73 protein-coding genes, 1 tRNA gene and 7 pseudogenes are annotated in these 88,821 nt (G+C 70.2%); 43 read left to right on the top strand and 38 right to left on the bottom strand.

Going from position 1 to position 88,821, the window contains the following annotated elements; all coding sequences use genetic code 11:
• The first annotated feature begins 1,594 nt into the window (after positions 1 to 1,594).
• Together ACFXGN_RS28225 and ACFXGN_RS28230 are read left to right on the top strand one after the other, a co-directional pair.
• Complete coding sequence (locus ACFXGN_RS28225) at positions 1,595 to 7,756, top strand: DNRLRE domain-containing protein (RefSeq protein ID WP_384864547.1); 6,162 nt, start codon at positions 1,595 to 1,597, stop codon at positions 7,754 to 7,756.
• A gap of 203 nt (positions 7,757 to 7,959) precedes the next feature.
• Positions 7,960 to 8,544: a hypothetical protein gene (locus ACFXGN_RS28230; RefSeq protein WP_384864549.1), complete on the top strand. Its 585-nt coding sequence runs from the start codon at positions 7,960 to 7,962 to the stop codon at positions 8,542 to 8,544.
• A 599-nt stretch (positions 8,545 to 9,143) separates the two neighbouring features.
• Here the strand turns inward: ACFXGN_RS28230 and ACFXGN_RS28235 are convergent.
• Complete coding sequence (locus ACFXGN_RS28235; RefSeq protein ID WP_384864550.1) at positions 9,144 to 10,118, bottom strand: helix-turn-helix domain-containing protein; 975 nt, start codon at positions 10,116 to 10,118, stop codon at positions 9,144 to 9,146.
• Between the two features lie 440 nt (positions 10,119 to 10,558).
• Between ACFXGN_RS28235 and ACFXGN_RS28240 the strand changes: the two genes are divergently transcribed.
• Together ACFXGN_RS28240 and ACFXGN_RS28245 are read left to right on the top strand one after the other, a co-directional pair.
• Positions 10,559 to 11,128 (top strand): hypothetical protein, encoded by a 570-nt coding sequence (locus ACFXGN_RS28240; RefSeq protein ID WP_384864552.1) that lies wholly within the window; start codon positions 10,559 to 10,561, stop codon positions 11,126 to 11,128.
• Positions 11,129 to 11,676: 548 nt separating this feature from the next.
• Positions 11,677 to 12,207, top strand: a pseudogene (locus ACFXGN_RS28245) (transposase family protein); the annotation flags it as partial.
• Between the two features lie 50 nt (positions 12,208 to 12,257).
• On the opposite strand, the gene ACFXGN_RS28250 reads toward ACFXGN_RS28245, so the two are convergent.
• Positions 12,258 to 12,827, bottom strand: a complete 570-nt coding sequence (locus tag ACFXGN_RS28250) for a hypothetical protein (protein ID WP_384864679.1) — start codon at positions 12,825 to 12,827, stop codon at positions 12,258 to 12,260.
• 354 nt (positions 12,828 to 13,181) lie between these two features.
• Between ACFXGN_RS28250 and ACFXGN_RS28255 the strand changes: the two genes are divergently transcribed.
• Positions 13,182 to 14,486 carry a PQQ-binding-like beta-propeller repeat protein gene (locus ACFXGN_RS28255; protein ID WP_384864553.1) on the top strand — a complete coding sequence of 435 codons (1,305 nt, stop codon included), beginning with the start codon at positions 13,182 to 13,184 and terminating at the stop codon, positions 14,484 to 14,486.
• A gap of 259 nt (positions 14,487 to 14,745) precedes the next feature.
• Positions 14,746 to 15,141 (top strand): contact-dependent growth inhibition system immunity protein, encoded by a 396-nt coding sequence (locus ACFXGN_RS28260; RefSeq protein WP_384864555.1) that lies wholly within the window; start codon positions 14,746 to 14,748, stop codon positions 15,139 to 15,141.
• A 341-nt stretch (positions 15,142 to 15,482) separates the two neighbouring features.
• Here ACFXGN_RS28260 and ACFXGN_RS28265 read toward each other — a convergent pair.
• The 4 genes and pseudogenes from ACFXGN_RS28265 to ACFXGN_RS28280 form a co-directional block, all read right to left on the bottom strand.
• A pseudogene (locus ACFXGN_RS28265) lies at positions 15,483 to 15,830 on the bottom strand (transposase); the annotation flags it as partial.
• Positions 15,713 to 16,024 carry a transposase gene (locus ACFXGN_RS28270; protein ID WP_384864677.1) on the bottom strand — a complete coding sequence of 104 codons (312 nt, stop codon included), beginning with the start codon at positions 16,022 to 16,024 and terminating at the stop codon, positions 15,713 to 15,715. The pseudogene ACFXGN_RS28265 and the gene ACFXGN_RS28270, both read right to left, overlap by 118 nt.
• Positions 16,025 to 16,051: 27 nt before the next feature.
• Positions 16,052 to 17,587, bottom strand: a complete 1,536-nt coding sequence (locus tag ACFXGN_RS28275) for an MFS transporter (RefSeq protein ID WP_384864557.1) — start codon at positions 17,585 to 17,587, stop codon at positions 16,052 to 16,054.
• 394 nt (positions 17,588 to 17,981) lie between these two features.
• A complete protein-coding gene (locus ACFXGN_RS28280) occupies positions 17,982 to 18,467 on the bottom strand; it encodes a hypothetical protein (RefSeq protein ID WP_384864559.1) in 486 nt (161 codons plus the stop codon).
• 168 nt (positions 18,468 to 18,635) lie between these two features.
• Here ACFXGN_RS28280 and ACFXGN_RS28285 point away from each other — a divergent pair, with 168 nt between their 5' ends.
• Complete coding sequence (locus tag ACFXGN_RS28285) at positions 18,636 to 18,893, top strand: DUF6221 family protein (RefSeq protein WP_384864560.1); 258 nt, start codon at positions 18,636 to 18,638, stop codon at positions 18,891 to 18,893.
• An 18-nt stretch (positions 18,894 to 18,911) separates the two neighbouring features.
• Here ACFXGN_RS28285 and ACFXGN_RS28290 read toward each other — a convergent pair.
• The 4 genes and pseudogenes from ACFXGN_RS28290 to ACFXGN_RS28305 form a co-directional block, all read right to left on the bottom strand.
• Positions 18,912 to 19,958: pseudogene (locus tag ACFXGN_RS28290) on the bottom strand (IS630 family transposase).
• Between the two features lie 124 nt (positions 19,959 to 20,082).
• The gene (locus ACFXGN_RS28295; protein WP_384864562.1) at positions 20,083 to 20,565 is read right to left on the bottom strand and encodes a hypothetical protein; all 483 of its coding nucleotides are present in this window, start codon (positions 20,563 to 20,565) and stop codon (positions 20,083 to 20,085) included.
• 43 nt (positions 20,566 to 20,608) lie between these two features.
• Positions 20,609 to 21,058 carry a Tn3 family transposase gene (locus ACFXGN_RS28300; protein ID WP_384864564.1) on the bottom strand — a complete coding sequence of 150 codons (450 nt, stop codon included), beginning with the start codon at positions 21,056 to 21,058 and terminating at the stop codon, positions 20,609 to 20,611.
• Between the two features lie 606 nt (positions 21,059 to 21,664).
• Positions 21,665 to 22,156 (bottom strand): hypothetical protein, encoded by a 492-nt coding sequence (locus ACFXGN_RS28305; protein ID WP_384864566.1) that lies wholly within the window; start codon positions 22,154 to 22,156, stop codon positions 21,665 to 21,667.
• A gap of 399 nt (positions 22,157 to 22,555) precedes the next feature.
• Here ACFXGN_RS28305 and ACFXGN_RS28310 point away from each other — a divergent pair, with 399 nt between their 5' ends.
• The 4 genes from ACFXGN_RS28310 to ACFXGN_RS28325 all read left to right on the top strand — a co-directional run bounded on the left by ACFXGN_RS28310 (position 22,556) and on the right by ACFXGN_RS28325 (position 26,837).
• The gene (locus tag ACFXGN_RS28310) at positions 22,556 to 22,792 is read left to right on the top strand and encodes a hypothetical protein (RefSeq protein WP_384864568.1); all 237 of its coding nucleotides are present in this window, start codon (positions 22,556 to 22,558) and stop codon (positions 22,790 to 22,792) included.
• A gap of 382 nt (positions 22,793 to 23,174) precedes the next feature.
• Positions 23,175 to 24,011 carry a pentalenene synthase gene (locus ACFXGN_RS28315; protein ID WP_384864570.1) on the top strand — a complete coding sequence of 279 codons (837 nt, stop codon included), beginning with the start codon at positions 23,175 to 23,177 and terminating at the stop codon, positions 24,009 to 24,011.
• Between the two features lie 88 nt (positions 24,012 to 24,099).
• Positions 24,100 to 25,506 carry a cytochrome P450 gene (locus ACFXGN_RS28320; RefSeq protein ID WP_384864572.1) on the top strand — a complete coding sequence of 469 codons (1,407 nt, stop codon included), beginning with the start codon at positions 24,100 to 24,102 and terminating at the stop codon, positions 25,504 to 25,506.
• On the top strand, positions 25,503 to 26,837 hold the full coding sequence (locus ACFXGN_RS28325) for a cytochrome P450 (protein WP_384864574.1): 1,335 nt from the start codon (positions 25,503 to 25,505) through the stop codon (positions 26,835 to 26,837). Before ACFXGN_RS28320 ends, ACFXGN_RS28325 begins: the two co-directional genes overlap by 4 nt.
• 214 nt (positions 26,838 to 27,051) lie before the next feature.
• Here the strand turns inward: ACFXGN_RS28325 and ACFXGN_RS28330 are convergent, their stop codons facing one another.
• Together ACFXGN_RS28330 and ACFXGN_RS28335 are read right to left on the bottom strand one after the other, a co-directional pair.
• Complete coding sequence (locus ACFXGN_RS28330) at positions 27,052 to 28,458, bottom strand: cytochrome P450 (RefSeq protein ID WP_384864576.1); 1,407 nt, start codon at positions 28,456 to 28,458, stop codon at positions 27,052 to 27,054.
• Positions 28,455 to 29,423, bottom strand: a complete 969-nt coding sequence (locus tag ACFXGN_RS28335; RefSeq protein WP_384864578.1) for a hypothetical protein — start codon at positions 29,421 to 29,423, stop codon at positions 28,455 to 28,457. Before ACFXGN_RS28335 ends, ACFXGN_RS28330 begins: the two co-directional genes overlap by 4 nt.
• Before the next feature lie 258 nt (positions 29,424 to 29,681).
• Between ACFXGN_RS28335 and ACFXGN_RS28340 the strand changes: the two genes are divergently transcribed.
• Complete coding sequence (locus ACFXGN_RS28340; protein ID WP_384864579.1) at positions 29,682 to 30,497, top strand: FadR/GntR family transcriptional regulator; 816 nt, start codon at positions 29,682 to 29,684, stop codon at positions 30,495 to 30,497.
• Between the two features lie 200 nt (positions 30,498 to 30,697).
• On the top strand, positions 30,698 to 31,306 hold the full coding sequence (locus ACFXGN_RS28345; RefSeq protein WP_384864580.1) for a hypothetical protein: 609 nt from the start codon (positions 30,698 to 30,700) through the stop codon (positions 31,304 to 31,306).
• A 455-nt stretch (positions 31,307 to 31,761) separates the two neighbouring features.
• Here the strand turns inward: ACFXGN_RS28345 and ACFXGN_RS28350 are convergent, their stop codons facing one another.
• From ACFXGN_RS28350 to ACFXGN_RS28370, 5 genes are all read right to left on the bottom strand, one after another.
• Positions 31,762 to 32,208 (bottom strand): HNH endonuclease family protein, encoded by a 447-nt coding sequence (locus tag ACFXGN_RS28350; protein ID WP_384864582.1) that lies wholly within the window; start codon positions 32,206 to 32,208, stop codon positions 31,762 to 31,764.
• Between the two features lie 352 nt (positions 32,209 to 32,560).
• Positions 32,561 to 33,754 carry a HEAT repeat domain-containing protein gene (locus tag ACFXGN_RS28355; protein WP_384864584.1) on the bottom strand — a complete coding sequence of 398 codons (1,194 nt, stop codon included), beginning with the start codon at positions 33,752 to 33,754 and terminating at the stop codon, positions 32,561 to 32,563.
• 10 nt (positions 33,755 to 33,764) lie between these two features.
• Positions 33,765 to 33,920 (bottom strand): hypothetical protein, encoded by a 156-nt coding sequence (locus ACFXGN_RS28360; protein ID WP_384864586.1) that lies wholly within the window; start codon positions 33,918 to 33,920, stop codon positions 33,765 to 33,767.
• 243 nt (positions 33,921 to 34,163) lie between these two features.
• Entirely contained in the window at positions 34,164 to 34,568 is a 405-nt protein-coding gene (locus ACFXGN_RS28365) for a DUF6896 domain-containing protein (protein WP_384864588.1), read from the bottom strand.
• A gap of 167 nt (positions 34,569 to 34,735) precedes the next feature.
• On the bottom strand, positions 34,736 to 35,332 hold the full coding sequence (locus ACFXGN_RS28370) for a hypothetical protein (RefSeq protein ID WP_384864590.1): 597 nt from the start codon (positions 35,330 to 35,332) through the stop codon (positions 34,736 to 34,738).
• 442 nt (positions 35,333 to 35,774) lie between these two features.
• Between ACFXGN_RS28370 and ACFXGN_RS28375 the strand changes: the two genes are divergently transcribed.
• The 3 genes from ACFXGN_RS28375 to ACFXGN_RS28385 all read left to right on the top strand — a co-directional run bounded on the left by ACFXGN_RS28375 (position 35,775) and on the right by ACFXGN_RS28385 (position 38,006).
• Positions 35,775 to 36,161 carry an RICIN domain-containing protein gene (locus ACFXGN_RS28375; protein WP_384864592.1) on the top strand — a complete coding sequence of 129 codons (387 nt, stop codon included), beginning with the start codon at positions 35,775 to 35,777 and terminating at the stop codon, positions 36,159 to 36,161.
• A 103-nt stretch (positions 36,162 to 36,264) separates the two neighbouring features.
• Positions 36,265 to 36,795, top strand: a complete 531-nt coding sequence (locus tag ACFXGN_RS28380) for an RICIN domain-containing protein (protein WP_384864593.1) — start codon at positions 36,265 to 36,267, stop codon at positions 36,793 to 36,795.
• A 479-nt stretch (positions 36,796 to 37,274) separates the two neighbouring features.
• Positions 37,275 to 38,006 (top strand): SMI1/KNR4 family protein, encoded by a 732-nt coding sequence (locus ACFXGN_RS28385; protein ID WP_384864595.1) that lies wholly within the window; start codon positions 37,275 to 37,277, stop codon positions 38,004 to 38,006.
• Between the two features lie 134 nt (positions 38,007 to 38,140).
• Here ACFXGN_RS28385 and ACFXGN_RS28390 read toward each other — a convergent pair whose 3' ends face one another.
• From ACFXGN_RS28390 to ACFXGN_RS28400, 3 genes and pseudogenes are all read right to left on the bottom strand, one after another.
• Entirely contained in the window at positions 38,141 to 38,458 is a 318-nt protein-coding gene (locus ACFXGN_RS28390) for a hypothetical protein (protein ID WP_384864596.1), read from the bottom strand.
• 562 nt (positions 38,459 to 39,020) lie between these two features.
• Positions 39,021 to 39,428 (bottom strand): annotated as a pseudogene (locus ACFXGN_RS28395) (TnsA-like heteromeric transposase endonuclease subunit); the annotation flags it as partial.
• 1,276 nt (positions 39,429 to 40,704) lie between these two features.
• Complete coding sequence (locus ACFXGN_RS28400; RefSeq protein ID WP_384864598.1) at positions 40,705 to 40,866, bottom strand: hypothetical protein; 162 nt, start codon at positions 40,864 to 40,866, stop codon at positions 40,705 to 40,707.
• 569 nt (positions 40,867 to 41,435) lie between these two features.
• Here ACFXGN_RS28400 and ACFXGN_RS28405 point away from each other — a divergent pair.
• From ACFXGN_RS28405 to ACFXGN_RS28415, 3 genes and pseudogenes are all read left to right on the top strand, one after another.
• Positions 41,436 to 41,726 (top strand): annotated as a pseudogene (locus tag ACFXGN_RS28405) (HU family DNA-binding protein).
• Between the two features lie 153 nt (positions 41,727 to 41,879).
• Positions 41,880 to 42,086, top strand: coding sequence for a cold-shock protein (locus ACFXGN_RS28410; protein ID WP_384864600.1), 207 nt, complete (start codon positions 41,880 to 41,882; stop codon positions 42,084 to 42,086).
• Between the two features lie 54 nt (positions 42,087 to 42,140).
• Positions 42,141 to 42,214: transfer RNA gene (locus ACFXGN_RS28415), tRNA-Met, on the top strand.
• 228 nt (positions 42,215 to 42,442) lie between these two features.
• On the opposite strand, the gene ACFXGN_RS28420 is transcribed toward ACFXGN_RS28415, so the two are convergent.
• Together ACFXGN_RS28420 and ACFXGN_RS28425 are read right to left on the bottom strand one after the other, a co-directional pair.
• Entirely contained in the window at positions 42,443 to 42,859 is a 417-nt protein-coding gene (locus ACFXGN_RS28420) for a hypothetical protein (RefSeq protein WP_384864602.1), read from the bottom strand.
• 470 nt (positions 42,860 to 43,329) lie between these two features.
• Positions 43,330 to 43,749, bottom strand: coding sequence for a hypothetical protein (locus tag ACFXGN_RS28425; RefSeq protein WP_384864603.1), 420 nt, complete (start codon positions 43,747 to 43,749; stop codon positions 43,330 to 43,332).
• 213 nt (positions 43,750 to 43,962) lie between these two features.
• Between ACFXGN_RS28425 and ACFXGN_RS28430 the strand changes: the two genes are divergently transcribed.
• Positions 43,963 to 44,868 carry a MerR family transcriptional regulator gene (locus tag ACFXGN_RS28430; RefSeq protein WP_384864605.1) on the top strand — a complete coding sequence of 302 codons (906 nt, stop codon included), beginning with the start codon at positions 43,963 to 43,965 and terminating at the stop codon, positions 44,866 to 44,868.
• 758 nt (positions 44,869 to 45,626) lie between these two features.
• Here the strand turns inward: ACFXGN_RS28430 and ACFXGN_RS28435 are convergent.
• The 4 genes and pseudogenes from ACFXGN_RS28435 to ACFXGN_RS28450 form a co-directional block, all read right to left on the bottom strand.
• Entirely contained in the window at positions 45,627 to 50,879 is a 5,253-nt protein-coding gene (locus ACFXGN_RS28435; RefSeq protein WP_384864607.1) for a sacsin N-terminal ATP-binding-like domain-containing protein, read from the bottom strand.
• 117 nt (positions 50,880 to 50,996) lie between these two features.
• On the bottom strand, positions 50,997 to 51,749 hold the full coding sequence (locus ACFXGN_RS28440) for a hypothetical protein (RefSeq protein ID WP_384864609.1): 753 nt from the start codon (positions 51,747 to 51,749) through the stop codon (positions 50,997 to 50,999).
• Between the two features lie 17 nt (positions 51,750 to 51,766).
• On the bottom strand, positions 51,767 to 52,219 hold the full coding sequence (locus tag ACFXGN_RS28445) for a hypothetical protein (RefSeq protein ID WP_384864610.1): 453 nt from the start codon (positions 52,217 to 52,219) through the stop codon (positions 51,767 to 51,769).
• Positions 52,220 to 52,392: 173 nt separating this feature from the next.
• Positions 52,393 to 52,728: pseudogene (locus ACFXGN_RS28450) on the bottom strand (transposase family protein); the annotation flags it as partial.
• Positions 52,729 to 52,961: 233 nt separating this feature from the next.
• Here ACFXGN_RS28450 and ACFXGN_RS28455 point away from each other — a divergent pair.
• Positions 52,962 to 54,251: an endonuclease domain-containing protein gene (locus tag ACFXGN_RS28455; protein ID WP_384864612.1), complete on the top strand. Its 1,290-nt coding sequence runs from the start codon at positions 52,962 to 52,964 to the stop codon at positions 54,249 to 54,251.
• A 541-nt stretch (positions 54,252 to 54,792) separates the two neighbouring features.
• On the opposite strand, the gene ACFXGN_RS28460 is transcribed toward ACFXGN_RS28455, so the two are convergent.
• A complete protein-coding gene (locus ACFXGN_RS28460) occupies positions 54,793 to 55,671 on the bottom strand; it encodes a phosphotransferase family protein (RefSeq protein ID WP_384864614.1) in 879 nt (292 codons plus the stop codon).
• Positions 55,668 to 56,999 (bottom strand): XRE family transcriptional regulator, encoded by a 1,332-nt coding sequence (locus ACFXGN_RS28465; RefSeq protein WP_384864616.1) that lies wholly within the window; start codon positions 56,997 to 56,999, stop codon positions 55,668 to 55,670. The genes ACFXGN_RS28460 and ACFXGN_RS28465 overlap by 4 nt, the downstream gene beginning before the upstream one ends.
• A gap of 290 nt (positions 57,000 to 57,289) precedes the next feature.
• On the opposite strand from ACFXGN_RS28465, the gene ACFXGN_RS28470 reads away from it, so the two are divergent.
• Positions 57,290 to 58,204 (top strand): phosphotransferase enzyme family protein, encoded by a 915-nt coding sequence (locus ACFXGN_RS28470; protein ID WP_384864618.1) that lies wholly within the window; start codon positions 57,290 to 57,292, stop codon positions 58,202 to 58,204.
• Here ACFXGN_RS28470 and ACFXGN_RS28475 read toward each other — a convergent pair.
• The 3 genes from ACFXGN_RS28475 to ACFXGN_RS28485 all read right to left on the bottom strand — a co-directional run bounded on the left by ACFXGN_RS28475 (position 58,201) and on the right by ACFXGN_RS28485 (position 61,541).
• Entirely contained in the window at positions 58,201 to 59,550 is a 1,350-nt protein-coding gene (locus tag ACFXGN_RS28475; RefSeq protein ID WP_384864619.1) for a sporulation protein, read from the bottom strand. The genes ACFXGN_RS28470 and ACFXGN_RS28475 overlap by 4 nt on opposite strands.
• Positions 59,551 to 59,879: 329 nt before the next feature.
• A complete protein-coding gene (locus ACFXGN_RS28480) occupies positions 59,880 to 61,061 on the bottom strand; it encodes an XRE family transcriptional regulator (protein ID WP_384864621.1) in 1,182 nt (393 codons plus the stop codon).
• Between the two features lie 6 nt (positions 61,062 to 61,067).
• A complete protein-coding gene (locus ACFXGN_RS28485) occupies positions 61,068 to 61,541 on the bottom strand; it encodes an NUDIX domain-containing protein (protein WP_384864623.1) in 474 nt (157 codons plus the stop codon).
• Between the two features lie 138 nt (positions 61,542 to 61,679).
• On the opposite strand from ACFXGN_RS28485, the pseudogene ACFXGN_RS28490 reads away from it, so the two are divergent.
• Positions 61,680 to 62,458 (top strand): annotated as a pseudogene (locus ACFXGN_RS28490) (TauD/TfdA family dioxygenase).
• A 134-nt stretch (positions 62,459 to 62,592) separates the two neighbouring features.
• Here ACFXGN_RS28490 and ACFXGN_RS28495 read toward each other — a convergent pair.
• Together ACFXGN_RS28495 and ACFXGN_RS28500 are read right to left on the bottom strand one after the other, a co-directional pair.
• Positions 62,593 to 63,261, bottom strand: a complete 669-nt coding sequence (locus tag ACFXGN_RS28495) for a YdcF family protein (protein WP_384864625.1) — start codon at positions 63,259 to 63,261, stop codon at positions 62,593 to 62,595.
• Positions 63,262 to 63,282: 21 nt separating this feature from the next.
• Positions 63,283 to 64,383 carry a hypothetical protein gene (locus ACFXGN_RS28500; RefSeq protein ID WP_384864627.1) on the bottom strand — a complete coding sequence of 367 codons (1,101 nt, stop codon included), beginning with the start codon at positions 64,381 to 64,383 and terminating at the stop codon, positions 63,283 to 63,285.
• 689 nt (positions 64,384 to 65,072) lie between these two features.
• On the opposite strand from ACFXGN_RS28500, the gene ACFXGN_RS28505 reads away from it, so the two are divergent.
• From ACFXGN_RS28505 to ACFXGN_RS28555, 11 genes are all read left to right on the top strand, one after another.
• Complete coding sequence (locus ACFXGN_RS28505) at positions 65,073 to 65,597, top strand: ATP-binding protein (RefSeq protein WP_384864629.1); 525 nt, start codon at positions 65,073 to 65,075, stop codon at positions 65,595 to 65,597.
• Positions 65,594 to 66,178: a DUF5999 family protein gene (locus tag ACFXGN_RS28510; RefSeq protein WP_384864631.1), complete on the top strand. Its 585-nt coding sequence runs from the start codon at positions 65,594 to 65,596 to the stop codon at positions 66,176 to 66,178. The genes ACFXGN_RS28505 and ACFXGN_RS28510 overlap by 4 nt, the downstream gene beginning before the upstream one ends.
• A gap of 151 nt (positions 66,179 to 66,329) precedes the next feature.
• The gene (locus tag ACFXGN_RS28515) at positions 66,330 to 68,282 is read left to right on the top strand and encodes a glycoside hydrolase family 15 protein (RefSeq protein WP_384864633.1); all 1,953 of its coding nucleotides are present in this window, start codon (positions 66,330 to 66,332) and stop codon (positions 68,280 to 68,282) included.
• A 180-nt stretch (positions 68,283 to 68,462) separates the two neighbouring features.
• Entirely contained in the window at positions 68,463 to 69,011 is a 549-nt protein-coding gene (locus ACFXGN_RS28520; RefSeq protein ID WP_384864635.1) for a hypothetical protein, read from the top strand.
• Between the two features lie 296 nt (positions 69,012 to 69,307).
• Complete coding sequence (locus ACFXGN_RS28525; RefSeq protein WP_384864637.1) at positions 69,308 to 70,633, top strand: hypothetical protein; 1,326 nt, start codon at positions 69,308 to 69,310, stop codon at positions 70,631 to 70,633.
• 647 nt (positions 70,634 to 71,280) lie between these two features.
• A complete protein-coding gene (locus ACFXGN_RS28530) occupies positions 71,281 to 72,414 on the top strand; it encodes an ATP-binding protein (RefSeq protein WP_384864639.1) in 1,134 nt (377 codons plus the stop codon).
• A complete protein-coding gene (locus ACFXGN_RS28535) occupies positions 72,411 to 72,833 on the top strand; it encodes a roadblock/LC7 domain-containing protein (protein WP_384864641.1) in 423 nt (140 codons plus the stop codon). Before ACFXGN_RS28530 ends, ACFXGN_RS28535 begins: the two co-directional genes overlap by 4 nt.
• Positions 72,830 to 73,210, top strand: a complete 381-nt coding sequence (locus ACFXGN_RS28540; RefSeq protein ID WP_384864643.1) for a DUF742 domain-containing protein — start codon at positions 72,830 to 72,832, stop codon at positions 73,208 to 73,210. The genes ACFXGN_RS28535 and ACFXGN_RS28540 overlap by 4 nt, the downstream gene beginning before the upstream one ends.
• Entirely contained in the window at positions 73,191 to 73,829 is a 639-nt protein-coding gene (locus tag ACFXGN_RS28545) for an ATP/GTP-binding protein (RefSeq protein ID WP_384864644.1), read from the top strand. The genes ACFXGN_RS28540 and ACFXGN_RS28545 overlap by 20 nt, the downstream gene beginning before the upstream one ends.
• Complete coding sequence (locus ACFXGN_RS28550) at positions 73,826 to 74,407, top strand: GAF domain-containing protein (protein WP_384864646.1); 582 nt, start codon at positions 73,826 to 73,828, stop codon at positions 74,405 to 74,407. Before ACFXGN_RS28545 ends, ACFXGN_RS28550 begins: the two co-directional genes overlap by 4 nt.
• A gap of 111 nt (positions 74,408 to 74,518) precedes the next feature.
• Positions 74,519 to 74,935, top strand: a complete 417-nt coding sequence (locus ACFXGN_RS28555; RefSeq protein WP_384864648.1) for a nucleoside triphosphate pyrophosphohydrolase — start codon at positions 74,519 to 74,521, stop codon at positions 74,933 to 74,935.
• Positions 74,936 to 75,323: 388 nt separating this feature from the next.
• Here ACFXGN_RS28555 and ACFXGN_RS28560 read toward each other — a convergent pair whose 3' ends face one another.
• The 3 genes from ACFXGN_RS28560 to ACFXGN_RS28570 are packed head-to-tail and all read right to left on the bottom strand — an operon-like array spanning position 75,324 to position 79,025.
• Positions 75,324 to 76,388 carry an ABC transporter ATP-binding protein gene (locus tag ACFXGN_RS28560; protein ID WP_384864650.1) on the bottom strand — a complete coding sequence of 355 codons (1,065 nt, stop codon included), beginning with the start codon at positions 76,386 to 76,388 and terminating at the stop codon, positions 75,324 to 75,326.
• Positions 76,385 to 77,947: an ABC transporter permease gene (locus ACFXGN_RS28565; RefSeq protein ID WP_384864652.1), complete on the bottom strand. Its 1,563-nt coding sequence runs from the start codon at positions 77,945 to 77,947 to the stop codon at positions 76,385 to 76,387. The genes ACFXGN_RS28560 and ACFXGN_RS28565 overlap by 4 nt, the downstream gene beginning before the upstream one ends.
• A gap of 46 nt (positions 77,948 to 77,993) precedes the next feature.
• Positions 77,994 to 79,025: an iron ABC transporter substrate-binding protein gene (locus tag ACFXGN_RS28570; RefSeq protein ID WP_384864654.1), complete on the bottom strand. Its 1,032-nt coding sequence runs from the start codon at positions 79,023 to 79,025 to the stop codon at positions 77,994 to 77,996.
• 388 nt (positions 79,026 to 79,413) lie between these two features.
• Between ACFXGN_RS28570 and ACFXGN_RS28575 the strand changes: the two genes are divergently transcribed.
• Positions 79,414 to 79,704, top strand: a complete 291-nt coding sequence (locus ACFXGN_RS28575) for a hypothetical protein (protein ID WP_384864656.1) — start codon at positions 79,414 to 79,416, stop codon at positions 79,702 to 79,704.
• A gap of 85 nt (positions 79,705 to 79,789) precedes the next feature.
• Positions 79,790 to 80,383, top strand: coding sequence for a hypothetical protein (locus ACFXGN_RS28580; protein ID WP_384864658.1), 594 nt, complete (start codon positions 79,790 to 79,792; stop codon positions 80,381 to 80,383).
• Positions 80,384 to 80,769: 386 nt separating this feature from the next.
• On the opposite strand, the gene ACFXGN_RS28585 is transcribed toward ACFXGN_RS28580, so the two are convergent.
• A complete protein-coding gene (locus ACFXGN_RS28585) occupies positions 80,770 to 81,975 on the bottom strand; it encodes an acyl-CoA dehydrogenase family protein (RefSeq protein WP_384864660.1) in 1,206 nt (401 codons plus the stop codon).
• 585 nt (positions 81,976 to 82,560) lie between these two features.
• On the opposite strand from ACFXGN_RS28585, the gene ACFXGN_RS28590 reads away from it, so the two are divergent.
• The 5 genes from ACFXGN_RS28590 (at position 82,561) to ACFXGN_RS28610 (ending at position 86,428) form a co-directional block, all read left to right on the top strand.
• Positions 82,561 to 83,505: a hypothetical protein gene (locus ACFXGN_RS28590; protein WP_384864662.1), complete on the top strand. Its 945-nt coding sequence runs from the start codon at positions 82,561 to 82,563 to the stop codon at positions 83,503 to 83,505.
• A gap of 145 nt (positions 83,506 to 83,650) precedes the next feature.
• Positions 83,651 to 84,094: a hypothetical protein gene (locus ACFXGN_RS28595; protein ID WP_384864664.1), complete on the top strand. Its 444-nt coding sequence runs from the start codon at positions 83,651 to 83,653 to the stop codon at positions 84,092 to 84,094.
• Entirely contained in the window at positions 84,091 to 84,258 is a 168-nt protein-coding gene (locus tag ACFXGN_RS28600; protein ID WP_384864666.1) for a hypothetical protein, read from the top strand. Before ACFXGN_RS28595 ends, ACFXGN_RS28600 begins: the two co-directional genes overlap by 4 nt.
• Before the next feature lie 275 nt (positions 84,259 to 84,533).
• Positions 84,534 to 85,130 (top strand): hypothetical protein, encoded by a 597-nt coding sequence (locus ACFXGN_RS28605; RefSeq protein WP_384864667.1) that lies wholly within the window; start codon positions 84,534 to 84,536, stop codon positions 85,128 to 85,130.
• On the top strand, positions 85,127 to 86,428 hold the full coding sequence (locus ACFXGN_RS28610; RefSeq protein ID WP_384864669.1) for an MFS transporter: 1,302 nt from the start codon (positions 85,127 to 85,129) through the stop codon (positions 86,426 to 86,428). The genes ACFXGN_RS28605 and ACFXGN_RS28610 overlap by 4 nt, the downstream gene beginning before the upstream one ends.
• Before the next feature lie 355 nt (positions 86,429 to 86,783).
• Here ACFXGN_RS28610 and ACFXGN_RS28615 read toward each other — a convergent pair whose 3' ends face one another.
• Positions 86,784 to 87,215, bottom strand: coding sequence for an NUDIX domain-containing protein (locus tag ACFXGN_RS28615; protein WP_384864671.1), 432 nt, complete (start codon positions 87,213 to 87,215; stop codon positions 86,784 to 86,786).
• 240 nt (positions 87,216 to 87,455) lie between these two features.
• On the opposite strand from ACFXGN_RS28615, the gene ACFXGN_RS28620 reads away from it, so the two are divergent.
• Together ACFXGN_RS28620 and ACFXGN_RS28625 are read left to right on the top strand one after the other, a co-directional pair.
• Positions 87,456 to 87,680 (top strand): hypothetical protein, encoded by a 225-nt coding sequence (locus tag ACFXGN_RS28620; RefSeq protein ID WP_384864673.1) that lies wholly within the window; start codon positions 87,456 to 87,458, stop codon positions 87,678 to 87,680.
• Positions 87,680 to 88,144 (top strand): SsgA family sporulation/cell division regulator, encoded by a 465-nt coding sequence (locus ACFXGN_RS28625; protein WP_384864675.1) that lies wholly within the window; start codon positions 87,680 to 87,682, stop codon positions 88,142 to 88,144. The genes ACFXGN_RS28620 and ACFXGN_RS28625 overlap by 1 nt, the downstream gene beginning before the upstream one ends.
• The last annotated feature ends 677 nt before the right edge of the window (positions 88,145 to 88,821 follow it).

The following is an 88,821-nucleotide window of genomic DNA, read 5'->3' on the forward strand; positions in this document are numbered from 1 at the left end:
CCGACAACGCCAGGCCGTTGCACGCCACTATCACTACCAGCGTCGGCTGCACACGTTCGAGGGGCGGCCTCCATGAGACCGCCCCCGACCACCTACCAGCCCACTACACTCCCGCCGCCCGGTGAAAGCCACAGCTCAGACAGCGAAATCCTGCTGGAGTACTAGTACTCCAGCAGTACTTCGTGGCTCGACCTGGGGAAACGTCGGCAGCAGACGGCGGCTTCGTCGAGGATCTCGTCGGCGGTCTTCGTCCAGATGAACGGTCTGGGGTGCTCGTTCCAGTCGGCGAGCCAGGATGCGCTGGTCGGCGTGAAGCGCGGGCGGGACCGAGGGTGGGACAGCGGCCACTTCTTGACGTCGGCCGTCTCGTGAGCGAAGGGCCGCGACGGCGAACGGCCGACTGCGCCGGAGATCCCGGCGCAGCCGGTCGAAGGTGCGGGGGAGAACTCGCTGAACCGGGGTTTCCTCCCCTGCTTCGATACGGGGGTGAGGATGCTCGGCCCCGCCCACGCTACCGGCGCGACCGCGAGAGAGGGGTGCGGCGCGACCCGCCCCGCGGTCGCGTGTCTGAGCCGTCTGCGCCTCGACCCGATGCGAAGTGGAACTTTGTGATCGAGACCTGGGTGGGGAACCGGCCTTTCTCAAGGGCCGCGAAGGGCACCAGGAAATGCGGATGGAGATTCCCGCCGGACTTTTAGCCATCTCGGAACGCGCTCGGGATGCCTGGGATATCACCGTCCCGAAAGGGACGTACTGCTCACACATTTCGTTTTTTGGCCGAAAAGCAGCTCATGAAATGGCCGACGAGGCGGCCTTGACTGCCCTTTCGTCTGGCCGTGAGGGAATAGAGCGATACGTCCTCGATGTGCGGCTGGCGGCGCGGAAAGGCGTCGCCCCGGGTGGAATCCGCCCCCGTGCGGCATGTCGCGAAGAGGCGGGGTCGACGGTCGCGGGAGAAGCTCGGGATGCACTCGAACGGGCATTGACCGAGGGAGAGCGGGTCCCGTCGACGGAGGGATCCTGACAGGGGCCCTGTCGAAGAGTTCGTCCGGGCGTGAAGAGTTCACCCAGGTGGCGAGGCCGGCGGAGTGCGGACCGCGAGGCTGGAACGGGAGTCGGGGCACGGGCCGCCGGCCCACGGCTGGGCCGATCGGCGGTGGATACCGGGCACGGACCAAGGCGCCGATTCGATCGGCTGTTCCGCGTGAGCTGCGCGGTGGAGGGCACGTCTTTCCGGTCAATTTCCGTCGCCTGGACGAGATGAGGGAGGAGACCCAAGGTAAACAGTAGGCAAAGGATTCGGAGATGTCATTCCGGGCCGTATCTCCGAAAGCGTGCGTATGGCTCCGGGCTTTGCCTGGGCATTACCAAAGGTAAGATCGAACAAAAAGGGGGAATCGGGCAAGCGGTCGTCCGGTGAGCCCTCACTGTCCGGCAGCGTTGATGATCATGAGCGGGAAAGCAATGTGATCATCCTGTGCAGGTGCGGAGAACTGTCCGCACATACTGCGAGGAAGCACGCGTGACACATACGTTCCGTAGAGCTGGGCAGAGACCTGCCGCAGCGTCTGCACCCTTCTCGTCTCCTCCGTCGATGAAGCGCTGGCGACGAGTGGCCGCCGCGGCGGCGTTGGTCATGGCCGTCGAGGCGACCGTCGTCGTCTTCACCGGTCAGACCGCGTTCGCCGTACAGATCCAGAAGGCGCCGCGGGCCGCCGAGCCGAAGAAGGACCTGGGTTCCGCGACGGCCGACTCGCTCGCGGCGGCCCGGATGAAGGCGAAGATCCAGGACCGTCGGATCGAAGCGCTGGACCAGCGGACCGAGACCTCGTCGGTCTACGTGAATCCCGACGGCTCCGTCACGCAGGACGCGTACGCCGGCCCGGTGCGCTACCAGGACGACGACGGCGCATGGCAGGACGTCGACGTCTCGCTGCGCGCGATGGCGGACGGATCCGTCGCCGCGGAGGGCCACCCGCACGGCCTGCGCCTCGGCGGCAGGAGCGCCGCTCCGAAGGGCTTGAGGAAGACCGGCGAGAAGACCTCCGAGGCGGGCACGCCCCTGGTGACGCTGGAGGGCCGCACGGGCAAGCGGATCCAGCTGGGCTGGTACGGTGCGCTGCCCGCCCCGGTGATCGAGGGACACGAGAACAACGTCGCCCGCTACAAGGACGCCCTGCCCTCCGCGGACCTGCTGATCGAGTCGACCCGTAGCGGGTACGAGCAGTACCTCGAGCTGAAGAATCGTTCCGCCGTCGACGCGCAGGGAGCGATCACCTACAGCTTGACGGCCAAGGGGCTGAAGGCCGACGCGCACAAGGACGGTTCGGTCTCCTTCACCGATGCCACGGGCAGATCGGTCGGAATGCTGCCCGCCCCGGTGATGTGGGACGCGCGGGTGCACGAGAAGTCCGGGGAACGCACCCACACCGCCCCCGTGGGCATCAAGGTCGCGCAGGACGGCGACACCGTCACCCTGACCCTCGTCCCCGACGCGAAGTTCCTCGCGGACCCCTCCACTCGCTTCCCGGTGACCATCGACCCGGCGATCAACGTGGGGGCGAGCTTCGACACCTTCGTCCAAGAGGGCCACACCACCGATCAGTCCGCCTCGACCGACCTCAAGGTCGGCAACAACGGCGCCTCCCAGGTGGCGCGTTCGTTCCTGTCCTTCCCGATGAAGAACATCACGGGAAAGCAGGTCACGGCCGCCAAGCTGAACCTGTTCGCGTACCACTCGTGGTCCTGTACGCCCAAGGGCTGGGAAGTCTGGTCCACCGGTACGCCGAGCACTTCCTCCCGCTGGACGTCCCAGCCGAACTGGGTGACCAAGTACGCCACCAGCACGCAGACCAAGGGCTACTCCAGCGCGTGCAACGACGGCTGGGTCAACGCCGACGTCACCGCGCTCGCCAAGGCATGGGCGGCGAACGGGAGCGGCAGCAACTCCCTGGGCGTGCGGGCCGTCGACGAGACCGACCCCTACGGCTGGAAGCGGTTCAACTCCGGCAACGCCGCGAGCAACCCCCCGTACCTGTCGGTCACGTACAACTCGATCCCCAACGTCCCGACCCTGATCGCCCCGGTCGACCAGTTCGCGACCTCCACGGGCAGCCCCGTGCTGTCGGCGAAGGCCCTGGACGGCGACGGGTCCCAGGTCACGCTCGACTACGAGGTGTGGGCCGCCAACGGCAGTGCGGCCCTGCGCACCGGCAGTGCCTCCGCGGCGTCCGGCGCACAGGCCAACTGGAGCCCCGCCACCGCTCTGGCCACCGGAGCCCACAAGTGGCGGGTGCGGGCCGGTGACGGCTCGGCCACCAGCGCCTGGTCCGCCTTCCGCGCCCTGACCGTGGACACCACGGCTCCGGCGATGACGTCGGTGTCCTCCACCGACTTCCCCGCCAACCAGTGGTCGGGGACCCCGAACGACAAGGGCGACTTCACCGGCTCCTTCTCCCTCGCCCCGCCGTCGTCGGACGTGAAGGAAGTCCAGTGGAGGCTGGACGGCGGAGCCTGGCAGTCGGTCGCCACCACCGGCACCGTGGTGACGGTCAAGCCGTCCTTCCGCGCCGGCAAGCACACGCTGGGCGCCCGCACCAAGGACGCGGCCGGCAACATCTCGGCCGAGAGGGCCTTCGTCTTCTTCGCGGGCTCGGGGGCGGCGCTGACCGCACCGAGCGAGGGGGACCGGTCGGCGCGGCGCACCGAACTGGCCGGTCTGGGCAAGACCACCGACACCGGAGTGCGCTACCAGTACCGCCGAGGCGAGACGGACACGTGGAAGGACGTTCCGGTCTCCGACGTCCGCCGCAAGGCCGACGGCAGCACGCCGACGGCCTGGCCCGCGAAGGTCACCACGGGTACGCCCGAGGCACTGATCTGGAACATCACGTCCTCCCTCGGTGAGGACGGACCGGTCGACGTCCGTGCCGTGTTCACCGACGGCACCGCCACCGACGCCTCTCCCGCCAGCACCATCACGGTGGACCGCAACGCGGGCGCCGCGCCGAGCGAAGCGGTGGGACCGGGCGCGGTCAACACGCTCACCGGTGACTTCACCCTCACCGCCACCGACGCCTCGGGGTTCTCCCTGACCGCCGCGCGTTCCGCGTCGTCCCGCACCCCCGACGAGGGAGGCCGTCAGGAAGGCCAGGTGGCGATCTTCGGCCCGCAGTGGACCGCCGGCACCGTCGTGGAGACGTCCGGCAACACCTGGGCGTTCCTGCGGAAGACGTCGGCGTCCTCGGTCGCGGTCGTGTCCGTGGACGGCTCGGAGACCGGCTTCACGGCGACCACGGGCGGCGGCTGGAAGCCGGAGCCCGGAGCCGAGGACCTCACCCTCACCGGCAGCCTCACCGGATCGTTCACGCTGACGGAGAACGAGGGAGCCACCTCGACCTTCACCAAGGTCGCCGCCGACCTCGGCACCTGGACCCTTTCCAGCAGTGCGCTGCCCACCTCCGACTCCACCACCACGGTCTACTCCGAGAAGGTCACCGTGGACGGGAAGCCGCTGGCTCGCCCGAAGTACGTGATCTCGCCCAGCACCGCCGTATCGGCGTCCACGTGCGCCAACGCCCCCAGCACCAGGGGCTGCAGGATCCTGGAGTACCAGTACGCCACCACGACCACGGCCACCGGCTCCGCCTTCGGTGACTTCTCCGGCCGGGTGAACCGCATTCGCCTGTGGAACACGGTCCCCGGCGCGTCCACGGCGACGGCCACCGTGGTCTCCCAGTACTCCTACGACGACTCGGGCCGCCTGCGCGAGCAGTGGGACCCCCGGATCAGCCCGGCCCTGAAGACCGCCTACACCTACGACAGCGCGGGCCGCGTCCTCACCCAGACCCCGTCGGGCGAGCTGCCGTGGACCTTCGCGTACGGCAAGGCCGGCTCAGCCGCCGTCGCCGGCGACGGTATGCTCCTGTCCGCTTCCCGTCCGACCCTGAAGGCCGGAAGCAAGGACCTGGTGGACGGAGGCAACGCCACCACGTCCCTCGTCTACGACGTTCCGCTCTCCGGCGCCAAGGCCCCGAACCAGGTCGCCGTCTCCGACACCAAGACCTGGGGGCAGACGGAGGCACCCACCGACGCGACGGCGGTCTTCCCCGCCGACCAGGTTCCCTCCTCCCACACCGGTGGCGACCTGACCGCGGGCGACTACGGCAAGGCCGTGATCACCTACACCAACGCCTCCGGCCTCGCCGTCAACACCGGCCTCCCGGGAAGGCACCTCACCACCACCCAGTACGACCGGTTCGGCAACATCGTCCTCGAGCTGAACGCGACCAACCGTGAGCTCGCTCTGGGCAGTGCCGACTACCAGGTGAACACCCAGAACGAACTGGGCATCCTCGCCGACTCTCCCGCCGAGCGCGCCGGCAAGCTGGCCACGGTCTCCGAGTACACGACCGACGGCCAGCGGCTGGTCCGGGAGTACGGCCCGCTGCACCTGGTCACCTTGACCGAGGCGCTCAAGGGCGACATCGACAGCCCCGACCTCGCCGCCGGTACGCAGATCGCGGCCCGCACCAGCACCGTCAGCCGCTACGACGAGGGCCGTCCCACCGACGGCAGCGCGCGGACCGCCCACCAGCCCACCACGACGGCGGTCGGTGCCCTCGTCGACGGCTACCCGGCCGACGGTGACGTCCGCACCACCTCGATGACCTACGACTGGGCGAAGGGGCTGCGCCTCAAGGAGGTCACCGATCCCAACGGGCTGAAGCTGACCCGCGCCACGGAGTACGACGCGCAGGGACGTGTCGTCAAGACCACGCTGCCCAAGTCCAGCGGCACCGACGCGGGAGCGAGGGTCACCGCCTACTGGTCCGCCACGGGCACCGGCGCCTGTGCCGGACGCCCGGAATGGGCGGATCTCCTCTGCTCCGTCGGCCCGGCGGGCAAGATCACGGGCGGCGCGGGCAACCCGGACGCGCTGCCGACCACGACGTACGAGTACGACCGCTGGGGCAACGTCGCCAGGACCGTCGAGGTCGTCGGCGGCACGTCGCGTACCAGCGTCGCCACCTACGACGCGGCCGGCCGGCTGAAGCAGAGCCAGATCACCGGAGGAACCGGCACCGCCGTCCCCGACACGTCGATCACCTACGACACCGGCGACGGTTCCGTCGCGACCTACGCCAACGGCACCGCGACGGTGCGTCGCGCCACCGACAAGCTGGGCCGTGAGATCTCCTACGACGACGGCAGCGGCAACGTCACCAAGACCGAGTACGACAGCCGCGACAGGGTCACCCGGAGCTCGAACTCGGTTCCCTCCCAGACGTCGTACACCTACGACAACCCGGCCGGCCTGCCGACGCGGGCACACGACTCCGTCCTGGGTTCCATCGGCGACGTCACCGGCTTCTACGACTCCGACGGCCGCCTGTACAAGCAGAAGCTGCCGTGGAACATGGACGTCGAGTTCAACCTCGACCCCACCGGAGCCGAGACCTCCCGGTACTGGCACTGGGAGTCCGGCTGGACCGTCCAGGGCGAGTCCCTCAGCAAGAACATCCACGACCAGGTCGTGACCCGCACCACCTACACCGGCGGCGGCGCGTACCAGGAGTACACCTACGACGCGGCCGGCCGTCTGACCCGCACGAACGACTCGCAGGCGGGCGTGACCACCCATCGCGCCTACGCCTTCGACGACAACAGCAACCGCACGTCCCTGACGACCACGATCGACGACGTCGACGGCGGCGCACCCGAGACCAGGACCGTCTCCTCGGCCTACGACAGCGCCGACCGGCTCGTCACCGGCGGCACCGTGTACGACGCCTTCGGCCGGACCACCGAGCAGGCGGGTGGCGCGAAGTACAGCTACCACGCCAACGACCTGGTCCGGCAGATCACCTCCGGCGGCACGCGCACCACGTGGCAGCTTGACGCCATCGGCCGCCTCTCCTCCTCCACGGTGGAGGAGCAGGCGGAGGACACCACCTGGAGCACCACCGGTACCAAGAAGAACCACTACGGGGCGGAGGGCGACGGCCCCGACTGGATCGAGGAGGGCGGAGGCGCCGTCAGCCGCAACCTCAGGGACCTCGCGGGCGACCTGATCGCCACCACGAGCGCCACGGGTGACGCGGTGCTTCAGCTCACCACCATCCACGGTGACGTCACCACCCAGATTCCGCTGGTCAGTGGCACCACCCCGGTCGTCAACAGCTACGACGAGTTCGGCAACCTGCTCCCGGGGACCGACCCGGCCCGCTACGGCTGGCTCGGCGGCAAGCAGCGCTCCGGCGAGACGCCGAGCGGCGTCACGTTGATGGGAGTGCGCCTCTACGATCCGGCCACAGGCCGCTTCCTCTCCGTGGACCCGATCTACGGCGGCAACGCGAACGCCTACGAGTACTGCGGCGGAGACCCCGTCAACTGCTACGACCTCGACGGACGGAAGAAGCAGAAGAAGCCGCGCTCGTGCGGTTTCTGGTGCAGCGTCTTCACCACCGGTATCGGAGGCGTCGTCGCAGCCGTCTGCGCCCCCTTCGCCGGCCCGATCGTCTGCGGGGCGGTCGGCGGCGGAATAACCGGCTTCGCGCGCTACTGGTACACCCACCACGGGGGCCACGGGTACACCACGAAGGGTGCCGTCAGGGCAGTGCTCCTGGGAGCGGCGATCGGCGGGTTCGGCGGAGCGGTCGGCAAGCTGATCAAGAAGATCGGCGGGAAGGTATTCCGAGGATGGGGAGACCGGGGTTCGATCAAGGCATGGGATAAATTCGTCAAGGCGCTCTGATGGGTGACTGAAGCCCCACCCCTGGGTTGGGGTGGCTGAAGCCCCACCCCTGGATTCACCGGGCGCCCGCCGGGTGAGCCCAGGGCCCTCATGATCGAATGCGCTCGCGGATCGGCGTGACCGCCGCCGCTCGCACGCCCGTGCACACCTGGACGGCGGGAAGCCCTCGCTTCCCGCCGTCCTGAACGGAATGAGCTGGTCGAATGAATCACTTCTGGCGTGCCGCCCTCACCCGCGTATCCACCGCCGCGGCTCTGGTGGGAGTCATCGTCGCGGGCTCTGTGATCGGAGTTCTCGCCACGGAGGCCGAGGCGGGGCTGGGCGGAATCCTGATCCAGGGACTGGGTGCGGGTGTTTGCTCTTTCGTCCTGTTCTCGGCGATCATCGCGTCGGTCAACATGGTCCACCTGATGAGGAATCTGGCACGCTTCGGACTCTCGTCGGCCGACGCCTCGCTCTCGGTTCGCTCCGCACGCACGCTCACCGTGCCGCTCGTGCACGGCCTGCGGGAACGCCAGATCGTCGAGTCCTCCCTCCGGGACCTCGGTCAGCTCGAAGGTGTCTCCCTCGAAACGAAGCACGCGGAAGATGGAAGGGCTTCTGTCACGTGTGCCGGACTGAACGGTGGGAACGTCCTGCTGGAGCTGGTGGTTTCCAGGAGGTCGGATCATTTCGAGGCGTCGATCGAGGCCCGTCCGGAGAACAGCTGGAAGAGGCTCAACGGAGGCGCGTCATGGGCGGCTTCGGAGCTCGCGGCGTCTGCCGTGCTGCGCTCCGTCGGGAAATGACCCGCACACCCCTCTTCACCCGGGAATCGATCCACCGCGACCGTCCTCGAATTCGAGGACGGTGATCGCGTGTCGGCATCGATCACGCGGCTGAAGCACCTCGCCTCGGCCATGTGATCCGAACCCCGATCAGCTCCTCGGAACCGGAGGGCCGGAGACGGCCGGGAGGAGACGGGAACGAGCCGAACAGGGCCGGGGCCGGGTGCCGTTCCGGCCGTACGCGGGGGACGGCACGTGTCCCGGTGTGTCCGGACGTACACCGGTCGCACGGCCTTCCGGCGGAGGCTTCCAGAGCCGGACGAACAGGCCCCTCCCCGTATGCCCACCATTGAGCGTGTGGGGGTGTCCGCATGTCGTCCGAGCACGTGAAAGTGCCGCTTGAGCAGGGATGATGAGACTTCGTCAGATTCTCTGTGGCCACAGAGGCCAGACGCTTTCCGTAGCCGCACCGGCGATCGCGTCCCCCGCACGTCGTCCCATGGGCGGACCTGTTTCTGAGCGGGCGGGGGCGGTGTCCTCGCCGTCGAGGCGAGGCGGTGCGTGGCCGCCCTCCGCGTCGGTCACCGCACCCCGCCGGTGCGCGGCGGCTGAGCCGTCGCTCAGACGCCGGGGCCGTCGCCTCCCCTGAGGCCGCGGTACTCGCCGGGCGTCATGTCGTACGCCGTCCGGAAGGACCGGCTGAACTGGGCTCCGGTGAAGCACCAGCGCGCGGCGATGGTCTGGATGGGCACGCCGTCCCAGCGCGGGTCGGCGAGTTCGGCCCGGGCGCGCCGCAGCCGCCGCTGGCGGATCAGCGTTCCGACGGTGACGTCCTCGGCCCTGAAGACCCGGTGGAGGTAGCTGGTGGAGATGTGGTGCGCGGCGGCGATCAGGGCCGGGGACAGGTCGGGGTCGCCCAGGTGCTGCTCGACGAAGGCCCTGACCCGCAGGGCGGTCGTCTCCCGGTGGACGTGCGGCGGCAGCGCGCTCTCGCCGTCCGTGACCTGTCCCAGGACAGTCGCGGTGAGACCGGCCACGACCTCGCCCAGCCGGGGCCCGTCCGCGAGCCGGTACTCCGGCAGGTCCCGTACGAGCCTGCGGAGCGTGTGCGACAGCAGGGCGCCGACGCCCTGGTCGTCCGGGACGGGCAGCCCCACGGCGCGGTCCGCGAGCCGCCGGGGCAGGGGCAGTACGGCCTTGGGCACCTCGACGCCGATCATCATGATCCGGCCCCGCTCGGCCCAGGAACGGATCTCGACGGGACGTGAGGAGTCGCTGGTGTGGAAGGTGCCGGGGCTGGTCCTCAGCGTCCTGTGCCGCCAGTCGGCGATTCCGCTGCCGCGCAGCATCAGGGTCAGGTGGTAGCTCTCCGGGTCGGACCGCCGGATGAGCTCCCTCGTGCGACGGAACGTCACCGGCGGGAAGACCGCGGGCCACACCGTCACCTCGCCCAGCGCGACGACGTGCTGACGTGCCAGGAAGTCGTCGGCGCGCTCGCTGGAGAGCGTCATGGGGGCGTGCGTGCCGCTCAGGAGCTCACGCCAGTGGGCGAAACGGTCCCGTGCGGGGAGGTGGCCGTTGGCGTACTTCGCCACAGGGAGACAAGGGGGCCGGGCGGACTCTGCCGGGGCGGGCGACCCATGAGACATGCCTGGTCCTTTCCTGCCGGGGCGACGGGGGTGACGCGCGGCGCACCCCTCACACCGCTCGGTGCGGGTGGCCTCCCCTTCGCTTCACGAGGGAACGAGTCCACTGTGGTGCAAGGATCGTGCCACTCACGGCCAATGACAAGGCCGGTCCGCGCGGCGATGCTGAGGACCACGGTCGCACGGACGGGTGCGGTTGTGGCTGGGCCGGGCGCACCCGACCAGTCACCCCTTCACCGGACACGCGTGGAGCCCCCGCCCACGGCGACCGACGTCCGGAGGCTGCGGCAGACGTGCGACCCGCGGGGACGTACGTCACCCCCTCGCTCGTCGAGCAACCGATCCCCGCACATCCCTCACACAACCAGAGGTGGAACATGAAGTCGTCGTTGATCACGTCAGTCCTGGGCGCCGGGCTGCTCCTGGGGGCCACGGCCGTCACAGCTCCGGCGTGGGCGGACACCGCGGGGGAGCCGCGCGGCCACTGCGTGGTGGACCTCTCCGCCAGCGGCACGACGTGCTTCGGCACCGTCCGTGAGGCGATCGGCCACGCGACCCACGGCCAGGTCACCGACGCGCCGCTCACCGCCCGCGCCGCGTTAACGGACAGGACGCTCACGGCGAAGCTGGAGGGTCCGCAGAGTGCCGGACCGGGGCTCGCGGTGGCCTACGTCCTGTCCATCGAGTACCGCTACCCGGACAAGGACGGGGAGACCATCACGTTCACCGGCCCCCGGCCCTGCCTGGAGGACGGGCAGCGCGACTACCTGGTGAACGACGTCAGGGACCGGGACCCCTGGTGGAACGACCGGATCTCGTCGTTCCAGGGCTACAACACCTGCGACGTCAACCACTACGAGCACACGGTGGCCAACGGTGGCGACACCACCGGTCCTCGGCGGTCCATGAACGACATGGGCGCCATGAGCAACAGGACCACCGGACTCACCTGGGGGTGAGCCGGTCTCCCCCGGCTGCCGTGGAGGCGGGGGTGAGGGAGGCCGCGCGGCTTCCCTCACCAGGCCCTGCGGGAGAGCGCCACGGGGCCCGTTCACCCCGGGCCCCGTGGGACGCTCGGAAGCCCGGCCCCCCACGTGGGGAGGGGGCCGGGCTACGAGTGCGTCATGGCGACCGGAACCTCCCCGCGCCAGCCGGATCGGGTGTCGGGAACCGACGGCCGTGACCGGCTCGGCAGGGGCGTTCCCCAGCGGACGCCAGCCTTCTGCCGCGCCCCGGACGTCACCGGCGAGTGACGGCCACTGCCCCCTCGCGTCGCGGAGAGCGCCGTGACCACGACACCCGGTACAGGCGTCATGCCGGTGCACCGGATCACACCGGGCCTGTACCCAGCCTCTCGGAGACGCCCGGTCTCCTGCTTCACCGACCTCATAAGGATCTTGAGTGGTCCACAGCGTGTCGCAGAAGGCTCCGGTTCGGGTATTTCCCCTGTACGCGTGGGGTGTTGAGGGCTGAATCGTTGTGGGTGGAGACGTTCACGGGTCTGCGGATGCGGCAGTTCGAGCGGCTGCTGAAGGTCGTACGTGAACGGGGCGGGGACGGTCCCGGTGGTGGCCGGCCGTGGTGTCTGCCACTGGCGGACCGGGTGCTGCTGGTGGCCGTCCACTACCGCACGAACCTCACGATGCGGCAGCTCGCGCCGCTGTTCGGCTGCTCGCCCGCGACGGTGTGCCGGGTGATCAGGCGGTTGCGACCGCTGCTGGCGATCGGGCCGGCCGCTCGCCCGGCCGACGCGGTGGAGCACTTGTGGATCGTGGACGGCACGCTGATCCCGGTCCGCGACCGGAAGGTCGGCGCGTCCTCGCGTAACCACCGGTTCCCGGCGAACGTGCAGGTCGTCATCGACGCCGACACGAAACTAGTGATCGCCGCGGCCCGACCCGTTCCGGGCAACACCGCCGACGCCAGAGCCTGGCGGGACTCCGGCCCGGCTCAGCACTGCGAGGGTGTGACCGTGCTGGGCGACGGCGCCCACATCGACACAGGGCTCGTCGTCCCGCACCGTTCACCAGGGCGGCCACCACGCGGACCACGAGGCACACCCCTGCACCGGACAGAGCCGGGCTTCGGTCAGTGCTCCGTGGCGTCCGCAGGGTCGTGGATGCCGGTGACCTTCGAGCCGTTGAACTCCACCAGCACGCTGAGTTCGGTCAGACCGGAGGCGTCGCAGTCGGCGAAGCGGAGTGTCCAGCGCCGACCGCTACCGAAGGTCACCTCCGGGCCGCCCAGACCCGTGTCGGCGGGCAAAGCAAGCCTGTCCAGGGCGATGTCGCACGCAAGCTTGCCGAGCTCGGCCCAGCGCCGCAGGGTTCGGGCGACAAAGGAGAAGTCGGGCGGCAACTCACCCGAGGCCACCATCAAACTGACGGTCAGCGATTCGTCAGTCCCGGTCGGCCGATGGTCGCTGATCGTCCAGCAACGGTACTGTTCTGGAGCTGGCACCTCGATGAACCTGCCCACCTTGGGGACGACCAGTTCTGCGGGCATCTCGGCAAGCATCTGGCCGAGCCGACAGGTCACCTCGCTTTCTGCCCAGCTCTTCACCATGCGTTCCGGGGTTGTGTGGTAGATCTCGGCGAGCGCCAGGAGTCCGCGCCGCGTGGCGTCGTCCAGGCTGATCCGCAGGTCGGGCTGGCTCATCACCCCATCGTGGCAGAGCTCTGCCATCCGCGTCTCCACGCTCTGCTGGCATCCGTCACCGCACCAGAACCAAGACGGCGGCCGCCGCGTCGGCTCACCAGACGAAGTGCGATTCACCGATGTGGAGCACTTGGAGGTCGATCCGTAGCCAGGATTCTCGTACCAAGCGTCAGGCCCGTGTTGTGACTGAGCGCTTCAGTTGGCGAGTGAGTGCTTGAGTGGGCACCTTGAGCGTCACACCTGGGCGTGTATGGCGCCGCCGCCCACGGCTGGGCTTCAGGGCTGAGGTCGGTGGCGGCTCGTAGGCCAGGATTTCATTTTCGTCCTTCACAAGGTGTTGCGAAGAACGTTCCCATGTCCTACTCGTTCTCCGTCGGCCGGATTCTCGGCGACCGCTCCTTCGCCGAGATCGGCCACCCCACCCTTGCCGTGGCTGACGGACGGCGGGGGCTGCTCGCTGTGGCGGGTACGCACGGCTTCTCCGATCACCCGGCGGTCGGCGTCTACGACACCGCCACCCTGTCCTGCCGCGCACTGATCCGCTCTCGCGACGTGGTCCAGGCGATGGCGTTCCACCCCGCCGTGGTACGCCGGTCCGACTGGAGCTTGGTGCCGTCCAGGTCCATCACGCCCGACGAGCTGGCCGGCCCCCGGGTGCCGGCGCCCCGTCCCGATGGCAGGGCGGCCGCGTATCGACTGGTGACCGAGCTCGGGCCGGACTGGGAGCCCCGTCTCACTGTTCAGGCAGTGGAGGAACTCTCGGACGGCCGGATCCTCGCCACGCTCGGCGGAATGCGGTTGGAGTGCTGGCTTCCGTCGGGGGAACGGGCGTGGGCCGTCCCGGACGAAGAAGGGGGCCGCGAGATTGCCGTGGCCCGGGACGAGAGGTCGGCCTGGGTCTCCCTCGTACGACCCGAAAGACACGACCGGCGCCCGCAGTCCGTGGTCCGGCTGTCCCTGGCGGACGGTGCGCAAGTGGATCAGGTCGCGCCGTCCGGCTACGTATCGCTGTCGAGCGCGGCGGACGGGGAACCGGCCCTCGCCCCCGCCGGATACTGGATCCAGGGTGTACCCGTCGACGGCAGGGCTCCCCTTCGCGTCCGGAACGCCAGCCGCACCTGGTTCCTGTCCTACGTGAAGCAGGAGGGCACTCGGCGTTCGCACCCCGGAGTCCCCTGGGTAGCCACGGCCGAACTGAAAGCCGGACGAGGGTCCGGCCGACCGGTCGAGCCGGCGCAGAAGGACGTACGACGGCTGTTCCCCTATTCCTGGGTTCCCGGGGAAGAACACCTCGGTGGGCCCGGCGTGGAGGCCGCCGACGGGAGCCTGGTCCACGCGGGCAGGGTCTTCCGGCAGCGGCGCCAGCCCGGTGACTCGTTCGTCGTCCGACGTGAAGCCTCGGACGGGTCACCTCGATGGGTATTCCGCACCGACCGCTCCGCAACCGCGCTGACCGCCGACGCAAGCACGGTCTTCACCGCCTACGACGGCGGCGAGATCGTCGCTCTCAGCCTCGACGACGGCACCGTGCTCTGGCGATACCACCTCACCCTCGGAGACGTGTCCGTCATCCCCACGGCGCTCACCGTCACCCCGTCGGGCCGGCTCCTCATCGGGACCCGCGACGGCCGAATCCTCATCTGCTCCGCCACCACGTGACGGCTTCTGAGTGCTTCAGTCGGTGAACCCCGCCAACTGAAGCACTCAGTCACACCGTGTGGCATAGCGTTCTGCCAGGCGGTTGAGCATCTCTCCTGACGGATTGAGCAATTCGCAGGTCAGTGCCCGATCGGGCACCTCGACTGTCCGGCCTGGGAGGAGCCCGGGGGCACAGCGGCGGCATGTGATCAGGCCAGGGCGTCGTGAAGCGAGCACGGACATTGGCCGCGTTTGAGATCTGACATGGGACGATCGGTCGGTGACTCGATTCGTGAACCGTGACTGTTCCCTTGAGGAGCTTGAGCGCGACCGATGGTCGGCCCCGTCGGACGGCGAAACCCGAGTGGTGGCGACCGTGCGCGAGCTTCGACGCAAGCCGATCGGCGGCCTGACGGTCGAGGACATGCGGTTGCTGATCAGGCAGGACGTGGGCCTTGCCTATCTCCTGCCTCTGGCGATGGAAGTCCTCCGGGTCAACCCGCTGGCGGAAGGCGACATGTACGAGGGGGATCTGCTGGCGGCCGTACTCACCAGGAGTGCGGAGGTCTGGAACGAGTCTCCCGAACTGGGGCGGGAGGTCCGCCTGATCATCTCGGAGTTGGCCGGGGTGCCGCGCGCCCTGAAGCCCGAGGTCGAGGAGTTTCTGGCTCTGTAGCTCGCCGACAGCGGCTGCCGTCGGCGAGCGGCCAACGGACCGCCTACGAGGATTGTCGTACGAGCGGTCGCGGGTCGGGGCGCGTCGCAGCACAGCCCCGGGTGAGCCAGCGGACCATGATGCCGATCATCGCCCATCGAATCATCGTCTCGGAGTGGGCCGGGCTGGTCCCGTGGTCCCAGGCGAGGCGTCGGTGGGCGGCGAGCCACGAGAACGTGCGCACTACCGCCCATCGCTTGGGCTGGACCTGGAAGCCGCGCCGGTCGGGATCCTTTGGGACGATCTCCAGGCCGCGGCCAAGGACCTGTGCGACCCAGTCGACCAGGCGCCCGGCGAAAGCCCTGGTCGGCCCAGACCTTCCGGACCCCAGGGTGGTCGAGCCCGGTCCACGGCAGAGGCCGCTTCACATCGTCGCGGTCCTGGATGCTCGCCGCGACGATGTGAACGGCCAGGAGCAGGCCAAGGGTGTCGGTCACGATGAACCTCTCGCGGCCCTTCACCTTCTTGCCCGCGTCGAATCCTCTGATGGCGGCAGGGACGGTATCGGCGGTGCGGACGGACTGCGAGTCGATCAGCCCAAGCGCTCGGCTCCACACAGCGGCCGTCCGCTTCGCGGACCCTGCCGCGCAGGGTGTTGTGGATGCGCTCGACAGTGCCGTCGTCGTGCCACCAGGTGAAGTACCAGCCACACCGTCGGCCACGGAGCGAAGTCCTTCGGCAGCTGCCGCCAGGCACGCCCGGTCCCCACCACGTAGAAGATCGCCTGCACGATCCGTCGCGGCGGGTGCCTCTCCCGTCGACCACCCTTCGGACCCGCCCTCGCGGCGTGCCCCGTGTCCCGCCAGCCTGCGCCTCGTCTCCGACGTGCTGCCTGTGGAGACAGCGCGCGGGCTGAGCTGTCGAACGCGGATCAGTGTTCGGCGTTCTCCGTCGGCCGCAGATCGCGGGGGATCCAGGCCCAGACAGCCGCTGCTGCGAGTAGCGTGAGTGCGGCACCGGCGGCGAATGCCGGGGTCATGCCCTGGGTGAATGCCTGTGCCACCTGGCTCAGGAGGGAGGCGCCGGGGGCGCCGCCGAGCTCTTGGGCGGCGTACGCGCCCTCGCCGACCGAATCACGGGCGGGGCCCGTGACGGAGTCCGGCAGGTTGTTCCGGTAGAGGGCGCCGGCCAGCGAGCCGAGGGAGGCCACGCCCATCGCGGCGCCCAGCTCGTAGCAGGTCTCCTCGATGGCGGCGGCGCCGCTGACGTGTTCGGAGGGTGTGGCCGCCATCAGGGTGACGGAGGCCACCGTCATCGCCAGACCGGAGCCGAAGCCGAGCAGGGCCAGGGCGGCGGCCATCACCGGGTAGCCGAGCTGGTCGTTGCTGTCCTGGGCCAGGAAGGGCAGGGCGAGCCCCGCCGCCATCAGGACCAGGCCTGTCCCCATCACGTGCCGGACCGGCATCTTCCGCATCAAGGTCGGGGCCAGCAGGGAGGTGGCGACCAGAGCCAGCGGGGCGGGCAGCACGTGCAGCCCTGCCTGGAGCGGGGAGTACCCCTGGGCGTACTGGAACCACTGAGTGAGCAGGAACAGCACCGCGCCGAGCGCGACCATGCCGAGGAAGAGTGCCACGGCCGAGACGCTGAAGGCGCGGTGGGCGAAGAGCCTCACCTGGAGCAGCGGCACGGTCAGCCGGAGTTGGCGCCGGACGAAGAGGGTCAGGACGATCGCGGCGAGCAGCAGCAGGCACCACGCCAGAGGGGAGCCCAGGCCGCTCTTGCCGAGCTGCTTGATGCCCGCGGCCAGTGCGACCATGCCGACGACGGACTGCACGACGCCGGTCCAGTCCCAGCTCCCGGCGCGGGGCGCGTAGGACTCGGGCAGCAGCCAGGCACCGAAGATGATCACGGCCAGCGCGATCGGGACGTTGAGGAGGAAGGCCGAGGTCCAGCCGTGCTCCTGGACGAGCAGTCCGCCGACGACCGGGCCCAGGGCCATGCCACCGCCCATCACCGCGGACCAGACGGCATACGCGAAGGCGCGCTCGCGGGGGTCGGCGAAGACGTGCCGCAGGATCGACAGGGTGGCCGGCATGATCGCCGCGCCGCCGACGCCGAGCAGCGCGCGGGCGGCGATCACCTGCCACGCCTCGGTGGCGAACACGGCGGCCAGCGAGGCCAGGGCGAAGAGACCGAACCCGTAGAGGAGGAGCTTCTTGCGGCCCCAGCGGTCACCCAGCGCCCCGGCAGTCACGAGCAGACCCGACAGGGCCAGCGCGTACGCGTCGATGATCCACAGCTGTTCCACGGCGCCCGGCTGGAGATCGGCGACCAGCGAGGGGAAGGCGACGTTGAGGATCGTGGTGTCCATGGCGATGAGCAGCAGGCTGCCGGAGAGGATCGCCAGGACGATCCATCGGCGTGCGTGCACTCGGTCCGCGACGGGGATCGCGGCGGGGCGGGACATGGGGGCTCCAGACCAGGTGAGACATTGACGTTCGAAATGAGACACCAATGTATCATTTTGAAGGTGTTCTAGAGGGGATACCCCTGACCAAGAGACTCGGAAGCGATGCCGGGACACGGAGTCCCCCGAGAGGACGAAGAAGTTCACCACCTCGCGCGACTCGGCTCGGACCCGGCACGACGACAGCGGGCCGCCTCCGCACCCGGCCCGGGAGCGGCACACACAGCCGCCGCGGCTGCCGGTCCCCTCGGGCGCGTCGCCCCCGCACCTCCCTTCAGCGCCGCCGCCTGGCCCTACGACAAGGCCTTCGGCTGGGAGCCGTCCGGACGATCAAGTTCGCAGCCAGACCGCGAGGGCCACCTCGACGTCTCACCCCTTACCGTGCACGAGCTCGTCAGGTCCTGTCCCGTTGACTGTCTACGGGCTGGGGCGCTTGCGGGTGATCCATGGTGGTGCCGTCAGGATTCCGCCCGAAGGCGGCCTCAAGAACGTCGGGGAGGTCTTCTTCGGAGACCATGGTGCGCACGTCCGCCAGAACCTGGGGAAATTCGGCATCGTTGATGACGCCCATGTGCTCCTGACGGAGTTGGTAGATGATCTCGACGAGCTCCGGTCTCAGCCGCATCCAGGCACGGGAAGTACGGATCTCTTCATCGACCTGGTGCATGAACCAGCGCATGACCTGGTACGGGACGTCCACGTGCCCTGCGTGCGGGTTGAAGCACACCGTGGGTTCCCGTGCCGGATCCTCGTCGGGGACGATTGCGGTCACGAGTGTCCGCTGCCCGGCCACGAGATCCAGTTCCAGATACCAGGCGTCATCGGGAACGGAGTACATCACGGTGATCGCGTAGTCGCGGTCGGGGTGTTGGATGACCATTTCCGCATGCTGCCACGCTGGACTGAGAGGCCGTCTCCAGTTATGCGGCCCGCCGCCCCTATGCCGGGCTCAGGTGAGGAGGGCAGCGACGTAGAGCGCCGCCTGGCCGCCATCCGCATCTGGACCGGCGGCTGACAGCCGAAGCACCATGCCCACGAAGATGACCACATGGACGATCTTCTGAAGTTCCTTGTCGCACGCATCAACGACGACAACCACGCCTACGCCTACGTGGCCGAAACCATGGGCGGAGAGGCCCTTCTCGACAGCCACCTCCCCATGCTCGACCTGATCGAGCAACTGGCGAACAACTACAACGCCATGGCCCCCTCGGACTCCCGCTCAGCCGGTCTGGCATACGCGCTGCGAGTCCTTGGCCAGTCATACGCTGAACACCCCTCCTACCAGCAGGAATGGCGCCCGTAGCCTTCGAGGAGACATGACCTAGCCTTCTGAGTCAGGAATTCTGTTCAGATATGAGGCGAGGTGTTCGAGGATCTCGTCCGCGGTCCTGGTCCGGACGTAAGGCCTGGGTTCGGTATTCCAGGCTGTGATCCAGGTCCGGATGTCGTTCTCCAGGGCCTGGACGGTCTTGTGGACGTCTCGCCTTATCTGTTTGTTCGTCGGCTCGGCGAACCATCGCTCCACCAGGTTGAGCCAGGACGGCCCGGTCGGTGTGAAGTGCAGGTGGAACCGGGGGTGGCGTAGTTGTCGAGCACCAGGTGGATCTTGAGACCGTCCGGCACTTCCTGGTCGAGCGTGACAAGGAACTTCTTGAACTCCTCGGCGCGGTGGCGGCGGTGCAGGGAGCCTATGACCTTGCCGGTGGCGGCCTCGAGTGCGGCGAACGGGGTGGTGGTGCCGGCACGGACGTAGTCGTGCGTGACGCGTTGCGGCGCTACGGGCATCATCGGCAGCACCGGCTGAGAGCGGTGCAGGGCCTGGATCTGCGACTTCACGCAGAAGACCGGGGCCCGCTCGGGCGGGTCCAGACAGAGGCCGACGACGTCGTGGACCTTGTCGACGGAGTACGGATCCGTGGACAGCTTGAAGGTCTCCGAGCGGTGCGGCTGCAGACCGAACGCCCGTCAGACCCGTGACACCGTCGACTGCGACAGACCCGTCTGCTTCGCCATCGACCGTGTCGACCAGTGCGTCGCGTTCTTCGGTGCGGACTCCAGGGTCCTGGCGACCAGCGTGGCCACCTGTTCGTCGGTGCCCGACCTGGGACCGCCCGAGCGGGGCATGTCCCCCAAGGCCGGCGATCCGGTGCTCGACGAACCTCGCCCGCCACCGGCCCACCGCATGCGCGGTCGAGCCGAGCCGGGCTGCCACGTCCTTGCTGGAAGCCCCTTCCGCGCAGGTCAGGATGATGCGGCAGCGAAGAGCCCACGCCTGCGGCGTGGAACGACGCCGCACCCACCCCTCGAGCACGGCCCGTTCCACATCCGACAGGATCAACTCGGCCTTCGGCCGCCCAGTACGCGCCACAGGCCAAGCCTGTACATCTGAACAGAATTCCCGACTCAGAAGACTGGCTTGCCGACGCGACCAAGTGGCCGGGCTGGTCGCTGCCACCGACGACTGACTACGGCCTGCGCGGTCGCAGCCGCACCTATCCGCCTTGAAGGGTTCGGCCCTTCGGAGTCCCGAAGTACCAGTACCGCCCGGTCGGGGCGGGAGGGAGAGTGCCGGCCGCAAGATCAGCCAGCGCCTCTGCCAGCTCGACGAGCGGAGCAGCGTCGACGTGCTGTGCACCGCGCAGGAAACTGGTGGCGTTCTCCTCCAGCTCAGGCCATGTCGAGACTTCGTCTCGTGCCACCCCGCCGCGGGCCTCGATCCGGCGGGCCGCCTCCAGAGCACAGGCCACGAGTTCCTGCTTCTGTTCGGCGCCGTAGTCGTCGAGGAGGACGGCGAAACCACTGCCGCCCACCACACCCGTGCGCAGATCCCGCTCCAACTCCCCCCGCCATGGAGGCCGCAGATCCGCCGACATCTCCGCACAGACTCTCGCCGCTTCGACGAAGAGAACTCCGAGTGCCACGTCGTAGGCCCAGAACATCACGTCACCAGAGATCACCGGCACCGTCTTGCTCAAAGGCACTCCCCCGCAGCGGCTTGCTCCCAGCGCCCATCATGCGCTACCCCGGAGGGCCTCCAGCGCGTCCTGGAGAGTGAGCCGCCACTGGAACCACCGGGTGCGGTAGCCGCCCCGGCTTCCCGTACCGCACCGAGGTCTCGGCGAGGAGGTTGTCGAGGTAGGTGTCCATGTGGGTGCCGTCAGCGGCCACCGCGGTACCGTCGCCCCACGCCTGGGAGATGTCCAGGCGGGCGTGGGCATTGACCAGGTCGGCGCTGGCCTCGTTCAGCCACGCGATGGAGAAGTGCCGCTTCGCGGTGTACGACAGCTCGCGCCCGCTCACGCCGGGGATGTGCCGGGCGGCCTCGTAGGAGCCCATGTTCGTGCCCTTCACGAACGTGATGATCACATACCGGCCGAACGGGTCGGCGAGTTTCGGCTCGTTGCCGGAGGCCGGGCCGAAACGGCGCCACCACTCCACCCAGTACGCGGTCCGGGCAGCGATCCCCATCAGGGACCGCTCCGGCATCCTCGCCCTGACCTCTTCCTCCAGCCGCCGCGCGGAGGGCCTCTGCCCGTCCGCGCGGTGCGGCTTCAGCGAAGGGATACCGGTCTCCGGGTCGATGACCAGGCCCTCGTTGTCCGGGTAACCGGCATCCGCCCCGGCGGCGGCATCCCGCAGCCGGTCCTCCAGTTACCGGCGGAACGCGGCGGCATCGCACCTGGCGGAGGTCGCCCTCCTGCGCGAGGCCGACCTCCGCCAGGTGCGATGACAGTTTCTCTTCCACCGTCTCCCAGGCCAGCAGTTGCCCGGACCAGTCCGCGTACTCCTCCGAGCCGATCACCGCCATGTCCCCGCACCGCAGCTCCTCCGCGATCGCGGTGAACACCATCGCCGGCCAGGACCTCGTCCCGGCCGGCCCGGTGCGCCTTGTGTCCTGCGGACCGTGAAGGGCGGTGGACAGCGATCGGCGCGCTCGCTCCTCCAGGGCCGCGTGGAGCAGGGCTGCATGCAGTTGAGGTTCCCGAGTCCGGGACGTCGGCCGGGAACACCGGAGATGGACAGCGGTTCCTGCCGGGCGGGCAGGGAAGGGCGCCGTGGCGGGGTGGACCGGTTCTAGCCGCGGGCTTCGGCGGCCCGCTTCATCTCCGCCTCGGTCATGGGTGCGGTGCGCTGCATGACGCGGTGGCGGCCGTCGCTGTGCGTGCTGTCGAATGTGCCGGTGATGACCAGCTTGTTCCCGGATTCGTCGACGATGGTGAAGGCCCCGCTCCCGGTCGCCCGGTGTTCCTGGACCTCGACCCAGGACACCTCCCCGGGCTGGACCGTTTCGCTGATGGTCCGCTGGCTCTTCGTCGTCCACGTCAGGGAGGTGGGCTGCCTGGCGGCGGACGGCTCACCGGCGGCAGTGAAGGCCGCCGAGGAGGCGAAGGCGAAGTTCACCGGACGGCTGTTGCTGACCGCGTTGCGCGTGCCGTTGACGTACGTCTCGGTGGCCGCTCGTGCCGGGCTGTAGGCGGCGGTGGCTTCGCTGGTCTCAAGGGAGAAGGTCACCGGCCAGGTACCCTTGGCGTCCTGGCATTCACCCTGGATGTTGTCGAGCTGCACTTGTGTACCTATTCCTCGGAGCGGCTTTGATCATCGGCATGGTGTCAGCCCCCGGGCAGGCCCGCTCCTGAAGATCGAAAATGAGACAGCAGGTGTCCTGTACTCGCCCTGCGTGGGGGCGCCGCTGGAGATGGAGAACGCCGGGATGACATCCAGACCGCGCTCGGCTGCATAGCGCCGGCCGCCGCAACGCAGGTCGCCGACGCCTCGCATCGACAACGTCCTTGCTCGCCGCCCCTGACACCTCGAACTCCCCCATCCCCACGCGGCCCTGCCCAGCAGTGCCGTCTGCGGGACCGCGAGCTCACCTACCGCACCGCATCGCAGTGGACCCGGGAGCGGCACCGCCGCTGGCCCGCGACGGTCAACCCGCATCTGTTCGTCAACCGGTGGACGGCGGTGGATCCGGCCGCCGCCATCACGGCGGACACGCTGCACAAGAGCTTCCAAGGCACCGGGGTGTCGATGCAGACCGCCCGGCAGGACCGCATCCTCCACGAAGCCTTTGAGACCGAGGACCCCCTGCACCTGATCCGCCTCTTCGGCATCAGCGCCGCGCACCCGAACGCACCGCACGTGTCCCGCGCTGAGCAGGTGATCGGGCGGCTGGCCGTGTCCGGGCAGCCTCAGCGATGAGGCTTTGGTGACCCGGCACACCATCATCTGTCACAACTTCGGCTCCCGACGTATTCTTCGATCTCAAGTCACCTAGTGACTTGAGATCGAAGAAGCCGGAGTGCCGAGTGGCTGGTCAGGGGTATCCGCTTCATGAATCACCTGTCCGTGCGCGTCCCGAGGTCGAGATGACTGCCTGAGCACCTGCTGGACGCCCCCACCGTCCCTCATGGAGTTACCCATGCCGCATGTGGAGTTTCATGTTCCGTTCGTTAAGCGGGACAACCCTGATCTCGACCGGGTCCGGAGGCACAACCTGGACTGGCTCACCGGTCACCGTCTCTTACCGGGCGAGGGGGCTCGCCGTCAGTATCTGACCGCGGACATCGCGGATTTCTGTTCCATGGCCCACCCTGACGCCTCGCGTGATGATCTCGACGCCGTCGTGGACGCGTGGTCGTGGACGGTGTTCCCGGACGATCTCTTCGACGGGCCGGCCGGGCGCGAGACCGGCAAGGTGACCGCCCTGTGCCGCCGCTTCGTGGCGATCGTCGAGGGCTACCCCGAAGTCGCCCCGGACCCAGGACGCCCGATGGAGACGGCCCTGCACGACATGTGGGGCCGTCTGATCGCCGGTATGCCGGCGTCCTGGGCCGGTCACCGTTCCCGTCTGTGGACGGAGTTCCTGCTGTCGATGATCTCTGAGGCGGGCAACCGTGACACCGGGCGTCCGCCGGCCCTCATGGACTACCTCCGGATGCGGCGGGCGTCCCTGGCGGCCTGGCCCACGCTGCTCATCGAGCGGACCGGGCACTTCCAGGTTCCGGAAGCGGTCACCGGCCATCCGGTGTGGCGGGAACTCCACGACCTGTGGATCGACGTCCTCGCGCACATCAACGACGTTTTCTCCCTGGAGAAGGACGAGTCGTTCGGGGAGGTCAGCAACATCGTCCTGGTCCTTGAGCATGAACGGAACCTGGAGCGGGGCGAGGCCGTACGGTGCGTACAGGATCTGGTACGGGCCAAGACCTCCGCGTTCCTCCGGATCAGCGGCACCGTCCTCACCACGGACTTCGGAGCACGTCTCACGCCGGCGGACCGGGAGGCGGTCGAGCGCTACCTCACCGGCATGCGCGACTACGCCGCCGCGAACTACTTCTACTCCCGCCACGTCAAGCGCTACTCCCCACACGGCGGATCGGCCGCCGAGCGCCTGTCCTACGTCGAGCACCTGCGCTAGCCCTCGCCCATGACGGCAGTGCGCCGAGAGGTCTCCGCCGTCCCGGGCACCGCCGCACAGCTCCTGTTTCCGCTCCCGTGGAGGAACCATGGACAAGGCAGTACCAACCCTGCCGATCCCCGAGGCGCCGCGAGCCCTTCCGCTGCTCGGTCACATCGTGCCCCTCGTCCGCGACCCGCTGCGGTTCGTGTCCTCGCTGCCCCGGTACGGCGATCTGGTCCGGGTCCGTCTCGGCCCGGTCAGCGCGGTCATCGTCTGCGACCCGCTCCTGACCCGGGACGTGCTGGTGGACACCCGCACCTTCGACAAGGGAGGGCCGTTCTACCGGCGTGTACGTGAAGGTATCGGCGGCGGCCTGCTGACCTGCCCGCACGCGGCACACCAGCGGCAGCGCCGGCTGATCCAGCCGGTGTTCCATCCCGACCGGCTGCCCGGCTACGCCGCCGCGATCACCGCTCGGACCGATGCGATGACCCGGGGCTGGCGGGACGGCCAGGAGGTGGACGTGGTCGCCGGGATGACCGGTCTCACCGCCGGGTCCCTGGCGACGGCCATGTTCTCCGGGATGCTCTCCCCCGTCGAGCAGCGGCACATCATCGAGGACACCCTCACCTTCGCCGCCGGCGTGTACCGGCGGATGCTCATGCCCGACTGGCTCGCGCGTCTCCCGGTCCTCGGCAACCGCCGCTACGCCCAGGCATGCGCGCGGCTGCGGCGTACCTTCGCCGAGGGCACCGCCCGCTATGCCCGCGACTCGGGAGAAGAGGCGTCCGGCAGTCTGGCGTCGGCCGTGCTGGACGCCTACGCGCAGGCGGGCCCACCCGGGGACGGTACGGACGCCGAGAGCGAGATCACCGACAATCTGATGACGCTCTTCCTCGGTGGTGTCGCCATCAGCGCCGCCACCCTCGCCTGGGCGCTGCACCTGCTGGATCAGAACCCGGAGGTGGCCGCGAGGCTGCACCGGGAAGTCGACACGGTCCTGGACGGCCGCCCGGCGGCTCATGCCGATCTTCCGCGTCTGGAGCTGACGGGACGCGTCATCAGCGAGACCCTGCGGGTCTGGTCCCCCTCCTGGATGATGATGCGCCATGTCACCCGGGACACCGAGCTGGGAGGACACCATCTCCCGCGCGGGACCTCCGTCATCTACAGCTCCTATCTGCTGCACCGGCGGGGTGATCTGTTCCCCCGGCCGGACCGTTTCGACCCGGACCGGTGGCTGTCCGAGCCACCCCGGCACGCGTACATCCCCTTCGGGGGCGGCGCCCGTAAGTGCATCGGCTACGGCTACGGCCTCAACGACACGATCCTCGCCCTGGCGACCATCACCAGCCGCTGGCACCTGGCCTCTCCGGCCGGGCAGAAGATCACGCCGTCCCTGGGCGGGGAGCTGCACCCGCGGGGCCTGACCATGCGGGCCGGTGCCCGTTCCGTCCCCATCGCCCCGCCGGGCCCTGGCGGTACCGACTCGCCCATCGGGGGTTCCGTATGACGAAGACACGGCCCGGCACCCCCGTCCCGGGAAACTTGCCCCTGCTCGGGCACGTGCTGCGGCTGGCCCGTGACCCGGCGGGGTTCCTCGCGTCCCTGCCCGCCCACGGGGACCTGGTCCAGGTACGGCTGGGGCCGGTCCGCGCCTGGGCCGTCTGCGACCCGGAACTGCTGCACCGGGTCCTGTCCGATGTCGCGGCGTTCGAGAAGGGCGGGGTCATCTACGACAGGACCCGCAGGGAAGCCGGAAACGGCATCATCACCTGCCGCAACAGCGAACACCCCGCGCAACGCGAACTGATCTGGCCCACCTTCCGCCGCGCGCACCTTCCCGTCCACGCCGCCGTCATGAACGATCAGATCAACCGGTCCATCGCTCCCTGGCACGACGGTCAGGTGCTGGACCTGGTCCCCGAGGCCGCGTCGATCGGCGCCCGCGCCACCGCCAGAGCCCTCTTCCCCGGCCTGCGGGAGCAGGAACTCCAGCAGCTCACCCGCTCCTTCGACGACTTCCTGACCGGGCTGTTACGGCGGATGACCTGGCCGTCCGCTCTCCCGGGCAGGCTGCCCGGCCCCGGTGACCGCCGCTACCGCAGGGCCCGCACGCACATCCGGCGGACCGTCTCCGCCCTCGTCGCCGCACCGGACGCGGGAGGACCCGACGATCTGATCCCCACCCTGCTGGCCGCCCGGAACCCTTCCGGCCACCCCCTGACCCCCGACGAGATCCATGACCAGGTCTTCAACCTCCTGATCGCCGGCGTCGACACCACCGCCAGCACTCTGGCCTGGGCCCTGTATCTCGTGGCCACCCACCCGGAGACTCAGCGGCAGCTCCACGACGAGGTCGACACCGTGCTCGGCGGGCGGCCCGTCCGGTACGAGGACCTGGACCGGCTGGACACGGTCCAGCGCGTCCTGACCGAGACACTGCGCCTGTATCCGTCGGCGTGGATGTTCACCCGCACCACCGTCGCCGCGACGGAACTCGCCGGTGTGCGGCTGCCCGCCGGGGCCACGCTGGTGTGCAGCCCGTATCTGATGCACCGGCGTGCCGACCTCTACCCGGACCCGGAACGCTTCGACCCCGGCCGCTGGCTGGACCGCCGCACCACCGATCTGCCCAGGGGCGGCTATGTCCCCTTCGGCGCGGGCACCCGTACCTGCATCGGCCGGTTCTTCGGGATGACCGGGGCCTCGCTCGCGCTGGCCGCCGTCGCCGCGCGCTGGCACCTCACCCCGGCCGGCACCGCACCGGTCCGGCCGCTCCCGCGGGCCACGATGAGCGCGCGCTCCATGCCCGTACGCCTCCGCGCCCGGAAGCTCCTCTGACGGACGACCCTGGTGTCAGCGGCCGGTGGGGCCGGGTCGGCGGCGGGCCAGAAGCCGAAGTCACCGTCCAGCCCCGGGAGGCTGCGGGAGTGTGACGCAGGTCGCGGGTCCTTCGCCGCGGAGGTGGTCGGTCTGCTGGTGGAGGAGGCATCCGGTGCCGTCGACAGGCGGGGCGGGGCGGGTCGGGTCGGAGGGTAGGGCACGGGTCCTCCGGTCAGCGGTCGACGTGTCGGGGCCGGGCGGTGATGGGGAGGCAGTCGGGGGTGAGGAGCATGCGGGCGGCGGGGCGGACCCGGGTGCCGGGGGCGAGGGTCAGGGTCCGGCGCTGGGCGAGCGTGGCGAGGATGACGATGGTGTGGGCCCAGGCCAGGGGTTCGCCGATGCAGGCGCGGGTGCCGGCGCCGAAGGCGAGGTTGGTGTCGCGGGGGCGGCGCGAGCGCTCCCGGGCCGTGGGGTTGCCGTCCGCCGGGCAGGCGGGGGCGGCCTCCGCCGCTCCGCCGGTGAAGCGGCCGGGGTCGAAGCGGTCCGGGTCGGGGTAGTGGGCGGGGTCGTGGTGCAGTGCGTACGGGGAGTAGCAGACGGCGGCGCCGGCGGGGATGCGGTAGGGGCCGAGGGTGACATCGGTGACCGCGCGGCGGGTCAGCAGCCAGACCACCGGATGGGCTCGCAGGGTCTCGGCGACGACGGCCCGGGTGTAGGGGAGCTGCTCCAGGTGATCGGCCCGCACGGGCTCTCCGGCCAGGACGGTGTCCACTTCCTCCTGCATACGGCGCTGGATGCCGGGGTTGCGGCTCAGTTCGAGGCAGGCCCAGCCGAGGGTGGCGCGGGTGGTCTCGGAGCCGGTGATGAGGAGGGTGATGACCTCGTCGTGGATCTGCCGGCGCGACATGGCTTCGCCGGTGTCGGGGTCGCGGGCCTGCTTCAGCATCGACAGCAGGTCGCCGCCGTCGGCCCGGTGCCGGTCGATGACCTCGTCGACGGTGGCGTGCATGCTCTCCACCGCGGCGGAGAAGCGGCGGTTGGTGGGGAGCGGAAGCTTTTCCACCAGGTCGGTGGTGTCGAGGCATCGCCACAGCACCCCGTCCAGGACGGTCTGGAGCGAGGTGCTGAGACGGGTGAGGGCGTTGTCGTCGAGGCCGGTGGAGAACAGGTTCCGCAGGGTGACGGCGAGGGTGAGCCCGTACAGCTCCTCGTCCAGGGCGAGGGTCCGGCCGGTGGGCCAGGCGTCGATCTGTTCTTCGGTGACCTCGCGCATCTCGTCGATGTACGCGGTGATCTGACGGCGGTGGAAGGCGGGCTGCATCAGCCGTCGCTGGCGCCGGTGGGAGGCGTGGTCGGAGTTGGTGGCCAGACCATCGCCCCACCAGGGACGCAGCTTGTCGAACTGCCGTCCCTTGTCGAACGAGGACGCCTTCACCACCAGCAGCTCGTGCAGCAGCTCGGGCGAGTTGACCGCGTACATCGTCAGTGGGCCGAGCCGGAAGGCCACCAGATCACCGCGGTCGCGCAGCGAGGTGATGAAGCCGAGGGGATCGCGGATCAGCGGGACGGCGTGTCCGGCCAGGGGCCAGCCCCTGAGTGTCGGTGCCGTGCTGCCTGGAAGGAACGGTGTTTCGGTCACAGGGCCTGCCTTCCCACGCCTGGACCCGTCCCGGCGCCCTCGGTGGCGAGCGGGCGGGCCGCCGCGAATCCGGGGTAGCGGCCGGTCTCCCGGGACCAGCTCACATTGCCGCTCATCCAGGACCGCAGATTGTCGAGATAGCGCAGCAGGGGCTCCGCCGCTCGGGCGCGGACGGGCTTCTCGGCGGCGAGATACCGCTCCACCTGCCGGTCGTGCATCCGGCCCGCCTCGTCCAACGCCTCCTGCGGGTCCATGCGCCCCCAGTGCCCCAGGGCAGCGGGGAGGCTGTGCACGATCCGGCTCCTGGCCACCTCCTTGGGGTAGGAGACGATGTCATTGGCCCAGCAGGCCACATCGACCGCCAGGTCCGTCAGGGCCACGACCTGCGGATCGTCGTAGTCCTCGGCGGGGAGGACGTAGCCGTCGGCCACGTCGCTCAGCGCGATACAGGTCCGTACGGCGCCGCTGTGGCGGCGCATCCGCACATACTCGGCGGGATGCGGCGGAGCACCACCGTGCCCGGCCTCCGCCCGGAGGGCGGCCTCCCAGCACTGGGCGAAGAAGTACCCCTGGACCGCGGCGTGGAAGCGGGCCCGCTGGAGCCCCAGCGTGCACCGCTCCAGACGGCCGGAGAGTTCTCCCAGCGCCCTCCGGAACAACTCCTCGGCCGTCTCCCCACTGGCGGGAGCACGTTGCTGGAGCGTCTCACCGGGGGGCGGTGCCGCCGGGGACCCGTCCAGGGCGCCGAGGAGGCCAGCCACCCGCCGGGTCATCGCCTCGGGACGGGCCCCGTCCTCCGACTCGTCACAGAAGCCGTCGTCGAAAGCGAACAGCCACAACTGCCAGTCGGCCAGCAGCCTCAGACCCCGCTCCGTCGCACGGGGAGCGGTCGACGCGGCGAGCAGACCCACCCGGATGTCCCGGAACTCGACCGCATCGCCCAGACAGAAAATCCCCTGCCTCATCCCCCACTCATGTGATCCCGCGTCGGCCCACTCCGCGAGCGGACCGATGCGCACATCAAAGGGATAGGCCAGGGACGGAAGAACAAGAGCGGTCACTGCCGGCTCCTTTCGCCTCTTCTGAAACCACGGGCTCGACCACCACTCTGCAATTCACACGAACGGGTGATCCCGCCCCTCGACACCAAGTCACTAGGTGACTTGGTGTCGAGGTTACTCTGAGATCCGGAGATCCGACAGCAGGCAGCGGGAGAGACGGCCATGGCACACGACACCTCGGACAGCGGGGGCGGCCGCCGGGTCGCCCGCGGCAGAATCGCCGACCACATCGTGGAAGACTTGCGCGAGCGCATCCTCAGCGGAGAACTCCCGGACGGCTCCCGGCTCCCGGCCGAGCGGGAACTGGCGGACGAGTACGGCGTCAGCGGCGCCACCGTCCGCGAGGCGGTCCGCGTCCTGTCCGCCACCGGGCTGCTCCGCGTCCGTCACGGCTCCGGGACCTTCGTCACCGCCGAACCCGACACCATGATCGGCATGTCCGTCGCCTCGGTGGTACGCCTGGAGGGCGCCGGAGTCCCCGACGTCCTCGGCATCCTGGGCGCCCTGACCCGCTACGCCGCGCAGCTCGCCGCCCGGCACGCGAGCGACGAGGAGATCGCCGCCCTGCGCGAGGCCGCCGAGGAACTGGCCATGATCGACGACGTCGCCCGCACCCAGGAAAACCTGCGGACCTATCTGCGACGCCTGATCGCAATGTCCCACAACGCGCTGCTCATCCCCCTGTGCCGACTCCTCGTGGACGTACAGATCGAACTGGCCGCCGAGATGAGCGGCGGACAGCTCTCCGAATGGCGCCGGGTCGCCGGAGCACTCCACGAGGACCGGATCGCGATCGTCGAAGCCCTGGAAAGCCGGTCCCCCGAACAAGCCGCCCAGGCCGCCGACGCCTACGGCCACCACGCCCACCAACTGGCCTTCACCACCCTGCAGGCCAAGGAAGCCGAAGCACTGGACCCCCGCTACGCGCGGCTGCTGGCCGGGATCTTCACCACACGGCTGGGCCCGACGGGGTACTGACCGCCGCGACAACAGCACCCGTTCGCGGGGAGTCAGCCGTCGGCGGCTCGGAGGGGCGCGCGGCACCGCTCGCACTACACCTGCCAGTGGAATATGCGCGATCCGGCTGCGGGGCCCGCCCGCCCTTCTCCATCGTGGAGTCCGGGCGGCAGCAGAAAGACGAGCCGCCGGATTCTGGTGCCGAGGCGGAGGAGGACGTCATGCTCGGGGAGCTCGGTGGGTGGGTGCGTGAGGGGTTCGCGTCGCACGAGGGCACGGTCGGGGTGCTGCTGGCGGACGGGAGCGAGCCGGGCCCGGTCTACGTCGACATGGGCAGCGGCGGGCACGTTCACCAGGTGACCGACTGGTGGGTCCACGACGGGATGCTGGGCAGGCCGACGGCGGCGTCGATGCGGGGCCGGTGCGCGTGCGGCTGGCGCGGAACCACGGCGTACGCGATCGACTGGGAGATCACCCCCGTCGACGGCGTGGACGACGTCGACGTCTCAGGCCCGTACCGCGACTGGTCGGCCCACCTCGACGCCGTCGCCGACCGCGCGATCAGACTCCCCGACGACCTGACAGTCCTGCTGGCGCGGACCCGGGAGCGGATCGGGCAGCTGATGGACAACGACGAGCTCGCCCTCGTCCTGCGGGCGTCCGACGAGCTGGAGACGATCGTCGCCGCCCGCGCCCCGCTCGCCGCCCGCGCACTCGCCCACGAGGAACGCGGCGGCCTGATGCCGGTCACTGCCCAGGACCTCGGCCTGACCGAGGAAGCCGCCCGGGCGCGCCTGCTGCACTACGACCACCTCACCTGGCCCCGCTGATCGGTCCCCGTTTCCCAGGGCCCGCGAGCGGAGTGGGCACTGAGGTGAAGCGGCCGGTTCGCAGGTGACGGTCGTACCTCCGTCCGGCCCGAACATGTGCGGGCCGGACGGATTTCCCAGGGCAATGTCTAGGCGGCGGGTTCGTAGTCGACGAGTGCGCCGGGACACTCGTCGGCGAGCGTCTGGAGGGCGTTGGCCTCGGCAGGATCGGCGTTCAGGTTCCAGCGGAGCTTCGCCGACACTTCACCCTCGAGTCGCCGGCCGCGCACCTGGCGGATGCGGCCCGCTGATCACCGACGTCGTCACCAAGGTGATCGGCCGCGTCCCTCCCTGACACCGCCGATACCCCCTGTCGTCCCGCGATCGTCGAGTTCGGGGCAGTGGACCAGAACGGCATTCGCCACCGGGCCCGGCGGTGACCTGGTCCTCGAGCACCGCCGGTTCCGGGCCGGGCATCAGCTGGTGGGACAGGTGTTGAGCATGGTGGTCAGGGCGCCCTGCTCAGCGGCGGTGACGTTCAGAGCGTAGGTGTGCTTCACGCTGACCCAGGCCCGGGAGTAGGTGCACCAGTACGACTGGAGCGGCGGCTTCCACGGGTCAGGGGTCTGGTCGCCCTTCGCCCGGTTCGAAGAGGCGGAAACGGCGATCAGCTGCGAGTGCACGAGGTCGTTGGCGAAGGCCCTGCGCCGGGGCGTGTCCCACAGGTCGGCGCCCGCCCGCCACGCGGCGGCCAGGGGGACCAGGTGGTCGATGTCGGCCTGTCCCGAGGCGGTGAGGGTCTTGCCGTCGTACTCGCTGTACCAGGTACCGGACACCGCACGGCACTCGGCGTCCTGCACGACGTCCTGGCCGTCCCTCTTCAGCACCACCTCCCGGGTGTCGCAGGCCCCGCCCTGCGACATCCAGTGAGGGAAGCGCGCCCGGCTGTACCCGGTCATCGCATGCGGCGCCTCGACCGGGAGCTGGGCGAGCTGCGTACGCGCCACATCGGCGGGCGGCGGCTCGGGCAGCACGTTCGGGGTGAACTGGGCCGCCACCGAACTCGGCAGGGCGGTCGCCGAAGCGGTGGTGGGGCTGACGAAGGCGGCGAGAGCGGCGACGGCGAACCGCCACCAGCGCAGAGGCTTCCCCTGTCGGTTGAGGGTGTTCCGCTGGGGTCAGCGGGCGAGGGTGACCGGGGTGTCGGTGCAGGAGGAGGCGAGGTGGGTGAGGATGTCCTTCTCCCAGAGGTCGGAGGGGGCAGAGCCAGCCTCCCTACTCGTGTGGCTGCGGCCCGGGCAGGAGCGCCCGGATGGCGTTCCGGTCCGCGGGAAGTCCGATGTCGTCGAACCATGGGGCGATGTGCTGGGTGTATCGCCAGCACACGTCACGGTCGGCGAGAGCTTCCAGGTAACGGTGCTGGGCTGGAGTCAGCTTGGCACCCTCTTCGTGGCCGGAAGGGAATGCCGCAGCGAGCAGCGGCCCCCAGTCGTCGGCGATGGTGAGGTTGCTACAGAACGGTACGGAAGCCATCGCGGCCGGCAGAAGCTCCTCGAAGTCGGCAGCTCGTTCGATGGCCTCGGACAGAAGGGCATGTCGCAGGCGACCTTCGACGTGCGGCAGCGGCTCCCCGGCCCAAGGGTCGGCGGCGCTGGGTTCGAGGAACCAGGAGTCGATGGCCTCGGGTGTGAGCAGGGCTCGGAGGAGCTCCTGTGTCGCCACCGTGTTCCCGGCGGATCCTGGTGACAGCGCGGCGCAGGCACGGATGGCGGGGTCGGGGTCGGTGAGCCAGCCGGTGGTGTCCTCTCCCCAGGCGCCGATGGCCAGGACGGTGGTGGCGCGTTCACGGCGGTCGGTGCTCTCCGCGAGCAGCTGCTGGAGTGTCTGTGTAGTTCCGGGAATTCGCCTGGCCAGCTCGGGAGAGTGGAGGAGTGCGGAGGTGGCGCCGAGGGCAGCCGCGCGAACGGTGGGATCCGGGGCCAGGAGGTGGGCCGAGACGGCGTCGTGGATCGTGCCGCGGACTGCGCGGACCGAATCGGTGACGCCGGGATCGTTGCCATCCTCCTCGTCGATCGTCTCGCCGTACGCTGCCGAATCCGCGATCTGGCCCAGCCACTCCAGCAAAGCCGCGCGCAGTGGCCGAGGTCGGTCATCCCAGGTTGAGTAGTCCTCATGGCAGGCCAGAGTGCGGGGGTCGTTCAACATCGCAGCCACGTACAACGCGGCTGGCGCCGTCGCGCTGTACAAGGACTCCTGATGTAGGACAGACATGTCCAGCAGCCCCAGCGCTCCCGCTTGGACTTCCGGGTCATCGTCCAGGAGCTGGAGCAGGCGAAGCGGGGTGTCGTGCGCCGGCCCGTAGGCGTGCTCCAGCGTGGCCCAGTCGGTGCCTTCGATCACGGAACGCGGATCAGGCAGTCGGCCACCCACGGCCTGGTCGAAGATAGGGTGCTCATCCTGTGTCGTCACACAGACAGCATCACCCCTGCGGCCCGGTGGTAAGGGCGAGCTGGCGTGCTTGGAGGTAGGCAGTCCAGTCGGTGGCGGCGCGGCGGCGCCACTGGGCGGCTGTGATCGGGTGGATTCCGAGCATCGGGCCGAGGACCGCGGGCGGGAGGTCGCACGCGAGTGCCACCAGGGCAGTGGTCCGGGGCGGGCCGGTTGGAGATGTGAAGGGCGGCCAGGCGTCGGCTGAGAACGGCGTCGGAAACGTGGGCGCCGGGCAGGTGGCCGGGCAACAGCCAGCCTGCGCTGGTATTCACGCCCCAGCCCTGGGGAGCGTGGCGGTCGGCGAGGGTGGTGAGGACGTCGGTCGCCTGCTCGAACTGGCCTGCAGTCTCATATGCCTGCGCCGCCTGCACACCTCTTCCTGAAGCGGTCAGCTGGCTACGCTGAACCACCCCGGTCGCACCTCGGTCAGAAACGGTTGCAAGGACCGCACCGCTGTCCACAGGTCCTGATCCGTGACATCAAGAGGCTCCGACAGGCTCAACCCGTACCAGCGCAGCCTCCATAGGTCGAAAATTTCGCTCCCGTCGGCTGCGAAGTCGACATCAACCTCCGTGCCGTTGTCGCTGACGAAGCGACACCCTGCACCATGAACCGTGTATGAGTAGGTGTCGATGCGCCCACTCCGGCTGAGGACCCGGCGCGAACGGACCAGGTCGAGGACATCTGCCAGTCGCTCAAGCGACGGGATCGCCGCCCTCGCGGCCTCACCAACTGCGTTCAAAGCGTCGACGTAACCAAGCACGAGGTCCCGTGCATCCCCAACCCGTTCCATACGACGTCCTCCCCCTGCGCCTGTGGCTGAAGGGATTGTTCCATGGGCTGCCAGCGTCTCCGCAGGGCGGCATTCTGAAACGATCAGTTACGAGCTGCCTGGGCGATCTTCAGTGGGGGCTTGGAAGCGGTGGCCGACGTTGTTCCAGATGAACGCGCTCTGCCAGTTCAGCTCGTCCGTGCCCAGCCGAGCAAAGCGCCGCGGACCTCGTCCTGGGAGGCTGTGCGCGACTGGTAGTGCTCCGATTCAGTACCCGCGCGGTACTCCAGTTCGTAAGTGCTGTCGTCGCACAGTAGGACCTGGATGTACCAGTCCCCTTGAATCTCGTCGTCCAGCCGCTGCAGAACCATGTGCTCGTTACCGCCGCGTCTCAGGCCGGCGAGCATGGTGTCTATCGCGGACTCGGTGGGTCGCTTCACCATGTTCCCGCGGGAGTTCATCGCGACAAGCCTGACCGGATCTTCTCCGCGTTGGATCTGCGCTTCCCTGAGCCAGATCCTTTCCTGACCGGTCAGGAGCCCGGGAGGTGCGGGCGGCACGTCAAGGTTGTAGACAGCGATGGGGTCGTTCGGATCCAACCACGACCCCACGTTCCAAAGCCGGTACACGTGCTCGCCGCCCTCAGGCAGCGGCACCTTGAGAACCTCCGGCGCGGGAGGTCCAGGAATGCATCGCCCCACGTCGTCCCCGTACGGACCTCCGTGGAAGATGGCGTGCATCCAGCCGCTCGGTGGTCTCCCGGCTATGTCGAAAACGTCTTCCATGGCGCCTCCCCTCCGCGAGGATCGTAGACCTGGCGCACTGACCATGATCGGGCGATCACCCAGCAGTTGCCGTCAGCCGAACGAGCCGTCTGAGCGGGCCACGACCTTTCGCTGCTTCCTGTCCCGAGCATAGGGAAGGCCACCGGCAGAACAGGCCGTGCGGCCTTTCCTCTGGGTCCTGGTGGTGAGCTGGGTGGACCGGGAGGGCTTTGCCGGGCTGGTATCGGTGTTGGAGGGGCCTGGGGGATGTGGCATTGTGATCCATGATCAACTAGCCGGTTCGCGCTGGCTCAACATTTCAAAATAGGGGGGACCTGTGCGTCCGAGAAGGAATTCATCAGCTCTCTGGGGCCGTGCTTCAGTGGTAGGCGGCCTGCTGCTGGCTCTTATAGGGGCGAACTTTCTGTCCGCCGGTCCGGCTTCGGCTAATTCTGCCTGGTTCATGGCGGGGAACCGTAATTCCGGGCTGTGCATGCACGCCAGCTCAGGTGGAGGTGCCGGGGCCTGGGTGACCCAGGAAGTCTGCAATCAGAACGAGCCTGGACAATGGTGGTCATATACGTTTGTCAACGGCAATGTAGTGATGTACAACATGCTCGGGAACTGTCTCGACGCTCACAATGGGGCTAATCCTGGAACCGTGATTGTGTGGGGATGTCACGGAGGGCAGAGCCAGCAGTTCTTCGATGGCCGGAACGGGATCCTGTCCGTTCCCTCGGGGCAGGCCGTGGAGCCGCCCGGTCTGTCGAAGCAGCCGGGCACTCAGCTGATCATGTGGTGGGCGAACGGCACCCTGAACCAGCAGTGGTGGCGGATGAGCGCGGAGTAGAACATGAGGTGCCTCCCGAGGGCGGAATCACTCCGGACTCCCTCTGGCCAGACATGCGGTGACACTACTCCGCGCGGCAAGTCCGTCCGCGCAAGGGGGATTCATGAGTAAAGAAAGAATGATGGCACGAGTGCGCATCGGCCGTTTCTCGGCTGTCGGTGCCCTGCTGCTCGCGGTACTTGGAGGGAACCTGGTCTCGGCCAGCCCGGCCGCAGCCAACGATTGGTTCATGTTGAAGAATATGAACTCTGGCCTGTGTCTCCACGCCAGTTCGGGTGGCGGTCCTGGAGCCTGGGTGACACAGGAGGTGTGTAATCCAGGGGAGAATAACCAGTGGTGGACGTGGCAGCTGGGAAATTCTCCGGACACTGTATTCCAGATCCAGGCATTGAAAAACTTCGGATCGGATGCCTGTGTTGACACCTACAACGGGAACAACCCGGGAACTGTCATCATGTGGTACTGCACTTTCACGAGCTCCCAGTATCTCGCGAAAACCCACTTGGGCGGGAACCTCGAGAATTATATGGGAATGTCGGTCGAGCCCCCCGGCCTGTCGAAGCAGCCGGGCACTCAGATGATCATGTGGCGCACCAACGGAACGCTGAACCAGCAGTGGACGTACTACAACTGAGAACCCCGGGAGGTCCCCTCCGAGGGTTCAGTAGACGCGTACACCATTCTGAATGATTCTCGGCGGCCTGGTCCGGTCGACTACCCATGACCAGACCAGGTCCGGCCGAGCAGTACGCCCCCCGGCAGGCAGCGCGCCGCCCGGAAGATGGGCACAGCCTCGGCCCGCGGCGGGCGATCTCGGCGGGTGTGGCCGCCCATCGCTGATGAGACGGGTGGCCCACAGATCCGGATCGACCAGGCGGGCCCTTGAACAGCCCACGACCAGTCGACGATGCGCAGGTCGCCCCCACCCGCCAGGAGGTCGCGTTACCTGGCTTCGTAGGTGATGACGAAGAGCGTTTGATGCCGAATTTCGGCAGCGGATGTTGATCTTACGAGTGGAAATGTCACTGAGTTCCGAGAGCACCAGTACCGGCGTGTCGACCGCTCTGTGCAGGTGCCCGAGGGCTGCGTGGGTGGAGCCGATATCGTCCTGTCATGACACGTGAGTTCGATATGGTGCGGTCGCTCGCTGCGGGTATGGAAGGCCGCAGGGGCGCCTGGGAGTTCATCCGCGGGTTCGTTGTGAACTGGTCGGAGGCGCTTGGTGATGACGACGGCTGGGGCGAGGCGGATCTCGTGGCCGCGGAGGAGAGGCTCGGCTTCCGGCTGCCACTGGCGCTCCGAGAGGCGTATCTGCTGCTCGGCCGCCGTCGGGACCTGACCAGCAACCATGACGTCCTGCTCAGCCCGTCAGAGCTGTATGTGGACGAGGCTAAGGAAGCTCTGGTCTTCCGGCATGAGAACCAGGGGGCCTGTTCCTGGGGGATCCTCCTCGATGAGGTGGTGGACGAAGACCCTGCCGTGTTCATCAGGGCCGACTTGGCTGACAAGGCTGCCGAACGGTGGGAGCGCTGGCTGGAGCGGCTGTCCCTGTGCATCATCGAGATCGTGCTGTCGGAATCCCTGCAGGCCGAAGGCGAGCTCTGCGACTTCCTGAGCGACTTCGACGACTACGGCGTTGATCTGCTGGAACAGAACTGCACTCGGCTGCCGTTCCCGGCTTATCCGATGGGCGAGGAAGAGCACGCCATCCGTTGGTTCCTGGGCCATGACGTGCTTCTGCGTGACGACGACGGCATGGCTCTGCTGGCCCGTGGCCGCACCGAAGCAGCCCTCGACGGAATACGTGACCTGCTCCCGGGCGACTGGCTGAACGGTTTCCGGTAGATCATGTTCCGGCCTTCTGCCAGCCGCCCGGCGGCCCGTGGTCGCGTCATCGAGTCCTGCGCGGCGCCTTCAAGAAGCGGGCCTCCACCCGGCCGAGTTCCGGTGGCGATCCCGCCCGCTCCCCTGACACCGCCCTACTGCGCCGCCACCAGCGGAAGGGCCGCCGCCTTCTTCCACGCGACGAGCTGCGCGTCGTCCACCAACTCCATCTCTCCCAAGTACAACTGCGCGTGACCATCCCGGACGGGATCGGCCCAGGCGTTGGTCGCGAACAGGTACGTGCGGCCCGCCTGGAGCCGGGGGGCCGTTCCCTCATCCAGGCCGTAGGTGACCCGCACCGTGCCTCTCAGGTCTCCGCGCAGGACGGAACCCACCTCGACCCGGTAGACATCCTGCGTCCAGCCCTCGATCTGCCGCTGCTCCTCGAAGGCCGCCACACGGCCGGTGAACACGGCCTGGCTGTGGGGCGCCGTGGCCGCCGGGCTCGTGGCGTCGAACCCCCGCAGCCGGCCGGCTGCGGACCGCGCGGCCCAGAACCCGGCCGTCGACCACCGCGGCGATCCCACCGGCCTCGTAGCGCTGACGCTTGCGCTTCACGGTCCGCGCGGTCACTTCCTCGCCCAGCGCGGCCAGCTCTGCCGCCTTGGCCCGCTCGCGCTCCGCCAGCGAGTGAAGCGCCGGGTCGTACTCAGCTCGGGGCCGGACCCCGACCGGGGCGTCCGGCGGCAGTCCGGTCATCAGCTCGACCAGGTGCCGTTGCCACCACCGGGCGCGCTCCGCCACCGGCCCCGGAAGGTGGTCCAGCAGTGCGGCCGAGCCCAGGGCGGTCCGGTCGCCGGCGCCAAGTACCGTGAAGTCCTGGGCCGACTGCAGGTGGACCTGGTCGACGAGCATGCCGACGCCGTGCGCGTCGGCCAGCCGGATCCGCATCCCGGTCAGGCCGACCACCGTATAGACGTGCTCCTGGAACCGGACCCGGTCCCCGAGCCCGCAGCTGCCCGGGCCGCGCGGACGTCATGCCGAGCCCTGGGACGCCAGCCGCACCAAGGTGCCTGTGCCCAACGGTGCTGCCAGCAGGTCCGCTGTCAGTTCGTGGCGCCAGAGCAGGTGGTAGAGCACTGGCAGGACGGCCAGCCGGTCCCCGAACCGTTCCGCCCCGGCGAACAGCGGCTGAGGCTCGGCGAAGACCTCCAGCAGATGGTCGGCCACTGCTTCCCGATAGCAGCGCCGGTGTCGGTAGCGGGCCAGCCAGCGCAGGTTGGCCCGATAGGGCTGGTCCAGGTCGCCGACCTGACGGAACTGCCAGCCCACCGACTCACAGACCCACGCGGTGAACGCGAACACCTCAGCCGTGGCCTCGTCCACCAGGCCCTCGGGTCGCACGTCGACGACGACGCCAGTGCCGTCCGCCAGCCGCGCGAAGTAGTCCGGCGTGTGCTCCCGGTCCCGGTTCCCGTCCGACCAGGCGAGGCGGAAGGGCTTGGGATGCCAGGGCGACCACGGCCGGGTCGAAGTCCAGGGCCATCATCGCGTCCCGCTCCACCCACGACTCATAGCCCACCAGGGAGCGTGATACCGCCGCCCAGTATTCCCCGGTGAAGTTCTTCTGGCCCTTGAACGAGTTGAACGACCGCGCCGACGAGGCGAGCTCGAAGGGCTCGGACCAGCAGCGCGCCAGAGGACCGGAGCGCTCGAAACCGTCGGCGTCGACGAATCCGACCTCGACATCCGGGACGGGCTCGCCGGCAGAGAGCGCCACTGCGGAACCATCCACTCGGTCCTCCGTGTTGTCGCCATCCCTGTCACTGCGAGCGTGGAACACGCTCTCCGCCCCCATGGGCAGAGCCCGGCGATGCCACCCGAAAGAGTGACCATCTGTCTCAAACAATGTGGTCGACGCAGGCCAGCGGGGCTCATAACCTCTCGATGTGCCGACATCCCGAAACCTCGACTCCTGGCAGCAGGTGGACTCCCGAGCGGACTTCGCCGCCTTCCTCCGCTTCCTAGCCTTCGACTGCGAGCACGCCTGCAGCAGCCAGGACCCCGAGGCACCCCAGGCCCAGCGCTGGACCCACCGGAGCATCAACGGCTTCTTGTGGGGATGGGTCCGCCTCCTGGGCAGCCGCCTCGACAGCACCGACCTGCTGCACGAGGAAGCCCTCGACCAGCCTGGCTGGCGCGGACTGGCCTACCAACTCAACACGGTCCGCACGACCCCGCCGGATTCAACTGCGTACTCGCCGACTCGGACACCAAGCCCGAGGAAGTCGACACCGCCCGGGACCTGCGCACGTACGCCGCGACACTCGCCACCGACTTCGCCCGAGAACAACGCGAACGCCAGGCGAGGACCGACCGCGGCGAATGGACCGGCGACGGAGGCAACTGGGCACACAGCAACCTCCACGACTGGCTCCTCTCCTGGTCCGCCTGGGTAGGAGCCAACTCGCCTCTCCATACCCAGCTCGACCCAGTCACGTGGAGATCCATCGCCTTGCAACTCTCGGTCGCGCGCATCTACGAGTAGCACCCGTGAGACCAGGTCACCTGAGACGGCGAGTGAATTGGACCAGATCATCTGAGACAGGGACCAGATCGTCATAGACGGGACAACCCCCCACCCTCTGCTGCTCCGAGCGACTTCTCCGGTGACCTCTGACACGTGACCTTGACCGATTGCCAGGAGGATTTGACCGGGTCAGGCACTGGGCTGGTCGCGGTGAAGCTCCGTTCGGCGTTCCTCGACCAAGTCCATCGCTTCATGGATCGTGCAGCCCGACGCATCCCGGTACGCCTTGATCGCATGGATGATCCGGCCGTTCAGGATCTCGTGATCCACGCTCTCTGGCACGTTCTTCATGGACCGACCATACCGACAGGTGTTCGGGCTCGCCGGTCAGTATCATTTGGCGCACCGTCGGCACCAGCACGCGATCTGAGGCGGTGATAGCCGTGGGCGACTGCAGGACGGGGTCCGACGGACCCAAGCGCAATCGCCTCGAAGGGGCTGGCCGGCCTCGAGGAAGAGAAGCCCCCGCAGGTGGCGTCCTGGCCCTGGTCTGCCGCCATGCGGCCACCGTGACGACCAGGTACTGCGGGACACCTCCGGGCCTGGTGGTTCCGGTAACGGAGCTGGGCCGGGCGGCAGGAAGTCTGCTGGCACCGTTCCCACTCAGCTCCAGCCCAGGCTGGGGCCACGGTCCGCGTTCCTGCTTTCCGGGATCAGGCCGTCCGTCTCGTGATCGGAGTGGTCTCGGCGGTGAGGGTGCCCTTTCCAGGGGCGGCAGGCCAGCGGTAGGCCAGCCACATGCGACCCGCCGTCGACACCGGGGCGCGGTGATGTCCGACCCCGGTGACAGGATGGGTTCCACGCGCCGCGTCCGCCCGCCGGCGGCCGTGGTACCCCGAGTATCACGGAGCACCACGTTCATGAACCGCAGTGAGTTGATCGCCGCCCTGTCCGAGCGCGCCGAGGTGACCCGCAAGGACGCCGATGCCGTGCTGGCCGCTCTCGCCGGGACCGTCGGCGAGATCGTCGCCAAGGGCGACGAGAAGGTCACCATCCCCGGCTTCCTGACCTTCGAGCGCACCCACCGTGCCGCTCGCACCGCCCGTAACCCGCAGACCGGTGACCGGTGACCCCATCCAGATCCCGGCCGGCTACAGCGTCAAAAGGTGTCCACCGGAACCAAGCTCAAGGAAGCCGCGAAGGGCAAGTAGCCCCTTCCCTGCAGCCGCTGGGCTGCCACACCCGCGCACCAGCCGGATAGGATCCGCTCCCACGGGGTAGGACGACGCCGGACAGCCTCCAACAAGGAGGGCCCCATACACAGCCCGACCGAGACATACCCGGCGATCTCGAAGGACGAACGCATGGCCAGCGGCACCGTGAAGTGGTTCAACGCCGAGAAGGGCTTCGGCTTCATCCAGCAGGACGGCGGCGGACCGGACGTCTTCGCGCACTACTCCAACATCGCCGGCAACGGCTACCGTGAACTGGCCGAAGGCGAGCCGGTCACCTTCGACGTGACCCAGGGCCAGAAGGGCCCCCAGGCCGAGAACATCGTCCGCGCCCGCTGACCCCAGAAGAACGCGCGCCGCCCCGCGAGTCACTGTGTAGAGTGGCCTCACCGACGCGGGGTGGAGCAGCTCGGTAGCTCGCTGGGCTCATAACCCAGAGGTCGCAGGTTCAAATCCTGTCCCCGCTACGAAAGGGAAGAGGCCCGGCTGATGCCGGGCCCTTCTCACATGCCTGGCCGGATCTGGGGCGATCTTCAGGGCGTCTGGACGAGCGAGGTCAAATGCACACCGAGATGATGCTCTGGCTCGGCGTGCGAGATACAGTCCGCGGCGAGGAACAGGTAGAAGTACTGCGTCGTCAGCGGCCTCGACGGTGAGATCCTGTCCGCGGCAGAGCCGCTCAGGGCCCCGGGAGATTAGAAGTGCGGCAGCCACGCGGGACCCACGATCGCTTCCACCCAGGCCCGCGCCTCCTCTGGGTCAACCGCCTGACCAGTGCTGAGCTGTTTGTGCCGCGCTTCGACCGACAGTGTCAGCCTGGCCCTTTCGCGGCCGGGCCGCTCCAGGAGTACGGCCTGACACCCCGGCGCCGATCCCAGTGCCGCGCTCCAGACCGAGTCGTACGGGGGCCCGCCGGAGGTGCGGTTCCCGAGCGCGTTCCGGAGGAGTGTCCACTGTCCGTGGCACAGTTCCTGGAGCATGAGCAGGTCGGCGTCACAGGCGTCCACGGCACCGACCACCTTGTCGCGCCAGGCGGGCTTCGAACCCTGGTAGACAGTGCACGACGCGCCGCAGACGTTGTAGGACAGGAACCTCGGCCTGGGCCAGTTCACTGAATCGGGGACATCGGCCCGTACCGGACCCGCCGGGAGGATCAGGCCGATGGGGAGAAGTGCCGCAAGGAGCGTCCTGCCGACAGAACTCATCATGAACGGGCCCTGCCTTTCCTTGTCGTGGCGAATGAGCTGCGGAGCGGCCACCGGCCCCGCGCTCCGGAGGGCAGGCCTGGTGCATCGCCTGGTGCGGTCGGGGCCCGGCCGACCTGCGGTCATGTTCACCCGGAATCGGGCATGTGAGCACAAGGGCGCCGCGGTGCCCGGCGGCCGCGAAGGCCGGGTGCGGCAGGCTGGCGGCGGCTGTACGAGACCCTTGGCGCTTCTCGCCCCGTCCGGGCAAGTGAGCACCGGGGGTGGCCCTTCGCCCGAGCGGACCCTCCCCCTATAACGGGAGCAGGTCCGCTCGGCGGTGAGCGCCGCCGAGCGGACCCCCACCCCGCATCAGAGGCGGCGGCTCGGCGTTCTGGCTATCCGATGTTGAGCCAGCGGCTCCAGCCGCTCTCGTTCACATTCGGTCCGGTCGCGCCGTTCCGGGTGACGGCCCGGATGCTGATCTGGCCCTGCTCCCGCATGTCGTAGTTGCACTCGGCGGTCGTACCCGCGCCGTGGGGGTTCTGGCATTCGCCAGGCGGACGGTCGTAGTTGAACCTGAACTGACCGATCGCCCGCAGGCCGTCGGACCTGGTGTCCGTGACCTGGATCTTGTCGCCGTTGTGGAGGAAGCAGACGGTGGCACCAGTGGTGCTGACACAGCCGTTCTCGCCGGCGAACGGTGACACCGTCACGCTGCCGACGGCGGTGTCACCGCCGTCTGCCTGTGCGGGGCTTGCCATCGTGCCGAGAGCGGCGAGACAGGTGACGGCCGCTGCTGCGGTCCTCATCATCATGATCTGCTCCTTTGATGGTGAACTCGGTGTCCGGAGAGGCAAGAGCGCGGGGAATGCGCTGTCCGCACCGGCTGCTGTTCTTCGGCCACAGGACTCCCGCGACCGACACGGTTCGCTGTCGGCCACCAGACGCCAGGGCCAGAGACGAGGCTCTCGCCTCTCGCCCTGGCGCTTCATACACTAGGATCTCCAGCGCACTGGAGGTTCAAGTAGATGAGCCACATAACTTGGACGATCGGAGACCTGGCGGCCCACACCGGGCTACCAGTGAAGACGATCCGGTACTACTCCGACATCGGACTGCTCCCGATGGCGCACCGCAGTGCCGGCGGCCACCGTCGCTATACGTACGAGGCGCTGGAGCAGCTGCGGCTGGTGCAGCAGCTGCGCGCCCTGGACACCCCGATCGCCACCATCACCCAGCTCGCCACCGGTGAACGCTCCTTGAGCGATCTGGTCACACGCGCGCTCGACCGGACGCGGACACGGTTAGCCGAACTGAGCTGGCGCCAGGCCACTCTGCAAGCCCTCGACGATTGCTCCGACCAGGAGCGGCTGCGCCGGCTGTCCGTACTGTCCCGGGTGCAACGACTGTCCGAAGCCCCTCTCGACCTCGGCAGGGCCTGGGAGCGAGTGATCCCCGCCGATGTGCCCTCGCGCCTGGTCGACCTGATCACCGCGCAAGCCGTTCCGGATCCACCGCAGGACCCTTCGCCTCAAGCGGTACTGGCCTATGCCGAACTGCACGCCCTCATCGCGCAACCGGGCTTTCGGACGTACTGGGCTGCGCCTCATGTGCGGGACAAAGCGTCGCTGTACACCGAACTGATCGAAGCTGCCGAGATCGCCGAAGCGGACCTCGCCGCCGGTCTGCCCCCGCAGCCCGGGGAGGCACTGGACAAGTTTTCCCGTGCCTGCGCCCGCGCCCGCGGCCAGGACGACAGCCCGGACTTTCGCGCCTTCATGGGCGCGCAGTTCCGCACCACCGTCCCGTTGTTCCGCCGTTACTGGCAGCACATCTCCATCTTCACCACCGGCCAAAGGCCCACTGTGGGCAGCACCCACTGCTGGCTCGTGGAAGCGCTCATCACGACGCACCAACACACCAGCTCGCCATAGACAGTGCAGGCACTTCCCGGCTCCGGTTGGGGTGTGTTCGGCTGGTGGGTGGTGCTGCGGCCCGCTGGGCGGGACTCGCGGTCCCGGGGGGGGCGCGCTGGGGCTCGCGGAGCAGAGCGCTGCGGAGCCCGGGGCATGCTTCTGGTGCGTGGTGTCCTGCCGCAGGGTTACCAGGTGCTCACTGGGCCCGATCCGCGCTGTGAGGGTGCGTGAAGGGCCGCAGGCAGCTTGTGTCCGGCCGTGCCGATCCGCCGGGTGCCCGGCTAGCCCGGCCTGCTGAGTGCCCGGTCTGGTGTGTGCGACAACCTGGGGGTTCGTCGTGATGCCCGCTGTCTCGGTAGGGGGTCTGATCAGGCGGTTCGCAGGAAGGAGCCCGCGTACCCGCATGTGGATCATGATGGGGCTTCAGGATTCCTGATGTTCCGTCATGATCCACACGGCTCCCCGATCCCGGCTGATCGGCTGACCTGGCGCAACGGCGAAGAAGTCACGATCGAACCCACGGGATGTTGCACAGATACGCAGCACAGTACGAATGCATCGGAGTACCCGGCGCTCCTCGATCGGCACCGGCGATGCCAACCCGAGGAGCGGACAGCATGGTCCGCCGATACTTCGCCCTGCGAGACCGCCATGCGGCCGACCGGCGACTACCGCAGGCGGGCGACTGAGGCCGACGTCTGCCTGATGTGGCACTGGCTACCCGGGGCAGGTAGACAACGAGGAGGAAGGAGCCGACGGAGCGAGGCGGATTTCCGTCACTTCCGGTACGAGAACCGCAGTGCACCGCCCTCCTCCCGGTAGCACCCGCGTCCGTGTTTCCCGAAGGGGTTCGGGAGCATGCTGACGCTCACCCGTTCCGGATCGTTGACATGCGTGACGATCAGGAGCCGCCAGCGGTCGCTGCCGGCGTACCGCTGGGCCGCGCGCACCTCGGTTTCTCCCAGGTCGATGCGGCCGCCCTCGCCCTGGGTTGCCTTGACCTCGAAGAGGCGGGGCTGCTTGCCGGACCCGACGCTGAAGTCGAATCCGAGGCTGTTGTCCCCGCAGAGACCGGGGAAGGCTTTGCGGCGGTTGGTGGAGACCCAGATGGACTCGTCCGTGGCGGCTTCCTCATTCGCCAGCAGCCAGTGGTAGGCGTACCACTCACCCATGTATCCGATGGCATCGCGCTGGGCCTGGGACAGTCCGGTGTCGGCGCGGTCATACCGTCCGGCCCGGCCGGTTCCCGGGCCTGAGGACCCCTTGGACGGCTCCGGGGCCTGTGGGTAGGTGAAGACCGCACGGCCGCGGGGGCGCAGACCCGCGTCCAGGTGCCCCTGAAGCTCGGCCGTCAGTTCGGAGAAGTCGCCGGACGGGACGTGGAAGTCCCGGCCGCCGACCCGGATTGTCTCCCTGCTGCGCTCGCGTTCGCGGCGCCTGTTCGCCGCCTCGTCGCGTACCCGGTCCAGGTCGCTCGCGGTCAGTCCGTGCCGTCCCGGTTCCATCGTGAGGGGCATACCCTCAGGCCATCCGCCCAGAGCGTTCAGCCAGCCGATGATCTCGTCGGGGGAGAGCTGGCGGAAGTCCAGCGCTCCGGCACCGTCGAGGAGTGCGGTGACCTCGTCGGCGGGGTCTGCCTCGGTGAGCACCGTGGGAGGGCGGCGTCCGGTCGCTTTGACCAGTGCGGCGAGGTCGGACGCCACGGCACTGATCGCCCGGTTGTTCGCACCGCGCACCTGGTCGCGGTCCGGGAGGCGTTCGCCTTCGTGGGGTGCAGGCCGGTCCAGACGGTGGGTCAGCTGTTCCTCTACGAGTTCTTCCAGTCGGGCGGAGTCGGCGGTCTCCACGGTGTGGGCCCAGGCCTCCGGGACGGTGATCCAGTCCAGATCGCGCAGGGACGGCCAGTGCCGGATCGGGCGCCGGGCGTCGAAGTCGTCCTTCACGGCCCAGCGCAGCCGGTTCACGAGGCCCTTCCTGTGCAGGTCCAGGTAGGTGTGGAGCGCTTCCTCGTGGTCCTTCGCGTGACTGACCGGCTCATGGCCGGGGGCGAGGCACTGCAAGGTGGTGTTGAACCCGGCGAAGCCGACGCCCAGTCTGATCCGCAGGTCGTCCAGGCCGCGAGCCGCGCGGGCCTGGGAGATGAACTCCTGCGGGGGCAGCGGCAGGGCGCCCGCATGTTCTTCCAGGATGGCCTGGAAGTCCGTCGTGTCGAGCGGTGCCGGCACGGTCAGAGTCCGTGCCACATCGGCGCCCAGGGCGTGGACGAGGAAGGGGTAACAGCGCTTCAGGACCATGCCGATGGCCCCGTCCACGCGGCCACGCGTCTCCTGGAGCTGGAGAAGCGTGACCTTGAGGGCCTCGGCGAGTTCGTCCTCCGCGGGGTTGTGGAGATCAGCGTGCACGGCAGCGAGGCGGTAGACGGCCAGGCTGAGCCGGTAGCCAAGGCCGGGGTGGCCGATCAGTTCGGTGAGCGCTTCCACAAGACGGGGCACCTCGCCCCAGTGCGGATCCGCCTCCAGGGCCAGAATCAGTGGATGCTCCGGGTCGGCCAGCGGGAGGACCCCTTCCAGACGGTCTGGCATCGTGACGGCGCGCCCGTCGAGTTCGATCTCCCAGGAGCGGTAGCGGCGCAGCCGCACCCGCTGGACTGCGGCCGTCATCCTGCCGAGTTCCGACTCGCTCGCCCGGGGGCCCGCCGTCGTGTGGTCGGCGAGAACCGTGACGGCGAGCGGCAGCCAAGGCAGGTGATCGACGATTGCCTCCTGCTCCGCAGCGGGATCCACCTGCTTGCCGTCGATACGCACCCTGAACGTCAGGTCGGCTAGCCGGCGGACCGTGCCGTGCGGCCAGCTGCGTCCCAGATGGCCGGCCGCGTCGGCGGCGACCCCGGGGGCGATCAGAAGTGGGTATTTCATCTCCCGGACCAGGAGCGCCTTCAGACTGTCGCGCTCGTCGCCGACATAGAGCACCGCGTCCTCGTCGCGTGTCGCGGTTGCGACAGCGGCCAGCTGATTCCCAGTCTCCACCAGCAGGCTGATGCCCGCGGGCAGCGCCGCGTTGGGCTGCCCCACGAACGTCTGCCACGCGCGCTCGTTGGCCCGCTGCACGGCGGCGCGGTCCTCGTCGTCCAGAGCCCCTTCCTCCACGAGCCGCCCGAGAGCTGCCAGGACCCGCACACTGTCCCGCGGGTTGTCCCATGTCGGCATCCGCATCTCCCGCAGACGCGTGCGGACTCTTTCCGGGGCCAGTAGATGACGGACGCGGTGGTCGACGGTCAGGACGAAGGAGGGCTCCTCTTCCATCCCCTCAGGGCAGTGCCAGACGTCGGCGGGCCGTACGAACCGCACTGCGCGGTCCCGGCCCCGCACCGGGAGCCACGGCTGCTCTCTGATGAACGCCGCGAGCGGTGTCATCACCGTCTCCTTGTCGGCCCTCTGGCTGCCGTCGCTGGTCCAGACGCTGGTGAAGCGGGCGTTAGCCCAGCGTGCGAGCCCTTGCAGTATGAGCCGCGCGTACGCGAGCCGGGCATGATCACCCAGCTGTCCGACGATGTCCTGCCCGGGCAGCTGGTATGCGGGCGTGCCCTGGTAAGGCGTCTGGGGGTAGAGCGCAGCAGAGTATGCGCGGTCAATGTGCGGTTCCCATTGCGCCTGAACCTGGTGTGTCACCTTCGCCATGCGGACCAGGCGGCGGGTGACCAGTTCTCTGCCCTTCTCCCGTGTCACCGCTTCCGGGGAGTGGACCGGAGCCAGCCCGTCGTTCACGCCGCTCTCCGCGAGGAACATGCGCCATTCCTCGGAGCTCTCGTCCTTCCTGACGAACTCCCCGGGTGCGGCGATCAGTCTCTGCGCGATGCTCTTCAGACTCGTGGAGACCTTCTGCCCTGCCGAAGCCACGTCGGCAAGGTCTTCTCCGGCAGCCGTTCCGGTCCATCCCTTGCCGAAGAAGGCGCTGCTCGCCCTGATCATCCGGCCGTCGGCCGTCGGTACGTACAGCCCGAGCGCGGCGAGCTTCGTCCCGCCCAGCGCGCGCTGCGTCCGCCACAACTGGAAGACGAACCGAACCGCGGACAGCCGCAGCCTGCGGTCGGTGCTCTCCGACAGCGCCCGGCGCACGTGCGTCAGCAGGCTCGTCACGTCGAAGGGCCGGACGAGTTCGGCATCGCTCAGGAACACGCGGGCGGACACTCGCTGGCCGGGCACCTTCCCCGTGGACCAGGCCACACCGGGATGGAGCAGGACCAGCCGTCCCCTGAGCTGAGCCGGAACCGGCGGTATCCCCGCCTGCTCCGCGGCGACGGGCGGGAAGAACGCTTCACGCCGGCCCCGGGCGCTCCGCGAGCTGGTTCCCCCCGCCTCCCCGTTCGCGCGTTCCACCTTTCCGTCCTTGGTGAGCAGGAGCTTCCTGCCGCGCAGCACGCGGCCGTCCTCCGCGAAGAGGATGGCCAGATCCTCGTACAGAGCACTCCACGCCGGGTCAGGCTTCTCAAGCTCGGAGCCGGGCAGCGGAAGAGCGCCGGCTATCCGCTCCGCATGGTCCGCGAGCGTCTGCGGCTTCGGCGCCCACGAACATCCCAGCGACTTGCACATCGCCTCCAGCCTGTGCAGCCGGTCAGCCCCGACCCGAGGGTCCGCCACCACCGCACCGGCATCGCACGCGCGGTACGCCGTCAGGACGGCCAGGTCGAGGTCGGGCCACAGGAGCGCCTCCCGTGCCGAAGCCCAGCCCTTGCCCGGCGCGGCGTCGCCGGCGGTGAGAACGGGAACGAGCGGAAGCGCGGACACCTCACACCCGTAGAGGTGACGCGACGCCGTGGCCAGGCGTCCCGCCGACTGTCTGCCGCTGTCCCAGCTCACCAGGTCGACCGCCAGCTGACGGAAGGGCGCGCGCGGCACCTGCCGCAGCACCGCCGCCGCGGCCAGACACGTCTCGGCTACGACGTCCAGCAGCAGAGCGTTGAGGGGGTTCTCGCGCGGCAAGCCGGCCCGGTCGGTCCTGGTGAAGAACGGGGCGTTGACATGGCCGGGGAAGAAGGAGGTCTCATCGCCCATCGGCAGGAAGGTGTAGAATCGGCCGCGCCTGTTCCTGTGCTCGGTGTCGAGAGGGACCGCGACCTCGACGACAGCGGGCTCGGTCCACTTCTCCCATTTCTTGTTCAGGAGCCTGGCAGCCACGGCATCGCGGAGCGTTTGTGCCAGCCGGTCATGGTCCACGGTGCGCCGGGACACCAGGAACTTTCCAGACGGCCCCAGATCCACGGTGGCGCAGGAGACGGAGGCATATCCGGACAGGGACCCGAAGGCTGTGCCCCGCGGTGCGAACCGCTTCTCCGACCGCGTGAATTCATGCAGGTCGCGCACGGTGCCGCCCTCCGCCCTGCGTTCCAGCGTGAGACTGGAGAGGCGGTCGAGGAACAGCATGACGGGCACCTTGGCCCGGGCGAGCTCCTCCAGCCGGTTCCGGGCCTCGACCCGCGCTGACTCTTCCAGCAGCGGCAGGCGGACAACCGTCACGTTCCCCCGCGCCGCAAGCTCCCGGCACACGGGCGGCACCTCGGCGACCGGCAACGGAGCCTGGAGCAGAGGAAACGCCGCCGCCACCTCGTGCGCGTCCTCATCGCCCGCCAGGAACTCCTCCAGGTCCCGCCGAGAGGCGAACCGGAAGCAGTACCCGTCCAGCTCGGGACCGCCAGGACCGTCCGGGTCCGTGCTGTAGATCTCGGGCGCCTCACTGACCAGCAGGACACTGCGAAACCCCACGCCCTTGTTACCGATCCCCTCCCCGATCACCTTCGAGCTCCGGGCGAGCTCACACACCTGATTGACGTTCTCCCAGGTGAACGGATCGCCGCCGTTGGCGACGTACAGCGTCCCCCACTCGCCCTCGTCCTCGTCCAGAAGGACGTGCACCCGGCCGCCGCGAGAGCCTCTCGGGTGCGCGTCGTACGCGTTCTGCAGCAGTTCGAGAAGGAACCGTCCGGTGTACGCCTTGGTGAACTCGTCGGTAGCGGCGTCAACCTGCCGGGCCATCCGCCGGACCTGCTCAGACCGGGCCCCGCTCATCACGGAGTACGCGAGCTCCGCCAGGCGCCCCGCACACGCGTTCCCCGCCACGCTTTTCCCCCTCGTCTCGTCCCGGACGAGACGCTACCGCTCTGCGCGTACCCCCGGCTCCGCGTTGTGGAAGACGGTGATCTCGGCCGGTGCCCGTACCCCGGCGGCGCGCAGCGATTCGACGATGATGTCCGCGATCCACGCGGCGGCGTCAGAGGTCCATTCGGGACAGGTGCCCTCGAGCACGATGTCCGGGGAGCCGGGACCGGCCTCCTGGAGGCGCAGAAGTCCGTGGCCGCACCGCGCGGCGACATCAAGCACCTGCGCCGCGCTCACCTCAGGCCCGGCCGAAACCGTGACCGTCACGTCTGCACGGGCATCCGGTGAGGCCAGCGCGAACCAGTCCGCGGCAGCCCGGAGGTCGAAACCCGCATCACGGGCCAACCGCACCGGCACCTGGACACGGAGCCCCGCCAAGCGCAGCTCACCGACGCGCTGGAGCACATCGGTGAGGACCCGCGTCATGGGCATCACCGGAAGGTGCTGGGCTGCCAGGTCGTCGGCCGGGTAGACGCTCAGCCAGGCCAGCTGCCGCACCTGTCCGTCCTGGGACCAGTCACCGCCGGCATCGGCCAGCGTCCAGCGCCGGCCGCCCAGCTCGTTACCCGCACCGAGGACGGTGGAGCTCCACCCGTAGGCCTTGGACCGTTTCACCGCCAGGCTGAACATGTCCTCCTCCAGGTCATGGTCCACGCTGACCTGCCCGATCCACGGATGCTGTTCCAGCACGCCATAGACCTCGACCCTCATCAGCGGGTCCTCGCCCTCACCCACACCGTCCTCCACGGCCAGCCTCCGCTCCCTCAGACACCGCAGTTGAACGTCTTGCCAGGAGTCTCCAGCTTGTTGGGGGAATCGGCGACACCGATGATGTCCACGTCGACACGGCTGCGCCACGTCGTCGACCTGGTGCCCACACACGTCTTGCGGGCGTTGGCCCGACGGGCGCTCCCGCCGCCCTGCTTAACGGTCTTGGAGCCCGTTGCCACGGTACGCCAGCTCCCGCCGCTCTGGATCTGAAGCTCCACGGTGACCTTCGCTTTGGCGCCCCCGCTGTCCCGGTCCAGCCACCATCCGTGTGCGGAGATCGTCGGCGGCGGCGTGCTGGAGTAGTGCACCGCATCACCCCCGGTCTGGAAGACGTCCACGGGCTCGGGCGACGGTGCGCCCGGCACCCGCCCGAGGGCCCAGGCGGGTGTGGGGGTGCTGGCGGCCAGCAGCAAGAAGGCGGCCAGAATCAGGCACTTTGCGCGCATAGGTACACTCCAGAGGGGAACCGGACTCAGGTACCGTATGAGCTTTCCGTTACGCCACGATTGTTCACCTCTGCCAGGTCTCGGATGCCCGCTCGAAGAGTGACGGAGAGGCGTACCGCCGGGTCCTAGAAGATCCGCTCCGGGCAGGCCGGAATGGCTTCTGACCTGTTGTTTCACCGTGTCATGGCGAGGTTTGTGCATGGCTGCGACGGCCTGGACTGCGTGGTGGAGGCCGTCGCCTTTCTGACGGCAGTCGCGCAGGATCTTCCGTTCTCCATCCGGGCGAAGGTGTGCCGGACACGAGCACGGACCCGTCGGTGCTCGGCGGCGTTGCCCTCCTCCTGGCCGCGTAGGAGGGGGCAGCCGGCTCTCCTGCGGTGCGGGACGATCAGGCCGGTGCCGAGGTAGGCGCCGTCCGCGATCACGTTCGCGCCCGCCGCCAGGGCGGGCAGGTCCGACTCCCGCCACGCGTGGGCGTCGGCCTTGTTGCCCGGCGCCGGCCGGGCTGTGCTCGCTGTGCGGCGCGGCCTCCGAGCCCGACCCGGTTCTCAAGGGCTTCGACCACGGCTCCGGCGGCGAGGAGTAGCGGCCGGACCCGTGGGCACCGACGGCGCGAGAGCGGGGAGCGACGGACTGATGTCTGAGTGAGCCACCGGACGCGTATCGAATACGCGCTCGGCCTTTCACGACTGTGTGCGAATCTGGGGAGGGTGTTGTCAGAGGGGGCTGGAACGCTTCGCCCATGCCCATGATCAGCCCGAAACTGGCGTGCGCCATCTTCACGGACGTGACTCGCGACGCCTCGTTGCCCCTGCGCCCCGAGGCACTGCTGAAGACGAAGTCGCACCACCTGCGTTGCCACGGGCACGTCCTTGTCGGCGACGTCGCCTTGCGCCTGTACAAGCACAAGGGGCCGTGGCAGTACGACGAACGCGACGTACGCCGGGCCGCCCGGGACCTGTCCGCCATGACCGTCGAGCACAACGACCTGGTCAAGGTCGTGCTCCCCGGACAGCGATGGCGTGAGGAGAGCAGCACCGAGGACGAGGACGCTCGGGGCCGCGCGAACTGGCGCGGCCAGATTGCCGGCTGGATGTACCACGAGGCCCTGGACAAGGAGCTGGCCCGGGACCGTCTGTACACCGAGCGCAGCGAACGGGCGCGGATCGGGGAGAACGGCCTGCCGGGTGAGCTGACGTGGGAGGATTTCGTCTCCGTGCGGGACGGGTCCGGGAGCGCTTCCACGATCGCCGGCACCTATCCCTTGGAGCTGTTCACCCGGAGCGATGGTCGCTGGTGGCTGCCCCGCACCTACGTCGACCTCTTGGACCGCTGGGAGGCGCTGGAGGAGAAGCTCCTCGAGCGGGCTCGGGTGTGCTCGCGGTGCCGGGCGCGAGGACCGCGCTGGAGCGGCTGGAGGACGCCGACCAAGACCGGGTACGTGACGATGTGCCCGCCGTGTTCGGGGGCGGAGTTCGCCGCGTACACCGGACACCTGCGCGGAGTGCCGTACGGGCAGATGCGGGCCCGGAAGCTGCGGGCTGACGACTACCTGTGTCGGCTGTGTCAGTCGAGCAGGGCCTCGGTGTGGGACCACTGCCACGGGCACGACCTGGTACGCGGCCCGGTCTGCGCCAGCTGCAACACCTTCGAGGGCAAGGGCATCCCGGAGCTCCTGCTGCGGCGGGAGGAGGTCGTAGCGCACCTGCTGGAATGCAGCCGCTGCCGCGAGGAGCGAGCCCTTCCCCCGCGGTTCCACGCCGCGATAGCCGGTCTTCACCTTGAAGCCGATGCCCGGCACACCAGCTGCCCCGTGCAGCCGCACGTCCGGCACCAGGGCACCACCACGAGCGGGCACGTCTTCGACCTGTACTGCGACCGGCACTGGCCGAAGATGTGGAAGGAGGAAGTGCCCGCCGCCGAGGCGCACATGCTGGTGCGCGCCTTCGTCGACCGGGCGCTCGCGGCGGGGCAACCCGGTGCCGGGGTGCCCGGCCCGCGAGCGGCCTCCGACACGAACGCGCGGACGTGACGAGACCCTTGTGAGGTGTGGGAGAGGATGGCTCGCTGGGTTGTCGGACCTGTCTGGCGCGATGCGGGTCAGAAACTGGCCGACGGCCCTGATGGCAGGGGCCCCACCGTCCATAGTGGTTGTTGCCTTCGTTGCCTCGGGTTGGCATATGCCGCCGTTCGTCGCGCCGGTGATGGTCAGGGCCTCTTGCGCGAGGAGGGCTGACGATGCCGCGCCTAACCGCCTTCCTCACATGGGCCCCCGGCACCTCCCGCGTCGAGGAGCGGCCACATCGTCCGCGACAGCCACGTCGGCCCCTGCGTGACCTCGGCGCCGCCGTCACGTCCGACGGTCCGGTCATCACCGTGCGGGGCCCGGCGCCGCTGAGCGGGCCCGGCACGGTCCGGGGGGGGGTTCCCGCAGGACTCCCGGGGCAGCCCTGGACATATCTGGTGCCGCCTGGGCGTGCAGGTGGTGCGCGTCAGCCCGTTGAGGCGGTGGTGTGCGCAGATTCCCACCACGGTTTGTTGGATCTGTCCCCGTACCAGGTCGCTCACAGAGGTCAGTGGATTCCCCAGCGGGCGTTGTGGTGGCCGGTCTGCAGGGTGTGCAGGCGGTGGGTGAGTTCGTGGGTGGCCCGGTCGTCGCCGCGGTCTGCGCGGCGGATGAAGGAGCCGAGGGTGTGCAGGTCGCGCATTCTGGTCAGGACTCGGAGGCCGGGCCATGGGCGGGGGTCGTGGCCGTACGCGTCGAGGAACTCGTTGATCTCGCGTTCGGTGCGGCCGAAGCGGACGGCGCCCTGGAGGGTGTTGGCGAGGTCGAGTTCGCGGGGGCCGGTCGCGGCTTCGTCCCAGTCTCCGAGCCGGACGAGGTCACCGTCCCAGAGGGTGTTGCCGGGGTAGGCGTCGCCGTGGATCAGACCGTGCCCGAGGGGTGAGTCCAGGGCGCGGTAGGCGTGGACGGCCTCGTCGACCGCGGTGGTGAGCCAGGTCCGCTGCCGGGTGGTGAGGGTGGTGGTGCGGTCGAGGGAGTCGCGGAGGTGGGCGAGGGGCTCGTACTGCGGCAGGGTGACCGGCGGGTGCGGGAGGGCGTGGAGGGCGTTCAGGAGGGTTCCGAGGGCGGCGGCCGGGGGCGGTATGGGAGGTTGGGGGTAGTGGGTCCAGAAGGTGACGATGTAGCCGGATGCGGGGTCTTCGACAGGGTCTGCGAGTGGCTGCGTGGCGGGGAAGCCGTGTGCGTGGAGCCAGTGCAGGAGGGTGGTGGTCCGTGCGCTGGCGGGTGCGTCGGTGAGGGGGCGGACCCGGGCGACGGTCTGCTGGTCGGGGAGGAGGTAGACGTGGGTGGCGTGGCTGCGGAGGGGGGTCACCGGGCCTGGGGGCAGGCCGAGGTGGCGGCTGGCGTCGCGGACGGCGTCGTGTGGTGAGGTGCGCATGGTGGTCATCGGTGTGACGGTAGCGCGGTGGTGGGGTCGGGAGCGGGGAATCGTCGGGTCAGGTCGGCGAGTTCGCGGGCGGTGGGGTGGTGCTGGACGGGCGGCTGCTGGAGGGCGTGGTTGACGCGTTCGAGTCCGTCGCCGAGTTGCCGGATGCGCTGGCCCGGTGGGAGGTCGAGGAGGGGCTGGAGGATGGTGGCCGCGGTGTCGATGTCGCCCTGTGCAAGGCGTGCGGTGACGAGGTCGACGGTGGCGAGGGCTTCGTCGCCGTAGGAGCGTTCCTGGCGGGGACCGCGGGTGTACTGGTCGATGGCGGCGGTGGCGTGGTGTTCGGCCTGGGGGTGGTTGCCGAGCCAGGCGTGTGTCGAGCCGATGTAGTAGTCCTGCTTGGGTGCGGGGAAGGTGAGGATGCCGCCGAGGTCGGTGAGGCTGTCGGTGCGGGCGGTGTCTTCCTGGGCGGTGCGCATGCGGGCGAGGGCGAGGGCGGCACGGGGGTGGTCGCCGATGCGGGCGGCGGTGCGGGCTTCGATGGCGGCGAGGCGGATGCGGGATTCGCCGGCGGGGGCGTGGAGGCGTGCCTGTTCGATGTGGCGGAGGGCTCGGGCGGGGCGGGGTGACCATTCAGCGATGAGGGCGGCGGTGCCGGCGGTCCAGGCGATGAGGCCGGGGTGGTCGGCCTGGCGGGCGCAGGTGTCGGCGGTGTGGATCTGGGCGAGGGCGGCTCGCGGGTCGCCGAGATTCTGCGAGGCGTGGGCGAGGAGGAGACAGGTCGTTCCGGTGAGGAAGAAGAGCTCTCTGGTGTGCCGGGGTTTCTGGCGGCCGTTGAGGAACCGGAAGAGGTCGTCGCGGATCTCGACCAGTTCGCGGAACAGGGGCGGCATGGGGGCGTGGACGTAGGCGGTGGCGATGCGCGCGAGGTCGTCGGACAGGTACTCGAGGGTCTCGTCGGTGACGTTGCCGGGGGTGACCAGGGCGGCGAACTCCAGGGATTCGCGTGCGGCTCTCTCGACGCGCCCGCGGTGGGTCTCGTCGTGGCCGGTGTCGTCGGCGGGTGCCAGCGGCGGCTCGACCGGGCCGGCGGTGGGGAGTTCCTGGACGAAGCCGAGGTCGACGAGGGTGACCGGGCGGCCGAGCAGAGTGCTCATCACCGCGCAGAGGATGTGGCCGGTGTCGGGCTGGATGCCCGCGCCGTGCCGCCAGCGCTGGACGGAGACGTGGGTGGTGCCGAGCGGGGTGCCACGCTGGGAGGAGAGGTCCTGCATACGCTTGGCGAGGCCGCTGTTCGACGTCTCGGCTTCCGCCATGAGCGAGATCAGCTTCTCGTTCGGTGCCTTCACGCTCTCCCCCGCCGTCCGGCCCTGACGCCCCAAGATCATGGTGACACACGCCACATCGACGGGGTGATCACTTCGGAACCCCACCTCAGAGTCGGCGTGTTCGCGGTGAACCCCCGGTGCACCCTCCCGCCGGCGGGCCCGGTCGCGTTGACTGGATCACGCATCCGGCGCCCTCGCGGAACACGGCCCGGTCCGGATACCGGGCTGGTCCGTTCGGTGCTGGGTACCGTCGGGGTGACGGGCCCGGATGGCGCAGATCGTGTGCGGTGGAGACGAGAGGTGGTTCCGGCATGACGGGCGACGTCGGCGAAGTGCGGACCGGGCTGACGTCCAGGACCGCCTGGCGGTTGCTGGAGCTGGCGTGCCGCGAGGCGGGCCTGGACAGCTCGGGTGCGGCGCTGATCCGGGTGGGTGAGAACGCGCTGTTCCGGCTGGCCGGCCATCCGGTGGTCGTGCGGATCGCACGGTCCGCGGAATATCTGCCGCGGGTGGCCAACGAGGTCGCGGTCTCCCGGTGGCTCGCCGCGGAGGGCTTCCCGGCGGCCCGGACCGTGGAGGAGATCGGCCAGCCGGTCGTGGTCGCCGGGCACCCGGTGACCTTCTGGCATCTGATCGTCGAAGGCAACCGGAAGGCGACGTACGGGCAGTTGGGGGACGTGCTGCGCGCCTTCCACGCGCTGAAGCCCCCGGCGGGGCTTTGGCTGCCCGCGTTCGACGTCTTCGGCCGCACGGGCCTGCGGATACAGCGCGCGCCGATCCCGGAGGCGGACCGGGCGTTCCTGCGCTCGCACCTCGAATGCCTCCGGGAGGAGCTCACGGCGGTGCGCTTCGACTCGGTGCGGGCCCCGGTGCACGGGGACGCCCACGTGCAGAACCTCATGGTCGACGCGGCCGGTCGCGTGATCCTGATCGACTTCGAGAACGTCAGCTTCGACCATCCCGAGTGGGACCTGATGGTCACCGCGGTGGAGCATCACAGCCTCCGGTGGCAGAGCCCCGCGCAGTACTCCGAGTTCGTGGCCGCCTACGGGCGGGATCTGCGCGAGTGGCCGGGCTACGAGACGCTGCGGCGGCTTCAGGAGTTCCGGATGACGACCTGGCTGATGCAGAACGTCGACGAGAGCGACGCGGTCGCGGACGAGTACGGACGGCGGATCGCCGCGCTGCGCGATGACCGGGCGATCAGGAACTGGCAGCCCGGCTAGTCCTCCTCGCCGGCCGGGGTGAGAGCGCGCTGGACCCGGTCGTGGAACAGGACGGCGTGCGGGTGGCCGTCATGGGACCGCACCGCCTGCTGGAAGTCGGCGACGTAGCCGAGGAAACGGGCGGACTGCAGGGAGTCGCCCTCGTCGAGGGCGAGGCTCGCCGTGTCCACCGCTGCCTCCAGCTCGCCGTGGAGCAGCAGGCTCTGGGCAAGGACCATCCGGCAGAAGCCCAGAGTGCGGGCGTACTGGGGATTCGTCTGGGTGACGGCGCTGTGGGCGTGGTGCACCGCCTGGCGGTGCTGTTGGAGGTCGCGGAAGCAGTGTGCGAGCTCGCCCTGGAGTTCGGCCGCGTCGAAGTACGTGAGCCAGCCCGGGTCGTCGCCGGTTTCCGCCTTCTCGAAGTGGCGCTCGGCCTCGTTCATGGCCCGGGCCGTGCCCACCGGGTCGCCGGCCCGGGCCAGGGCGCGGGCCTCCATCGCGGTGTAGAGGGACATGGCCCGGGGTGTGGCGTGGTGGCGGGCGCCCTCGACGGCGGCGCGGGCGAAGCGGAGGCCCTGCGCGTGGTGGCCGAGGAAGGTGGCCTGGTGGCTGAGGTTGGACAGGATCCGGGCGCCGGCCATCCGGTCGCCGGTGACCTGGGTGAGCCGGAGGGTGGACACCAGGTAGCGGTGGGCGAGGTTGTGATGGCCGCTGTCGTACGCGGTCCAGGCGAGAAGCTGCGCGATCTCGGTGGCGGCGCCGTAGAGGGCCGTGCCGACCTTCTCGCTGTGGCTTGCGGCGAGCAGCGGCAGCACCTCGTGGCGGAAGTAGTGCCGCAGGGCCCGGTGCCCGTGGCCTCCGCCGTAGAGGAAGTCGAGCTTCATGAACATCTCGCCCGCGGTGCGGATCGCCTGGACGTCCCGCATCCCGACCCGCCGGACCGCCGCGGTGTCGACGGGTACACCGTCGGGGCGGGCCAGCAGCCACGTCAGCACCGCCGTGTCGGTCAGCATGTCCTCCGCGGCAGCCGGGCCGGCCGCCGCGGCGGCCGGATCCGAGCCCGCCAGCCCGTCCAGAGCCGTCAGCGCATCCCGCGGACACAGCGGATACCCACGGTCCGCTCCGCCGCCGGCCTCCACGTCCTGGGCGAAGCCGAGGTCGGCCACAGTGACCCGACGGCCCAGCTGTCCGCTGAGCACGTCCCGGAGGATGCCCGCGGCGGGCTGCCGGATCCCCGCACCGCCACGCCACCGCTGCACGGCGACATGCGTCGTCCCCAGGGCGATGCCGCGCTGCGCGGCGAGGTCCCGCATACGTTTGGCCAGGCCCTTGTTCGAGGCCCCCGCCTCCGCCATCAAGGCAGTCAAGCGATCATTCGGCACTTCTGACCCCCGGGCCATCCTGAAAGCGACGACGCGAGCACTCATGGTGACACAAGCGGGACGGGGGGTTCACACGTGAACCCCCCGTCCACGGCGCAGTGTTCACGTGAACCCCCTGGTGAACGCTCCCACGCGGCGCAGTCCCGTCGTTGACTCTCCGGCACGGCACATTCCGACGGCCGTCCACACCGACCGCGAGAGGCAAGGGGGAGCCGATGGCCGAGCAGCAGCACACCGCCCAGGTGTGTGCCCCCGGAACGCGCACCTGCCGGAGCCGCCCCGCAGCGCCGACGACACTCAGAGCGTTCCTGCCGTTACGCGGCGATCTCGGTCCGGAGCCGGTCCAGGGCGTGGGTGGCCGCTTCATGGGTGTCGGCCAGGGCATGGTGGCTGGTCCGCTGTACTCGCTGGAGCTGGTGGGGAAGGCGTTGTGCCCGGGCTTCGTGTACGGCGGTGGCGAGGAGGTGGGCCGCTCCGTCCTTGTCGCCTGCCAGGAGGCGGGCGCGGCCGGTGGTGATGAGTTCGATGACGCGCCACTGGGGTGCGACGGCGATGGTCGGCGCCGGCGGAGCGGATTCGGCGTGCCGTATGGCGTCCCGGGTGCGCCCGGTGGAGATGAGCCCCCGGAGACGGATCTCGTAGAGGGCGGTGGGGTTGACGAGGCTGGTGTGCTCGACGGTGTCGAGGAGCCGGTAGGCGTCGCGGAGGGTGTGGTCGAAGAGGGTGGTGTGGCCGAGGGCTCCGGCGGCGCGGGCCAGGAGCGGGAGTACCGCCACTCGGTCCTGCGTGGTGGGGGCGATGGCGGCGGCCTGGGTGAGGCGGTCGACGGCGGCGCCGAGCAGGCCGGCCTTGCGGAGTTCGTTGCCGTGCATCCGCAGGGCGGTGGTGGTCAGGGCCGGGTCGTCGAAGGCGCGGACGACGTTCAGGCTTTTGGCGGTCCAGTGGGCGGCGGTGGCCAGGCGTTCCTCGGGCAGGACGTTGCCGAGCGCGGTGCCGAGGCTGAGCCGGGCGTGGGCCAGGAGCCGGAGAACGTCCCGTTCGGTGCTGCCGTGTCGGGCCCGGGCTTCCAGGCGGGCGACGAGCGGCCACAGCTCGGCGACGGCGTCAGCGGCGTGTCCGCACTGGCGGGCCACCTCGGCGAGACGCACGGTGGAGGCGCCGAACTGCAGCATCGCCCGGTGGTCGGCGTCGGCCGGGTCGGTGACACCCAGGACATGCGCGGGAACCGCGAGCCGCTCGGCAACGTGACGCAGGCTCCCCACGTCGTTCAGGTGCCGTTTGCCCAGTTCGAGGGCGGAGACGTAGGTCTTGTCGTAGCCGAGGAGTTCGCCGGTCTCCAGCTGGCTGGTGCCGTGGACGCGCCGGTGGTACCGCAGGATCGCGGCGAGGCTGCGGGTGGCGAGGATGGCCTGTGCCTCCGGCGTCGCCCAGTGCCAGGAGAGCAGCCGTGCCGAGCGGCGCAGGGCCAGCGGTCCGGCGCCGGTGGTGGTGTCCATGGGGGGCTACCTCGCGGGGTGGTCGTACCAGGCGGTGATCGACTGCTTGTAGCCCTCGGGCATGGTCAGGTGGCCGACCTCGTCGCGGTGGAAGAGCCCGATCCTCTTGTGCTCGTGGCTCAGGACCGGTTCGCGGTCGGGGGTGAGGACGGTGCAGCCGTAGGTGACGATCAGGACCCGGCGGCCGGGCACCGGTTCGTAGATCCAGGTGCCCGCGTCGAGCAGGGGCCCGGCCTCGACGGTCCAGCCGCTCTCTTCCGCCAGTTCCCGTTCCAGCGCCTCGCCGGGACTGTGGTCGGCGGGCGCCGATCCCTGCCCCTCGGGTCCGATCTCCAGTCTCCCGCCCGGGAGTTCCCACTCGTCCCGCTCGTTGTGCAGGAGCAGCACCCGTTCCTTCGAGTCGAGGGCGACGCCTTTGACGGAGACCGGCCACAACGACGGCTTGTACATGGGCTGTCCCTGGATTACGAGGGCGGGCATGGCTTCCGGAACGTAGCACCCGCCGTTGACCGGGACTCGGGGTTGTCGCTTTTGCCCGAGTCGACAGTCTGTCGCTTTACACCGCCCACCGCGCCTTTGGACGCTGGCAGCCCCGCCCGACTTCAGAGGAGCACGCCGATGACGGCCCGTTCACTCACCCTGTTCGAGGCACACCATGTCCCCCTCGCCGGCACCGGCCGGATCCGTGCCGTGACGGGCCTCATTCACTCCCGGGGTATCGCGGCCGTCGAGGGCCTGGACACCCGGGCTGAGGTCCTCGCTTTCACCCGGCAGGTGATGACGGTGCAGCGCCATCCGGACAGCGACCCCGACGGGCTGACCACCATCCTGGACACGGGTGCCGCTTCCCGCCAGCCCGGGCGGGCGGGACTGGGCAACGGTGAGCTCCTGGCGCACACCGAACGCTCCAGCGTTCCCCACCCGCCCCGGCTGATGCTCCTGGTCTGCCAGCAGCCCGCCGCCTCCGGCGGAGACATCCTCCTGACCGACGGCCGCGCCCTCCGCGCCCTTCTGGCCAACCACGCACCCAGGGCCCTTGAGGCGATGTCGCTTCCCGGGACCGTCTTCTACGGCGACGGCGCAGGACACCCCTCGCAGATCTTCACGCGCCACCGCGACGGCGGGTCTCCATCCGGCTGCGCCAGGATGCCCTCGCAGCGTTCAGCCCGCTCCTCACCGAACACCTGCCCCTGCTTCGCGAAGCCATCGCAGCCCTCCAACAGCCACTCGCACTGCGTCCCGGGCAGGGCTACCTGATCGACAACACTCGCTGGCTCCACGCCCGCACCGCCTTCACCGGCGACCGCGTCCACCTGCGCGCCCTGGGCAGCCCCCGGACCCCGATGCCGCCCGGCTTCGCCACCCTGGACCTCATGCCCGGGAAGGAGCACCGGTGAACGCGCACTCCATCCCCTCCGCCCCCAAGGCCGTGTGCCCGCCCGCGCGATGCCTAGCCGGTCCCTCCGCAAGGGACCTCAACCCACCTGCCCCACTCCCCTACGGGCAGGGCGCCGTCAGGTCTGCCGGGGCGTCAGGAGGCCAGTCGGCTGGTGAACCCTTCCTCCACGAGGTCGTCGTACGCCGCGCGAACCTCAGCAGGCACGTGCTGCTCGATCGCGAATCCGAGCCGCGGGTAGTCGCAGACGCGCTGGAGGTCGCCCACGAGCATGTCGATCACGAGCTTCTCGTCGCCGATGCCCGCCAGGTACCCCTCAAGCGACAGGTCTTCCGAGGCACACACCACCTCCACCTCCGGCCACACCTTGAGGGCGGTCGCGAACGCGCGGCGCTGCATGTAGGGCTTGGTGACCAGGAGTACGGAGGCGGGGCGAATTCCGGCCCGGTCGAGGACGGCGCGGCTGAGGGTGATGTTGTCGCCGGTGTTGGCGGCGTGCGGCTCGACGTGGATGGCGTGGCCGGGGACGCCGAGTTCGAGGGCGTGCTCGCGGTAGTGGACCGCTTCGCCGCGGGGGAAGCGGGCGCGGGTGGTGGCGCTGTTCCCGCCGGTGAAGACGATCTTCTTGACCAGGCCCTGGTGGTAGAGGTTCGCGGTGGTGGTGGCGACGCCGAGGTCGTGGCTGCCCAGGCCGATCGCCACGTCGCAGGGTGTGAGGGCGTGGCCCATCTGGTGGTAGTCCCAGATCAGGCGGGCCTTGTCGCGCTGGGCGGTGGTGATGCTGGTCTGCCGGGTGCTGCTCACGGGTGTCCTTCGTCTGGTGGTTCAGGCCCGGGGGCCGAGGGTGGCCTGGGCGTGGGTGCGGATGGTGTCGATGGCGGTGAGCTGGTGGCGCAGTCCGATGCGGGCCGCGGTGTGTGCGGCGCTGTCGAGGACGCGCAGTCCTTCGTCGCGTGTGCGCGGGTCGGTGGCGAGGATGTGGCCGTAGGCGGTGTCGAGGCGGACCTGGGGCAGGGGCGCGTCGGGTCGGGTGGTGGTGCGGGCGATGCCGATACAGGTGAGGGCCTCGGTCAGGTTCCCGGCGCCACGGTGGGCGAGGGCGAGTTTCTGGTGAGCGGTGGACCAGTCCTCCGGTTCGTCCAGGGTCTCGAAGCTGCGGGCTGCGGCGGTCATGACCTGGGCGGCGTAGGTGTGGTCGCCGTGTTTGCTGAGCGCGGTGCCGACCCACAGGCGGGCGCGGGCCTGGTCGCGGAGGGAGAGGCGGGAGTCTGCGGCAAGGGTCTCGTACTGGCGGGCGGCGGTGGTGAGCTGTCCGGACATCTCTGTGGTGACGGCGAGGGACAGGTCGATCTGGGCGGTGCGGCGGGGGATGCCGAGGTGCCCGTAGAGGGTGCGGGCGGTGGTGTAGTCGCTGGTGGCGGAGAGCGGGCCGATGACGGACCCCTGGTCTCGTTTGAGGTCGCCGAGGAGGGCGGTCGCGCGGGCCAGGAGGTAGAGGCCCCGGTCGTCGAGTGCGGTGGCGGGGAAGCGGTGGGTCCAGCGCCGGATGAGGCTGTCGGCGAAGGTGAAGTCCTGCCGGGACAGCGCGATGACGGTGCGGTCGAGGTCGTCCGACCACGCCTCCAGGTCCGCCCCGGACGCCCGGCTGACCGAGACCCGGCCCGCACCGGGCAGCCTCTCCGCAGGGGCCTCCTCGGCAAGGAAGGTCTCGAACCGCAGATGCGCGGCGGTGTCAGCGCGTGCGAGCGCGGTGTCCAGGATCGCTTGGGTGTCCGGCCGGGGCTGGGTGGTGGTGCGGAGGTTCTCCCACTTCGAGACCGTCCGGACACCGACGCCCAGGTGGCCGGCGAAGGCCCGCACACTCATCCGCAGCGCGAGGCGCAGCACGCGGGCCTCCAGCCCGGTCCAGTGGTGCACGGTCGCCACAGGCCACTCCCCACGCTCTTGTCCCGACGTCATCGAACCACGGCGCCGGAGTCAGGGACGGCGCAAGTGCCACGCAAGTGCCACAGCCGTTCATTGGCCGCCGCGCCCCGGGCCGCGACGCTGGAGTTCCCCGCCCGTACTCGACTCCCCGGGATGGTCATCGTGGGTTCGCTGACCGAGGAGCGTCCGGTGGCCCAGCCGACGGTCTACGGCTTCCTCCGCCAGGCGCTGTGCGACTTACCGGCCCACCACGCGGCCCTCCGGCAGGCCTTGGCCGGCTATTGCCAGGACCACGAGCTCGCTCTCACAGCCGTCTTCACCGAAGAGGCCGGGGATTCACCCGGGGCCGCGTTCGCCGACCTTCTCGATGTCCTGTCCGCCCGGGGCGGCTACGGCGTCGTCCTCCCCTCCCCCGCGCACCTCGGCACCGCGCGCCTCGCGGCGGTACGGCGCGAGCAGGTCACCCGGACCGGTGCCCGCATACTCACCCTCCGCACTCCCACCCCACCGGATCCGGGTGGTTCTGCCGGCCGCGTCATCTCCGGGGTGGCGGCTCCAGACCACGGTTTGCGCACTGTGGCGGCAGAAGCGAACCCCGTGACGTCTGTGACTCGAACTCGCCCTATGCCGAATCCAGTTGCACGGCCTTCCCAGTCGGATCACTACGCCCTTTCCTCTGAGGAGTGCTGATGGAAACACAATCGGCTGCCGTCGTGGCCCGGTCGCCGGGTGGGGCGCTTGAGGTGGCCCTGCGGACCCGCGCGGGGTCCGGTGCCCCGGCCGCGGCGGCGCGAGTACCACAGCCGTTCTTCGAAGTTGTGGCGCTGATGCCCGCGGAGCTGAGGGCGGTCTGCCGGGTGCGCGGTGAGCTGTTGCGGCTGCTGGTGGGTTCGGGGCTCTCGGAGGTCGCTGACGCGGTGGTGCTGGGGGCCAGTGAGCTGATGGCGAACGCGGTGACCCATGGCTGTAGGCGGCAGGATCCGGCGCAATTCTCCCTGAGGGTCGAGCACTCCAGGGGCCGTGTCCGGGTCGAGGTCGGGGACCCGTCCCGTGTGCGGCCGTTCCCGCGGCTGGCGAGTGACGACAGCGAGGGCGGCCGGGGGCTGCTCCTGGTCGCGGCCTTGGCCGACCGCTGGGGTGTCCGGCTGGAGCCGTGTGGCGGGAAGACCGTGTGGCTGGAACTGGATGTGCCCGGCAAGGAGGCCGTGTCGTGAACTTCCCCCGTATGCCCCGTGGTGGGTCCCGCAGCCGCCCGGCCGCCGGTGCGGCGGGGTCGCGGTCCGTGGTCGCCGCGGCCAGGGAGACCCTCGCGCTGGTTCTCGACGAGGACGCGCCGCCTCTCGACGGTGACCGTGACGTCGAGGACATCGTCCTGCGGCTGCGGGGCCACCTGATGCGGCTCGGTGACATAGCGCGTGACCGGCCTGTGCCCGGGATCGCGCGGGCGCTGGCCGCCGCGCATACCGCCGCCGGGATGCCGCTGCCCGCCGGCTACATGGACGCGCGCGTGTATGTGCGCCGTCTGGCGGCGGCCGTGGAGGATGTCGTCGGCCGGATGGCGGAGGCCGGTGTGGTGTGCGGTCACGAGGTCGAGTGCCCGGCGGCCATGGACGTGGACGCCCAGGCCGCCCAGGTCCGGTTCCGCTGCCCCGAGTCCGGATACAGCCTGTTGTGCAACGGGCTCCTCCTCTTCGACGACACCGGATACCTCCTGCCCGCCGGCCGGGCCGAGTCCTCCCGCCGTTTGCGGTTCCTGCCTCGCGCGACGCCCGCAGGCTCCGCTGTCGGTAGGTGACTCCCGTGACCACGGTGTCGTCCGCGCGCTACGCCTGACCGCGCTCTACGGACGCGGCTGAGCGAGCACCGGCGCCGCCCGTCCTGCACCACTCCCCCGGCAACCCCGGGCATCACTCCATGTTCACCCGCACACCCTTCAAGGACTTGTCATGCCCGATGTCCCTGTTCCGCGCGTCCTGTCGCTGATTCCGTCCCCGCGTACCTCCGAGCCCGCATCCGTGTTTGCCCCGGTGTTCCGCCGGGTGGGGCGGATCGAGGACCATGCCTACCTCGGTGACCGGCGCCGCGGTGCGCTGGTCGACCGGGACGGTGCGGTCGACTGGTTGTGTCTGCCGCGTTTCGACGCCGACGCCGTGTTCGCCTCCGTGCTGGGTACCGCAGAGCACGGCCTGTGGCGTATCGCCCCGGATGCCGGTGCGGATGAAGCCGCCACTGCTCCGGCGGCGGACCAGCGGCGTTACCTCGGCGACAGCCTGGTGCTGGAGTCGACCTGGATCACGCGGCAGGGAACGGTCCGCCTCATCGACTTCATGCCCGTCCGCGACGGGGGCGGGGAGGAGCCGCCGCGGCTGCTCCGGATCGTCGAGGGTGTCAGCGGGGACGTGCGGATGCGGTCGCTTCTGCGGGCCCGGCCCGGATACGGGCGCACGGTGCCCTCCCTCCACGCCTCCTGGCGCCGGGCGAGCGTCGATCTGGGTGAGAGCCGTCTGTGGCTCGAGGCCGACGCGGGCATCAGCGCGGGGGCCGACGGTGACCTGAGCTCGGTCTTCACCATCGGTGCCGGGGAGTCCGTGACCTTCGCCCTGTCCTGGTCGGACGGGCACGACACCCCGCCGCCGGGCCCGTCCCCGGAGGGGCTGCTGCAGGAGACCCTGGACTACTGGGCGGACGTCGCCGCCGACACCGTCCACAGCGGCCCGCACTCTCACGCGGTGGCCCGCTCCGTGAGCGTGCTGCACGCCCTGTGCCACCCTTCCGGCGCGGTCGTCGCGGCGCCGACGACCTCGCTGCCCGAGGAACTCGGCGGTTCCCGGAACTGGGACTACCGCTACACCTGGCTGCGGGACTCCGCGTTCGTCGTCGAACGCCTCCTGGCCTGCGGACACCTCGACCAGGCCCGCGCGTGGGTGGGATGGCTCCTCACGGTCATGGGCCGGAGCCCCCGGGGGGCGGAGGGGCTGCAGATCATGTACGGGATCGGCGGCGAGCGGGACCTCACGGAGTACGAGCTGGGCTGGCTGCCCGGGCATGAGGGCTCCCGCCCGGTGCGTACCGGCAACGCCGCCGCCACCCAGCTCCAGCTCGACGTCTTCGGGGAGGTCGTCAGCGCCCTGTTCGAGACCCAGCTGCGGGATCCGGAGCTCGGGCCGGTGGTGGCGCCGCTCGTACGGGTGCTGGTGGAGCAGGTGGCGAGGCTGTGGGAGGAGCCGGACGAGGGGATCTGGGAGATCCGCGGGCAGCGGCGGCACTTCACCCACTCGAAGGTGATGGCGTGGGTGGCACTGGACCGCGCGGTCCGTCTGGCCGACGCCGGTCACGACGTCGGCCCGGCCGACCAGTGGCGGACGCTGCGCGAGCAGGTCCACCGGCAGGTGTGCGAGCGCGGGTACGACGAGGACCGCAACACGTTGACCCAGTCCTACGGCTCGCCGGAACTGGATGCCTCCCTGCTGCAGATGGCGTCCTACGGGTTCCTGCCCGGCGACGACAAACGGCTGATCGGGACCGTCGAGGCGATCCAGCGGGAGCTGTCCCTGCCCGGCGGGTACCTCCTGCGCTACCGCACCGACACCGGCCGGCCGAGCGTCGACGGCCTGGCCGGACACGAAGGCGCGTTCCTCATCACCCTGGGCTGGCTCCTCGACGCCCTGGTCCGCATCGGCCGGACCGGCGAGGCCGCCATCTACACCCAGGCCCTGCTGCACGCCGGGAACGATGTGGGGCTGCTGGCGGAGAAGTGGGACCCGGCCGCCGGACGGCAGCTCGGGAACTTCCCCCAGGCGTTCTCTCATGTCGCGGTCCTCACCGCGTGCGCGGCACTGGCCCGTGCCCAGGGGACCCGGACCGAAGGGGCACAGAGTGGTACGGCGTTCGCGGTGTGAGTGCGGCGGGGGCTGGGTCCGCCGTCTCCTGACCCGCCGCACTCCCCCCAGCCCGGGGGCCCGGTGAACCACGAGCACGGTGGGATGTTCGCTCTCACAGGGGTTCCCGCGGTTCCTGCTCGGCAGATCGCCTCCCCGGATCCGGCCCTGCCGGCGGCTGGTGCGGGGGATTTGTGGGAGGTGCGTCCGGCGGACCTCGCCGCGGCGTTCCTCGCGAGCGGCCGGCACGGCCGGGAGCCGTCGATGCCGGGGCTCGCGGAGGACCTGTCCGGGCGGGCGGAGACGGCGAGGGCCTGGCGGACGGAGGGCGACCAGCCCGTCCGCGCCCTGCTGGACGGCTCTCATGTCACGGCGTTGCGGCGGGTCGTCGAGGTGTGGGGGTGGCCGGGGTTCGCTCTGGTCGGCGGGGCAGGGTCGGTGGCAGCGGTGGAGATCGCACTGCTGTGTGCCAACGCCCCGCTCCTGCGGCGGCTGCTGCGGGTCCTGGAGGGCCCGGTCCGCACCGGGGACGCGGCGCTCGTGTTCCGGGCGCTGCTGCACGACCGGGCCTGCGTCCTGGAAGGCCAGGCGGGCTGGTACGGGACGCAGCAGCGCGCGGGCCCGCACGTGGCCGGGGAGCTGTGGCCTGTGGCCGAACCCGCTCTGCTGGCCGTGCGGCGTGCGCAGGCGGGTCTCGATCCGCTCGACGCCGCCGTCGCGGACCGGGCAGTGCATCTGACCGCCGCCTGACCCGCGCCCGTCCCGCTGGCGCCGTTTCTCCCGCACCCCGGTCGTCTCCCCGGGCCAGCCTTGTCCGGGCCCGTTCACATGTACTCCCGCCTTGTGGCGGTACTGAAGGAAGGTCTCATGCATCCGCCCGACACGACGCGGCCGACGACGCTGCTGAACGCCCTGTTGGACAGGTACCAGTGGGGTCGGTTCGGGGTGTTCCGTGAGCGGTTCAGGACGGCCGGGCGGGACGCGGCGCGGGAGCTGGGGAATGCCCGGCTGCGGGGTCTGGAGGTCACGGAGACCACCTTCCGGCGGTGGCGGCAGGGAACCAGGTGCCCACCGGGGACGGCGCGATCGTGCTGGAGTTCCTCTTCGGTGTCCCGGTTCGGGAGCTGCTGCGGCCGGCTCCGCCGAGCTCTTCTTTGACTGTGCTGAGGGGCCCGCATCCGCGGACGCTGTCCGTGGCCTGCCAGGTGGACGGCGCGATGCCCGCGTCCTCGCTGCACCTCGCGGGGCCGCCCGGGGGCGGCGGGCAGTGGCATCTGCACGGCGGCGGGGACATCTTCGACGGCACGCAGGTGTCCCTCTTCTCCTACGAGGCCCGGCCCGCCACGGGCGGGGCGGTCATCGAGGCGGAGGATCTGGAGCACGTGCGCCTGGTCACCCGGACCCCGCGCCGAAGTCTGCTTCTCGCCTCCCTCGGCGGCCGGGGCCGTGACGCGCTCCATGTCATGGACGGTGTGGCGGCGCGGCACCGGACCGCGCTGCCGTTCGTCCGGGATCTGACGGTGCCGGGCGCCTACCTGCTCGACGAGGTGACGGTCGCTCTGCTGTGGGCCACGTTCTGCTTCGACGACTGGCTGCAGGCCGACGACGCACTCCTCGCGGAGGAACGCGACCGCCTCGCACAGGGCCAGGGCGCGGCGGCGCACTCGGGGTTCACGCGTTCCGCGCTTCCGGAGCTGTCTTCGGCGGGTGCGGTGTGGCTGGGCTCCCACGTGTGCGCCGCCCACGCCGAACAGCACTTCGCGGGGCCGGTGTCGGGGTCTGGGCTGCCGGTGCTGTGGTCGCAGGTCCGCGGCGGGCCGGAGGCGGCGGCGTGGCTGCTGCTGAAGGACCGCTCACGGGTTCTGGACCTCATCCGTCTGCCGGGATGTACGGCGCCCGGGCGAATGGCGGTGTGTCTGCCCGAGGTGGCGGTGAAGGCCGCCGAGTCCTACGAGCGGATCCTGCTGATGCTGTTCGCGGCGCTGGTGGAGTCGCGGGGGATCGTCCTGTCGGTGACGGACGATCCCGCCTACGAGGCGATGGACGAGGTACTGGTCGCCGGACGGATGGCCGTGGTCGGCAACTGGCTGCCCAGGGGTGATGGGATCTGCGCGGCCGCGACCACGCACGAGACCAGCCGCGTCACGCTGTACGCGGACGCGGCGGCCCACAGCGTCATAGCCGCCGACGACAGCGACGGGCGGCTGCGGGCCCTGGCCGACTACTTGGAACTGGACGTGCAGTGGCTGGCCGGGCGGTGCCGTGAACTCCACGCGGCGGGGCTCAGCAGCCTGGTCAGGACCCGCAGCCTCCTCCTTCACACCACCGGGCTGGAGACGGCCCTGGCCCATCTCGCCACCCTCACCCGATGAACAGCCACGCCCGCCCGGCACCGGACCGCCGCCGGATGCGAGTGACCGGAATGCGGCAGCTGTAGTGCCCGCGACACCATCCGGCGCCACGCCGCTTACCAGTGCCCCCTGTTCCCTCTTCGACTCCTTAAGGCGTGTGATGTCCCCTTCCCTCTGCTCGCCGGTCTCCGCCGGGCTGTCCGCCACCGACCCGGGGAGCGGGCATGGGTGAGATCCCGGCCCCCCGGCAGGCACGTCACCGGCGCCGCAGCAGCCCCCCGGCCAAGGCCCGGACAGGCATCGCGCCCACCGCAGTCGCCGTGGCTGGGACCCTGAGCAGCGCCGTCCTGTCCCTCACCACCCCCGACACCCTGCCGACAGCAGCACCCTGGGTACTGGCCGTCAGCGTGAACGGGGCCGCACTGTTTGCCTCCTGGCGGATGTCCCGCACGGTGGCCGTGGACCGGTCCGCCGATATCCCTCAGACCTGCCAGCCCGTGCCCGCTCCCGCGCCCGCTCCGGCACCCGTGCCTGTGGCTCGGGCCGTGCCGGACTCCGCGGTGCTCGAGCGGCTGCTGGCTGTGGCCGAGGCTGGCCGTGCGCAGGTGGGCGGCCTGGCGGACCGCATCCGCCGGGGTGAACAGCCCGCTGTTCCTCACCCCCGTCCCGTGCCCGCCGGTAGCGGCCTGGCGGCCGAGCTGGAGCGGGTCCTCCTTCGCGGGCATGACGAGACGCTGGCGCTGGTCGCGTCGCTGACACGTGACCGGCAGGCCGTCGCCGCGCAGTCCGGGCAGCAGGTCGACATCCTCGTCCACATCGCCCGCCGCCTGGCGGGCCTGGTGGGCCGCGCCCTCAACCAGCTCGACCAGCTCGAACGGTCCGTGGAAGACCCCGACGAACTCGACGCGCTGTTCAGGCTCGACAACCTCATCACCCTGCAGCGGCGCTCCATCGAGAGCCTCGCCGTCCTCGGAGGCGGCCGCCCCCGGCAGATCCGTGAACCGGCCGAGATCCAGGCGGTGCTGCGTACCGCGATCGGGGAGACGGAACAGTACGCACGGATGCAGGTCGTCGCGTGCCCCCCGGGGACCATCCCGGGGTTCGCGGTGGTGGAGATCGCGGGCATGCTCGCCGAACTCCTGGAGAACTCGGCCTCCTACTCCCGCCCCGACACCCGGGTCCACATCCGCGCCCAGCGGGCCGAGGACGGCTCCCTGGACGTGCTCGTCGAGGACCGGGCCCTGGCCATGCCCGACGGCCAGGTCGAACGGCTCAACTACCTTCTCGCGCACCCGGAACGGGCCGACCTCACCGGCCAGCTCCGCGAGGGCAAGATCGGGATCATCGTCGTCGCCCAGATCGCCCGCCGCCACGGCGCCACCGTCCACCTCGCACCCCGTACGGACACACCCGGCTACCGGGCCACGGTCACCCTCCCCCCACGCCTGGTCACCACCCCCACCGTCCCCTCCCCCACCGAAGACACCATGCCCCTCACAGCCCTGACACCGAGACCGGCCACACTTCCCACCCGCGGCCCCGGCCACCTCCCCGCCCCGGACCAGACCGGGCCCAGGCCCTCCGCCACCGGCCCCGCCCGACCGCTCGAGAATCCTGGGAACGCCCCACTCCCGGTACGGACCCGCCAGCAGCACCTGCCGCAGCCCGCCATCACTCCCCCACCCGCCCGTCTCGCCTCCGGGCGCGGGTTCGCCGACGCCGTCGCCGCAGCCGAAGCACTGCACGGCAACACGCCTCCCAACCACCCCAGCCAGATCCTGAACCACGGAGAACGACGATGACCGAAACCACCCACACCCCTGTCGACATGGGCTGGCTCCTGGAGCAGCTCGCCGTCGGCGCGCCCGGCATCCTGGCCGCCCTGGTCACCAGCAACGACGGTCTCCCGCTGCACCAGTACCAGCTCGGTCAGGAGGCAGCCGAGCGGATCAGCGCCATCGTCAGCGGCGCCGCGTCCCTCGGCCGCGGCCTCGATGCCATCCCCGGCCTGGACCTCCCGCCCGGCGGATCGTTCGAGCAGGTGGTGATGTACCACTCCAGCGTCCGGCTGATGATCGGCCGGGCCGGTGACCACGCGCTTCTGGCCGTCGTGGCCCACCTCGACGCTGACATGCCGGCCATCGGCTACGCGATGGACCAGCTCGCCTCGCGACTGTCCGGGCATCTGGGCACCAGCGTCCGCCAGTCCACGGCGGGATGACCGGCCAGGACCGCGGGCAGCCCTGGGCTCAGGAGGACACCGCGCGCCTGCGGCCCTACACCCTGACCCAGGGCCGCACCAGCGGCCCCGCCGGACTCGGCCGCGACAGCCTCGTCACAGCCGACCCCCGCGTCCGTCCCGCCCGGAACCTGCTCACCGAACAGGCCGAACTGCTGGGGCTGTGCCGGGGTCTGCCGGTGCCGGTGGCCGAACTGTCCGCCCGGCTGCGCCTGCCGGTCCAGACGGTGAAGATCCTCGCCGGAGACCTCATCGACGTCCGCCTCCTCGTCCAGATCGACGCAGGACCCCAGTCCGTCACCCCCGTCCTCGACATCCACCTCCTGGAGCGAGTCCTCGATGGCCTCGAGCGCCTCTGAACCGGCCCCGGCCTACGGCATCCACCGCATGACCCCCGTCCGCCTCGTGGTCGGCGGACCCTTCGGCGTCGGCAAGACCACCTTCATCAGCACGGTCAGCGAGACGGAACCGCTGCGCACCGAGGAGCGCCTGACCATGGCCGGCGTGGGAACAGACCATCTGCGCGGGCCCGAACCCAAGGCCACCACGACCGTCCTGCTGGACTTCGGCCGCATCACCCTCGCCGACCAGGGCCTGATCCTGCTGCTGTACGGCACCCCGGGCCAGCAGCGGTTCCGGTTCCTGTGGGACGACCTCACCGGCGGAGCGCTCGGCGCCGTCGTCCTGGTCGACACCCGCGACCTCGCATCGGGCTTCGACGCGGTCTCCTACTTCGAGTCCAGCCCGGTGCCGTTCGTCATCGCCGTCAACGAGTTCGACGGCGCCGGACGCTACACCGCCGACGAGATCCACCACGCCCTCCAACTCGACCCCGGCGTCCCGGTCCTGCTGTGCGACGCCCGCCACCCCGCCTCCGCCCGCCACGTCCTGCACGCCCTGGTCCGCCACAGCCTCACCCTCGCCCGAGCCCGCGCCCGTGTCCCCCACGCCGGCCCCGACCGGAAGGCCCACCGATGACATTCGACCCGCGCACCGGACTGCACCAGCTGCGCGCCCTGCGCGACGGCATCGCACAGCGCATGGCCCGGCTGCGGGCCCTCGGCCTCACCAACCCGCCACCTGCGGCAACCAGCGCGTTCGACGCTTTCGCCACCAGCCTGGCCGCCCGCACCCACATGCCCGTCGCCATGATCAACCTGATCGGCGATGATCAGAGGTTCGTCGGACTCCACGTCCCCACCCACACCCCCGGCGGCGACCTGTTCCCGCCCGTGGAGCGCACCATGTCCCTCGACCACGGATACTGCCCCGAAGTCGTCGACCGCGGAAAGTCCCTCACCCTGCCCGACGTGTGCGTCAACCCCCGCTTCGCGGGCAACGAGGTCGTCGACCGCATGGGCATCCGCACCTACGTCGGAGCCCCCCTCACCGAACCCGGCAGCGGCATCATCCTCGGCACCGTATGTGCCATCGGCACCGAACCCCGCCCCAAGACCGACGGCCGCGAACTCTGGCACCTGATCATGCAAGCCGCCGAAGACGCCCAGGAACTCGTCATGGACCACACCATCCGTCCCCCCAGACACCCCAACTGACCCGCTCGGCACCGCGACCAAGCGGCACTGGAACATCCGGTGCCGCGCCGTCACCGCGAACCGCCTCAACCACACTCCAGCCGCCCACAGACCCCAAAAGGACAGCACCGCATGACACACACCCCCTCTGAACGCCAGGAACAGCATGACGCCGCCGCGCCGCCGCCGGGAGCGGCCCTCCCGTCCTGTGACGGTGTGGTGGCCGCGACCGGCACCCGGGGCGGCAAACTGGTGCGCGACCTGATCCCGCGGATCATCCGGGACGACGGCGCCGAACCCGTCATCTACGTAGCGGGGCCGGCGGAATACCCCGGGCTACTGCTGGCGAAGCTGTACGAGGAGCTCGACGAACTCGCGCACGCCGACGACCGGTCGAGACCCGGGGAACTCGCGGACCTCGCCGAGGTACTGGCCGCCTACGCCCGGGAATTCGGCATCGACGAGACCCAGCTGGAGCGGCTCCGAACCGCCAAACGGGACGAGCGAGGCGGCTTCACCGACCGGATCGTCTGGATGGGCAACCGGTGACCAGCCCCGCCACCGGATGACGCCCCGGTCCCGCGGTGAGCCGGCCTCGAACCGGCACCGTGCTTCACCACGATGGCCGGGGACAGGGGGCGGGGGGCCTGGGCCTGGGGGCAGGGACTGAGACCCGGCCTCTGCGGGACAGGGGCTGCCCGGGCGTCCGTCCGCGTCAGCGGTGGCATCACCACCCACGGCAGGGACGTCCCCGCCGTCGAGATCCGCGGGACGGTCGAAGAACTCACCGTCACCGGAGGCATCCACGCCCACGGCATCAGCCAGGAGCAGCCGCCAGGGACAGCGGCCGGAAGTCCGGAAGTAAACGGCCGGAAGTAACGGCCGGGGTAGCGGCCCGCGCGGGGGCCGCTACCCCGGCCCCCGCGCACCGGGTGCGCTACGCGCTGTCCCGGTGGAACGCCGCCGCGCCCGTCACGCGGACGCCGACCTCGTCCCCGGGGCGGACCTCCACCGGACCCGGCGTGCGGACCGTCACGGTTCCGGCGCCGCCGACCTCGACCAGGACCAGGGCGTCGTGCCCGTGGAAGCGGACCTCGCCCACCCGGCCCCGTACGGCGGCATCCGCGTCCGGGGCGACGAGCCTCAGCTGCTCGGGGCGCAGCACCACCGTGCCCTCACCGTCCCGGACCGGCCCGGCGCCCCGCAGGGAGACCGGACCCAGCGCGGTCGTGGCCGTGCCAGCCCGTGCCGACCCCGGCAGGAGCACCGCCTCGCCGACGAAGGAGGCCACCCACGGGTCGGCCGGAGCGGCGTACAGCTCCTGAGGGGTGCCGCACTGGGCGACCCGGCCGCCCCGGATGACGGCGACCCGGTCCGCGACGGACAGCGCCTCCTCCTGGTCGTGGGTGACCAGGACGGCGGTCGTGCCCGCCGCCCGCAGGGCCCCGCGCACGTCCGAGCGCAGCCCCGCCCGCAGCGCGCTGTCCAGGGCGCTGAACGGCTCATCGAGCAGGACCAGCGCCGGGCGCGGGGCCAGCGCGCGGGCCAGGGCCACCCGCTGCTGCTGGCCGCCCGACAGCTCGTGCGGCATCCGGTCCCGGTACGCGCCGAGGCCAACGAGGTCGAGCAGCTCGGCCGTACGGGCCCGCCGCTCGGCCCGCCCGGCGCCCACCAGGCCGAACGCGACGTTACGTGCCACGCTCAGGTGGGGAAAGAGCGCCCCCTCCTGGGCGACGATGCCCACCCCGCGCCGCTCCGGCGGCACGTGGACCCCCGGCCCGCTGATGGTCCGGCCGCCGAGGACGACCTCGCCCGCGTCGGGCGTGACGAAACCCGCGATGACCCGCAGCAGCGTGGTCTTGCCGCAGCCGGACGGGCCGAGGACCGCCGCGAGCTCGCCCTCGCCGACGGTCAGGCCGAGATCGTCCAGGACCCGGTTGCCGCGCCCGTACGAGCTGGTCACTCCGGTGATGCGCAGTCCGGTGCCGCTACCGACAGTCATGAGCGCCTTCCGAGCAGGTAGGAGGGGACGGCCGCGATCAGCACGATGGCCGCCGCGTAGGGTGCGGCGCCGGAGAACGCTCCCGCGCCCGTCTCGGTCCACAGCCGGGTGGCCAGGGTGTCGGTCCCGGTGGGACGGAGCAGCAGGGTCGCCGGGAGCTCCTTCATGATCACGACGAAGGTGAGCGCCGCCCCCGCCCCGATACCGGGCGCCGCGAGCGGAACGGTGATCTCCCGCAGCACCTGGAGCGGCGACCGCCCCAGAGTGCGGGCCACGTCCTCCAGCACGGGCGGCGCCTGGAGGATCGCCGCCCGCGCCGAGGCCACCGCCACCGGCAGGAACAGCACGACGTACGCGACGATCAGGAGCGGCATCTCCTGGTAGAGCGGGTACGCGTACCGGACCGCGAAGAAGACCAGCGCCAGGCCCACGGTGATCCCGGGCACCGCGTGCCCCGCGTACACGGACTGTTCGAGCAGCCGGGCCAGCCGTCCGCGGTGGCGGGCCGACAGCACACCGACCGGCAGCGCCAGCAAGGTGGTGACGGCGGCGCCGATCGCGGCCACCGTGACCGTGGCGACCGTCGCCGACCACAGCTTCTCCCCGTCGAAACCGGAGTTGCCGATGGCCAGCCAGTAGCCGAGGGTCGCCAGCGGGAACGCCACGGCGGTCGCCGCGACGGCCACGCACCAGGCCAGCGCGGGCCCGGTCCACACGCCGAGCCGGAGCCTGACGGGCGGCCGGGCACTGCCCTGGCCCGTCCGCGCGTGACCGGCGCGGCCCCGCGTACGGTTCTCCGCCGCCACCAGCAGCACGGTCATGGCGACCAGCACACAGCCGAGCACCGCGGCCGGGGTGCGGTCGAAACTGGCCTGGTAGGAGGAGTGGATCGCCCGGGTGAACGTGTCGTACCGGGTGATCGACACCGAGCCGAAGTCGGAGAGCACGTACAGCGCGACGAGGATGGCCCCGCCCGCCGCGGCGGGCCGCACCTGCGGCAGGGTGATCCGTACGAAGGTGCGCAGCGCGCCGCTGCCCAGCGAACGGGCCGCCTCCTCCTGTGCCGGGTCGATCCCACGCAGGGTCGCCGCGACGGGCAGGAAGACGTAGGGGAAACAGGCGAAGGTGAGGGTGATCGCCGCACCCGGCAGCCCCGCCAGCGACGGCGCGGCCGAGATCCAGGTGAAGGCCGCGACATAGCTGGGCACGGCCAGCGGCAGCGTCGCGAGCACGGCCCAGACCCGCTGGCCCGGCAGGTCCGTACGGACCGTCAGCCAGGCCAGCGAGATGCCGAGCACTAGGGAGGCGCTCACCACGATCGCGGTCAGCGCCATGCTGCGGCCAAGGAGTTCGAGGGTCCGCTGCTCGGTGACGATGTCCCAGGTGAAGGCCCAGCCGCGCTCCAGGGAACGCACGCCGAGATAGCCGAGCGGCAGCAGCGCGATCAGCGCCGCCGCCGTGGCCGGGAGCAGGAGGACAAGGGGGGGCCTACGCCGAACGGCTGCCGCGTGGGACGCGGCAGCCGGGGCAGGCACGGACGGTGAGGTGTTCGTGCTCATGAAGTACTCATGCAGTGCTTATGAAAACGGGGTGATGGGGTTCCGGTCAGACCATCCCGGCTTCCTTGAGCATCTCCAGCGTCTTCTGGAGGGAGTCCAGCTTGCCGAGGTCGATCTTGGGCGCGTTCAGGGAGCCCAGGGCCGGCAGGTCCTTGACGGAGGAGGTGACACCGGCGGCCAGCGGGTACTCCTTCGTCTTGTCGGCGAAGTAGGTCTGGGCCTCGGTCGAGAGCAGGTACTCGACGGCCTTCTCGGCGGCGGCGTTCTGGCCGCCGTTCTTGAGGACGCCGACGCCCGCCGCGTTGATCAGCGCGCCCGGGTCACCGCCCGGCAGGAAGTGGATCTTGGCGGTGAGCTTGTCGGCGCCAACCTCGGCGGCCTTCTCGTACCAGTAGTAGTGGTTGATCAGGCCGAGGGAGACCTCGCCGGAGTTGACCGCGTTCAGGACCTCGCCGTTCTTGGCGTACGGCTTGGCGCCGTTGGCCTTGAAGTCCTTGAGCCACTTCAGGGTGGCGTCCTCGCCCTCCAGGACGCGCATGCCGGTGACGAACGCCTGGAAGGAGGCGTTGGTGGGTGCGTAGCCGACCTTGTCCTTCCACTCGGGCTTGGTCAGGTCCTTGACGCTGTCCGGGGCCTTCGGCGCCTTCTGCGGGTTGTACGCGATGACGCGCGAGCGGCCGGAGACACCGACCCAGTCGCCCTCGCCGCCGCGGTAGGCGGCGTCGACCTTGTCCAGGGAGTTCTGCGGGAGCTTCGCCAGGACCTTGGCCTGGGAGAGCGCGCCGAGGGCCCCGGCGTCCTGCGAGAAGAACAGACCGGCCTTGGTCTTGTCGCCCTCTTCGAGGATCTGGGCGGCGAGCTCGGCGCTGTCGCCGTAACGGACCTGCACCTTGGTGCCGACCGCCTTCTCCAGCTTCTCGATGATCGGGGCGATCAGCTTCTCGTTCCGGCCGGAGTAGATGACCAGCTCGCCGGCGCTCTGCGCGACGGTGGGCTCGGCCTTCTTCTCGGCCTCCTTCTCCTTGGGCGCATCCGTGCCGCCGCAGGCGGCGAGGACGGGGAGGAGAAGCGCGGACATGGCGAGTGCGGTACCGCGGCGGACGAGCGGACGGGGCATGTGGAGCCTCCTGGACGGCCCGCGGGCCGGAAGCGGCCGGATGCGGGAACAAAAGCTGATGTGCACATCAATATGGCGAGGCTTGCCTAACTGTCAATTTTTGGCCAAGACGTGATCAATAAAGACCCAAGCTATTACCGGAGTGGGCTGGTTCCCGACAGAAAGTGAGGTATGTACACCCTCGGGTCCTGAACACTTGCGCCCGCACGCCTTCCGCCCACACATCTTCCGCACCACCGACCGAAAGGCACCCCATGCCGGATGGTCTGCCAATATGGAAGATTAGCCACGGTTTGACCACCTCGACCGGGACGGTGACGACCGGCTGACCGAACACGACCACGTCCTGATGGGCCGGTCGGTCGCCGCCTCCCTCGGACACGCCGAGGGCTCGGAGGCCGAGTGGCGCGTGATCGCGGCGTGCCTGGTGATCTGGCGGGACCTGTACCTGCCCCACCTGCCCCCCGGGACGGAGGCGGTGAGCCGCGCGCAGTTCCTGGCCTCCACCCTGACCCGGGCCGACGACCCGGCGGCGGCCCGGGCGACGCTCGGCGCCCTCGCACAGGCGTTCCTCGCGGTCGCGGACACGGACGGGCCTTCCTTTCCTCGGTCTCCGCGGACAGCTGAAGGCCGTGCGTGAGCGGGCTGCCGGGCAGGTGGCCGCGGCCGCTGTCGAGGCGGCGCCCGAGGACGAAGCGGGTGTCGGTGGCGAGGCGTCCGGGCCGATGGAGCTGCCGCCTGTCCCGCGTGCCACGGCCCGTGAGTACGCCTTCGCCGGGGCCGGGCTCGTACTCCTGCTCGCCGTCGGCGCCGCGCTGTACGCCTCCTCGCTCGTCTACCCCCGTTACGACATCGTCGCCCACGACACCTTCCGGGGCCTGAAGGGCTTCGACCTGCGCGAGGAGTTCGACCCGTTCGGCACCGTCCCCGACAATGAGCTGAAGGAATCGACGGCCCGGGTGTACATCGCCGAAGACGCAGCCCCGGACGCCCCCGCCGAGTACCTGGTGGCTGTCGCGACCGGAGACTTCCACCAGATGCGCGAGTCGTACATATACGACGACAGCATCCCCATGGGGGCCGCAGGGGTCGGCAGCATTCACGACAGCTGGCGAGCCGGTCCCGGCCCTCACGGGAGCTGGATGCGGTGCGCCAGATACACCGAGCCGGGCACCGGCATGCTTCAGGCCGCGTGCCTGTGGGCGGACAAGGGCAGCATGGGCATGGTCCTGTTCACCGCTGAGGACAAGAACCGGGACGCGGTCGAGGCAACTGCCCGGTCCGTCGGCGCCGACTTCCTCCAGCCCGCAGGGGACTGACCCGTACGACAACGGCCAAATCGCCGAACCTGCCCCTGAATCCTCGGGGGCAGGGGTGCGCGGGTACTTCCCGCGCCCGTAGGCAACGCAGCCGCAGAGCCAACGGCTTCCCTGAGCCCCACGGCAGGACCTGTGCCTGGCCGGCTGGCCGAGGCCAGCGCCAGTGATGCCGATGAACGAGAAAGCCGAGATCACGACCACCCACTGCGGCCAGGCGATGAGCCGCCGTGTGAACGTGTACTGCGACCAGCGCTTGCGCAGACCACCGGCCCGCCGGACCCGGCGTTGTGCACGGTCCTGGCCCGGGACGTGGTGTGTTGGTCCAGGTGATGTCGTCGGGGGGGGAGACGCGTACCGTCCGCCGGGCCGGGTAACCGGGTGGCGGGTCAGGACAAAGGTGCGGTCCGACCGCGCCGGGTCCCGGCCTGGAGCTGTTGTGACCAGGGCTCCGCCCCCGCTCCCATCGTGTGCTGGGCGAGGCGCAGGCGCTGGATGTCGGAGGTACCGGCGGGTGCGAGGAGGTGGAGGGCGTCGCGGAGGTAGCGGCCGGTGGGGCGGGTGGTGAACAGTCCGGCGGCCGCTTGGATCTCCATCGCGTCGCGTGCCGAGTCGATCGCCGACTCCACGCCGACGAGTTTCGCGTTCATGAGTTCGGCGTCGCACGCTGCTCCCCTGTCGAGGAGGTGGACGGCGTGGTAGGCGGTGAGGCGGGCGGTCATGAGGCGTGAGGTGATACGGCCGATCCGGTCGCGGACCACCGGCTGTTCGGCGAGTGGCCGGCCGTAGCGGACGCGTTCGGTGCAGAACCGGACCGTCTCTTCGAGGACCGCCCGGTGGATGCCCAGTGCTACGGCGGTGAGGTTCGGCCGTCCGTACAGGACGCTGGAGGAGTAGGCCACCTTCAGCCCGTCGCCCTCCTGGCCGATCCCGTTCGCTACGGGAACACGGCAGCCGTCGAAGACCAGCTCTCCGAAGCTGAAGCCGTGCAGGCCCAGGGCCTCATGCTGCGCGGCGACGGTGAGCCCGTCGGTGCCGGTCTCCACCAGGAACGCGGTCAGGCCCCGGGAGCCCGGGCCGGTCCGGGCGACGACCCCGTGCACGTCCCCCACATGCGAGTTGCCCACGTACACCTTGCGGCCGGTGAGAACATAGGTGTCGCCGTCCCTCACCGCTGTCGTCTCCATCGCGGCGACGTGTCCGCCCGATCCGTGTTCGGTCACCGCGATCGTGGGCAGCACCTCACCGGCCGCGATCCGCGGCAGCCACCGCCGTTTCTGCTCCTCCGTCCCGAAGTGGACGATCTTCGCGACGCCGAGCTGGGATGCCTGGACCATCGCGCCCATCGCGGCGCTCACCCGGGCCAGTTCCTCGATGACGACCGTCTTGGCCACGTGCCCGGCGCCCATCCCACCGTAGGTCCGGTCGACCGTCACTCCGAGCCATCCCTGGACGGCGATCCGCCGGGACAGGCCCCGGTGGACCCGGCGGGAGGTCTCCATCTCGGGTATCAGCGGCCGTACCTCGTCCTCGGCGAAAGCCCTCACCTGGTCTCTCAGATTCCGGTGCGGCTGGGTAAGGAAACAGGCGTCCATCAATCACGTCCTCGGATACGGGATCACCGCCCCGGGCGGTGAAACGGCGCCGGGCGGTCGCCCGGGTGGTCCGGGCGGGCACATCGTGCACCGCCCGGGGCCGTCGTCGCACCACCTGTCAGCGGTCGTTTCCCGGTCGTCCGCACTCGTTTCCCGGTCGTCACCCGGTCGTCCGCACTGGTTTCCCGGACTTCACCCGGTCGTCCGCACTCGTTTCCCGGTCACCCCCACCCGGAACCGCAGATTCCGGGCCGTCGGGCAGCAGCCAGGCAGCTCCGGGAGGGCCCGGACGACCGGAAACGACCGGCCGGGAAGCTCGGACGACCGGGAAACGACCGGCCCGGGAGCCCGGACGACCGGGGAACGACCGGGAAACAACCGGCCACGGGGCTGGTGGCGACCGGTACTCGCGGTGCAGAGTGTCGCTCCGGCCCGGCAGCGCCCCGCCCCCACCCCCTGTGCGGCCACCCGCTGCCGGGCCTCCATAAGCGCGGCCCTTCCCGGCGCTGTGCCCCGCGGCCGGGCGACGTCGTCTTGATGGCCGGCCGGGCCGCTTCGCACTGTTCATCCTCATCCAGGAGTGCCATGACCCACCCTCAGCAGACCCTCATGCCCCGGCCGGCCGGTTCCAGCCCCGGGGCTGAGTTCCTCGGCGCCGCCTGGCACAGCACCACCCCTGCCCGCGTGCGGATGGGCCAGCACGCCGACGCCGTCCACATGCCGCTCAGCGCCTGGGCCGCCGCCAGGGAACGGCTCACCGCCCAGGGCCTGCTGGGCGTGGTATGGGCTGACGGCGACGACGTCTACATCCTGACCACCGTGGAGCGACCCCGGGGATTCTGGCGGGCTCCGGCCCGGTGCGTAGGCGGCCGCTGGCTCATCATGCCCGCCGACCCCGTACACGCCCGGGACGTCCGGTTGCGGTGGCTCCACCGTCCCGGCAATGGGCCCCTCCTCACCCGCGCCGAGGACCTGCGCGCCGCTCTCCGCGGTGCCCCGCCGCCCGAGGCGCCTCCCCGGACACCCGTCACCGCACCAGTGTCCTCCCCGTCGTCCACGGGGATTCCCGCTGGGGAGATCGACCGGTCCGGTCCCTCGCCGGAGCCCTTCCGTGCCACCGCCACGCAGAGCCAGATCGCCGACCTTGTCGTCCTCGGCGCCGGCAACCAGCAGATCGCCGCCACGATCTATATGTCGGACAGCACCCTGAACACCGCTCTGCGCGCGATCCGCGAGCTCGTCCACTGCCCCCCGGGGGGCTCCCGCCCGGTCCTCGCCCACGCTCTTCTGCGGCACGGCCACCCGCCGCCCCCGCTTACCGCCAAGGCCTCCGCGTTCACTCCCGACGAGGCCGAGCTGAACCTCATCCGCGCTCACGCCGAGCACTCCCGGGCGGCCGATGTCGCCCGCGCCGGTCGGCGTGTCCACCGACACCTGCCGCAGCCGCACGGCCCGCCTCGTCCGCAAGACCGGCGCCAGCAACATCACCCACCTGGTCGCGATGGCATACGTCCTCGGGCTTCTCGCTGATGTCCCCGCGGTCGACGACCGAACCTGACCTGCCGGACCGGGCAAGCCGGCACCGCCACGGATCCATGGCCCCGAGGGCCGGGCCCGGCTCCCTTCACCGCGCGGCCCCCAGGCCTCAGCCCCTCGACCTGAGAAGGACGATGTCATGCGTCTCCTGCCGTATCCGGCCGCCGCCCTGCCGGCCACGCTCCCCGGCTGGGTGCCTCGCTCCGGGTTTCCCCGGCGTGCCGTGTGCGGGCATGACTTCGACGCCGTCCGTGTCGTCGCCGCCCGCGGCCCGGCCCTGGCCGCCGCCGTACTCAACGCTGGGGGGCGCGGGCCGGTGCTGGCCGACCCCTACAGCGGGAGCTGGCACGTGTTCACCGCCCCCGGCACCATGACGCTGGGCGACCGGTGGACCACTGGTAGCGGGTTCCGGCTGCTGCGGCCGGGAACCCGTCTGAGGGTCCCGCCCGCCAACGCCCGCGCCGGACCGGACCTTTACTGGTGGGTCCCGCCCGGCGCCGGGTCCACCTCCGCCGCCCAGCTCGTCACCGCGCTGATGGCCGCCACTGGTGTGACCTCCCCGACGCCGCGGGCCCACCGGTGACCCGCCCGGTTCCCGGAGCGCAGCTCGCGACTGTTCTCCGGGACATCCGGCTCCACGGCCGCACGAGCGCCGCCGATGTCCTGCTCGTACCGCCGCTGATCGGCGAGATCGTCCTCGGCTGTCTTCTCCCGCACCGGGACGAGCCGACCCAGAGCCCGTCATGAACCAGCCCTACGACAGCCGACTCGCCCGGGCACCACAGCGGACCGTCGGCAGGCGCGATCCGTGCGGGCCGCATCCGCCCCGCGCGGCGGTGCTCCGTGGTCGGACGGTTCCTCGACGGGGCGCCGACGAAGTGCAGCCGCCACCGGCGGCCGATGCCACGTCGGACTTCACAGGGCAGTACGGACGCACCGCTGGCACCACGCCGTCGGCCGTGGCTCATCACTCCCGGGTTCCCCAGCCCGCTCCTCGACCTCCGACACTTCCAGGACTCACAGTGACTTCACCGCACGATCCGGTCTATGCCGTCCGGCCTCTGGAGCCTGAGGAGGACCGGCCGCTGGCCACGCTGGTCACCCAGTGGCGCCGGAAGCGTGATCTTCCCAGGGAGACGACGCAGCCTCTTCTCGCGGCGCTCGCGGAGACGGGCACCGAGTTCGTGGTCCTGGTGGACACCGGCCCGAACACGGTAGTGGGCTGTCTCCAGCTCGACCGCCGGGCGCATGACAGCACGCCGCCCGGTCAGTCCATGCTCAGGATCGCCGCCGCTGCCACAGACCCCCGCGGCGGATACCGGCTCGGGTTCCTGCTGACCCTGTGGGCGCGGCACTACGCCGCCCAGTGCGGCTACACCGGTCTGCTGTGCGAGGTGCCCCTGCGTCATCCCACCGACTCGGTCGCCGGGCGGCTGGCCCGCCATCTCCAGGAGGGCCTCGGCTGGAAGCACGCAGGCGTCACCAAGGCCCTGGACGATTCCCGGTTCACCGTGGCCCGGATGACCACCGGTGCCGAGATCCACCCGACGCTGCCGGTGTTCGTGGCCAGCACCGTTCCGGTGCTGCCCGTCACGCCCCGGCAGGAGACCGTGTCGTGAACCGGCAACCCGCCCCGCACCGCCCCGCCATCCCCCAGACCTCCACCGGGCCGCCCGGCACCGCCAGCGACCGGGAACGGCGGAGGGCGCGCATCTGGCTGCTGGCCGGCGAGGGCATCACCTTCGCGGGTTCCGCTGTCCACAAAGTGGCGCTCCCGGCGCTCGCGGTCCTCTCCCTGGGCGCCACGCCGACCCAGGTGTCCGTTCTGGCTTTCTCCGCGACCGTTCCCGCTCTGATGGTCGCCCTGCCCGCCGGGGTGCTCCTCGACCGCTACCCCTTACGGATTGTTCTGGTCGTCACCGGCTTCGCGGCCGCGGCCGTGGCCGGGGTGATCCCGGCGGCCGCCGCCCTCGGTGTACTGACGATGCCGCTGCTCTGCACGATCGCTCTGGCCCTGGGGGGCCTGTCGGTGGTGCACACGGCCGCGTCGATGGCCGCTGTCCCGCTCCTGGCGGACCCCGGCGGGCTCCACCGGGCCAACGCGCGCTTCACCGCCGTCATCACCACCGCCGGCGTCACCGGGAGCGCCCTGGGCACCGTGCTCCTCGCGGTGGCCGGTCCCGCCCGGGCTCTGATCGCCGACTTCGTGACCCTCGTCGTCTCCGCGTGCTGCGCAGTCCGCGTACGGGTGGTGCCCGCACCCGACCGGGCGCGGGAGGCGAAGCGCCCGGTGCTCGACGAGATCTGGGAGGGCCTCCTCTACTCCGCCAGGGACCGTGTGCTCCGGCCGCTGTTCTTGGTCCTGACAGCTACCAGCATCGGCAGCGGGCTGACGACCACCCTGCTGGCGTACCACCTGCTGACCACCGTGCGGGTGGGCACGACCGGGCTCGGCATGATCATGGCCGCAGGCAGTCTCGGCGGCCTGACCGGCGCCCTCGTCGCGCCCCGTCTCGTCCGCCGCTACGGTTCCGGCACTGTCATGGCCGTCGGGTTCGTCGTCCACGCCCTTATGCAGATCCCGCCGCTCGTCGCTGAACCGGGCCGGGCCTGGCTCGCGGTCCTCATGGCCGGCAGCTGCGGGCATTTCGCTGCGGCCACCTGTGTCAGCACCACCCAGCGCTCCGTACAGCAGTGGAGCAGCCCGCCCCGCCTTCGGGCCCGCGTCCAGCAGACCGCGCTGTGGCTGATCAACGGGGTCCGGCCCCTGGCCGCCCTGGCCGCCGGCGTCTTCGCCTCCCTGACCAGCGTCCGCGCCGTCATGCTCGCGGGCGTCCTTGTCCTGCTGCTGTCCGCAGGGGCACTGTGGCGGTCGCCCGTCCGCCACCTGGCGGCCAAGGACAAGGGGATTGCTTGATGGGGCTGATCAAGAATGGCGTGCTCCGAGGCGTCCCCAGCACCGGAGCGGCGTCGGAAAGGTCCACGATGTCGTCCACCCGCTCCTGGTTGTGGTTGTGGTTGTGGTTGTGGTCAAGCCTGCTTCGTTCGGCCATTGCCTGGATCCACCGCACGCCACATCACCGCTACCTCACTGATGACCAGCGCGAGCGCAGTCAACAGCGCCTACGGACGATCGTGGAGTGAGTCCTGGCTCCCGCTGGCTGAGTCACGCCTTGGCCAGGCCGATGGAACAGGTCGCAGTACGCACGCTGGAAGGATCTCGTAGCCGGGCATCCAGCCGCTTGTCTGCCCCGTCAATCCCCCGCCGTCGCTCACTGCCTTGGACGACGGCGCCCTCCGCCTCCTGTGAGCCCTCCGCACAGCTGAGGCAGAAGGGCGGAACGTCGTGGAGACCGACGGCCATATACGGACGGCGGTCCGGGTACGGCGTACTTCTGCTCGGTCCGAGGGTGCCCGCAGGTGTCGGCGAGGACAGACGGGTGCATCGGGACCGTGCGGAAGTCGGCGGGGGAGATCCAGCCGAGGGCCTGGCCCTCCCCCAGGGTCAGTGTGGCGGCATCGCCGTCCCAGTGGCCGTGGTGGACGTGGACGGGATAGCCGTCCGCGTTGTTTGAGAACAGATGCGTGAGCTCGATGCCGGTGAGGCCGACCTCCTCGCGCAGTTCACGCGCGGCGGTGGCGTGGGGCCGGTGTCCTCCATCTCGGCGCCGCCGCCCATCGGGGCCCAGGTTCCCGGCGCCCACACCCCGGGCCGGTCATCCCGCAGATGCATCAGAACCTGCCCCGCACGGTTGCTGATCACCACGAGCGTGCTGTACGGGTCCTCGTCGGCCGGACGGCCCTCCCGGGGCCGGCCGAGGAGATCACCGATGCGGTCCCGCAGCACCCGATCGGCGACCTCCGACAAGGGCCGCCACCCCGGCCCGCCGGTCACGCCGGCCGCACGGCCCGCGGCACCCCCGCGCACAGAGAACAGCACACACATGGACCACGCCCCGAACCACGGCGCCGCACCGCCCCGCGAAGAAACGATTCATTCCGACTGCCCGATTTTTGAGCACCTCGCCGACCTCTGGCAGCGCGATGGGCGGACGGTCCCGTGCCGGGACGACCCGGAATGGGAACGGCTGACCCGCCCCGACCGCGCCCGCCACCGGCGCGCACCCCGTCCCGACCACGCCGCCGCACCCGCGATGGAACAGGGCTGATGGACGAGGACGCCTTCGCCGTACCCCCGCGGCGCACCGACTCCGGAGGATGCGAGATGCTGCTGGACCTCGCCGCAGTCCTCGTCCCCGGCATCGACATCATGGTCCCCGCCCGCCTGCGCTACGACCCCGCCGCCCCCTGGGCCGTCCACCTCGACAACCACATCAACCACACGGACCCGGTCACCTGGATCTTCGCCCGCGACCTCCTGATCAAGGGCGTCGACCAACAGACCGGCGCCGCAGACGTCGTCGTCCACCCCGACCCCCACGGCGAACACACCTACCTCGTCCTGAGCGCCCCCGGAGGCTCCGCACTGCTGCGCGCCCGCACCCAACGGATCAGGACCTTCACGGCCTGCACCACCCGCATCGTCCCGCCCGGAACCGAGGACCGCCACCTCGACCTCGACCGGCTGTTGCGCGACATCCTGGCCTCAGACAGCCCGCCCGGGCCCCAGTGACGGCCTGTCGCAGCCCCTGCGGGGCTCGTGCCTCGCGAACGTCAGCAGCGCGGCCGAGCACCGGAGCACGCCGTACCCGCGGTGCCGGTACCGGGCCGGACTCGATGCGCGGGAAAACGGATGTGGAGAAGGGCCGGCGGGCGGTAGTCATGGACCGAGTCTCGCAGTCGGACCTGAGGGCGGGGGCCGCATGGGGGGAGTGGTCTCCTGTCCGCCGCTGTTCCCGTTCGTCGGGGGGTCTCGGCCCGGTGTCGTCGGGTTGTCTTCCTGCCCGGGCGTCCGCCCCCAGGTGCGCCCCCGTCCGCCCCCGGCCGGTCCCGTCGTGTCCGGCCTCCGCCACCGGCCCGCCGGATCGACTGGTGGACTCCGCGCGAACAACCCGGACCGTCTGCGGGACAACCCGCCCGAAACCCGTGGAACAGTACAGCGGGAAGGCCCTTCACACATGGTCGCCCCTGCCCCCTCCCCGCGCCATCCGCAGGACAGCCGCACACCCCGCCCACCGCTGCGGGCCCCGACCCGTACGGGACGCGGCCTTCCCGTAACCACGACATGACGCTGCGTCGGCACATCGGGTCCGGCCCGCAGGTACGAAGCCGGGTGTGTCGAACTCCCTTTCCTGTAAACGGTTTTCGTGACACCGGCAGGGGTGGTTGCCGTACCGTCGGGGCATGCGA

The organism is Streptomyces sp. NPDC059247 (genome assembly GCF_042754005.1).
Lineage (GTDB): Bacteria > Actinomycetota > Actinomycetes > Streptomycetales > Streptomycetaceae > Streptomyces.

Bases quoted from the DNA above. Each gene is read 5' to 3' on its own strand.
- ACFXGN_RS28335 (WP_384864578.1), bottom strand. From the start codon at position 29,423: ATGAGGCAGGGGATTTTCTGTCTGGGCGATGCGGTCGAGTTCCGGGAC.
- ACFXGN_RS28365 (WP_384864588.1), bottom strand. From the start codon at position 34,568: ATGGAACGGGTTGGGGATGCACGGGACCTCGTGCTTGGTTACGTCGAC.
- ACFXGN_RS28565 (WP_384864652.1), bottom strand. From the start codon at position 77,947: ATGAGCACGAACACCTCACCGTCCGTGCCTGCCCCGGCTGCCGCGTCC.
- ACFXGN_RS28380 (WP_384864593.1), top strand. From the start codon at position 36,265: ATGAGTAAAGAAAGAATGATGGCACGAGTGCGCATCGGCCGTTTCTCG.
- ACFXGN_RS28620 (WP_384864673.1), top strand. From the start codon at position 87,456: ATGGACCACGCCCCGAACCACGGCGCCGCACCGCCCCGCGAAGAAACG.
- ACFXGN_RS28595 (WP_384864664.1), top strand. From the start codon at position 83,651: ATGCGTCTCCTGCCGTATCCGGCCGCCGCCCTGCCGGCCACGCTCCCC.
- ACFXGN_RS28340 (WP_384864579.1), top strand. From the start codon at position 29,682: ATGGCACACGACACCTCGGACAGCGGGGGCGGCCGCCGGGTCGCCCGC.
- ACFXGN_RS28570 (WP_384864654.1), bottom strand. From the start codon at position 79,025: ATGTCCGCGCTTCTCCTCCCCGTCCTCGCCGCCTGCGGCGGCACGGAT.
- ACFXGN_RS28315 (WP_384864570.1), top strand. From the start codon at position 23,175: ATGGCCCACCCTGACGCCTCGCGTGATGATCTCGACGCCGTCGTGGAC.
- ACFXGN_RS28400 (WP_384864598.1), bottom strand. From the start codon at position 40,866: ATGAAGAACGTGCCAGAGAGCGTGGATCACGAGATCCTGAACGGCCGG.
- ACFXGN_RS28280 (WP_384864559.1), bottom strand. From the start codon at position 18,467: ATGGTCATCCAACACCCCGACCGCGACTACGCGATCACCGTGATGTAC.
- ACFXGN_RS28250 (WP_384864679.1), bottom strand. From the start codon at position 12,827: ATGAGCCAGCCCGACCTGCGGATCAGCCTGGACGACGCCACGCGGCGC.
- ACFXGN_RS28535 (WP_384864641.1), top strand. From the start codon at position 72,411: ATGACCGAAACCACCCACACCCCTGTCGACATGGGCTGGCTCCTGGAG.
- ACFXGN_RS28435 (WP_384864607.1), bottom strand. From the start codon at position 50,879: ATGGCCCGGCAGGTTGACGCCGCTACCGACGAGTTCACCAAGGCGTAC.
- ACFXGN_RS28580 (WP_384864658.1), top strand. From the start codon at position 79,790: ATGGAGCTGCCGCCTGTCCCGCGTGCCACGGCCCGTGAGTACGCCTTC.
- ACFXGN_RS28470 (WP_384864618.1), top strand. From the start codon at position 57,290: ATGACGGGCGACGTCGGCGAAGTGCGGACCGGGCTGACGTCCAGGACC.
- ACFXGN_RS28575 (WP_384864656.1), top strand. From the start codon at position 79,414: ATGGGCCGGTCGGTCGCCGCCTCCCTCGGACACGCCGAGGGCTCGGAG.
- ACFXGN_RS28505 (WP_384864629.1), top strand. From the start codon at position 65,073: ATGGAAACACAATCGGCTGCCGTCGTGGCCCGGTCGCCGGGTGGGGCG.
- ACFXGN_RS28460 (WP_384864614.1), bottom strand. From the start codon at position 55,671: ATGACCACCATGCGCACCTCACCACACGACGCCGTCCGCGACGCCAGC.
- ACFXGN_RS28560 (WP_384864650.1), bottom strand. From the start codon at position 76,388: ATGACTGTCGGTAGCGGCACCGGACTGCGCATCACCGGAGTGACCAGC.
- ACFXGN_RS28455 (WP_384864612.1), top strand. From the start codon at position 52,962: ATGCCCATGATCAGCCCGAAACTGGCGTGCGCCATCTTCACGGACGTG.
- ACFXGN_RS28345 (WP_384864580.1), top strand. From the start codon at position 30,698: ATGCTCGGGGAGCTCGGTGGGTGGGTGCGTGAGGGGTTCGCGTCGCAC.
- ACFXGN_RS28300 (WP_384864564.1), bottom strand. From the start codon at position 21,058: ATGGGGATCGCTGCCCGGACCGCGTACTGGGTGGAGTGGTGGCGCCGT.
- ACFXGN_RS28550 (WP_384864646.1), top strand. From the start codon at position 73,826: ATGACATTCGACCCGCGCACCGGACTGCACCAGCTGCGCGCCCTGCGC.
- ACFXGN_RS28585 (WP_384864660.1), bottom strand. From the start codon at position 81,975: ATGGACGCCTGTTTCCTTACCCAGCCGCACCGGAATCTGAGAGACCAG.
- ACFXGN_RS28485 (WP_384864623.1), bottom strand. From the start codon at position 61,541: ATGCCCGCCCTCGTAATCCAGGGACAGCCCATGTACAAGCCGTCGTTG.
- ACFXGN_RS28480 (WP_384864621.1), bottom strand. From the start codon at position 61,061: ATGGACACCACCACCGGCGCCGGACCGCTGGCCCTGCGCCGCTCGGCA.
- ACFXGN_RS28425 (WP_384864603.1), bottom strand. From the start codon at position 43,749: ATGATGATGAGGACCGCAGCAGCGGCCGTCACCTGTCTCGCCGCTCTC.
- ACFXGN_RS28410 (WP_384864600.1), top strand. From the start codon at position 41,880: ATGGCCAGCGGCACCGTGAAGTGGTTCAACGCCGAGAAGGGCTTCGGC.
- ACFXGN_RS28385 (WP_384864595.1), top strand. From the start codon at position 37,275: ATGACACGTGAGTTCGATATGGTGCGGTCGCTCGCTGCGGGTATGGAA.
- ACFXGN_RS28225 (WP_384864547.1), top strand. From the start codon at position 1,595: ATGAAGCGCTGGCGACGAGTGGCCGCCGCGGCGGCGTTGGTCATGGCC.
- ACFXGN_RS28445 (WP_384864610.1), bottom strand. From the start codon at position 52,219: ATGCGCGCAAAGTGCCTGATTCTGGCCGCCTTCTTGCTGCTGGCCGCC.
- ACFXGN_RS28350 (WP_384864582.1), bottom strand. From the start codon at position 32,208: ATGTCGCAGGGCGGGGCCTGCGACACCCGGGAGGTGGTGCTGAAGAGG.
- ACFXGN_RS28320 (WP_384864572.1), top strand. From the start codon at position 24,100: ATGGACAAGGCAGTACCAACCCTGCCGATCCCCGAGGCGCCGCGAGCC.
- ACFXGN_RS28590 (WP_384864662.1), top strand. From the start codon at position 82,561: ATGACCCACCCTCAGCAGACCCTCATGCCCCGGCCGGCCGGTTCCAGC.
- ACFXGN_RS28370 (WP_384864590.1), bottom strand. From the start codon at position 35,332: ATGGAAGACGTTTTCGACATAGCCGGGAGACCACCGAGCGGCTGGATG.
- ACFXGN_RS28540 (WP_384864643.1), top strand. From the start codon at position 72,830: ATGACCGGCCAGGACCGCGGGCAGCCCTGGGCTCAGGAGGACACCGCG.
- ACFXGN_RS28275 (WP_384864557.1), bottom strand. From the start codon at position 17,587: ATGTCCCGCCCCGCCGCGATCCCCGTCGCGGACCGAGTGCACGCACGC.
- ACFXGN_RS28325 (WP_384864574.1), top strand. From the start codon at position 25,503: ATGACGAAGACACGGCCCGGCACCCCCGTCCCGGGAAACTTGCCCCTG.
- ACFXGN_RS28625 (WP_384864675.1), top strand. From the start codon at position 87,680: ATGGACGAGGACGCCTTCGCCGTACCCCCGCGGCGCACCGACTCCGGA.
- ACFXGN_RS28285 (WP_384864560.1), top strand. From the start codon at position 18,636: ATGGACGATCTTCTGAAGTTCCTTGTCGCACGCATCAACGACGACAAC.
- ACFXGN_RS28430 (WP_384864605.1), top strand. From the start codon at position 43,963: ATGAGCCACATAACTTGGACGATCGGAGACCTGGCGGCCCACACCGGG.
- ACFXGN_RS28515 (WP_384864633.1), top strand. From the start codon at position 66,330: ATGCCCGATGTCCCTGTTCCGCGCGTCCTGTCGCTGATTCCGTCCCCG.
- ACFXGN_RS28230 (WP_384864549.1), top strand. From the start codon at position 7,960: ATGAATCACTTCTGGCGTGCCGCCCTCACCCGCGTATCCACCGCCGCG.
- ACFXGN_RS28375 (WP_384864592.1), top strand. From the start codon at position 35,775: ATGGCGGGGAACCGTAATTCCGGGCTGTGCATGCACGCCAGCTCAGGT.
- ACFXGN_RS28545 (WP_384864644.1), top strand. From the start codon at position 73,191: ATGGCCTCGAGCGCCTCTGAACCGGCCCCGGCCTACGGCATCCACCGC.
- ACFXGN_RS28555 (WP_384864648.1), top strand. From the start codon at position 74,519: ATGACACACACCCCCTCTGAACGCCAGGAACAGCATGACGCCGCCGCG.
- ACFXGN_RS28255 (WP_384864553.1), top strand. From the start codon at position 13,182: ATGTCCTACTCGTTCTCCGTCGGCCGGATTCTCGGCGACCGCTCCTTC.